Genomic DNA, 111,367 nt, shown 5'->3' with positions numbered 1-111,367 from the left:
CCTTGGCCGGCTTCGTGCTGGTGCCGTTCGGCCTGTTCGGACGCACCGCCTTCCTCGCCGAGCGCGTGCTGGGCAACGTCATGGCCTCGGGCGTGAAGGTCCTGGTGCTGGCGGTGATCGTCGGCATTGGCTCGACCCTCTTCGGACAATTCGTGCAGACCTTTGGCCGCCAGGCGCCGACGCTCGAGGATGTCCTGGCCCTGGCGCTGGCGGCGCTCTGCCTGCTTGGGCTGGGGATATTCGGCCCCGCCATCGCCGGCGGTCTGGTCTCTGGCGCGCCGCAGCTTGGCGCCGGCGCTGCGGTGGGGACGGCGCTCACGGTTGGCGGGATCGGCATGGCCGCCGCCATGGGTGGGCGCGCCTTGGTCGGCGCGGGTGTCGGCGGCCTGAAAAGCGTGGTCGGCGCCATGCGCGGCGGTCGACCGGGCCCGACGGGGTCCGGCGACGGGGGGCTTGGCCCGAAGCCGAATGGACCTGGCGGCGGTGCTCCGTCCGGGGGCGGCGCCAGTGGTCCGCCGGCCTGGGCGCGGCAATACCAGCGGCGGCAGCAGGCGGCGCACGGCGCGTCCGTCGCCGCGCACGCCCTGCGCTCGGGCGATCATTCCGGCGGATCGGCCGCCGTCTCCCTCAGCGAGGATAGGTCATGAATGCCTTCAGTCGTTCGAGCGTGCGCTACGGCGAGACGCCCATCCTAGAGACACCCTATCAGCGCGCCGGCCAGGCCTGGGACGAGCGTATCGGCTCGGCGCGGGTGCAGGCGCGAAACTGGCGTCTGATGGCCTTTGCCGGCTTCGCCCTGTCCTCCAGCCTCGCGGCGGTCGTAGTCTGGCAAAGCGCCCACGGAACCGTGACGCCCTGGGTGGTGGAGGTCGATCGGCTCGGCCAGGCCCAGGCGATCGCGCCGGCCACGGCCGGCTATCGGCCCACCGACGCGCAGATCGCCTGGCACCTGGCCCGCTTCATCGAGAACGTCAGGTCCATCTCGGCGGACCCGATCGTCGTGCGGCAGGACTGGCTTCAGGCCTACGACTTCACGACCGAGCGTGGCGCTGCGGCTCTGAACGACTATGCCCGCGTCAATGACCCGTTCGCCCAGGTCGGCCACGTCCAGGTCGCCGTGGACGTCTCCAGCGTCATTCGCGCCTCGCCCACGAGCTTCCGGGTGGCCTGGCTGGAGCGTCGCTACGACGAGGGCGCCTTGACCTCGACCGAGCGATGGACGGCGATCCTGACCATTGTCCTGCAGCCGCCGAGAACCGCGGACGGCCTTCGCAAGAACCCGCTGGGCGTCTTCGTCCATGCCATCAGCTGGTCGAAGGAGTTGGGCTGATGCGCACGGCGTCCAAGTTGCTTCTGTTTGCCGCGACCTGTGTCAGCGGATGCGCCTCCCATCCCGCACCACCGCCGCCGGCGGCGCTCGCTCCGGTTGCGGTGGCGCCTGAAGGCCCGCCGCCGGCTCCGGTTGTCTATCGGCCAACCGTGTTTGCATCGACGCCAGTGCCGAATCCGCCAGAGCGCCCGCGAACCGTGCCGCCGAGCCCGGATCCGATGACGCAGGTGGCCCGGGCCAACGCCGTGGCGCGGATGCAACCGAGCCTCGCGCGGTTCAGCCAGGCTGAACAGGTCTATGCCTTCGCCGAGGGCGGGGTTTATCAGGTCTATGCGGCCCCCGGGAGGATCACCGACATCGTGCTCCAATCGGGAGAGACCCTGGTGGCGACCGGGCCGGTGGCCGCAGGCGACACCACCCGCTGGGTGATCGGCGACACCGAGAGCGGGGCCGGGCCTGATCGTCGCGTCCACATCCTGGTCAAGCCCACGCGCCAGGGCCTCAGCACCAATCTGGTGATCAACACCAATCGCCGGACCTACCATCTCGACCTCTCGGCGACGGTCGCGACGGCCATGGTCTCCGTCGCCTGGCGCTATCCGCAGGATGATGCGCGTGCGGCGCAGGAGTCCGCCCGCGCCAAGGCGGCCGAGGTCGCCCTTCAGAGGCCCACCGCCGCCGAAGATCTGAATTTCGGCTATCGGATAGAGGGCGCGCATCCAGCGTGGCGACCGAGCCGGGTGTTCGACGATGGTCGCCAGACGGTCATCGAGTTCCCCGCCAGCGTCGCGCAGGACCAGCTGCCGCCGCTCTTCGTCGGCGATGGCCGTGGCCGTCCCGGCGACCTCGTCAACTATCGCGTCAAGGGCCGCACCATCATCGTTGACCGGCTCTTCAAGGCGGCGGAGCTGCGCCTGGGCGATCGTCACAACCAGCAGATTGTCCGCATCTTGCGGCTTGCGGAGCGGTGAGATGACCACGACCGCACCAGTCCCCGAAGCCGTGATTGCGGACGAACTTCGGCTACGTCCGTCTCGGCCGCCCGTGACGCGTCTGTCACGCAAGGTGCTGATCGCCTTGGGCGCGACGTCCGCCTTGGCGATCATCGGAGCCATGGCCTACGCCATGAGCGCCCATCCGGGTCACGTCCCGGCGCCTGAACTCTTCGCGACCGGCGGACCGCCGCCAGACCGGTTGGCCAGCCTCCCCAAGGACTATTCGGCGGTTCCCAAGCTCGGACCGCCCTTGCCCGGCGATCTTGGCCGGCCGATCGTCGAGGCCAATGCCGCGTCCCCGCCCATCGCGGGGCAGCAGTCTGGCGCGCCAGACCCGGTCGTGCAGGCGGCGGAGGCTCGGCGCCAACATGACGTCCAGGAACGGGAAGCCGCGCGCGCCAGTCGGCTGTTCGCCGGGGACGCTGCAGGCGCCACCCGACCAGTCGAAGTCACAGCCACCGATGCGGCGGCCGATGGGGCTGCTGTCCTTGGTGGGGCGCGAGTCTCACTCATGGAACGACCCGTCGATCGGCGTACCGCCAGTCCCGACCGGTTGGCTTCCCCGCCATCGCCCTATGTGGTGCAGGCCGGGGCGGTGATCCCCGCGGCTCTGGTGACCGGCATCCGTTCCGATCTTCCGGGGCAGATCGTCGGCCAGGTGACCGAGAACGTGTTCGACACGGTAACCGGCCGATTCCTGCTCATCCCACAGGGCGCGCGGCTGATCGGGACCTATGACAATCAGATGGTCTTTGGCCAAAGCCGCGTTCTGTTGATCTGGACGCGCCTGATCCTGCCCAATGGGCGCTCTCTGGTGCTGGAGAAGCTGCCGGCGGGGGACGGAGCCGGGTATGCCGGCCTTCAGGACCGCATCGACCACCATTGGCGTGATCTCTTCGGCATGGCGCCTTGGCCACGGTCTTGGGCGTCGGCGCCGAACTCGGCCAGAATGACGGCGACAGCGACATCGTCCGGGCCCTGCGCTCCGGCGCTAGCGGCACGCTGAATTCCGTCGGCCAACAAGCGGTGGGGCGGGGATTGAGCGTACCACCCACCTTGACCATCCGACCTGGCGCATCGGTGCGGGTCATCGTCACCCGAGACCTGATCCTCGAACCCTTTCGTCCGTGATCGCCATGTCTGCAAAGCTGAAACTCTCGACTATCCTCGACGACACCCCCGTCAAGCTCACCATCGAGCTGCCGGCCGCGGTCCATCGCGACCTCTTGGCCTATGGCGAGGCCCTCGCCCGGGACGGCGGTCGCGTCGTCGAGCCGGCCAAGCTGGCGCCGCCCATGCTGGCGCGGTTCATGGCGACCGATCGGGCCTTCGCTCGCCTGAAGACCCGAACCGACGCGTGAGCCCAAAGCTTAGGCTCGTTGTCGCGCGTCATCGGAGCGCTTGCACGATCTTCTCGGTCACCTGGCGATTTCAGTTGGGGCGAGCGCACCGACCGCCATGCGTTGCAGGGCTTCGGCGACGACGTTGGGCGGGCAGGAGGTATGGCCTGAGAGCCATTCCGACAGCAGGCCGATCTGGGCCGACGCCAAATAGGCGGCGGCCAGGGGCGGGGGAAGATCTGAGGAACTGGTTTTGTGTGACCTCGCCCCGAGGCGTTGTTCGATAGCCAGGGTCAGGGTGCGTGTGACCAACTGGCGGGTGGGGCCGGCGAACAGCACATTACCGACCCGCCGGTTCTCCCAGAAGTGTTCGATCGTTTCGAACAGCCGAACCGGGTCGCAGGCGCCTGTGACCATGTCCGCCAAGACCGCGAAAGGGCCCATCAGACCTTCGGTCAGCAGCTCGTCCTTGTTGTCATAGTGCTCATAGAAGGTCGACCGGCCGACACCGGCGCGCTCGACGATATCGGCGACGGTGATCTGGTCATACCGGCGATCGAGGACGAGATGGACGAAGGCGCCCACCAAGGCCGCCTTGGTGCGCTGGACCCGACGGTCTTCGACGGCGAGGTCGGTCAACGGGTTCTCCTGGCGGACACTAGCGCCGTGGGTGTCCGGAAGCGGACGCCGGAGGGCTCCTGTCCGGAAACGCCGGCGGCGCGGTTGCTAAGACCGTAGCCCACAGCCACCGCGATGCAATCGCGGCGGGCCAAGCGGACCCTCGGAGCCCAGGACCCACATGCACGGACACCCCCACACCCCGGTCAAACGCGGCCGCAACCTGCACAGCCACATGTGGATCATGGGCCTGGTCGGCATAGCTGCTGGCCTGGTGCTGCTGATCTATGTCCCGAAGCTGACCCTGGTCTCGAAGTCCCTGCTGCTGTTCGCCGGCTTCCATGTGGTGGGCGGCATCGTCGTACTGTCGTCGCTCTATGTGACCACGCTGCGCGGCTTGGTCCGCCGGTGGACCAAGGCGGGTGATCGGGCGGAGCAGGGGGAAGCGTTCGATTTCGGCTGGGGGCCGGGCTGGATGAACGGCCTGGCGATCGCGGCCCTGGTAAGCCTCGCCGCTGCGGTGGCGATCGAGGTGGCCCTTCCGGGCCTCTGGCCAGCGGCCTTCCTGCTCGTGATGGCTGCCGCGGTCTTCCTCGCCGGTAATTTCGTGATGAGCAGCTTCCGCCGCCCGGACCACGTGGTCCTGCCGATGGTCGATCTGGTGCGCGGCGACCAGGATCTGGTCCTCGACGCCGGCTGCGGCGCGGGACGCACCTCCATCGCCCTGGCGCGCGGGCTCCGGGCCGGTCGGATCGTGGCGGTCGACCGCTTCGACGCCGGCTATATCGACGATGGCGGCCGCAAGCTCCTGGCGCGCAATCTGCGGCTCGCGGGCCTGACCGACCGGGTGACGATCGAGGCGGCCGATCTGACGGCCCTGCCTTTCCCGGAAGGTCGTTTCGACGGCGCGGTCAGCACCCACGTCTACGACCACCTGGGCGACAGGAAGGAGCAGGGTCTGCGCGAGGTGGTCCGTGTTCTCAAGCCCGGTGGTCGGTTCCTGATGGCGGTCTGGGTCCCGGGGTGGACGATGTTCACCGTCGCCAATGTCCTGTCCTTCTTCCTGACCTCCAAGGCGAGCTGGCGAGCCATGGCCGAACGAGCCGGGTTCAAGGTGGTCGACGAAGGTGCGTTCAATCACGCCTGGTTCGTGCTGCTCGAAAAGCCGATCGCGGCGGAGGCATAACCGTGGAGCTCGGCCACGGGCCTTGTCAATAACCTCTCCAGGGGGATAGGTATAAGGCTTCCGTCGTCGCCGTACCGAGTCCCCCATGACCCCCTTCACAGACCTGATCGCCCAAGGGACCGCCCACGCCTGGCTGTTCATTCCGAGCGCCATCGTGCTGGGCGCCCTGCACGGCCTGGAGCCGGGTCACTCCAAGACGATGATGGCGGCCTTCATCATCGCGGTGCGCGGCACGGTCCGCCAGGCGGTGCTGCTGGGCGTCTGCGCGACGCTGTCGCACACCGCCATCGTCTGGGTGATCGCCCTGGGCGGCATGTATCTGTGGCGCGGGGTCGATAGCGCGACCCTCGAACCCTACTTCCAGCTCGCGTCCGGGGTGATCATCGTCGGCATGGCGCTGTGGATGCTGTGGCGGTCACGGCGCGAACAGGCCCTGGCCGCTGTCGCCGAGCATGACCACGGTCCTGGTCACGACCAAGGCGGACACGGTCACAGCCACGATCATGGGGGCCACGGTCACGACCACGGCCACAGCCATGATCATGGTCCTGGCCACGACCATGGGCATGACAAGGGACATGGCGGTCACGCGCCGGGCGGGGCGCCGCGGATCGACACCGGGCACGGGATCTTGCGGCTGGAAGTCTTCGAGGATGGCGTGCCGCCGCGTTTCCGCCTGCGCACAGAGAGCGGCCACGGCTGGAAGGCGGCCCAGGTCAGTCTGGCCACGGAGCGGCCCGACGGCGGGCGCCAGACCTTCGCCTTCGTGGATCGGGACGGCTATCTGGAGTCGGTCGAGGAGATCCCCGAGCCCCATGAATTCACCGCGAGGCTGACCCTGGCGCACGGCGATCACGGCCATCACTACGACGTCGCCTTCGTGGAGCATGATCACGGCGGCAGCGATCATATGCATGAGGAACTGCGCGGCCTGGAGCTCGCCACAGGCTACCAGGACGCCCACGAACTGGCCCACGCCAACGACATCCGCCGCCGGTTCGCCGACACCAAGGTCACCACCGGTCAGATCATCATCTTCGGCCTCACCGGCGGGCTGATCCCCTGTCCCGGGGCGATCACCGTCCTGCTGCTCTGTCTGCAGCTCAAGCAGATCACGCTGGGCGCCGTGCTGGTCCTGTGCTTCAGCATCGGCCTGGCCCTGACCATGGTGACCTCGGGCGTGATCGCCGCGCTCAGCGTCAAGCACGTGTCCAAGCGCTGGAGCGGCTTCGGAGAGATCGTCCGCAAGGCGCCCTTCGTCTCGGGCGCCGTGATCCTGCTGATCGGCATCTATATCGGCGTGAACGGCTGGCTGGCGCTGCCGCGCTGACCTAGGTTGGGTCGAGATCGAGGAGTCTTCGCGTGAGCCACCACACGGACAAGCAGTTGCTGAACCGGCTCCGCCGCGCGCACGGGCACCTGGGTAAGATCGTCGGCATGATCGAGGCCAATCGTGACGGCATGGAGGTCGCTCAGCAGATGCAGGCGGTGATCGGCGCGCTGGAGAACGCCAAGAGCGTGCTGATCCGCGACCACATCGAGCACCATCTGGAGGAGATCGTCGGGCCGCTGCCCGCCGAGACCCGTGAGAAGCTGGCCAAGCTCAGCGACCTGGCCAAGTTCCTGTGACTTGGGTCCATTGTCCTTGAGCCCCCTGGCGCGGTGAGCGCAGGCTGGTCGCCATGAAATGGCGACTGGCGTTCACGGCGGCTGGCGTGACCCTGGGCGGCCTTGGCCTGATCGGGCTGCGCTACGCTCTGACGCCAGGGTTCCGGCTGGATCCGAGCCCCGGGTTCGCGGTCTCCCTGGCCTTGATCGCGATCGGGCTGGCGGTCTGGTGTTTCTGGCTGGCCTGGCGCGAGTGAGGCCGCCGACGACGAATGGGAGATCTCGGCGCGTGCTCTATCTTGTCCTCAAGGCGGCGATCTCCGGCGTGATCATCGCGGCGGTGTCCGAGATCGCGAAGCGCTCGCCTGGGTTTGGGGCGCTGGTGGCCTCCCTGCCGCTGGTCTCGGTGCTGGGCATGATGTGGCTGTGGCGCGACACCCACGACCCGGAGCGGATGGCCGCTCATGCCGGGGCCACCTTCTGGTACGTGCTCCCGTCTCTTCCGATGTTTCTGTTGATCCCGGTCCTGCTGAAACGCGGGGCGCCGTTCTGGGCGGCGCTCGGCGCCGGATGCGCGCTGACCATCGGCCTCTACCTGGCCATGACCTGGATCGGCCCCCGGTTCGGGCTGCGCCTATGAGGTCCCGACCGGCATGACCCAGCTCTCAAAGTTTCCGTTGGCCTGGATCGCCCTGCTGGCGCTGGGCGCCTTGACCTCCTGCGGCGCGGGCGAGACGTCCAAGGGGCCCGCGCCCCTCGTGCTGGAGCGGACGATCGCCTTGCCCGGCGTGTCGGGCCGGATCGACCACATGGTGCTGGACGCCGCTGGGAAGCGGCTGTTCGTGGCGGCCCTGGGCGCCAACTCGGTCGAGGTGGTCGATCTGGCCCAAGGGCGCCGGACCGCGCGGATCACCGGGCTTGCGAAGCCTCAGGGCCTGGCCTGGCTCGTGGATCGCGGCGAACTCATGGTGGCCAATGGCGACGGGCGCGTGGCCTTCTACGACGGCGTGACGCTCAAGGCCCGGGGAGTGGTCGCGCTGGGCGGCGACGCGGACAATATCCGTCTCGACGGCCTCGGTCGGCCGGTGGTCGGCTATGGGGACGGCGGCCTGGCCACCCTCGATCCGGCGCGGCGCGTCGTGGTGGCGACGGCGGCCCTGCCCAAGCATCCGGAGAGTTTCCGGATCGATGGCGCGCGCGCCTATGTGAATGTCCCGGACGCCGGCCGTGTCGTCGTCGTCGACCTGACCACCGGTGCGACTCTCTCGTCGCGGCGGACGCCCGGCCTGCGCTTCAACTATCCGATGGCGCTGGACGCGACCCACCAGGTGCTGGCGGTGGTGTTTCGGCTCCCGGCGCGATTGAAGCTGCTGGACGCCGCGACCGGACGCGCCCGGCTGGAAACCGCCACCTGCGGCGACGCCGACGACCTGTTCTTCGATGAACGACGCCAGCGGATCTATGTGGTCTGCGGCTCGGGCGCGGTCGATGTGTTCCGGGCGACCGGGCCGGTCGATTTCCGACGCCTGACGTCCATCCCCACCCGCCAAGGCGCGCGCACCGGACTCTATTCGCCGGAGGCGGACCGCCTCTATGTTGCGGCCCGCGCCACGGAGGGGCAGCCGGCGGCGATCTTGGTCTACAAGCCCGCGCCCTGACCCCTTGCGCGCCCGGGCCATCGCGCTAGTGTCCGGCCATCGGGCCGACGCGGGCGCCCGGCCAGACGGTTCGCCGTCCAAGACCCGCTCCTGAGACCCCGGTTCTGCGCCGGGCGGGAGCGTAGTCATGGCGAAGTCCGAGGTCTCGACCTACAGGGTGGCGGTGGTGTGGCGCGGCGACTTGGCCGGGCGCGCCGAAGCGACGGCAGACAACAATCGCCTCAAGGCCATCTTCGCGGCCCTGGCCCGTGCGGGTATATCCGCCGAGCCGGCCGTGTTCTGCGAAGATGTTGCCGATGAGGTCCGCACCCAGCTGCTGACCATGGATGGCGTCCTGGTCTGGGTGGATCCGATCGCCACCGCGACTGGCCAGCGTCGCAGCGCCCTGGACGATATCCTGCGTGAGGTCGCCCAGGCCGGCGTTTTGATTGGCGCCCATCCCGATGTGATCGCCAAGATGGGGGTGAAGTCCGTGCTCCATCGGACCCGTTCCCTGGGCTGGGGAACCGACACCCGCCTCTACGAAACCCCGGCCGCCTTTCAAGCCGAATTCCCCCGCCTGTTGGCCTCCGGCGCCCGGGTGCTCAAGCAGAACCGCGGCAATGGCGGAATTGGGGTCTGGAAGGTCGACGCGGTGGACACCGAGACGGTCCGCGTCCTGGAGGCGCGCGGCGGCGCGGTGGAACGGACGATGGCGCTCGGTGATTTCGTGGCGGAGCGGCTGGCGGAGTTCGACGCCGGTGGCGGACTGGTCGACCAGCCGTTCCAGGCCCGCCTGCTGGACGGGATGGTCCGCTGCTACCTGTCGGGCGGGAGGGTCGCCGGGTTCGGTCATCAGATGGTGCGGGCGCTGGCGCCCGCCGAGGCCGGGCCGGCTGGGCCGCGGCTCTATTCCGGGCCGGACGACCCGCGCTTCCAGCGCCTTCGCGCGTTGATGGAAGAGGACTGGACACCCGGTCTGGTGCAACGGCTCGGCATGAGTTCGGAGGACCTGCCGGTGATCTGGGACGCGGACTTCCTGCTGGGCCCCAAGACCGCCGAGGGCGAGGACAGTTACGTTCTTTGCGAGATCAATGTGAGCTCTGTCTTCCCCATCCCTGACGAAGCGCCCGCCACCCTTGCGGCCACGACGCTCCAGCGTCTGACCGCCCGCCCCCCAAAGCTTTCCCTTCCGACCTGACCAAACCCCATCGGAGTCTTCCCTTGCCCCAACCCCAACTTGACCGCCGCCTGCTCTTGGGTGGCCTGGCTGTCGCCGGCCCCGCCGTGGCGTCCGCGGCGACCGCTCAGACGGCAACCGCGCCTGCGGTGACCTTCACCCCCAAGCCGCTGCCCTTTGATCCCAAGGCCGTGGCGGGCTTGTCCGAGAAGCTGCTCGTGAGCCACCACGACAACAACTATGCCGGGGCGGTGAAGCGGCTCGGCTCGATCCGCGGTGATCTCGGCAAGCTCGATTGGGCCACGGCGCCCGTCTACCAGGTCAATGGGCTGAAGCGCGAGGAACTGATCGCCTGGAACTCGATGATCCTGCACGAGGTCTATTTCGCGGGCCTGGGGGCGCAAGCCGCCGCAAGCGCATCGCTCGCCAAGGCCATCGAGCGCGACTTCGGGAGCCATGATCGGTGGGCGGCGGAGTTCGCCGGCATGGGCAAGGCGCTGGGCGGCGGCTCCGGCTGGGTGATCCTGACCGCGAGCCGCCACGACAGCCGGTTGGTCAACACCTGGGCCGCCGACCACACCATGACCTTGGCCGACGGCGCGCCCCTGCTGGTGCTCGACATGTACGAACACGCCTATCACATGGACTACGGGGCCAAGGCCGGCGCCTATGTGGACGCCTTTATGAAGGCCGTCTCCTGGGGCCATGCCAACGATGCCTTCGCCCGCACGGGCGTCGCCTGAGGTCGCGCCACGCTTCGGGGCAACCGCCTCGAACAGGCCCCGCAAAAGACAAGCGCCCTAAACCGGGGGCGCGATCACACTATGATCCCCAGGCCCGACCCGGTCCGCGGGACAATCGTCGCTTGGTCTCTCTGGCTCGCTGGAAGCGGGGTGCAAACAAGCCCACACGTCACCAAGCAGCTTAAGCGGGCTCGCGCCGAGCGAGGTGGCGATCGCACAGAATTCCAAGATGTCGATCCTGCGCTGACCCCGCTCAATCATGCAGATATGGGAGTGGGATTTCCCGATCCGCTCCGCGAGGGTTCGCTGGGAAATGCGCGCCTCACGGCGCGCCTTCAGCAGGATGCGCCTGAGGTTCTCGTACTCAGAGCCGAACACAGGATTGGGCCGCCGAAAGGTCATGGAGGATCTCCGATCTTGTTCCTGTGAGCCCGCCCAACGACCGGCTCGAATTCCCGGGCCCTGGCCCGCGGCTAGTGGAGGAGTTGTCCGAGGAAGGCGCGGGTCCGCTCGTGCTGCGGCTTGTCGAAGAAGGCCGCCGGCGCCGCGCTCTCGACGATCTGACCCTGGTCCATGAAGATGACGCGGTTGGCCGCCTGCCGCGCGAAGCCCATCTCGTGGGTGACCACCAGCATCGTCATCCCGTCCTCCGCCAAGCCCAACATAGTGTCGAGCACCTCCTTGACCATCTCCGGGTCGAGCGCTGAGGTCGGCTCATCGAACAGCATTATCTGTGGGTTCATGCACAGGGACCGGGCGATCGCCACGCGCTGCTGCTGGCCGCCCGAGAGCTGCCCGGGATACTTATGGGCTTGTTCCGGAATGCGCACCCGCTCCAGCAGGGCCATCGCGGTGTCCCGCGCGACCGGCTTGGCGACGCCGTTCACCCAAATGGGCGCGAGCGTGCAGTTCTCCAGCACGGTAAGATGGGGGAATAGGTTGAAGGTCTGGAACACCATCCCGACTCTGCGGCGGATGGCTTCGAGGGTCTTAGGATCAGCGGTCGCTTCCTGGCCCGCCACGACGATCCGGCCTTCCTGATGGCGCTCCAATTGATTGACGCAGCGGATCAAGGTCGATTTGCCGGAGCCGGAGGGTCCGCAGATGACGATCCGTTCGCCTCGGGCCACGGTGAGGTCGACGCCACGGAGCGCGTGAAAATCGTCAAACCACTTGTGCAGGCCCTGGATGGCGATCGCCGGGGCGTCGGGAGGGGCGGTATCGGGCATTAGCGGGCCACCTTGTTGCGGCGTTCCAGCATGTCGGCGAAGCGGCCGAAGCCGAAGCACAGGACGAAATAGATCGCGCTGATGAAGAGGTAGGTTTCCGTCGCCGGGGATCGCCACAGGGGGTCCGCCAGCGCCGACTTGCCGGAACTGATCAGGTCGAACAGGCCGACGACCAGCACCAGGCTGGTGTTCTTGATCATAACGATGATGGTGTTCGTCAGCGCCGGGATCACCAGGGTGATGGCCTGGGGCAGGATCACCAGCCGCTGGGTCTGCCAATAGCTCAGGCCCAAGGCGGTGGCTGCTTCATACTGGCCCTTGGGCATGGCCTGTAGTCCGCCGCGGATCACTTCGGCCATGTAGGCGGACGCGAACAGCAGGAGCGCGATCACCGCGCGCACCAGCTTGTCCGGCAGCAACGCCTCGGGCAGCAGCAGCGGCAGCATGATCGACGCGATGAACAGGATGCTGAGCAGGGGCAGGGCGCGGGTCGCCTCGATAAACACCGTGCTCATCAGACGGATCGCTGGCATCTCGGAGCGGCGGGCGAGCGCCAGGAGGATCGCCAGCGGGAAGCCGCCGCCGATTGCGACGACCGTCAGGATCAGGGTGATCGGCAGCCCGCCCCACATGGCGGTCGGCACGGGGGTGAGGCCGAGGACCCCGCCGCCCATGAGGATCTGCACCGCGACGAGGGCGGCCGCCCAGATGCTGGTCAGGGACAGCCGCCAGGCGGCGGGGCGCACCGAGTAGATCAGCACGCCGACGAGGACGGCGCTCGCCAAGGCCGGCCGCCAGCGCGCGTCGAACGGATAGATGCCGAACAGGATCTGGCTGTGCTTGGCCAACACAAAGCTCCAGCAGGCCCCGGTTGTGGCCCGGCAGGTCTCCGGCGTGGCCGGCAGGAAGGCGGCGTCCAGCACCGCCCAGCGCAGCAGGCCAGGTAGGACGGTGAGCGCGGCCAGGGCCACCGCCGCCGTCAGCGCGAGGTTCAGGGGGCTTCCGACGAGATGCGAAGCGAGCGTACGAAGCCGGGTCCGCCGGGAAAGCTCCGCGGGGCGTCGGGCGAGGGGGGCCGCGAAGGTCACGTCAACGCTCCTTCACCGCAAGCTGGCCATTGTACCAGTTGAGCGTCGCCGACATGGCCAGGTTGATCGTGAGATAGACGCCTACGATCACCAGGGTGCCTTCAATGGCATGGCTGGTCTTGTTGATGACCGTGCCCATGACGGTCATGAAATCGGTGTATCCGACCACCAGCGCCAGGGTGCTGTTCTTCACGACATTGATGTATTGGCTGGTCATCGGCGGCAGGATGACCCGCAGCATCTGCGGCAACACCACGAGGCGAAGGACGTTTGGCGGCGACAAGCCCAGGGCGCGGGCCGCCTCCCACTGGGCGCGCGGCACGGCGTTGACGCCGGTCCGGATGATCTCGGCGATGAAGCCGGTGGTGTAGAGGGTGAGGCCCGCCAGGATGGTGAACAGTTCCGGCGTGATCACCGCGCCGCCACGGAAATCGGCTCCGGCGGCCTGCGGCAGGTTCACGGCGAAGCCCCGCCGCGCGGCGGCGGCGGCGACCGCGAGCGTCAGCACAAGTAGCGCGGCCACGGTCAGAGCCCAGCGACGCCGGTCGCGGCCGAACCGGCCGGCGAGACCCCCCGCCGTCGCGACCAGGGCGCCGGCGGCGAGAAGGGCTGCGAGCATGGTCGTCGGGGGCCAGGGAAAGATCAGGGCGGGGATGGCGACGCCACGGAGGGAGGCCAGGACGCCGGGCAAGGGGTGCAGGACGCCGGTGGCCGGCAGAGCTTGCCACCACAGGGTATAGAGGAAGATCAGCAGCAGGATCGGCGGGGTGTTGCGCACGCCTTCGATCCACAGCAGGGCCAGGCCACTGACCAGTGGATTGTCGCTGATCCGCGCGACGCCCAGCAGGGTTCCGAGCAGCGTCGAGGCCAGCGAGACCAGGGCGGAAACGAAGAGGGTGTTGCCGACGCCGACGACGATCGCCCAGAGGTTTGAATCATCGGGGGTGTAAGGCAGCAGGGTCTCGGAGACGGTGAACCCAGCGCGGTCGAGCAGGAAGTCCGCTCCCAGGGGAATTCCCCGGGCCGCGAGATTGGACGCCGTGGTCCAGACCACGACAACCAGCACAGCGGCGGCCAGTCCCAGGGCGAGCGCCTGGACGCCCAGGTGTTTGCCGGGTCGCCCCGGGAGCGGCGCCGGCTTCCTCGGGTGTTCGATGAGTTCGACCACGCGACTCAATCCCATGGCATCGGGAACAGCAGGCCGCCATCGGTATAGAGCCTGTTGTAGCGACGCTCCGCCTTGATCGGGGTGCCGTCCCCGAGGTTTCGGTCCCAGACCTCCCGGTAGTTGCCCACCTGCTTGATCACATTATAGGCCCAGCGCGGGTCCAGCCCGATCTCGCGCCCGAACTTGGGGTCCCCGCCCAACACCCGCTTGATCTCGGGTGAGCCCGTCCTCACCCGCTCGTCGATATTGGCCTGGGTGATGTCATTCTGTTCGGCCCAGATCAGCAGGTTGATCGTCCAGCGGACGACGTCGAACCAGCGATCGTCGCCGCGGGCGATGGCGACCCCGTTGGGTTCGACCAGGCGGCCGATGTACATCAGCTGGTAGTCGTCAGGGGTCTTGGCGACCGTCGCCAGCTGGCTCTTGGCCGCCAGGCCATCGGTGACATAGGCGTCGCACCGGCCCGCGAAGAAGGTGTCGCGCGCGGTGATGGTGGAGTCGAAATAGACCCGGGTGAGCTTGATCTTGTTGTCCTGCTCGGCCTCATCCAGCGTGCCCTCCACCAAGCTGCCGCCGCCCTGCATGCAGACGGTCCGGCCGTTCAGGTCCGCCGGACCCTTGGCGCCCAGCGACTTGCGGACGATCAGTGCGTCGCTGTCATAGAGGGTGACCGCCACGAAACGGATCGCCATGTCCCGGGTGAAGGTGATGGTCGAGGTCCGCGACAGGGCGTCGATCTCGCCCGTCTGCACGGCCGGCAGGCGCTGTGCGGCGTTCAGGGGGGTGAACTGGACCTTGTTGGCGTCGCCGAGCACGGCGGCGGCCAGGGCGCGGCAGATGTCGCTATCGAAGCCACGCCAGACCCCTTTCTCGTCGGGCCGCGAGAGTCCCGGTATCCCCTGGCTGCCGCCGCAGTTCAGATGGCCGCGCGCCTGGATCTTGGCGACCGCGCCCTGGCTCTTGGGTACGCCTGGCGGCGAGCAGCCGGCCAGGGCGAGCGATGCGGCCAGGGCGAGCGAAAGGCGTCTCATGGCAACGACTCCGGGGTCATGGAGGAAGGCGGCGACCCACTGCGCGGGGCTTCGCCGAATTGCGCCAGCCCCTGGATGAGATCGGCGCGCAGATCGTCCAGGTGCTCAAGCCCGATGCTGAATCTCAGGATGGGGCCGTCATGGCCGAGCGGCGTCGCCGAGCGGGTCGGCCCGCCGTCGAGCACGGCCAGGAGGCTTCGTGTCCCGCCCCAGCTGGCGCCGATCGCGAAGAGCTGCAGCGCCTCGACGCCGCGGGCGAGGTTGTTTCGCGTCCAGGGGTGCAGGAACACGGAGAAGACCCCGGTCGCGCCGGCGAAGTCCCGCCGCCAGACCGCGTGCCCAGGATTTCCGGCCAGGGCCGGATGCCTCACCTCGCGCACGAAGGCCTGTTCGGAAAGCCAGCCGGCCAGAGCCAGGGCGTTGGCCTCGCTGCGGTCGAGCCGCACGGCAAGCGTTTCCATGCCGCGCAGGACGAGGCTGCAATCGTCCGGAGACACGCCGTAGCCCATGTAGCGGGAAAAGTCCTTTAGGCGGCGATAGAGCGCCTCGTCGGCGACCGAGACGCATCCCATCACCACGTCGGAATGGCCTCCCAGATATTTGGAGACCGCGCAGACGGAGAAATCAACGCCGTGCTGCAGAGGCTTGAATCGCAGGGGCGTGGCCCAGGTGTTGTCGGCGGCCACCTTGGCCCCGCGCCGGTGGACGGCGGCGACGATGGCGGGGACGTCCTGGACTTCCATCGTCACCGAGCCGGGCGACTCGACCCAGACCAGCGACACATCGTCGGTCATCAGGTCGCCGACGGCGGCGCCCAGCATCGGGTCGTAGAAGACGGCCCGGATGCCCAGCCCCGCGAGGAAGTTCAGCGCGAACGGACGCACGGTGTCGTAGGCGTTGTCCGGGAAGAGCACGCACTGCCCGCTCGCGGCGCAGGCCAGGGTGGTCGCCACGATCGCGGCGAACCCTGACGGCAGGACCAGGGTTTTTGCGGCGTCTTCGATCAGGGCGATGCGACGCTCCAGGGCTCGCGAGGTCGGCGTGCCATAGAGCCCATAGGAATAGCCGTCATAGATGGCTTCCCGCCGCCTCTGATAGGCCTCGACGGTGCGGAACACGACCGTCGAGGCCCGGTGGACCGGGACGACCAGGCTGTCGAACTCAGCGTTCTCATCGTCCGCGCCTTTCAGGCACAGGGTTTCGTCGCGCATGAAGTGTCTCCCTGCTCAAGGGATAGGCGGCGCTGCGGCCTGTTTCAATTGCATGGATATGCTGTCAGGATGCGTTTTGGTTATAGGGCTCCCATGACGTGAATCTCAGCCTGATCGAAGCGTTCAACGCGGTCATGAAGACCGGCTCGACCACGGGCGCCGCCGCGCTCCTGGGGATCTCCCAACCGGCCATCAGTCGCGCGTTGAAGCGGCTGGAAGACACGACCAAACTGAAGCTGTTCGAACGATCGGGACCGCGGTTGATCCCAACGCCCGAGGCGCATCTTCTGCACCGCGAGATTCTCGACACCTATGTGGGGCTGGACCGCCTTCGCCAGACTGTGGCGCGCCTGCGGGCGGCGGGGACCGGGACCCTGAGGGTCGCCAGCTCGGCTGCGCTGGGCTTGTCGTTCTTGCCGAAAGTCCTCAAGGGCTTCCTCGCAAAGCGCCCTCAGGTGAGCGTGACCTTCGAGATCGCCAACTCCGCCACAGTGCGCAACCTGGTGGCCAGCGGGACCCACGACCTTGGCCTATGCGCGGACGAGATCGATGTCTCGAACCTGGTGGTCGAACCCTTCATCGCCACGCGCGGGATCTGCGTCATGCCGGCCGATCATCCGTTGGCCCGTGAGGCGATCGTTACCGCGGAAATGCTCGACGGCGCCTCCATCTTGTCGCTGGCGCCCGATGACACCGCGCGCCAGCGCTTCGACGAGGCGCTGGCGGCGGCCGGCGCCAAACCGCACATCGTCGTGGAGACCCAGTTTGCGGCGACGGTCTGCGAACTCGCGGCGCAGGGACTGGGGGTGGGGGTCACCAACTCCTTGGCCTATCTCTCCGGCGACTTCGAGGCCCGAGGCCTGGTCGCTCGGTCCTTCGAGCCGGCGATCCCGTTCCGCGCCCTGATGATCCTGCCGCCGCACCGGGCGCGCTCGCGGCTGGTGGACGAACTGGTCCAAGTGCTGGAGCGTGAGCGGGACCTTCTCAGCCAGGCCTGCGAGGTTCGTTTTGGACCGGCCCAGGCTTGACGTCAGCCGACGGCGAAGACCGCGCTGATCCCAACCACCACGCCGAACGGCAAACTGGCAACGCCAACGGCGGCGCGAGCATGGCGCCCGGCGTCACCCAACACCTCAAGCATCAAGTCGGATGCGCCGTTGACCACCAAGGAATGCCCTTCGAACTGCGGCATGGCGGCGACGAAACCGGTAAGCTGCAGGCAGCGCTCGACGCGGCCCAGGTCGTCGCCCAGGGCTTGGTTGAGGACCGCCAGGACCGAGACGGCGCAAAGGCGCGCCGCCGCTACGGCCGCGGTCAGATCGTCGCCACTGCTGAGGACGCCCTTGATCAGGCCATGCTCGGTCCTGGGGAGCTGGCCCGAGACAAAGGCCAGGCCGCCGTGGAGGACGACCGCCGCGTAGCTCGCCACTGGCGCCGCCGGCGAGGGCAGGGCGAACCCAAGGTCGCGCAGCCGGGCTTCCGGCGAACGGATCTCGTGAAACCTTTGGTCTCCCAGGTCGGCGCGGGTCCGCGCACGGTCGCTCGTCGACGACCGTGCGCACCCGGCGGGAGCGACAGGGGAGGAGGGCGCGACCCGCGGGATGGCTCAGAACTTGACCGTCGCCTTCACATAGACGAACCGGCCGCTGACCCGTACGGGGCGATATAGGCGAAGGGGAAGATGCCGGCATTGTCCGCGCCGTTGGCGCCGGCCGCGACGCTGGCCGCCGTCGAGGCGATCTGATGTTCGGGATATTTGTCGAACAGGTTCGCCACCCCCGTCGCCAGGGTGACGTGGTCGGTGACCTCATAGGCCGCGTCGAGGTCGGTGATGATGTCGGCGCGGAAGGTCTGGATGATGTCGGAATTCGCCGAGCCGGGGGCCGAAGGGACCAGCTTGACGCTGTAGCCAGGGATCAAGGCGGCGACCTGGGCGGGGGTGCGCCCGGTCAGCGACACCTGGGCCACCTCGCCGTAGCGGGTGTTGGTGAGGTTCACCGACCACTTCCCGCGAGTCCAGGCGAGGTTCAGGGTCTCCTTGTCCTTGGGTGTGCTCTGGGCGAGCCGCACCTGCTGGGTGAGGTCCACAAGCGGCGCGGTGATGCCCAGGGCCGCGATGGCCGGCGGCGTCCCGGCGATCCGGTCGAACCGGGTCCGGTTGAAGTTCGCCGCGAAGGTCGTGGTCAGGGTTCCCGCCTCGCCGAGCTCGTGACGGTAGCGCGCGGAGATATCGAGCCCTTCGGTGGTGGTGTCGACGGCATTGGTCAGGTAGGAGGCCGCGGCGATGCCGGAGAAGCCCTTCGCCGCCAGGAAAGTGGTCAGGGCCGTGCTCTGGAAATTCGACGAGATGACGATCCGGTCCTTGAGTTCGATCCGATAGACGTCAAGGGTCGCCGACAGCGGACCCTGGTCGAACACCAGGCCGAAGGAAAGGTTCTTCGCCTTCTCCGGCTTCAGAGGCGTGGCGCCGATCAGGGGCGCGACCGGATCGTTGACCGAGATGATCCGGGTCTTCAGCAATTGGCCGCTGACGAACAGGAAGTCGGACTGGCTGTAGAAGGACTGGGCGAGCGCCGGCGCACGGAAGCCCGTGCCGACCGACCCGCGAACGGCGAGGCTGTCGGTCAGTTCGAAGCGGCCCGCCAGCTTGTAGTTGGTGGTGTCGCCGAAGTCCGAATAGGCCTCATGGCGCGCGGCGACGGAGACTTGAAGGCGGCCACCGAGATCCTTCTCCAGTTCGGCGTAGATCGCCTTACTGTCGCGCTCGCCGGGGATCACATCGGACGGCGAGACTCCCACCGCCGACTGGATGCCCACCGGCGCGGGCTTGCCGGCGTTGGGGCCATCGAGGATGGGCACCCCGCCATTGGCGTAGCTGGCCGGTTCGCCGGCTCGCAGCTCATACCATTCCTTGCGGTACTCCAGGCCCAGAGCGACCTTCAAGGGGGAACCAGAGCTCATCGCGAATTCGCGGGTGAGGTCGAGGTTCGTGGTCCATTGGCGGAAGCGGGCGCCGCCTCGCAGGACCGAGGTCGGGCTGGTCGCACCGAAGGAAGCGTTCTCGGAATTGGTCACGCGAAGGCGGTCGATCGAGGCGCCATAGGACGTGGAGAGGTCCCAGCCAAAGCCGGCGAGGTCGGCGCCCTTGAGGCCCGCGGCCAGCGAGGCGTTCTCCAGGCGGCTATGCTGCTCGGGTCGGAATCCGTTGGGGTAGATGGCGCGCACGGTCTCATCCTGGCCGGCGCGGCGGATGAAGTTGTAGCTGATCCCGTTCAGCTGATTGTAACCGCCGAAGGCATAGGCGGTCGCCCTGTCGTTGAGCGGCAGCTCGGCGTTCAAGAACACACTGGAGTTCTCGTAGTCTGGCTCGCCGTACAGCCAGTCGTTCCGGTTGAAGCTCGCCTCGCGGGGGGCGAGGACGCCGTTGGCGGGGGTCAGGCCGACGCCTGATCCATAGTTGCCCGACGGCAGGACTTGGGTCGCGCCGTTGGAACCGAAATACTGCTGGCGCGTATCCGGTCGAGCCCGGTTTGTGTGCTGGTGGTCCTGATAGGCGCCGGTCACCCGGACGAACCCGCCATCGCCGATGGCAAAGCCCTGAGCCACGCTCAACTGGACGTCTTGCCCATCGCCTTCGCTGGTCACGCCGTAACGGCCCCGGGCCAGGAAGCCCAGGCTCTTGTCGAGTTGCACGTTGAGGACGCCGGCTATGGCGTCCGAGCCATATTGGGCGGCGGCGCCGTCACGCAGCACTTCGACGCTGCCGATGGCGGCCGCCGGGATCGCGTTGAAATCGTAGGCGACGTCGCCACGGCCGATCTGGTTGTTGGAATTGAGTTCGGCGTTGGTGTGCCGGCGCTTGCCGTTGACCAGCATCAGGATCTGGCCCGTGGAGAGGCCCCGAAGGGTCGGCGGCGTGAGGAAATCGTTGGCGCCGGCCGCCGCCGGCCGAGGCGTGCTGAAGCTGGGGACGGTGACCTTGATCTGGCCTTGAAGATCACTGGCGCCGGTCTTCGCCAGGTCCTGGCTCGAAATCGAGTCGATTGGGGTCGGGGAGTCGGTGACGACACGCGGCCCGAACCGCGAGCCGGTGACGACCACTTCCTCGACGACCGACGACGCGGCGGCGGTGTTGTTCGACGCCGGTTGGGCTGCGGCATGATCAGTCGCCCCCAGCGCTATAGCGGCTAGAACCCCGCTCGACGCGGCGGCGAGCAGCCGCTGACGGCGCCTCAGTTGATGAATCATCATAACTCTCCCCCTCGTGATGCGGACGCCGTCGTCAGGCCGGGCTTGCGCTCATTCCGCCGGGCCTACCCGGAAGGTCGCGGTCCGCTGATGGTCTTCCGGGTGGCGTCACCCTGGCGATGGAGGGCGCCAACCTGAGCCTTGGCGGCGGGTCGCCGACCTCCCTTGTCGGACCTGAACGCACCATGCCGAGGGGCTAACTTCAAATGCGCATCATCCACATCACTATGCGCTTAGGTTATTCTGGTCCTTGGCGCGGAATTTTCTGGGCTGGGGCGGAATGGCGCGCAGGCCAAAGGCCGAGCACGAAGCCGATTGCGGGGGCCTTGCGCCTCATAGCCGACGCCGTTTGGGGCGCGGGCAATGAGGCCAAGGGTCATATGGCGGGGGCCGATATGGGCTCGTCACCTAGCTTGAAGCTTTTAGGTCGCCGCCGGAACACGAGGCGGCAGAGGGCCGGCAACACCAGGAGGGTGAGCGCCGTTGAGGTGATCAGGCCGCCGATGACCACGGTGGCCAAGGGTCTCTGGACCTCCGCGCCTGTCCCAGTCGCCAGGGCCATGGGGACAAAGCCCAAGGACGCCACCAGCGCCGTCATCAGCACCGGCCGCAATCGTTCCATGGCCCCGTCGATGATCGCGTCGTCGATGGACGAGCCGTCGTCGATCCGCCGGCGGATGGCGCTCATCATCACCAGGCCGTTGAGCACCGCCACGCCCGAAAGCGCGATGAAGCCGACGGCGGCGGTGAGCGAGAACGGGATCTGCCGCAGGAACAGGGCGAAAACGCCCCCGGCCAAGGCCAGCGGCACCGCCGAGAACACCACGACGGCAGGGCCGACGCCACCGAGCGCCATGTAGAGCAGGGCGAAGATCAGCACGAAGCAGATCGGCACCACCAGGCCCAGGCGGGCCTGGGCCGATTGCAGGCTCTCGAACTGGCCGCCCCAGTCCATGAAGGATCCTGCCGGCAGCTTCACCTGGTCGATCTTGCCCCTGGCCTCGTCGACAAAGCCGCCCAGGTCGCGGCCGCGGACATTGGCCTGGACGATGACCATCCGTTTGCCATTCTCCCGGCTGATCTGGTTGAGCCCGTCGGTGTAACTGAAGCGAACCACCTCCTTGAGCGGGATCGAGCCGGCGCTTCCCGGCAGCATGACTGGAATGGAGCCCAGCATCTCGACGTCATCGCGCTGGGCGTCGGGCAAGCGCACCACGACCGCGAAGCGACGATCCCCTTCGAACAGCATGCCGGCCTGGCGCCCGCCGAGCGCCGCCGACACAATGTCGGCCACCTCCTGCACCGTCAGCCCGTAGCGCCCCACCGCCTCGCGGTCGATCTGGACATCGAAGGTGGGGGCTCCAGAGGTCTGTTCGGCGGTGACGTCGGCGGCGCCGGGTATGGTGCGCAGGACCGCGGCCAGTTTCTGCGCGGTGGCGCTCATCACCTCGAGGTCGTCGCCATAGAGCTTGACGGCGACATCGCTGCGGACCCCGGCGATAAGTTCATTGAACCGCATCTGGATTGGCATCTGGATCTCATAGCGGTTGCCGACCAGCCCCTTAGTGCGGGCCTCGATGCGGGCCAAGAGATCGGCCTTGGTCTTCACGTCCCTGGGCCAATCCTTCTGGGGTTTGGGGATGACGTAGGTGTCCGAGGCGTTGGGCGGCATCGGGTCGGTGCCCAGGTCGGCGTTGCCGGTCTTGGAGAACACCAGGGCCACCTCCGGCAGCTTGGAAAGCTCGCGTTCGATCTGCAACTGCATGTCCTTGGAGGTCTCGACCGAGGTCGAGGGAATGCGGAAGGCGGTGACCGTGATGTCCTTCTCGTCCAGCTGTGGCATGAACTCCGAGCCCAGGGTGGTGAACAGGGCCCCTGCCAGGGCGAAGACCCCGACGCCGACCGCCACCACCGGAACAGGCCTGGCCACCACCTTGCGCAGGGCCGGCTCATAGCGAGCCTTGAACCAGCGGATCGGCCTGACTTCGGCCTCGCTGATCTTGCCGCGCATCACCAGCGCGATCATCGCGGGCACGAAGGTCAGCGACAGCACGAAGGCGAAGGCCAGGGCGAGCATCAGGGTGATGGCCATCGGCGCGAAGGTCTTGCCTTCGACCCCTTGGAAGGTCAGCAGCGGCGCGAAGACCAGGAAGATGATCGCTTGGCCGTAGACGGTGGGCTTGATCATCTCCCGGGCCGCCTCTGTGGTCTCGCCAAGCCGCTCGGTGAGGGACAGGAGCCGGCCCTCCCGGTGCTGTCGCTCGGCCAACCGTCGCAGGGCGTTCTCGACGATGATCACCGCGCCGTCGACGATAAGACCGAAGTCCAGCGCGCCCAGGCTCATCAGATTGCCGGAGACGTGCAGGGCGTTCATGCCGGTGGCGGTCATCAGCATCGTCAGTGGGATGACCGCCGCCGTGATCAGGGCCGCGCGGATATTGCCGAGCAGGAGGAAGAGCACGACAATGACCAGCAGGGCGCCTTCGGTCAGGTTCTTGGCCACTGTCTCGATGGTCGCCATCACCAGCTTGGAGCGGTCATAGGCCGGCTGGGCCGTGATGTCGGGGGGGAGGGACCTATTGATGGTCTTGAGCTTGTCCCCGACCTCGGTGGCCACGATCCGGCTGTTTGAGCCGGTCAGCATCAGGACGGTGGAGATCACCGCCTCCGAGCCCGACTTGCTGCCCGCGCCGGTTCGCACCGCGCCGCCGATCACCACCTCGGCCACATCGCGCACCCGCACCGCGACACCTCCACGAGTGGCGATCACCGCCTGGGTGATCTCGTCCATCGATTTCAGGCGCGCGTCGGCTCGCACCAGGAAACTCTCGCCGGCCCGTTGCACATAATTGGACCCGGCCGAGATATTCGCCGCTTCCAGGGCCTGCGAGAGCTCTGTGAACGACACCCCATAGGCCGCCATGCGCGTCGGGTCCGGCTCGACCACATATTGCTTGACGTAGCCGCCATTGCTGTCGACGCCGGCCACACCCTGGAGGTTGCGCAGCTGCGGGCGGATGACCCAGTCCTGGACCGTGCGCAGATAGGCGGCCTTGGCGAGGGGGGTGGTGAGGCGTTCGCCTTCCGGCGTCAGATAGGCGCCGTCGGTCTGCCAGCCGGGTTGGCCATCCCTGGGTTCGGCGCCGCGCCCATCGGGATGGGCGTACTCGACGCTGAACATGAAGATCTCGCCGAGACCGGTGGTCAGCGGCGCCAACTGGGGCTGAACGCCAGGTGGCAGGGTGTCCTTGGCCTGGGCCAGGCGCTCTGTGACCTGCTGGCGGGCGAAGTAGATGTCGGTGGAGTCCTTGAACACTGCCGTCACCTGGGAGAAGCCGTTGCGGGTCAGAGACCGGGTGAGTTCCAGACCGGGAATACCGGCCAAGGCGGTCTCCACCGGGAAGGTCACCTGACGCTCAAGATCGACCGGCCCTAGGGTCGGCACGAAGCTATTGATCTGCACTTGGCGATTGGTGACGTCCGGCACGGCGTCGATCGGCAGCTTGGTGATCTGCCAGCCGCCGATCACGACGATGATCAGCGCGAGGACGGCCACGACCCATCGGCCACGGACGGAAAGCTGGAGGATGCGCGAAATCATACTCAGTCCTCCGTCTCGTTCTTGCCAAGTTCGGCCTTCAGCAGGAAGGCGTTGTCGGTGGCGATCGACACCCCCGCCGCCACGCCCGATGACAGCTGAACCCGGCCGGCGCTGCGGCGGACGACCGTCACGGGCTGCATTCGGAAGCCCTTGTCGGTGCGCACAAACACAACCTCGCGACCGCCTACGGTCTGAACCGCGTTCTGGGGCACAGTGACCCCGCTGGCTGCGTCCGCCATGACAGCGAAGATCTCCGTCCTGACCATCTGACCGGGCGCCAGGGTCTCGCCGCCCAAGACCGCAAGGACCGTGGTCGCCTGGCGGGTCTGGGCGTCCACGCCGGGGGTCACTGAAATGACCCGCGCCCCCAGGGTGCGACCGTCCCGGGTGATCACGTCGGCTCGACCTCCCGGCTGGATGCGTTCGATGTCGGCGGCGGCCACCGAGGCCTCGACCTGGATCCGGGTCGGATCGGTGACCCGGAACAACTCGGTTTCCGGCTGTACGAAGGCGCCGAGCGTCGCGGACGCGGCAGTGAGCCGGCCGCTGACCGCGCTGACCACCGCGATCGAACGGCCGTCGGACGAGACGCGTGCGGCGGCGGCGGCCAGGGTCGCGGCCCGGACCTGGGCCTCGGCGCTCACCCGATTGGACTCCGCGATCTCAAGGTCCTGGCGCGGGGAAACCCCTTGCTCGAACAACCGCCGTTCGCGCTCAGCCTGCTGGCGGGCCAGCTGGGCTCGGGCCTGGGCCATGCCGCGTTCGCCGGCGATCACGGCGGCGTCGCGGCTGACCAGGGTGGCGACCGTCTCGCCGGCCCGAACGGTCTCGCCCAGGCGCTTGTAGATCCGGGTCACCGTGCCGGCGGCGCCGGCGGTGAGCACAGCCTGGCCGTCGGGGGCCGCGGCCACGGTTCCTGGCGCGAGGATCAAGGCGTCGACGCCGCCGGCGCCCACGGCTTCGACCTTGATCTGGGAGGTGAGGATCTCGGCGGCGGTCATCGGGATGACCGCTGGGGCGGACGTCTCAGTCGCTGGACTTGCGGCGGTGTGCGACGGGGCGGGGCGGGTGGCGACCACGACCGCGGTGATCAGGATGATCGCGGCGGCCGCGACGCCGGCATAGAGGAAGGACTGGCGACGGGTCATTGAGTGTCTCCGAAGGGAATGCGGCCTTGCAGCCGGGCCAGGGCCGCGTCCGCGGCCGTGCGCGCCAGGCGAGCGTCGATGCTGGCGCCGCGCGCCGAGCCGACAGCGCGCCGGGCGTTGAGTAGCTCGATCAGGGATGTTTTTCCGCTCTCGTAACCAATGCGGGAAAGCCTGTAGGCCTCCATAGCGGTCCGTTCCGACGCCAGGGTTGAGTCGAGTCGGGCCTGGCTGGCGGCGAGTTGGCTGAGGGCTGAACGGGCCTCAGCCTCAGCCTCGAGCCGTGCTTCCTCCAACTGGGCGTCGGCAATCTGCAGAGCAGCCCGCGCCGCGTCGATATTCCCCCTGTTGCGATCGAACACAGGAAAGGGGATGGCTAGTCCGGCCACGGCGGCGGTCGACCGGTCGGCTTCGAACCGGCGCACGCCGAGGGACGCGGTCACATCCGGAATGGCCCGGGTCTGCTCGACTCGAACCCGGCGCGCGGCCGCTTCGCGCTCGGCCAAGGCGGCCAGATAGGGCGGACTTTCCAATGGATCGAAGGCCGATGCCGATCGCGCCGGTCCTTGGTCGCGGTTCAGCAGGCTGCGGGCGATGGAGGTGATCGGGCGTGGAAAGGCCGAGAGCGCCCCAAGCCGCGCGAACGCGGTGTCTCGCGCCGCCCTCGCGCCGTCGAGTTCGGCCTGGGCGGCGCCCAGGGCGGCCTCGGATTGCAAACCACGGAGCTTGGCCTCCCGGCCGGCGTCCACGAGCGCGCGCGCCGCGCGGGCGTCGTCACGCGCCGAAGTGACGTCGTCCTCGGCCCGCCCGACCCGTAGGTCCGCCGCTTCGGCCGACGCATAGGCCATGGCCAGGTCGAAGGCGAAATCGGACTGGGCCTGCTTGGCCCGGGCCGCGCGGCGTCGACCTGGGCCCGGCCGGCGACCACCCTGGCGGCCCGTTGGCCGCCAAGTTCGAGCGGCAGGCTGGCCTGCAGCGTGGTCTCGGCGCCGGTGAAGGCCCGGTAGGGGCCCGAGCCTGAGAAATTCTCCGATTCGAGGCTGATGGTGGGATTGGGTCGGGTGGCGGCCTGACGCGCGAAACCTTCGGCGCGTCGGGTTTCGGCCGCCGCCGCGGCGAGGCGTGGGGCCGATGCGGCGCTGTGCAGCAGGTCGATATAGGATGGCGCGGGTTCGGCGTAGGCCGTGGCGCAAAGGCTCAGGGCGCTAGCCGCGACCGCGAGACGCGGCCGCCAGCGCAAGGCGATAGGCATGATAATCCCCGTTGAGACAAAAGAACTCGATGCCGCGCGCGGTCCGACCGCGGACGGGTCTTGAGGTCCTTAGGCTCTGGGGGGGCGGAGCAGGGGCGCGGCTGCCTGCGAGATCAAGCGATGATCTTGCTGGTTTGGCCAATTGAGCCGCGATGCCTCGGCGATGGACGTGAAGGTCGTCGACTCGGGCAAGGCGGCCCCTTGGACTCCGCCATGTCCGGCGCCGTTATGGCCGAACAGCGCATGCAGGACCGTACCTTCGCGCTCCACGTCCGAGGGAGCAGTCTCGGTCATCACCGCCTGCAGCGGTTGGGGAGGCTCGTCGTGATGGTGGGCATGCAGGCGAGGGGTAAGGGTCAGGCTCAGCAGGACCAGGGCGGTCATCAGCAAATGCAGAAACACCGCCCGCGGCGTGCGTGCACGTCCTGCGCCGGGTGATCCAACTCTGGCCCCTCTGATCATGGCTTCCCCTTAGGAGATGGCTGGCAAGGCTGCAAGGCGGAGGTCCAGGCGGCTGCGGGGAAAGTGGAATCTGCGCGCGGGCCGGTGGTCTGCCCCACGCTCACTGCGCCATCCGCCGTGCGGCCCCGGCAAGATGACAAAAAGAGGGAGGATGGTCACTCCCCATGTCCGCAGGGTCCGCTGTCAGGGCGTCGGCCCGTCGTCATCGGCAATCGGCGTGGCGCGCTCTGTTCGGCCGTCGCGGTAGAGATAATAGGGCATGTGGCCAAGTCCGATCACGATCGCCACCGGATCATCCGCCGAACCATGTCGAAACGGGATGAGCACGCTGGCGTCTGGCGGGGTCGCGTGATCGTCGGCGCTCATCTTCGGTCACCGCAGGGATCGTCCCTGACCGGGACTCTCTGCCAATTCCGCGGAAACGCAAGGCGGCCCCCCACCGCGCTTACGCCTGTGGGCGCCTCGCCTGGTCTGGGTAGGGTCCCGAGGTCTGCCGCCCACACCCCGAGTCAGTCTGTGGGGCGGGCAGGCGCCTCAGGCGCAACAGCCCTTGCCGTCGATCTGCACCGGCGGGCAGGGCTGGTCGCCATAGGAGCAGAACACGCAACAGTCGCCAGCCTTGGGTTTGAGCACCACGCCGCAGGCGGGACAGTCGTAGAAATACTGGCAGGCGTCGGTCGGCATGGTCTCAGTGGTGCGCGCGCCGCAGGCCGGGCAGGTGAGGGTCGAGCGGAGCTCGACGGAGGGCGCGTTCATCGCCAAGCCCTCAGCAAGGCGAGAAACCGGGGCTCGACCAAAGAGCTCCAGGCCAGAGCGGTCATCGCCAGCAAGGTCGCCGCGCCCAACAGGGTGAACGATAGTGGCGAGGGCGGGGCGCAGCGAGCGTCCAGATCGCAGTGTCGGCGCCGGCGGATCGCGCTCCACCAGCCCATGGCCAGGACGACCATGGCGGCGCCTGTCAGCCAGCGGCGCTCACCGGCGATCCAGGCGGTCCCGGCCAGGCTGAGACCTGCAACCGATAGCGCCAACGGCAGGACACAGCAGGCCGCCCAGGCAAACACGGCGAGGGCGCTCGCCATCAACGCGCCCCAGCCTAAGGCCAGGTCGTTCGACCTTGCGGGTTCGCGGTTCGCGTCAACCATCCGGTGGGCCTCTCGGGCTATCGATGTTAGCCTGCGCCCCGTAGCAGCTACAGGGTCAAGCGCTTTCATGGCCTCGTCGCCGACCGTCACCATCGGCCAGCTCGCCGCCCTCACCGGGGTGAACTTGGAAACCATCCGCTACTATGAGCGGATCGCCTTGATGCCCGAGCCGGCGCGCACCGCGGCCGGCTACCGCGCCTATGAGGACGAGCATCGCCAGCGGCTATCGATGATCCGCCGCGCGCGGGAGCTTGGCTTCAGTATCGACGACGTTCGCGCGCTGATCGGCCTGGGGGAGCCAAAGCCCTGCGCCGAAGTCGAGCCGATCGCCGCCGCCCATCTGGCCACCGTGCGCGCCAAGATCGCCGACCTGCGGCGCCTGGAAACCCTCCTCGGCGCGGCTGTCCGCGGGTGTCGGACCGGGACGTCGCAGACCTGCCCGGTGATCGAGGTCCTGGGCGGCGATCCCGCTTCGGCCTAGCCGGGTTTACGGGCCTGGGTCCAGGCCATCTGGCCGCCAGCCATCGCGCGGGAGGTCGTCGAGACGTCGCAAAAGCCGACAGCCGAGATCAGGCGCTCGACCTCGGCGAGAGGCCGGATGTGGTAGATTTCCGGCGGGAAGTTCCGCACGAAGGCCTCGTCCTCGCTCGGCCGGAACCCCAGCACCAGGCGGCCGCCAGGCGCGAGCACCCGGTGGATTTCCGCAAGGTCGCGTTCCGGGCGTTGCCAGAAATATATCGTGTGGACCGCAAGGGCCTTGGTGAAGTCGGCGTCTGCGAATGGCAAGTGGGCGCTCATGCCGGGCTTCAGTTCCATGCGGCCGGCGCGAATGGCGGCGGCGTTCCGTTTGCGGGCGACCCCCAGCATGACGTCCGACGGATCGACGCCGGCCAGGTATCCCCGCGTGACGATCTTGGCGGCGGCGGCCAGCGTCCGGCCATGGCCGAAGCCCACCTCCAACACCCGATCGTCGGCGGCGAGGTCGAGGGCGTCCAGCGCGATCAGGTTCGCCGCGAGGGTCTCGCGCGCCATAATGCGCGCGACGACCTGGCCAAGCAGGCCGGTGGGCATGCGCCCCTGTCGAGCGAGGAGGGTCGATCTCTTCATGGTGTTGTTCCGTCGAATGAGGTTGGGCGAGAGCTGTTCGCGGTTCAGGGCGCGACGCGTCGCCAGGCCTGGGCCCGGCAGACGACTGTGAGCGCGCAGCCCTGCAGGTCGAGGTGGTCAGGGCCTTGCAGGCGGATCGTCCCGGCATAGCGGTGGCCGTCGTCGGGATTGTAGAGATCACCGCCCGCCCAGACGCCGGGGCTTGACTCGGTCAGACCGTGCAGGATTTCGAGGCCCAGGACATGGCGACCCCGCTGGGCGGGATCGGGATTCTGGACGTCCAGCCGCTTTCGGCAGGCCTCGGTCTTGAGCCGCACCAGGCGACCGCAGATCAGCGGCTTGGCGACCTGCTCGGCGCAGGATCCGAACGCGACGATCTCGCCTCCAGCGGTCGACCAGCGGCCGACGAGGTCCGGCGCGGCGACGGAGGCCGCGGCGTTCGAGGGAAGGGTGCTGGCCGCCGCCAGCGCCAAGGTCAGACGCCAAGCTGCTTTGACGCGCGAGGCGCCGCTCATTGGGGGGCCTCGACGGCCGGGAGCCGGCGTCCGCTGGCGGCGGCGAAGCGGGCCAGATAGTCGGGATGCTCGGTGCCCATCCAGCGATCCCACCAGGTGAAATAGAGGCCGTAGTTCCAGCCGGCCTGGGCGTGGTGCAGGTCGTGGTGGGTGGTGGTGGTCATGAAGCCGAGGAGGGGCCGGGCGTTCGCGGTCGAGGGGAACACCTCGTAGCCGCAGTGGCCCAGCGTATTGCGGGCGATCTGGTGGAGCATGAACAGGCCGACCACCGGCCAGGCGGTGGGCACGATCAGCAGCCAGAGCGGCGCGAAGGCGGCCTGCAGGGCGGCCTCGGCCAGATCGAAGCTGTAGGCGCTGAAGGGCGACGGGTTGTTCGAGCGGTGATGGCGGCGATGGAAGGTGCGGAACAGCCGACGGTGGTGAACCAACCGGTGGGTCCAGTAGAAATAGGCGTCGTGGCCCAGGATCATCAGCACCAGGGAGGCGACAGCCCAGCCCCAGCCCAGGCGGGCGGCGATCTGGGGACCGGGTAGAAATCCCGCGCGTTCGAGACTGAAGGTCAACAGGCCGACGGTGGAGAAGATCGCCACGGTCCGCATGGAGACGGCGAACTCGGTGACCAGCTGGCGCGCGCCGGGCGTGGCCTCGCGCAGCTTGCGGCCGGCCATGGGGCCGCGCAGCAGCACCCAGATCACGAACCAGACGGCGATGGCGAACATCGCGTAGCGGGACAGGTCGTAGGAGAGGTTGGACAGCCAGTGCTGGCCATAGGTGGTCAGGGTGGAAGACAGGGGCATGTGCGGCTCCGGTTGAAGCCGCCATCAAGCTGAGCCGCCCGCCAGGGTCTCGCCGGTTTCGAAATCAGCCAGGGTTCTGGAGGATCAATCAGCCTGCGGGATCGACCAGCCGACCTGAGCCGCCTTGCGCCAGGTCGTGGGTGTCTGGCCGGTGGCCTCGCGGAAGGCGCGGTTGAAGGGGCCGAGGGAACCGAACCCCACCTCAAAGGCCACGCTGGCGACGGTGGTCCGCGCCTGGGCGGGATCGGCCAGCATGGCCTTGGCGGCGGCGATCCGACGTTCGTTTATGAAGGCGACAAAGTTGCGGTAGCCCAGGCCTTCGTTGATCAGCCGGCGCAGGTGATGTTCCGGCGCGACGATCCGATCGGCCAGGCCGCCGATGGTCAGGCCTTCCAGGCGCCAGACCTCCTGAGCGTCCAAGGCCTCGCTGAGGCGACCCAGCAGGTGTTGATCCTGGGGATCGACCTGGCGCGCTGGCTGGCGGATGGCGCCCGGTCCGAACAGCAGCGCGTCCGCGCGCAGGAACACGATCCCACCGGCCATGCTCATCGCCAGCAGGCTGACCGCCGCCAGCAGGGAGAGCTGGCTTGCCGGGTGCGAGAACAGCTCCGCGGACTGAACGCTGACCACGATGAGCGCATAGAGCGCGGCGACGCCCAGCAACGGGCCACGCAGCCGGCGCCGGGTCTCGACGAGATCGGCCCGCCAGCCGGCCCAGGTGACGAACAGCACGTGCAGCAGGAGCGCCGCGCCGGCGAGGTTCTGCAGCAGCCATAGGACGCGGGCGGCGGCTGGAGGCGCGGCGGTCGCAGCCACCCCGATGGCCAGCAGGACGGTGGCCGGCAGGAAGCGCCAAGGTGAGAGCCGCGCATGGTCTCCGAACAGTTCCAGGGCGAAGGCCCAGAACAGTCCGGCTCCCATGACGGACAGAACCCAGATCGGCGCCATGGCCGGGCCAAGGCTTTGGAAGGCGGCGCCGGTTTGGGTGAGCGTGTGCGCGGCGGCGGCCAGGCAGAACAGCGCGCCCGCCAGACGTGACGGCGCGCGGCTTCCCTGGATCAGGGTCAGGCCAAGCAGGACGAACACGCCGGCCGCCGCGCCTCGGATCAACAACTCCAGGACCTGGGTCTGCGCAGGCATGGTGGCTAATCAGGCTGGCCGAGGTGAACCCAGGGCAGCCGTTCCTCGGCATAGAAGGCGGCGGTGGGCGGCAGGTCTTCCGGATGATCGAAGGCGCCGATGTGGAAATGCAGCTCGCCTGGCGTGCGGTCGCCCTGGCAGGTCAGGGTCGAGCCGCAGGTGGCGCAGAACCCCCGTAGGACGCCGGGCGACGAGGCGAACTTGGTGATCTGGCCCTGAGTCATTTCGACCAGGGCTTCGTCGAACGCGGCGAAGGCTGAGGCCGGCGCACCGCTATGCTTGCGGCAGCTATGGCAATGACACCAGAGCGTCCACTTGGGCGAACCCTGGGCGCGGAACCTTACCGCGCCACAGAGGCACCCTCCCTCCCAGATATCCGTCACCGACCGCTCTCCGGTTCTGGGCGGCATTCCCGGCCCCCTCGAGGGCGCCATCAGCCGCCTGGCGGTTTCCGACCGCTGAGCAGGTATTTCACCATGCTGGCGGCGCCTAGCACCAGGAAAATGAGGACCAGCAGGCCAAACAGGCCGCCCGATCCGTGACCCCACATGTAGTCCATCATCGAAGCCTCCTGCCCGAAGTCAGAACACCAGAACCTTGTCCGCGGCGACCGTCGCCTCGGCCAGGGCGTCCATCGTGCTGTGCTGTGCGCCCGCCAGCAGTTCGCCATCGGTGAGCGCTCGCGCCGCCATGCAGGTCCCGCAGGCCAGAACCACGCCCTTGGCTAGGACGAGGCGGTCTAGCATGCGCTCGAGGTTGTAGTAGCCCTCCGGCGTATGCTGGCCAGCCTTGGCGGCGAGGACCGCGTCGCCCATCAGGAAGATGGTGACCGACCCCTCGGGAGCGGCCTTCTGCAGCGCCAGGGCCAGCCGGAGGCCATTGTAGGTTCGCTCGCCGCCGTATGGCGCGTCATTGAGGATGATGAGTGTGCGCATCGTCGCCCTTGGCTATTCCGGGGTCGTCCAACTGACCGCACAGAAGTCGGTCGGCCTTGGCCCTCTGGTCCGTCGTCAATGCGGCATAGAGTGGCGAAACCGCAGCCTTGACCTTGCGAAGCGCATCGAGGTGAGCGGTCATCATCGCCTCGTGCCGCTCAAGGCGCGCCGGCAGCGGTCCGGTCATCATCATGCCGGACCCCGGCTGAGCGCTCTGCCCAGCACCCGCGCCGTGCATCATGCCGGGGCCGCTCGACTTCGCCGCCTCCGCAAAGGCGTTCCATAACGTGAGCTGCGCGCCGGTGATGTTGAGATCCGATTTGATCGCGGCCAGCCGCGCCTCGGAAAGGCCCATGCAGTGCATGGCGCTCATGTTCATGGCCCCATGACCCATCATCTCGGGGCCCATCTGGTCCGCGCCCATCATGCCATGGCCCATCTGGGGCGCTGCGCTTGGCTGGGCGGATGGCGGATCGGCGGCGAGGGCGGCGGGACCGAAACCCACAGCAGCGGCGGCGAGCAACGAGCCTATGAGGATGCGCATGGTGTGGGACCTTTCCTTCGTTCGCTGGTAACGGTGTTCTCCCCGTTGCTTGCCCCCGCCATGATCTGGGTCAAGCCGCCGACTAAGGCGCGGTGGGATCACGCATGACGAAGGCGACCACCGCGCCGGACGCCAGCGTCAGCATCCCGACGGCGCCGATTGCCCAGGGCGCGCCGAACAGGTCGGTGATGATCCCGGCGGCCAGGGCGCCAATGGCGTAGCCCATGTCTCGCCAGAAGCGATAGACGCTCAGCGACCGGGCGCGCCAGGTCGGGTGCGAGGCGTCGGAGACCGAGGCGATCAGGGTCGGATAGACCATGGCGGTGCCGAGGCCGAGCAGGACACTGGCGGCCAGCCACCAGCCGAACTGCCGGGTGGCCGCGGTCGGGAACAGGCCCACGGCCTGCACCCACATGCCGGCGACGATCAGGCCCTTGCGGCCCCAACGGTCGCTCAAGGGGCCAGTGATCGTCTGCAGCCCGCCCCAGACCACCGGATAGACGGCTTTGAGGATGCCGATGCGTTCGATGCCCAGACCGAACCCGGCATAGAACAGGGGGAAAATCCCCCAGCTCATCCCGTCATTGAGGTTGTTGACCAGCCCCGCCTGCGACGCGGCGAACAGGTTGCGGTCGCCGAATGAGGTGCGCCGGAAGACCTCCCAGAACCGCACCGGCTCGGCGACGACAGCGTGCCCGGCGGTCTCTAGGTTCACATGGTGGCGGGTGTCGCGGATCAGCAGCACCGACAGGCCAAGGCCGAGCACCGCGTAGCCGATGCCGAGATAGAAGGGCGCGGGGCGCAGGCCGTGGCGCTGGGCGATATAGCCGGTGACGAAGGCGGTGACGCCGACGGCGACATAGCCGGCGAACTCGTTGAGCCCCACGGCCAGGCCGCGTGATTTCGGGCCCACCAGGTCGATCTTCATGATCACGGTCATCGACCAGGCGAGACCCTGGCTGACGCCGAGCAGCGCATTGGCCGCGACGATCCAGCCCCAGCTCGGCCCCCAGCCGATCATGAACGGGACCGGCAGGCCGATCAGCCAGCCCAGGACCAGCAGGGGCTTGCGCCCATAGACGTCCGCGAAATGGCCGGAGACCAGGTTGGTGAAGGCCTTCACGACGCCAAAGCTGACGATGAAGGAGGTGACCAGGGTGGTGGATGCGATCCGGAACTCTTCGGAGCCGATCAGGGGAACCACTGTCCGTTCCAGCCCGACCATCCCGCCGACAAAGGCGTTGACCAGGATAAGCAGAGCGAACTGACGCCAGTTCTCGGCGAGGCCGAGCCGAACGGCGCCGGGCCTCTCAGGCGCGGGCATCGGGCTAGGCCGCGACCGCGACGCCGGAATTGGCGGCGCGCAGCTCGGCGGCGCCGACGGGCGGCTCCGGCACATCGGCCAGCATCGCCTGGACGAAGGCGTTTTCGTTCTCGATGCGGAAGGCCTCGTTGTATCGACGCTCGAAGCCGATAGTGGAGGACGGCTTGCCACTCAGCTTCCGTCCGCAGACCGAGCCGGAATAGGCGCCGGGGAAGACCTCCACATAGTCCGGCAGCGCCTTCAGCCGCGCGATGCTTCGGAACAGGGTGCGTGCGCCATCATCCGCCGAGGTCGCCAGTTCGGTCCGACCAAGGTCGCCGACCATCAGGGTATGGCCGGTGAACACCAGCCAGGGCTCGTCGGCGCGCTTGCGGTCGGTCACCAGCAGGCTGATGTGCTCGGGCGTATGACCGGGTGTGTGGAGGATCTCCACCGCGACGTTGCCCAGCTCCAGGACGTCGCCATCACGAACGCCCTTGAAGGACCCTGCAGCGGGGGCGTCGGCGAAGAGCACATAGGCCGCGCCGGCGGCCTCGGCCAGGGCGCGGCCGGCGGAGAGATGATCGGCATGCAGGTGGGTGTCGATGACGTATTTGATCGCCATGCCCGCCGCTTCGGCCGCGCGAAGGTAGGGACCCACATCGCCGACCGGATCGACCACGGCGCCGGTCGCCAGCCCCCCACAGCCGAACAGGTAGGACAGGGCCACGGGCTCGGTGTGCAGGAATTGGCGCAGGATCATGGTGTCCTCGGAGAATGACTGGCGCGCCGGGCCTCTAACGTCGAGGATCGACCGAGATCTTGCCGCTCCCTGGTCGGAGGGTGGCGAACCGAGCCGCGCCTTGACGACGCAACACGATGATTTACATTCAAGAACTCTCTTGAATGAGAGTCAAGCCTGACCGGGAGCCGCAGCCTGTCCGCTAAACTCGACCTTTTCGCCGCTTTCGCCGAGATCGCGCGGGGGCTGGGCAACGCCCATCGGCTCGACCTGCTGGAACACCTGGCCCAGGGCGAGAAGAGCGTCGAGGCCCTGGCCGGCAAGGCGGGCCTGAGCATCGCCAACACCTCGCAGCACCTGCAGGCCCTGCGCCGCGTCGGCTTGGTGGCCGGCGAGCGGCGGGGCAAGCAGATCGTCTACCGGATCTCCGGGCCGGACGTTCTGGACCTGATCGCGGCCCTGCGGACGGTGGGGGAGCGCCATGCGGACGGGGTGAAAGCGGTGGTGGAGGACTATTTCGACGCCCGCGACAGCCTGGAGCCGGTCGGGTTCTTGGCGCTGAGCCAGGCCTTGTCCGATGGCCTGGTCACGCTCCTCGACGTGAGGCCGACCGACGAATTCGCCCAGGGTCATGTGCCTGGCGCGCTGAACATCCCGCTCGCCGAGCTCCAGGCTCGGCTCGGTGAAATTCCGACCGACTTGGAGGTGGTCGCCTACTGCCGTGGGCCGTGGTGCGTGCTGGCCTTCGAGGCGGTCGCTTATCTGCGCGGCCAGGGCCGAAGCGCCAAGCGGCTCGACGGCGGCTTGCCGGAGTGGCGGCGCGCTGGCCTGGCTGTGGAAGGACGATGAATGCCGCGGTCCCAGACCTCGCCTGACCGTCGGTGCCATTCGCCGACCTCGTTGACCTGACGCCCTAAGGCTGGCGCGCAGGCTTCGGGGAGAGTGACCTACGGATCGTGACGGGGGGGGCGACCAACCCGACATTGGGGCTCGTGGCATCGGCAGCGGTGATCCGCAACCGGTAACGGCCGCTGGGCGCGTCCGGCAACTCGCCCGAGCATCGGCTGGGCTGACCGACATAGGCCAGTGGAACCTGGCAGATCACTCTGCTGCCACGCATCAGGCTAGCCTCGACCTGGTAGTTCGCCACACCCCGCAGGCCGTCGGGCTCGATAGGGCAGCCGACATCAGGCTGACCTTGGCGTCCGCCCGTAGAACACCATGGCCGGCGTTCGTGCCACGCGGCGTTCGGGGATCCGGGAGTTTGGCGGCCCGGCGCGGGGGCCGGCCCAAGCTGGACGCCGACGCGGCCGTTGTAATCACGCGGACCGATCTGCGTCTCACCCTTACGAGGCCAGGCCAGCGCGGCTGACGGCGGACTGACGGAGAGCGATGTGACCCCCTTCATGCGACGTTTCGCGCGCCTCGGCGCGCTGCTGATCATTCCGCTCGCCCTGGCGGCCTGCGGCGTCAACGCCATTCCCACCAAGCAGGAGAAGGCCAAGGCGACCTGGGCCGATGTCCAGACCCAGTACCAGCGTCGCGCAGACCTGGTTCCGAACCTGGTGGCCACCGTGCAAGGCTACGCCGCCCAGGAACGGAGCGTGTTGACTGAAGTGACCCAGGCCCGCGCGTCGGCCACCCAGGTGAAGGTCGACGCCTCGACCATCACCGACCCGGCGGCCTTTCAGCGCTATCAAGCGGCCCAGAACCAATTGACCGGCGTGCTCGGTCGGCTGCTGGCGATCACTGAGAACTACCCCGACCTGAAGTCCAACCAGAACTTCCTGGCCCTGCAAAGCCAGCTCGAGGGCACGGAGAACCAGATCGCGGTGGCCCGTCGCGACTACAACGAGGCGGTGCGCGACTACAACACGACCCTTCGCACCTTCCCCACTGTCATCTGGGCGAAGACCGCCTATGCCTCCGCCAAGCCCATGCAGGTGTTCCAGGCGACCGACACCGCCCAGGCCGCCCCGAAGGTCGCGTTCGCGCCGCCTGCTGCAGACGGCGCGCGCGCTGCGCCAGCCGCGCCACCCAAATGAAGGCCCACGGCCGCTCGTGGGGGGCGACCTTCCTGGCTCTGCTGGCGGGGCTGGTGTTCTGGACGACCGCGGCGGCCGCGCCAACCTTTCCAAGCCTGACCGGCAGGGTGGTGGACACCGCCGGCATTCTGTCCGCCCAGACTGAGGCGACCCTCACCGCGAAACTTGAGGGGCTGGAAGCCAAGACCGGTCGCCAGCTGGTGATCGTCACCGTCCCGTCGCTCCAGGGCTATGAGATCGAGGACTACGGCTACCAGTTGGGCCGGGCCTGGGGGATTGGCGAGCAAGGCCGCAACACCGGCGTCCTGATGATCGTGGCGCCCGGTCAGAAGCGGGTCCGTATCGAGGTCGGCTACGGGCTTGAGGGCGTGCTCACGGATGCGCTTTCGACGGTGATCCTGCAGACCAGGGTTCTTCCCCGGTTTCGAACGGGAGACTTTGAGGGCGGGGTGATCGCCGGCGCCGACGCCTTGATCGAGCAGTTGGCCTTGCCGGACGATCAGGCCAGGGCCAGGGCCGCCGTCGCCCCCCAGCCTCAGGGCGCATCGGACAGCGCCTTTCCGCCGGCCGTGCTGGTGCTGCTCGGCCTGTGGGTGTTGCTGGGCCTGTTCGGGAGCGTCACCGGACGTCCAGGCCACCGAATGGACCTTTGGATGCTGCCGCTGTTGCTGCTGATGAGCGGCTCAGGCCACGGACGCGGCGGCCGCGGGGGCGGTTTCCGGGGTGGAGGCGGTTCATTTGGGGGCGGTGGCGCCTCGGGGCGTTGGTAGAATGTCGCTCAGTCCATCCGACCAAGACCGTATCGCCGCCGCTGTCGGGGCCGCTGAAGAGATGACCGCCGGTCAGATCGTTTGCGCCGTGACCGAGGAGGCCGCGCCCTATGCCGAGGTGCCCCTGACCTGGGCGGCGGTCGGGGCCTTGCTGCTGCCCGTGCTGGCGCTGACGATCGCCCGCGCCGCGGGCCATTTTGACTATGCCCTGGGTGGCTGGTCCGCGGCCCATGTGGCCGCGATGCACGCCGCCGTGCTGGTCGCGCTGACGGAATACGCCCTCCTGCAGGCCCTGTTGTTCATCGCAATCTTCCTGTTGGTCTCCATCCCCGCCGTCCGTCGGCGGCTGACCCCGGCTTCGCTCAAGCAGGCCCGCGTACGCGCCCGCGCCCTGGACCAGTTCGTCGTCCACGGCCTTGACCGAACCGAGGGGCGTTCGGGCGTGATGATCTTCGTGGCCCTGGCGGAGCGGCGCGTGGAAGTGCTTGCCGACCGTGGGGTCGCCGATGGCGTCGATCCGGCCGTTTGGCCAGCGATCGTCGCCGATGTGGTGGCCGGCCTGCGCGCGGGAGACGCGGCCGGCGCTCTGGAAGCGGCGGTGCTTCGCTGCGGGCGGCTGCTGGGCGAGCGGTTTCCCCCCAGAGCGGGCGGCCCCAACGAGCTGGCCGACGCCGTGGTCGACGTGACGGCGCGGTGACGTGGCGGCGGTGGCCCTGTGGGGCGGCGGGTTCCGGGCGTCCTGGCCGCAGCGCGGCGCGGGATCAGACCTCGAGCAGGGGCTCTGCACCGTCGTCTTGCAAGCCGCTCTGGCTTGCGGGGATTGCGCGATATCAAGCTGGCGACGGCGGCCAGCGTCTAGATTGATGACCTGCCACGCGCCGCCTCAGCTGAGCGGTCGCCCTCTGGAGCCCGAACATGTCGTACATGCCGAAAAAGGCCTATCTGGTGGGCGGCGGGGTCGCCTCGCTCGCCGCCGCTGTCGTCCTCATTCGCGATGGGGATATGGTCGGCGGCGACATCACCGTCTTCGAGGAACAGCCGCGCCTGGGCGGCAGCCTCGACGGTTCCGGCGATCCGCGGAGCGGCTATATGGTGCGTGGCGGCCGGATGCTGGAGAGCAAGTATCTCTGCACATACGACCTGTTCTCCTCGATCCCCGCGCTGGATGGGCGCCAGACGGTGACCCAGGAAATCTTCCAGTGGAACGAAACCCTGAAGACCGGGTCGAAGTCCAGGTTGTTCCGGGACGGCCGCCGCGAGGTCGCGCCTGAATTCGGGCTGGCCGAGGCTCACAAGCGGGCGCTCGAAAAACTGGTGCTGCGGTCCGAGCACGCCCTCGGCGACAGCACGATCGAGGCCCATTTCGACGCGAGCTTCTTCGAGACGAATTTCTGGTTCATGTGGGCCACGACCTTCGCCTTTCAGCCCTGGCACAGCGCCATCGAACTGAAGCGCTACTTGATCCGGTTCATGCACATGGTGTCGGGGTTCAGCCGCCTCGAAGGCATTATGCGCACGCCCTACAATCAGTTCGACTCCCTTGTGCTGCCCCTGCACAGGTGGCTGGAGGAACGCGGTGTGCGGTTCGAGCTTGAGACCCGGATCACCGATCTGGACTTCGCTGACGGCCCGGCCGGACACCGGGTGGAGACCCTGCACCTGGAGCGCGCCGGTCGGCCCGAGCGCCTTGACGTTTCGCCGGATGACATCGTGCTCGTCACCCTGGGCTCCATGACAGAAGCGTCGAGCCAGGGTTCAATGGACGCGCCGGCGACCATGTTGGGGAAGCCCGACGAAGGGGCCTGGCGGTTGTGGGAACGGCTCGCCGAGGGGCGCCCGGAACTGGGTCGCCCCGCCGCCTTCGACAATGACATCGGCGCGTCCAAGTGGCTGTCCTTCACCACCACGCTCAAGCATTCCGACCTTCTGAACGCCATCAGGGACCTGACCGGCAATGTGCCAGGGGAGGGCGGGCTGGTGACCTTCGCCCAGTCGAGTTGGCTGATGTCCATCGTCGTCCCGCACCAGCCCCACTTCCAGGGGCAACCTGACGACGTCACGGTTTTCTGGGGTTACGGGCTCTTCGTCGATCGGCCAGGCGATTTCGTGAAGACGCCCATGGCTCAGTGCCGCGGCGCGAAATCCTGATGGAGGTGCTGGGCCACCTGGGCCTGCAGGCCCAGTCCGCGAGCCTCATGCAGGACGCAATCTGCCTGCCGTGCATGATGCCCTTCATCACCAGTCAGTTCCTGCCCCGCCGGCCCGGCGACCGGCCGCAGCCGATCCCCGAGGGCTACGCCAATCTTGGGCTGCTCGGTCAATTCGTGGAGCTTCCCGACGATGTGGTCTTCACGGTGGAATATTCGGTGCGCTCCGCCATGGTCGCCGTCTACGCCCTGCTCGGTCTGAAGCGCCGTCCGCCGGAGGTCTATAAGGGGCAACTCAACCCGGCCAACCTGCTCAAGGCGTTCGAGACGCTGAACGGCTGACCCAATCAGACGCTGTCGAGCGCCTCAGTGGGTCAGGAGCAGGTTGAACGGTCCTGGCCCCTGCAGCATCGCCTCGGTGTGGCCCCTGAACATCGCCTCCAACAGGCGCGTATGGCTGAAGGCGCCGGCGACCAGCAATGTGGCGCCGCAGTCCTTCGCCAGGATCGACAGGCCGTCCCCGCGGCTGACGCCGGGACGGCGGAGGATTTCAATGTCGCGCACGCCGTGCAGGCGCAGATAGTCCACCAGCCGTTCCGGCGCGGCCGACCGCCCCTGGGCGGCGCTGAGGTGCTCGGGATCCTGGAGGATCACGACCTTTGAAGCGACGGTTAGCAAGGGCAAGGCGGCGCGAACGGCCCGCCCTGCGGCCTGGCCGCCGTCCCATGCGATGGCGACGACTCCCGCGGGCTCGAGCACTTGACCCACGATCATGAAGGGCAGACGCGCCGCCAGGAGCGGCGCCGATACGACGCCACTCCACACGCCGAGGCCCTGGAATGTCGATCGGCCCACGACCAGCACATCGCACAAGGGCGTCTCGCCAAGGACCTCGAACTCAAGCCCGGGCTGCTCCGGAAGCAAGGTCATTCGACCCCCCGCTGCGATCAGTCCCGACGGCTCAACGACCTTCTGGATGACGCCCTCGACGCGACGTCGAACCTCGGTGTTCCCGTCCTGGACATAGTCGACGGCATCCTGGGTCATGTAGCCGCCGGAATCGCGTTCCAGGTCTTCCAGCGTCGGGATGGCCAAGATGGCGCGGACCTCGCCCCCGACCTCCCGCGTCAGCCGCGCCGCCGCCTTCAGGGCGTCCGCGTCGTCGGGCCCCCCGGATAGTATCGCCAGCACGCTCGCAAAGCTCATTTCGAGGTCTCCAGCTTCCTGGGTCTGATGTCAGCGCCGGCCAAGCCTGTCCTTGCGCTGTGTCAACGGACGACCTGGCGTATCATTCGGGCGCCTTGGCCGCATGGGAGGACCAATGGATGTGGACGATGCGCCAGCCCTGGGGCGTTCGCCTCAGGACCATGGTTTCAGTGGTCTCACGATCCACCGCCCGGTCATGATAGCGGCCTTGCGCCCGACCCTGGGTCGCGATCCAAGCCAAGCCGTCCGCCGCGGATCCGGTGCGATCGACGATGACGTCCCGCACGTCCTTCAGATAGGCGATGTCAGCGGGGAGGTGCCCTCCGACATAGGCCGCCTTGGACTGTTCGGCTTCGCCTTCCTCGAAGATCGAGGCCTTGTCATCGAGCAGGGCGGCGGCGGCGGGAGCGTCGCCACGCCCAAGGGCCGCGTGGAAGGCGTCGACGGTCAGGGCGGCGGCCTGGGCCTCCGCCGGAAGGGCGGACGGCGATAAGGCTGCGTGGGGAGCGCCGGGATGGCCGATCGCTCCACTGGTCAGGCCCAGGGCGAGGGCGGCGGTCAGCGCGGTGAGTGAGATTGTCTTCATGGTCGGATTCCCGTCAGGCTTTTGGCCGCAGTTCAGGGTCGAGCGTTCCGGCCAGGATCTTCCGGGCCCGGTAGACGCGGGTCTCGATGGTCTTGGCGGAGACGCCCAGGATGTCGCCGGCCTCGGCTTGAGACCAGCCGTCGAAGGCGGTGAGCAGCAGAGCTTCCTTGAGCGGGGCGGGGAGCCTGGCGATGGCGTGGTCCAGCACCTGAATCTGCTGGCCAAGGATGACCGTGTCATCGGCCGCGACGCCCGGGTCGGGTTGGGCCAGGGCGGCGTGACCGTCCAGGCCTTCGGACCCGAACAGCAGGCGGCGAAAGGACGCCCGCCGCCCACGGTCGCGCGCCTTGTTGATCGCGATGGTGCGCAGCCAGGCCAGGAAGGACCGGGACGGATCGTAGCGCCCGATCGCCAACCAGGCCGCGATGAACGCCTCATGAGCCGCCTCATAGGCGTCGTCAGCGTCGCCGGTATAGCGGCGCAGCAGCCGATAGAGCGGCTCCTTGTGCCGCCGGACCAGTTCGGAGAAGGCCCGTTCGTCGCCCTCGGCGGCGCGGCGGGCGAGCGCCGCGTCTGGGGGGGCGTCCCCCGCGCTCACGATCCGTCGGCGGTCAGTGACTTGACCACCATGTCGTCGAACTGCGCCGCCTGATCGGGCGTGAGCACCGCGCGCATGGCGATGACATGGATCATCGTCTCCTTCTGCATGGCGTCCATGGCCCAGTGGAACCGGTCGATGGCCGCCTGCACCTTCGGCGAATAGGCGTGGGACTCCTGGTAGGATTGAGCCAGGGCGGCGTTTGCAGCCCGCATCTCCGCCTCCATCGCCCGCCGTTTGCCAGCGTGGTCACGCTCGAGGCCCTCGATGCGGCGCTCCTGTTCGGCCGTAAGATGCACGCGCTGGTGCAGCATTTCGTCCAGACCCGGTCGTGGGTGGGCGCGGGACGCGACATATTTGACCCCGCCCCAGACCCCGACCGCCGCCGCCAGGATCGACAGGACCAGGGTCAGGATGATGCTTCGCGCCAGGCTCATCAGTCGTCCAGCAGGCTTGACGGCGCGAGGTTCGAAGCGACCAGGAAGCTCCCGACCTTGGGTTCCGCGGCGGCGGCGGTCGCGGCGGTCAACCCGCCCGCCGTCAGGCCGATGGCCAGGGCCAGTCCGACGGAGGCCACGCCCACGGGGGCGAAGGCTGCGCTGGCGCGAGACTGGGCGCGCCGGGCGGCGATGCTGCGGCTGACGCCGGCCTCAAGTCCCTCAAGCCCATGGTCGATCGGCGCCGCGGCCAGCCGTTCGACAAGGTCATCCAGTCGTGGGGTCATCCTAAGGTCCTCGCCTCTGCCCAAGGTATACGCCTCGCGAGACCCCAATCCCCTGACCACCTGGGTTTAAGCGTCTGCGTCGCACCACCGTGAGGGATGCCGACCTCTCCGGACGTATATCAAACGGAGGTGTGGCGGGCATGAATATCGGGCGAGCGGCGGAAGCCTCAGGCGTCTCGACCAAGATGATCCGCTATTATGAGCGGATCGGTCTGGTGCGTCTGGCCGACCGGACCGAGGGCAACTACCGAAGCTTCGGCCTGCGCGAAATCCATGAGCTGACCTTCATCCGGCGCGCCCGCGACCTCGGATTTTCCGTCGAGGAGATCGCCCGGCTCTTGGCGTTGTGGCGCGAACGAGAACGCCCGGCGGACGAACTCCGGTTCGAAGCCGATCAGCATCTCGCCGATCTTGAGGCGCGCATCGCGGGACTGCAGGCCCTGGCCGAGGTGTTGCGCGACCTGTCGTCGATCGGCGCGGACGGTGAGCGCCCAGAGGCGCCGATCCTTCGCACGGCCGACCAGACCTCACCCGCCCGTTCAGAGTGAGGGCGAGGTCCGGCGCGGACCTATTTGGCTTGGATCGCCGTCACCGTGGTCGCGCCGTTCATCTGCATGAGCTTGAAGCGGACGGCCTGACCGACCTTGACCGACTGCAGGATCGAAGGCGGAGACGCCTTGAACGGCATGGTCATGGCCGGCCACTTCAGGGCCGGGATCGGAGCATGCTGGAGGGTCACGGTCCCGGCCTTGGCGTCCACGGACTTCACCACCCCCTCGCCGTCGGCCATGACCATGGCGGCGTGGTCGGCGGCGTGCGCATCCGGCGTGGCCGTCCCGCCGGTCTGGGCGAGGGCGGTTCCGGCGGTGGTGAGCGTCAGGGCGGCGGCAAGCAGAAATCTCATCGTTAGTCTCCAGTCGGTGCGGTGGCAGGAACGGGCGTCAGCTGTCTTGAAGGGTACGCGCGGCGGCGCAGGTTTCCCTCGTCGGGTTCTAGCGGCCGTGCGAGGTCAGTGGCGCGGGCTGTAGCCGCCATAGCCGTTCCAGTCGTCGTCCTGGGTCTCGTGACCCTCTTCATGGGCCTCGTGCATGATGTCGTGCAGACGTTGCAAGCGAACTTGGATGTCGCGGCCCTCCGGCGGGCTAAGATATCCGTCGCGGGAACGATAGTAGGATTCACGCTGGCGGACCTGCCGCAGCTCCCACAGGAACTGGCGGGCTTCCTGCGGGGAATAGGCCCCGTCGCTCACGCCATGCCGGATCCCGGCATAGTCGTGTTGGTAGAGCGCGTCGAAGCTCTGATAGCCGCCGAAATATTGTCCGTAGCGCGCCTCATCGTCGTCATGCGCCATCGCTGGCGCGGCAAAGGCGCCGACTGCCAGGGTCGCGAGCAGGGCGCTGATCAGTTTCCTCATGTCTCCACTCCTTGAACCGGCGCCTGTGGGGCGCAGGCATAGGAGACGCCGTCTCGCCTGAGCTTCCGCTGAGCCCTCCGGTCATGTGCGGTTCATCAAAGACGACGCCGCGCCCGCGCGTGCCGCCCTGGCCGACCGCCGGCGCAGCAGCAGATAGCCGGCGGGGATCACCAGCATCGAGAGCAAGGGGGCGGTAAGCATGCCGCCGATCATGGGCGCGGCGATGCGGCTCATCACCTCCGAGCCTGAGCCGTGGCCGAGCAGGATGGGCAGCAGACCGGCCAGGATCACCGCCACGGTCATGGCCTTGGGGCGGACCCGCAGCAGGGCGCCCTCACGGACGGCGGCTTCGATACCCGCGGGAGCGGGGTCGGGGCCGCGCTCGGCCAGGGCGTGCTTCAGATAGATCAGCATCACCACCCCGAACTCGGCCGAGACCCCGGCCAGGGCTATGAACCCCACCCCCGTGGCCACAGACTGGTCGTAGCCCAGCCAGTAGAGGGTCCAGACGCCGCCGGTGAGCGCGAAGGGCAGGGTGGCCATGATCAACGCCGCCTCATCCAGGCGGCCGAAGGTGACGTAGAGCAGCAGGAAGATGATCAGCAGGGTCGCTGGGACCACCAGCTTCAGCCGCTCGACGGCGCGCTGCAGGTACTCGAACTGGCCCGAATAGGCGATCGAGACCCCCGGCGTCGGCTTGACGTCCCGCGACACCGCCTTGCGCAGGTCCAAGACCACCGAGGCCAGGTCGCGGTCGCGCACATCGACATAGACCCAGGTCGACGGCCGCCCGTTCTCGGTCTTCAGCATCGGCGGACCGTCGGCGATCTCGATCCGGGCGATGGCCCCCAGGGTGGTCTGCTGGCCCGCAGGCGTGAGGATGGGCAGGGCGCGCAGGCCCTCCAGGCTGCCTCGCAGCTCGCGCGGATAGCGCAGGCTGATCGGATAGCGCGCTAGGCCCTCGACGGTCTGGCCGATATTCTCGCCGCCGATGGTGCTGGAGACGATCGCCTGGACGTCGGCGATGTTGAGCCCGAGCCGCGCGGCCGCGCCCCGGTCGATGTCCACATCCACATAACGGCCGCCGGTCAGCCGCTCGGCCAGGGCCGAACTCACCCCCGGGACGGTCTTGGCCACGGCCTCGACCTTCTGGGCGATGCGGTCGATCTCAGCGAGGTCGGCCCCGGAAACCTTCACCCCGATCGGACTCTTGATCCCGGTGGCCAGCATGTCGATGCGGTTGCGGATGGGGGGGACCCAGACATTGGTGAGGCCAGGGACCTTCACCGCCCGGTCCAGCGCCTCGACCAGCTTTTCCGGGGTCATGCCTGGCCGCCATTGCGACCTCGGCTTGAACTGGATGGCGGTCTCGAACATCTCCAGCGGGGCCGGATCGGTGGCGCTCTCGGCCCGTCCGGCCTTGCCGAACACGGTCTCCACCTCCGGGACGGCCTTGATTAGCCGATCGGTGGTCTGCAGCAGCTGGGCGGCCTTCTGGGCCGACAGGCCTGGCAGGGCCGAGGGCATGTAGAGCAGGTCGCCCTCGTTCATCTGCGGCATGAACTCGCCGCCCAGCTGGCTGAGAGGCCAGGCTGCGGTGGCGAAGACCAGGGCCGCCGCCACGAGGGTGGCGCGCGGGTGGGCCAGGACCGCGTCCAGGGCCGGGCGATAGAGCGCGGTCAGCCAGCGGTTCAGCGGGTTGGCGCCTTCCGCCGGAATGCGGCCGCGGATCAACCAGCCCATCAGCACCGGGACCAGGGTCACCGACAGGATGGCCGCCCCGGCCATGGCGTAGCTCTTGGTGAAGGCCAGCGGCGAGAACAGCCGCCCCTCCTGGCCCTGCAGCGAGAACACCGGCACGAACGACAAGGTGATGATCACCAGGCTGAGGAACAGGGCCGGGCCCACCTCGGCCGCGGCCTCGGTGATCACGCCCCAGCGGGTCTCGCCTTCGAGGCGTTCGCCCGGATGGTCGAGTTCCCAATGTTCGATCTTCTTGTGGGCGTTCTCGATCATCACCACGGCGGCGTCGACCATGGCCCCGACCGCGATGGCGATGCCGCCCAGCGACATGATGTTGGCGTTGACGCCCTGGACCCGCATGACCAGCAGGGCGAACAGCACCCCAAGCGGCAGGGTCAGGATCGCCACCAGGGCCGAGCGCGCGTGCCAGAGGAACAACGCGCAGACCAGGGCGACGACGATGAACTCCTCGATCAGCTTTTCGCGCAGGTTGCCGATCGCCCGGTCGATCAGCTGGGAGCGATCATAGGTGGGCACGATCTCGACGCCGGCGGGCAGGCTGGCCTTGAGCTCGGTGAGTTTGCCCTTCACCGCCGTGATGGTCGCCCGGGCGTTCTTGCCGGAGCGCAGGATGACCACACCGCCGGCGACCTCGCCCTGCCCGTTCAGCTCGGCGACGCCGCGGCGCATCTCCGGGCCGATCTGGATGGTGGCGACCTCGCCCAATCGCACCGGAATCCCGCCGGGGGCGGTCCGAAGCGGGATGGCGCGAAAGTCGTCGAGCGACTTCAGGTAGCCCGAGGCGCGGACCATGTACTCGGCCTCGGCCAGCTCCAGCACCGAGCCGCCGGTCTCCGAATTGGCCTTCTGGATCGCCTCGGCCGCCTCAGCCTGGGTGACGCCGTAGGCGGCGAGCTTCACGGGATCCAGGACCACCTGGTACTGCTTGACCATGCCGCCGATGGAGGCGACCTCGGCCACGCCGGGCAGGGTCTTCAGCTCGTAGCGCAGGAACCAGTCCTGCAGGGACCGCAGCTGGGCGAGGTCATGGCGTCCGGTGCGGTCGACCAGGGCGTACTCATAGACCCAGCCGACCCCGGTCGCGTCGGGGCCTAGCGAGGCCTTGGCCTCGGGCGGAAGCCGGCTCTGCACCTGGTTCAGATATTCGAGCACCCGCGACCGGGCCCAGTAGAGGTCGGTGCGATCCTCGAACAGCACATAGACGAAGCTGTCGCCAAAGAAGGAGTAGCCCCGCACCGTCTTGGCCCCCGGGACCGAGAGCATGGTGGTGGCGAGCGGATAGGTGACCTGGTTCTCGACGATCTGCGGCGCTGGCCAGGATAGGAGGTGCGGATGATCACCTGGACGTCCGAGAGGTCCGGCAGCGCATCGACGGGGGTGGTCCGCAGCGCCATGACGCCGGCGGCCAGCAGCGCCAGGGCGGCCAGCAGGACGAAGACGCGGTGGCGAACCGAGGCGCGGATCAGGGCGGCGATCATTGGGGGCGGCCCTTGGCGATGCGGCGGATGAAGGCGCCGGAGGGCCGTTGCTCGAAGCCGAAGCCCACCCGATCGCCGACCTTCAATCCACGCCCAAGGCCCGACGGGTCCAGGGTGAAGGTCATGGTCATGGCCGGCCAGCCGATCGCCGGGACCGCCTCGTGGCTAAGCGTGATCTGGTCGCCCGACAACGCCTCGATGCGCCCGCGCGTCTCGTTGAGCGCGGCCGGGGCCGAGGCCTGGGGCGAGGCTGCTGGCGTCGCGGCGAGCGGCCTGGCGTCGAGGCCGGACAGGCTGGCCTCGGAATCGATCAGAAACTGGCCGGAAGCCACGACCTTGTCGCCCTCGTCGAGGCCGGCGAGGATCTCGGTGCGATCCCCGTCCTCGCGTCCGGGCCGGACCTCCACGGGCCGATAGCGTCCGCCCGGAGCGGCCAGCATCACCAGCGCGCGCCGGCCGGTGCGGATCACCGCCTCCGAGGGCACGAAGAGGGCCGGCCGTGCCGGGCCGTCCAGGTGGACCGTGGCGAACATGCCGGGCTTCAGCCGCCCGTCGTGGTTCGCAAGCTCGATCCTGGCGGTCAGGGTGCGGCTCTGCGGCTCGGCGGCGGGCAGCACGGCGGCCACCTTGCCGGTGAAGGTTTCGCCAGGATAGGCGGTGAGTTCGGCGCGAGCGGGCGTCCCCACCGAAAGCCGTCCGGCCTGGGCCTCGGGCACGGCGGCGTTGAGCCAGACCGTCGACAGGCCCGACACCTGAGCCAGGGTCTGGCCCAGGCTGACGGTCATGCCCTGGCGGACGTCGAGGGTCTGGATCGCCCCGCCCACGGGGGTCGTGACCGTCACCACCGTGCGCGGCCGACCGTCGCGGGCGACAGCGGCGATCAGGCCCTCGGGCATGCCCAGCAGCCGCAGGCGCTGCCGCGCGGCGGCTTCCAGCGCCGGGCTCCCGGCGCGTCGCACCGCCAGGTACTCCGCCTGGGCCCCCTCCCAGCTGGGGACCAGGAGATCGGCGATCGGCGCGCCGGCGGCGACCACGTCCCCGGGCGCGCGGCCATAGACCCGTTGGACGAAGCCCGCCGCGCGGGCCTCGACGACGGCGACCTGACGCTGGTTGAAGTCGAGGGCTCCGGTAGCCTCGACGCGCTCGGCGAAGTCGCCTCTTTGGACGGTCGCCAGCCGCATGCCGAGGTTTTGGACTGCCGAAGGGTCCATGCGGACCCCAACGGCGCCTGGCGCCGTCTCGGCGTATTTGGGGACCATCTCCATCCCCATCGGCGACTTGCCCGGCTTGTCGAAATGCTGAGCCGGGACCATCGGGTCGTACCAGTAGAGCACCTTGGGGCCGGCCGCGCGCGGGGGGTGGCTGCACGGTGTGAGGGCGACCGAGCTGGGCCAGGCCGAAGCCGGCGGCGCCGGCGGCCAGGGTCAGGGCGGCCGCGGCCAGGGCCAGCGCTGCGCGGGTGGAGGTCAAGGCGGTCATGGCGCGTCGGTTCCGTAGGTGAGGGCGATGCGGGCGGCTTCGCGGGTAAGCTCAGCCTCGCGATCCAGGCGGTCGATGTGGGTGTCGGCCAGGGCCAGGAAGGCCTGCAGCACATCGCCCAGACCGGCCGAGCCCGCGGCGTAGCTGGCGGTGTCCAGGTCCGCGCGGCGCTTGGCCAACGGGACCAGGAGGGTGTCGGCGCGCGCCAGCCGGTCGCGGAGCCTAGTCAGGTCGGCGAGGTCGGTGTCGAGCGCCGAGCGGACCTGGCGGCGGGCGGCCTCACGCTCCAGGCGCACTCGGCTGGCGCTGGCGGCGCGGGCGACGATGAGGGGGTCCTGACGTTTGCCCGCGAAGACCGGTAGGCTGACCGTCGCGCCGAGCGAGACCATGTCGCCCCACATCGGGTCGCGGCGCTGGTAGGTGAGGTCCCAGCTCCAGTCGGGATGTTTTTCGGCCCTGGCGGCGGCCAGATCGGCGTCGGCCTGGTGGGTCAGGGCGTCATAGGCGGTGAGGGTGGGAAGCCCGTCGAGGCCGGCCCGAAGCCTGGCGGGGGCGAGATCGTAGGATGGCGGCGCGCCGATCACCTCGGCGAAGGCGTCCCCGGTCCATCGGGCGAGTTCAGACCGGGCCTTGGCCGCTGCCGAGATGAGCTCGGCGCGGCGGTCGCCCAGGACCGCGGTCAACTGTTCGGCCTCCAGGGCCTGGGCGGGCCGTACGGCGCCGGAGACCAGCTGGGCGGGCGCGGCCCCGCGCAGGGGCGCCAAGGCCCGGTCGACCTCGTCCAGGGCTGCGAGCCGGCGCTCGGCGTAGTGGAGGTCGATCCAGGCCAGGGCCGCACCCAGCCGCACATCGCGGGTCTCGAGGCGGCCGGAGGCTTCCGCCGCACCGATATCGGCGGCGGCGCGATCTCGCGCCGACCGCCGCTTGCCGGCGTTGGGCACGTCTTGCATCACGCCCAGGGTGGCCATGGTCATGCTCTCCGGACCGAAACGCCAGGCCGGCGGGCCAGAGACCGGGAAATTGTCGAGGCCCAGCCGCAGCTTGGGATCCGGCAGCCGGCCGGCGGCGACGGCGGATGACCGGGCCGCGGCGACGTCGAGCGCCTTGGCCGCCAGGCTGGGGGCGTCTTGCTCGGCGAGCCTCAAGGCGGCGTCGAAGGTCAGGGGGGCGGCTTGGGTCGCGCTGGCCAGCAAGGCCGAGGCGGCGAACAACCAGGCAGGGCGCATCTTGGGCTCCTGGGGCGATGGTCGGGACAAGGGGCGGCCGGGCGGAAGCGCCGACGGGTGGTCGTGAGCACCCGTCGGCGCCCTCCGTCGCCGCGCCAGGGGATAACCGGCGCGGCGGGGAAGTCGGCTAGCCGGGCAGGCCGGGGGCGGCGCCCGGATGAGGCGCAGCATCGCCGCGTTTCATCATCGGGCAGACGCACATGGCCTGCTGCTGGGGCGGAAATTCGCCGGCCTTGGCGCCGGTCGTGGCCCGGGGATCAGGTGCGACGCGCGGGGCCAGGCTGTAGTTCCCGCCCTTGCCGTAGGGCTGGGCGGCGGCCGGGGCGGCGGCCAGGGTCAGGACGAGGCCGAGCGACAGCGCGCTCGCGGCCAGGACTTCACGAATGGACATGGGAAGACTCTCTCAAAGGATCGATGGCTGTGGCCGGACGGTGTCCGGCCGGCTGACGCGCGGTTAGGCGCGTGATCCCGGCGGCGCCTGCGCGCCGCGGGTCAGCCGATCGATCTGGGAGGTCGTTCGAGCCGGGCTGGGGCCTGGGAGGCGCGGGAGGTCATCGACGCTGGGCGGACGACGGCGGCGGTCGCATAGCGGGCGACCGAGACGGCCGGGTTCGGCAGGGCCACCATGACCGCGCACGCCGTGGCGCAGGCCTGGACGCAGCTGAGTCCGGCCGCCTTGGACGTCCCGGAATGGTCGCAGCAGGGATTGGAATTCGCCCCCGCGACCTTGGCGTCGGACATGCCCGGCATATCGGCCATGCTGTTCCCGGCGCTTGCATCCCCCTGGGTCGCGCAAGCGACCTGGGCGGCCGCGGCGGTCACCGGGTTCGCAAGCAGGGCCAGCACGGCCAGAAGGGCGAGCAGAATTCGCATCCAGTCCCTTCTACAGTCTCTGGCGCGGCAGGTCATATGATCAAGATCAATTGCCGGCGACCAGCGCCGCCGATCGCGCCGCAAGCCGGGTGCGGTTGCGCTGAAAGGGTACGCCGTGGCGGCGCATGGCGTCGCGCGCCGGGCGTTCGACGAGATGGTGCAGGATCATCGCGGCGGGAACGACGCCCGCGAACATCGCCAGCCACAGGGCCAGCGGCATGGGTCCCTCGGCGAGGCCCAAAATCCGGTGAGCGGCCTTCTCGAAGACCAGCTGCCAGGGGATGCACATCATATAGACCGCGAAGCTGACTTCGCCGAGATAGACCAAGGGCGCCGCGGTCAGCAACCGCGTCCCGGCGCTGGCCAGGCCCGCAAGGCTGTAGATCAGCGCCCCGAAGAGCGCGATCGCGACCGCATCCGGAGCGCCCGTCTGCGTCGCCAGCAGGATCGCGCCGAGGCTCGCCGCGGCGCTGGTGATCGCCAGGGACGGGCGCAGGATCGGGCGCGCCGACCACAGCAGGTGGACGGCGCAGCCCAGGGCGAAGCAGGGAACGATCCGCAGCGCACCCCAGGCGATGGTCGCGCGGGTGAGGGGGAATCCCGCCAGCCGCTCGAAGCCGATCTCCAGCACGGCGACCAGGATCAGGGCCAGGATCACGGCGAGGCCGGGGCGGCGGCGCAGAGCCCAGGCCAGGGCCGCGAACACCGGGAAGGTCAGGTAGGCGAACCATTCCGCCGAGATCGACCAGGAGGGATGGTTCCAGCCGCCATGCAGTCCCAGACCCCAGGCCTGGGTCAGGGTGAGTTGGGCCGGAAGGGACGACCAGACCAGCGCCTTGTCGCCGGCCTGGACCCCCAGGAGCGTGGCGCCGGCGATCAGGGCCCCCATGCCCAGGAGCGTCGCCAGATGGACGGGATAGACCCGCGCCAGGCGGGCCCAGAGGAAGTCGGCGTAGCGGAAGCTGCGAGTCCCGAAGCCCTGCAGGTAGACGTGGCTGAGGATGAAGCCCGACAGCACGAAGAACAGCTCGACCCCGAGGTAGCCCTTGCTCACCAGGCGCGGGGTGACGGCCATGAGGTCGTGCCAGTAGTCGTAGCTGACCACCCACATGGCCGCGATGAAGCGCAGGGAGGTCAGGGCTTTGAGGTTCTGAGGCATGGCGGATCCGGCTGTTGGCGCGGCCTTGGGCAGATGGCTGGCCTCAGCCTGGCGCCTTGATCCTAATGGAACGCAAATATTGAAGCAAATTGATCAACATTGACACAGTGGGAATGTTGGTGTTCGGGGTCGAATACACGGCGATTACCTAAACATGGAGTGGAATTGCCGAAGACTCCTCGCTCAAGTCGGGAACGGCGCGCCAGGTCTCGGCGTTTGACGCACGATCTCTGGCCGCCGTCTCAGTCCATGGCGGCCGGCGGCGCAAGCGTTCCCAGCAGGCTGACCAGGGCAAGGATGGCGATGGCCGCGACGGTCTCCAGAAGGATGCTTCGCCGCAGCGCCGCCAACGCCGCCTGGGGCGGCGCGGCGGCGAGGGCCGCGCCGAGGCCAGGCGTGAGCCGGAACCGGTTGATCGCGGCGAGCCCCAGCATGCCGGCGAAGACCAGGATCTTGGCTCCCAGCAGCAGCCCGTACGCCGTGGTCCACAGGGCGCCCAGGTGGGTCGGCCCGATCAGGAACCAGCTGTTGACCAGGCCGGTGAGCAGGAGGAGCGCCACCACCGCGGTCCCGACGCCGGAAAAGCCCTCGAGTCCGCGATGGAGCGTCTGCAGGGTCCAACGGTCTGGGCTTGGGCGGGCCGCCGTCAGCAGGGCGGCCAGGACCGCCAGCGCCCCCAGCCAGACGCCTGCAGCCAGCAGGTGGATGATGTCAGCGCCAAGATGGATGATGCCCGCGACGCCATCATTCGCGCCGCCATGCCCCGTCCAGGCGAAGCTGGCCAAGGCGCCTGCGCCCAGACCGGCGAGCACCGCCCAGAGGAGCCGTGACGGCCGCACCATCAGCCCATGGATGAGGGCCGCGGTGGCCAGGCCCATCCGCGCGGCGATGGCCAGGCCGAACTGGGTCCCGGCCAGCACCTCCCAAAGACTGGCGGGTTGGAACGCCGCGGCGGGTTCACCGGTCATGGACGCCGTCTGGGCGCACAGCGAGGCGGCCGCCGCGAACAGCAGGGTGGCGCCGGCCAGGAACAGGCCCCAGCGTGGCCAGCCAAGGCGGGCCGGCATATCGCCCGAGCGGGCCCGCAACCCGTACAGGAAGAACAGCGGCGCGCCGAAGAGCACGGTGGCGGCGGCGAACTGGATCAGGCGCGCCGTGACCTCAAGGGCGGATTGCATGGGCGGCTCAGCGGACGGTGAAGCTGAAGTCACCCTTCATCCGGTGGCCATCGGCGGAGACGACATGCCACATGACCATATAGCTTCCGGGAGCGAGGGGCGCGGCCAAGGCGCCGGTGAGGGTCTTGTGGTCCTTAGCGGCGACCGACGACTTGAGCGCCACCGACTTGCCATCGGCGGTCATCAGGTCGATGCCGGAGAACTTCGGCTCGAGCTTTTCGGAGAAGGTGAGACTGAGGCTCTTGGGCGCGGCGACAGCGGCGTTGGCCGCCGGCGTGGCGCTGACCAGGTGGGCATGGGCCTGCGCCCCGGAGGCCGCGGCGAGGAGGGCGGCGGCTGCGGCCAGCGCGAGAACGGGACGGGACAACGAGAGACGGACCATGTGGATCTCCAGACAGAGCGACCGGCGGCCGCCTCAAAACAGGATACGCACGGTCCGGGGCCGACCCCTCGCGACCGGCGTGAGGGCCATGGGCTGGGCCGTGCGTATCCGAGGAAAGCGCACGGGCCGCGCGCTTTCGCCAATCAACGCGTTTGGGACGTCGCAGCGACATGAAGGATTTTGACCGCCGCCAGCTGTTGCGCAGCGCCTCCCTGCTCGGCAGTGGGCTCGCGCTCGCCGGCCTGACCCCCAGCTGGGGATGTGCGCCGCAGCCGGGACGACGCCGGGCCTTCCCGCCCTGAGCGGACCGAATATCGATCTTCGGATCGGGCACGCCAGCGTCACGATCGACGGCCGAGAGGGCCACGCCGTGGCGATCAATGGCACGATGCCGGGCCCCTTGCTGCGCCTGAAGGAGGGGCAGGCCGTCCGGATTTCGGTGACCAACGACCTGGCGGAGGACACCTCGATCCACTGGCACGGGCTGCTGACGCCATCGCACATGGACGGGGTGCCGGGGCTGAGCTTCCCGGGCATCAAGCCCGGCGAGACCTTCGTCTACGACTTCGGGCTCAAGCAATCCGGGACCTACTGGTATCATAGCCACTCGGGCCTGCAGGAGCCGATGGGGCACCTGGCGCCGATCATCATCGATCCGGCCGGCCCCGATCCGGTCGCCTATGACCGCGAGCACATGGTCGTGCTTTCCGACTATAGTTTCATGCACCCCCACGTCATCTTCAAGCGGCTGAAGCAGCAGTCGGGGCTGTTCAACCACCAGAAGCAGACCCTGGCAGGCCTGGTCGCTGGCCGGGATCAGACGCTCCAGGAGCGGCGGGAATGGGCCAAGATGCTCATGGACCCCACCGACATCTCCGACATCACCGGGGCGGTGATGACCTTCCTGGTCAACGGGCACGGACCTGGCGACAATTGGACCGGCCTGTTCGCGCCCGGCGAGCGGGTGCGCCTGCGCTTCATCAACGCCGCTGCGCAGATGATCTTCAATGTCCGCATTCCGGGCCTGAAGATGACAGTCGTGGCCGCGGACGGTCAGAACGTGCAGCCGGTCGAGGTCGACGAGTTCCAGATCGGCAACGCCGAGACCTATGACGTCATTGTCCAGCCGACCCAGGATCAGGCCTTCACCCTCGTGGCCGAGGCGGTCGACCGTTCCGGCATGGCGCGCGCGACCCTGGCTCCGCGCCCAGGCATGGTCGCGCCGGTTCCACCCTTGCGGGGCAGGCCGCTCGCCAACATGCGCGACATGGGCATGGACATGAGCGCCATGTCGGGCATGGGCGGGGCCGACCACGCCGCCGGCGCGAAGCCGGCGCCGGGCATGGCGCCGCCTCGGGCGCGGGGCTCGGATGCGATGGGCGACATGGGCGGCATGACCATGTCGATGCGCGATGGCCAGAACGCGCCCCAGGTGAAGCTTGGTCCCGGTGTACAGATGATCACGCCCATGCCCATGGACCGGACCGGCGAACCGGGCCAGGGCCTCGAAAGCGTCGGCCACCGGGTGCTGGTCTACAAGGACCTGATCGCCCTTGAGCCTGGCCCTGACCTGCGCATGCCGACCCGCGCGCTGGATATCCGCCTGACCGGCAACATGGAGCGGTTCATGTGGGGGTTCGACGGGCTCGCCTTCAACGAGACGACCAAGCCCTACACGTTCGAGAAGGGCGAGCGGGTGCGGGTGCGACTGGTGAACGACACCATGATGGCCCACCCCATCCACCTGCACGGCCATTTCTTCGAGCTGACCCACGGACCGGCGGGCCATGGCCCGCGCAAACACACCGTGATCGTGGCGCCGGGCGGCGAGGTGTCCTGGGATTTCACGGCGGAGCCCGGAGACTGGGCGTTCCACTGCCACATGCTCTACCACATGCACGCCGGCATGTTCCAAGTGTTCAGCGTTCGGCCCCTCGACGGAGCCGCCGCATGAGCCGCCTTGCCCTACTCGCCCTGGCGCCGCTCGTCGTGGGCGGCCCCGCCGCCGCCCAGGTCATGGACCATGCCGCCATGCCGGGCATGGTGATGCCGGGCGATCCGCCCAAGGCGCCCGCCAAGCCAAAGGCCGCCACGCATCAGCATTCTGCCCCGGCTAGCCCGGCGGCCTCCGCGCCCGAGTCGATGCCCGGCATGTCGATGCCGCCGGCCTCGCCGCCCGCCGCCGCCGGCGAAACGACAGGCCAGGACCCGGCCGGTCCGCCGGCGCTGGAAATCCCGCACGGGCCGCCCCCGCCCGCGCCAACCGACCGTGCGGCGGACCTGTACTTCGCGCCAGCCGCCATGGCCGCGGCGCGCGTCCAGCTGCAGCGCGAGCACGGAGCGGCGACGACCTGGAAGGTCATGGCCAATCTGGCTGAATATCAGGCGCGTTCCGGCGCGGATGGCTACCGATGGGACGGCCAGGCCTGGTTCGGCGGCGACATCCACCGGCTGGTGCTGAAGAGCGAAGGGGAGGGGGCCCGCGGCGAAGGGGTCGAGGCCGCCGAACTGCAGGCCCTCTATTCCCGGGCCGTGGGGGTCTATACCGATGTCCAGGTGGGCCTGCGCCAGGACCTCGAGCCGCACGCGCGCACCTACGCGACCGTCGGGTTCGAGACCCTGCTGCCCTATTGGTTCGACCTGGAGGGCGCGGCCTTCCTGTCGGACAGGGGGGAACTCCTGGGCCGACTGGAGGGTCTCTACGATCTGCGGCTCACCAACCGGCTGATCCTGCAGCCCCGCGTGGAGCTGAATTTCGCCGCCCAGGACACCGCCGCCACCCGCACCGGCTCAGGCCTGTCCAACGCCGAGCTGGGCCTGCGCCTGCGCTATGAGATCCGCCGCGAGTTCGCGCCCTATGTCGGGGTGTCCTGGGATCGCAAGCTCGGTAGGACGGCCGATTATGCCCGGGCCGACGGCGGCGATGCGGAGACCACCAGCCTGGTCGTCGGGGTGCGCGCGTTCTTCTAAGGCGCGGCGCCGATGACTGTCGCCATCACCCAGGTCTTGGCGGGCCAGAACTCTTCACCAGCGCGGGACTTACCGTCGCTGGCCGAACAGGTTCAAGAGGAACTGGAACAGGTTGATGAAGTCCAGGTAGAGGCTGAGCGCTCCGTAGCTGCTGGCTGCGCCCAGGGCGGCGGTGTCGCCGCCGAGCTCGTGATAGGTGAGCTCCAGCCTCTGGGTGTCGTGCGCGATCAGGCCGGCGAAGATGAGCACGCCCAGCGCGCTGATCACGAAGGAGAAGCCGGGCGGGTTCCAGACCATCTGGACCAGCGACGCCACGATCAAGCCGACCAGACCGACCAGGAGAAAACTCCCGAAACCGGTGAGATCCTTCTTCGTCGTATAGCCGAACAGGCTGAGGCCGCCGAAGGCTGCGGCGGTGATGAGGAAGGTCGTGGCGAGCGAGGCCCCGGTATAGACAAGGCCCAGGACGCCGAGGGAGGCGCCGATCAGGGCGCTGATGCTCCAGAAGAGCAGGCCGGCGCCCCGCGCGGAGGGCTTGCGCATGGCGAACATCGAGCCCATCAGGACCACCAGCGGCGCGAAGGCGACGACCATGCCGATCAGCGTATAGCCGGCGAATCGACCGTCGGGCGTTAGGCGGAACATCGCGTCCCGAATAGGCGGGACCATGCTGGTGAGATAGGCCAGGGCGGCCGACAGCACGAGGCCGAGCGCCACCTTATTATAGACCCCGATCATGAACCGGCGCAGGCCGACGTCGAGGGACATGTCCAGGCGCGTCGGCGCGACGCGGTTGAGGGAGTCTTGGTCGAGATGCGTCATCGACGTTCTTCCTGTGCTGCGCCCGGCGTTTCGCTGGGATCGCCACGCGTAAGGACGCGGCGACGCTCCGGTCCTTACGTCCGAGGCCGGAACGTCCTTGCGACGGCGGCGCAGCTGTAAGCGATAGAGCGCTCCCGCGTCCTAACCGACACCGCCTTTAGGCGTGTGGAGGTGATGGCGTGAGCCAAAAATGGGTCGACGATTGGTCCGGGGGCTTCGGCCTGCTTCGACGCGATCCGGCGACCGTCGAGCGGATCGCATCGCTCGCCGAGCGCCTGGTTCAGCGCGGCGTCTGGCCCGATGCGGAGTCGGTGTACCGGGTCCTTGCGGCCGCGGACCGGCTGACGCGCGCGGCGATGTGGTTGGTCGTCCATATGACCTATGCGCGCCGCGTGGACCTTTCCGGCGCCGCGCTTCCCGCGGAATCGTTCAAGGACGATCCGGAAGGTCACACGGGGGGTTCGCTCAACATGGTCCCGGCCTTCGTGGGCTATCTGACCGCCAATGTTCTGTCGGGCGCCACCCGCGCCTGGGTGATGGGGCAGGGCCACTGCGTTGCGGCGATCGAGGCCGTGAACGTGCTGACCGGCGATGTCTCGGACGTTGAGCGCACGCGCTACCCGCGCTCGGACGACGGCCTCTCGCAGCTGGTCTCCGACTTCTACGGCTATCAAATCCGGCCCGACGGACGGCCCGCGGCGCCGCTCGGCAGCCACCTCGGGCCGACGACCGCGGGGGCGGTCTCGGAAGGCGGTTACCTCGGCTTCGCCGAGCTGCAGTACATCCATATGCCGCTGCGCGGTGAGAGCCTGGTGGCGTTCCTCAGCGACGGGGCGTTCGAAGAACAGCGCGGATCCGACTGGGCGCCGCGCTGGTGGCGGGCGGAAGACTGTGGCCTCGCTACGCCCGTGATGATCCTGAACGGCCGGCGCATCGAGGAGCGCAGCGAGATCGAGCAGGAGGGCGGCGCGACATGGCTTGAGCGTCACCTGTCGCTGAGCGGTTTTGATCCGATGGTCATAGATGGTCGCGATCCCGCCGCCTTCGCCTGGGCCATTCTGGAATCCGAGGAGCGCCTGAAGCGCTTCACGGCGGACCCGCAGCGCCGCTACCCGGCGCCGCTCCCCTATGTCATCGCCCGCACAGAGAAGGGCTTCGGCTTTCCGGCGCCGGGACGAACCGCGCGCACAACCTCCCGCTGGAGGGGAACCCTCGGCACGACGGCGCCGCACGCGACGCTTTCAATGCCGCTGCCTCGTCCCTCTTTGTTCCCAAGCGCGAGCTCGCCGCGGCCGTCGATGTCCTGAAGACCCACGACGTTCAGCACCGGCCGTTGGAGAGTCGCCACGCCGCAGCGACGCGGAACCCACCGGCGCCGCGCCAGCCGGTCCCGGAATGGACTGAGGTGACGTCCTCGCCCATGGACGCGCTTGACGCCTGGTTCGTGGACCTGATCGACGCGAATCCTGACCTGCGGCCGCGGGTGGGAAACCCCGACGAGCTGCGCAGCAATCACATGGGCCGCACCCTCGACCGATTGAAGCATCGGGTGAACCGGCCGGAAGCGGGAACGGCGGAGGCCATCGACGGCGGCGTGATCACGGCGCTCAACGAGGAAGCGGTCTGCGGCGCGGCCCTTGGTAACAAGGGCGGTCTCAACCTCATCGTCAGCTACGAAGCCTTCGCCATGAAGATGCTCGGCGCGCTGCGGCAGGAGATCGTCTTCGCGCGCCGCCAGCGGGAGATCGGGGTGTCCCCGCAATGGATTTCGATCCCGCTGATCGCGACTTCGCACACCTGGGAGAACGCCAAGAACGAGCAGTCCCACCAGGATCCCAGCCTTGTGGAAGCCCTGCTCGGCGAGATGTCGGATACGGCGCGGGTGCTTTTCCCCGTGGACGCCAACAGTGCGGTCGCGGGGCTGGCCGAGGTCTATCGGACGCGCGGACACATCGCCTGTCTGGTCGTGCCGAAGCGACCGCTTCCCGCGCTGCTCGAAGGTCCGGCCGCCGCGGCGTTCGCGGCGCAAGGCTGGGGCAATCTGGTGGGTGATCCAGCCGACGCGGAGGTGCAGATCGTCGCCATCGGCGCGTACCAGGCCTTGGAGGCTTTGCAGGCCTACGAACGGGTGCAGGCGCGCGGTCGGCGCGCGTGCGTGACGGCCGTGATGGAGCCCGCGCGTCTGCGAAACGCGCGTGATCTGATCGAGGCGACCGTCACCCAGGACCGCGCACAACTGAACGCGGCGTTTCCACAGGGCCTTCCCCGCGTCCTGGTGACCCACACACGCCCCGAACCCATGCAGGGGCTGCTGCGCCGAATCGACCCGGGTCCGGATCGAATGCTCTCCCTGGGCTACATCGGCCGTGGCGGCACGCTCGACGTGTTCGGCATGCTGTTCGCCAACCGCTGCACCTGGGGCCACATCGTCGAGGCCGCGGCGAAGGTTCTACAGGCTCCCGTTTCAGATCTGCTCGACCCCTGCGAAGCCAGCGCTATCGCCGGCAAGACCAACCCCCGCGCGCTCCAGACACGCGTCGACTGAAGAAGGAATTTGCTGTGATCACGCTCACCAGCCTCGGCGGCGCAGGCACCGTCACGGGTTCGAAACATCTGCTGGAGGCCGATGGGCAGCGGCTGCTCGTCGACTGTGGCCTGTTCCAGGGCCTGAAGCGCCTGCGCGAGCAGAATTGGCAACCGCTTCCGGTGGAGGCTGGTTCGGTCGACGCCGTCATCCTCACCCATGCGCACCTCGATCATTCCGGCTACCTGCCAAAACTGGTGAAGGACGGCTATCGCGGCCGGATCCACGCGAGCCCGGCCACCCAGGACGTGGCCGATATCATCTTGAAGGACAGCGCCCATATCCAGGAAAAGGACGCCGAGGACGCCAATCGACACGGCTACACGAAGCATAAGCCGGCGCTGCCGCTTTACGGCGTGCACGACGCGGAGCGGACGATGGAGCGTTTCAGCGCCATGCCGTTCCATGAGGAGACCCGGGTCGCCGGCGGGGCAAGCGTGACGCTGCGCCGGGCAGGGCACATTCTGGGCGCCGCGACAGTCCAGGTGGATTGGCATGGCGCCAAGGTCGTCTTCTCCGGCGACCTCGGCCGCTACGGCGACGCTGTTATGGTCGATCCGGAGCCGGTCGAGGAGGCGGACTACCTGTTGGTCGAATCCACTTATGGCGACCGTAAGCACGACGCGCGCGATCCGGACGAGGCGCTCGCCGACATCATCGAGCACACCACCCAGCGCGGCGGCACGGTGATCATCCCGACCTTCGCGGTCGGGCGCGCCCAATCGCTGCTCTACCACCTGTGGAAGCTGAAGCAGGCCGGCCGGTTGGGGCTCGTGCCGATTTATCTGGACAGTCCGATGGCCATCAGCGCCACCGACCTGATGCACGCGCATCGGGAAGACCATCGCCTGCCGCCGGATGTCTGTGACGCCACGTGCGCCATCGCCACCTATGTCCGCGACGTGGAGCAATCCAAGGCGGTGACAGCGGACCGCATGCCCAAGGTCATCCTGGCCGCCAGCGGCATGGCCACGGGCGGCCGCGTCTTGCACCACATCAAGGCCTATGGCCCGGACCGCCGCAACACCATCCTATTCTCGGGCTTCCAGGCCGCCGGCACCCGCGGGCGCGCCATGGTCGAGGGCGCCAAGGAGGTCAAGATTCACGGCCAATGGATCCCGATCCACGCGGAGGTGCAGAACCTGCAGATGCTGTCGGCGCATGCCGACGCCGACGAGATCCTGCGCTGGCTCTCCGGCTTCCGGCGGCCGCCCAAGAAGACCTTCATCATCCACGGTGAGCCCAACGCCTCGGACGCCCTACGCCTGAAGATCCAGGACAAACTCGGCTGGGATTGCGTTGTCCCGCAGATGATGGAGCCACATACGCTGTGAGCCTCGATCAGCATTCGCCCAGCGGCGCGCACCAGTTACGCGCGCGGCGGCTAGGCCTTTTCGCCCAGCACGAGTCGATTGTGCTGATGCGGCGCGATTGCCACGTCTGCCGCTCGGAGGGTCTGTCGGCGCGCTCCCAGGTGCTGCTCACAGCGGGAAATCGCGAGGTCTACGCCACCCTCTACCAGCTGGACGGCGACCTCATCGAGCTGGATGAGGCCGCGCTTTCCGAGGAGGCCTGGCGCCTGCTCGGCGTGGCGCCCGGCACGCCGATCCAGGTCCGCCACGCGCCGGCGCTGGAGTCGATGTCGAGCGTGCGTCGGCGGATTTACGGCTCACGCCTGGATGGGTCCGCCATTGAGGCGATCGTCAGCGACGTCGCCGCCGGCCGGTACACCGACGTGCATCTCGCGGCGTTCCTGACGGCGTCGTCGGCGCTCCCACTCGACGAAAGCGAGACCGTCGCGCTCACCAAGGCCATGGTCGACGTGGGTGACCGTCTGAGTTGGAAGGCCGACATGGTCGTCGACAAGCACTGCGTCGGCGGTCTGCCCGGCAATCGCACCACGCCCATCGTGGTCGCGATTCTGACCGCCTGCGGCCTGGTGTGCCCAAAGACCTCCTCGCGCGCCATCACCTCACCGGCCGGCACCGCCGACACCATGGAGACCCTGGCGCCCGTCGACCTCGATCTTGCGACCATGCGGCGCGTGGTCGAGGCCGAGGGCGGTTGCATCGTCTGGGGCGGGGCCGTGAACCTCAGCCCCGCCGACGACATCTTCATTCGAGTTGAGCGCGTTCTGGACGTCGATACCGAGGGGCAACTGGTCGCCTCCGTGCTTTCCAAGAAGATCGCCGCTGGCTCCAATCACGTTGTGCTCGACCTGCCGGTCGGGCCCACGGCGAAGGTGCGCTCCGTGGAGGCGGGACAAGAGTTGGCCGGTCGCCTCTCAGCCGTCGCCGCGCACTTCGGCGTCAAGACCCGATGCGTCATCACCGACGGCAGCCAGCCGGTCGGGCGCGGGATCGGACCTGCGCTGGAAGCGTACGACTTGCTTGCGGTGTTGCAGAACGCGGCCGAGGCGCCCCAGGACTTGCGGTCGCGGGCCTGCCTCCTGGCTGGCGCTGCGCTCGAGCTCGCTGGCGTCGCCAAGCCAGGCGAGGGCGCGGGCCTCGCCGAAGCGACCCTTGCCGGGGGCCAGGCGTGGGCGAAGTTCCAAGCGATATGCGAAGCTCAGGGCGGGTTGAGGACGCCACCAACGGCGCCGCTTCGCTCGCCGATCCTGGCGCGGCGGTCCGGTCGCGTGGTTCACATCAACAATCGGCAGCTCGCCACCCTGGCGAAGCTCGCGGGCGCGCCGGAGCGCAAGGCGGCCGGGTTGACGCTCGAAGCGCGTCTCGGAGACGATATCGGCGCCGGGCAGCCATTGCTCACCCTGCACGCGGAATCCGATGGAGAACTCGCCTATGCGCTCGAATACGCCGCTGCGCATCCTGACTTGATGGAGATTCAGGCGTGACCACGGGCCCGTTCGTCTTCGCCATGCCGGGCTCGGAACGGCAAGGCCGCGACCTGGCCGATCGCCTTGGTGCGGAGACGGGCGTCCTCGAGACGCGCCGGTTTCCGGACGGGGAATCCTACGTGCGGATCGTGTCCATTGTTGCGGGACGCGACATCGTTCTCGTCTGCTCTTTCGCCAGACCGGACGACCAGTTCCTGCGCCTGGTGTTCGCGGCGCGGACGCTGCGGGAGCTCGGCGCGGCGCGTATCACCCTGGTCGCGCCCTACCTGGCCTACATGCGCCAGGACAAACGGTTCCACGCCGGCGAAGCCGTGACCTCGGCCCAGTTCGCCGACCTGCTGTCGCGGGAGGTCGACCGGCTGGTCACGGTCGATCCGCATCTGCACCGCCACAAGGCGCTGTCTGAAATCTACGCCATACCGGCCGTCACCCTGCACGCGGCGCCCCTGCTCGCCGACTGGATCGCCGCCAACGTGGAGCGGCCGCTGATCATCGGGCCTGACATCGAGAGCGAGCAGTGGGTGTCCGAGGTCGCCGGTCGGGCGGGCGCGCCTTATGTCGTGCTCCGCAAGGAGCGCCATGGTGACCGCGATGTCGAGATCGCGATCCCCGACCTTGGCGCGTGGGCCGGCCGGCGACCGGTGCTGATCGATGACATCGCCTCCTCGGGCAGGACCTTGATCGAGACTGCGCGCGGGCTGATTGGCCAGGGCATGCGAGCGCCGGACTGCGTGGTGGTCCACGCACTCTTTGCCGATGACGCCTTCGCAGAACTGTCGCGTTTGGCCGAGCGGATCGTCTCGACCGACACCGTCGCGCATCCGAGCAACGGAATTTCGGTGGCGGGCCTGCTCGCCGACGCCCTGCGGGACGAAGGCGCGGCGGGCTAAGCCGAGCCGGATCGCCTCAGGCGACGCGGTCGAGGAAGCGCTGGGCGAGCTCGCAGCGGGTGGCGCAGGCCGCGCAGCGCGCCTGCATGGCCTGGCGGAGCGCCTCGCGGGCGCGATGCACTCGCACGCCGGCGTTGTTGGCGGTGATCCCGAGATCGTCGGCCAGGCGCCGCAGGGGCGTCTCCTCGAGCTCGGCGTGGCGCAGAAGGTCGCCGGTCTCGGGTCTCAGGCCGGTGAGCGCGTGCGAGAGGCAGCCCAGCGGCGCCTCCAGGTCCGCCCCGGCGTCGACGGGCCCGGGGGGCTCGGCCTGGGCGGCCTGCTGCAGCCGGGCGCGTCCGGCGTTGCGACGGTAGCGATCGAACAGGGCGTTGCGCAGGGTGACGGCGAGCCAGGCGTCCACCTTCGCCAAGTCCGTCAGGCGTTCGACGCCCTGGACCGTCTTGAGGGCGAATTCCTGCAGCACGTCCTCGGCGTCCTCCCGTGAGCGCAGGCGGCTGCGCAGAAAGCGCATCCGTCCGGCCTGGCCTTCGCGAAGACGCTGCTCGACCAGCCGCAGGATTTCGGCGCGAGGCGTCGATCTGGCGGTCAGGTGAAGATATGCGCCGACCGTCGGTGGAACTTCGGCGATGGCGCGGGCGACGTGGGTCATGGGGGCGTCCGATCTCGGTCTGCGAGCGAAGATCAATCGCAACTGGCGGAAGCTCTTTGACGGAGATCAACTGCCGGTCCGGCAAAGACAGAATTCGACGGAATTTCGCCTGGATTACGGAAATAGTCGATAAAGAACGGCAAGGTTCCAATTGTGGTAAGGTTCTAATACATCATCGAAACCTTGCCGCAACTGTAAGGTTGAGTGCGAAGAGTTGGCGAATGCCTATCAGTACAGGCCAATCGCTCCGTCTAGGAACGCATCGGCCGCCGCGGGCAACCGGGCGAGCGCGTCTTCAACGCGAGCTTCCACCTGGACAGACAGGGCGGGCAGGGCGGTGGGATCGGCGAGCGCGATGCGGACTTCTGCGACGGCCGGCGTGGTGATTGGCGCGCCGATCCGGCTCACCAGCAGGCATTCGGCATAGAGGACCTCGGGCAGGTCGGCGACGACACGGCGGGCGATGGCCTGGGCGGCGACGTTGTAGATCTTGCCGACGTGGCTGACGGGGTTCTTGCCTGCGGCAGCCTCGAGGCTCATGGGGCGGCCTGGCGTGATCAAGCCATTGATCCGGTTGCCGCGGCCGACCTGGCCGTCGTCGCCGGCTTCCGCAGAGGTTCCGGTCACGGTGAGATAGACCTCGCCGAGGTCCGGGCGGTCGGCGGCGTTCACGGCGACCTCGACCGAGCCGAAGCCGAAGCCCGCCGCCGTGTCCAGGACCAGGGCCTCCAGGGCGGCCTTTTCGCCCAGATAGGCGTCGAGGTCGGGCAGGTGGGCCCCGATCATGGCGCAGGAGAGGGTCAGGCGCACTCGGTCGCCGGTCCGGACGCCCATGACCTTGACGTCCTCGCCCCAGGCGGGGCGCCGGCCGGGGACGGCCTGGGCGACCACGGCGTGTTCGACGGCGAGCACCAGGCGCTCGAGTGAGCTCAGGGGCGCGTAGCCCACGCCGATGGAGGTGTCGTTAGCGCGCGGGATCCCGGCCTGGGCGGCCGCGAACAGACCGCGAAGGTCGGCCGACCCCGGGTGTAGTCGTGGGTGGATCTTGACGTGGCGGTCGACGTCAAGCGCGTGCAGATGGGTCCCGAGCCAACGCCGGGCGCCTTCGATGGCGATCTCCGCCACCGGGATGGTCTCGCCTCCGGCTTCCGCCGTCGCCCGGCCCGCCAGATAGATCTCGATCGGGGCCACGACCCGGCCGCCCCCGAACGCAGGGGCGGACCGGCCGGCGCTGAGAAGGGCCTTGTCGACATTGTGGTGCAGGATCGCGCCGAACCGTGCGCGATAGGCCGCGCTGAGGTCTCTGGAGAGCTGTTCGGCCAGGGCGTCGCAGATGGTGTCCGGATGACCAGAGCCTTTGCGCTCCACCACCTCGACGGCGCGCGCGTCCGCAGCGATCAGCGTGAGGATGAAGCCGTCCATCCGGCGCGCGGGATCGGGTGTCAGGCCCGGGGCGCGGCGAAGGCGTTGTAGAGCCAGCCGCAGACCAGGGCGATGTACCAGCCGCAGGCGAACGCCCAGGCGGCGCCGGCGATGATCAGGGCGGGGCTGGTCCAGTCGAGGGCCGGATAGAGCGCCGACAGGAAGTGCAGGTTCTCCATGCCGGGCAGGAAGCCGGCCAGGGCGCAGAGGACGAAGTTGCCCGACAGGAACAGCGAGAGGGTGAGGCCGAGCGGGACGATGGCGACGCCGCCGGTCGGGGCGGACGGGTGATCAAGCGAGGCGGACATGGGCTCTCCTCCAGAAGCGCCGCAGGGGCGGCATGCATGGGATAGGACGTTGCTCGCGCCCTGGCCTTACAGGCCAGGCGCTCATTGTCCTGCGCGCACGCCAGCACGCCCTCAGGTCGCGGGCGCGGAGCTGGTCCTGTCGGTCGCGGTGACGCGCGTCTTGGCGCCCAGGCGGGTGCGCTTCAGCATCAGGGCGTTGACCGCCACCAAGGCCGAGCTGCCCGACATCGCCATGGCGGCGACCTCGGGGCTGAGCGTGATGGGATAGAGGACGCCGGCCGCCAGCGGGAAGGCGACGACATTGTAGCCCACCGCCCACCAGAGGTTCTGGTGCATCTTGCGCAGGGTGGCGCGCGACAGCTCGATGGCCTTGACCACGTCGGCGGGGTCGCTGCGCATTAACACCACGTCGGCGCTCTCGATCGCCACGTCGGTCCCGGCGCCGATGGCGAAGCCGACATCGGCCTGGGTGAGCGCCGGGGCGTCATTGACACCGTCGCCAACCATGCCGACCTTCTGGCCCTGCGCTTGAAGCTCTTTCACCTTGGCGGCCTTGTCGCCCGGCAGCACCTCGGCGAGCACGATGTCGATCCCGAGCTCGGCGGCGATCCGCTTGGCCGTGCCCAGATTGTCACCGGTGATCATCGCCACCTTCACACCCAGCTCCTGCAGGCGGGCGATCGTGGCCTTCGCGGTCGGACGGGCGGCGTCGGCGACCGCGATGATCCCGATCACTCGGCCGTCGCGGGCGATGTGCACCACGGTGCGGCCCGCGCCCTGCAGGCGCTCGGATTCTGTGGCCAGTTCCCCGAGGTCCACCCCATTGTCCGCCATCAGCATCCGGTTGCCGGAGAGCACCGGATGGCCATCGACCTCGCCCTTGAGGCCCTTGCCGCCGAAAGATTCGAATTTGCTCGCTGTTTGGAACGGCAGGCCCTCGGCGCGGGCCAGCACGGCCTTGGCGATGTGATGCTCGGAGCCGTGTTCCAGAGCCGCGGCCGTGGCGATGAGGTCTGTCTCATCGACGCCGGCGGCCGGCGTGACCTGCACTACCTTGGGCTCGCCCGTGGTCAGGGTGCCGGTCTTGTCGAAGACCACGACGTCGAGTTTCACGGCCTCTTCCAGGGCCGCGGCGTCCTTGATCAGGATGCCATTCGCCGCGCCCAAACCTGTGCCGACCATGATCGCCATGGGGGTGGCCAGCCCCAGCGCATCGGGGCAGGCGATGACGAAGACGGTGATGGTGAGGGTCAGCGCGAACAGCAGGGTCTGGCCGATCACCCAGAACCAGATGACGAAGGTCGCGAGCCCCACCGCGATCGCCGCCAGGACCAGCCATTGCGAGGCGCGGTCGGCCAGCAGCTGGGCGGGCGCCTTGGAGTTCTGAGCTTCCTGCACGAGCTTGACGATCTGGGCCAGGGCGGTGTCGGCGCCCACCTTGGTCGCGCGATAGCGGAAGGCGCCGCTCTTGTTGATCGAGCCGCCGATCACCGTGTCGCCGACGGTCTTTGAGACGGGCAGGGACTCGCCGGTCAGCATCGACTCGTCGATCTCCGACGCGCCGTCCTCGATCGTCCCGTCCACCGGAATCTTGCCGCCGGGTCGGACCAGCACCTGGTCTCCGGCGACGACCGCCGAGGTGGGCACATCGGCTTCCACGCCGCCTCGCACCACCCTGGCGGTGGGCGGAGCGAGATCCATCAGCCGACGAATGGCCTCGGAGGCGCCGGCGCGGGCGCGCATCTCCAGCCAATGCCCCAGCAGGATGAAGACCAGCAGCAGCGCCGAGGCCTCGTAGAACTGCTCGCCGTCGAAGAAGAACGTGCCCCCGACGCTGAACAGGTAGCCTGTGCCGACGCTGAGCAGCACCAGCACGGCCATGTTGAAGACGCCCTTGCGAAGCGCGCGGACCGCGGCGACGAAGAACGTCCAGCCTGGGTAGAGGATCGCCGCGCTCGCCAGGACGAACAGCACCGGCTTCAACGGCAGGCCGAAAGGCGGCGTCACCCGCAGCGCCTCCAAGCCCATGGGCGCCAGGAAGAAGATCGGGATCGTGAAGCCTACGGCGACCAGGAAGCGGTTGCGCATGTCCCGGGCCATGGCCCGCATGTCCATGCCCGCGCCGTGGCCCATGTCGGCCATATCGTCGTGGTTGGCATGGGCTGCGCCGGCGTCGGACTTTGCGCCGTGATGGTGCGGGGGCGCCGGCGGCTGATGTGAGACCGTCTCGCCGGTCGTCCCGCAGACGTGCTGCGGGACCAGTTCGCCGCGGCAGTGGAAGCCGCAGTCGCGCACCGCCTGCTCCAGGTCCGAGGCGCTGACCGCGGCCTCGTCATAGTCCACGCTGGCCGAGGCCGAGGCGAAGTTGGCGCTGGCGCTGCGGACCCCTTTTAAAGCCCGCAGGTGCTTTTCGATCACGAGCGGATCGAGCGGGGTCCGGAAGCCCGACACATCGACGGTGATGGTGCGCATGGTGCTCAGTCGGGTTGGAGGAGACGGACGGCCTCAGGAGTGGCCCAGGGCCGGTCCCGACGCGCGGTCCCGACGCCCGAGCCGCGGGAAGAAAGCCGGTGTTGTATGCTTATAGTCCGCGTACACCTCGCCGAAGGTCGCCAACGCTTCCTTTTCCTCGTTCATCGACAGGCGCCAGTACATGAACACCAGGAAGGGGAACATCGCGACGGTGAGGATCGTCGGCCATTCCAGGAGGAAGCCGAACATCACCAGGACGAAGCCGTCGTACTGCGGATGGCGGACGGACCTGTAGGGTCCCGTCGTCGCCAACTGGCCGTCACGCTGGGCGCGGTAGAGGACGCTCCAGCCGGCGGAGATCAGCCAGAAGCCGCCACCGATGAACAGGGCGCTGATGATGTGGAACGGCCCGAAGTGCGGGTTCGCCTTCCAGCCGAACATCATCTCCAGCAGGTGGCCGGAGTCGTGGCTGAACCAGTTGACGTTCGGATAGCGGCTCTGCAGCCACCCCGAAAGCACGTAGATCGTCAGCGGAAAGCCATACATCTCGGTGAACAGCGCGACCAGGAAGGCGCTGAACGCCCCGAAGGAGCGCCAGTCGCGTGTCGTCTTCGGCTTGAAGAAGGTGAAGGCGAAGAAGATGAACATCGCCGAGTTCAGGATCACCAGGGACCAGAGCCCGTAGGCCTGCGGTTGTTGCATCGCGGTTCCTCAGGATTGCGGTTGCTGGGGGGGAGTCCGGTCGACCGACTTGGCCGGATCGGGGGCGTGGCCATGTCCGCCGTGTCCGCCGTGCATGGTCATGTGCAGCAGCGGGCAGGCGAGAAGGATCAGGAAGGGCAGGTAGCCCAGCAGATGCACCCGGTGCTCTCCGAAGAAGAGATAGGCCAGCCCCGCCGCGAAGGCGGCGATAGCCAGGCCGCGCACGATGCCGCGCGAATGGGGAAGGTCGGCCACGATCGGTGTTCCTTTTTCGGCTAGCGGGCGCCATGACGCGAGGCCGCGGTTGTTGGACGCCGGGATAGACGCAGGGCGAGGCGTGGCATTACGTCGGGCCGGCCAAAGGAGGGCTCGTAAGGTTTCCGCCGCGCGCGCGTCACAAGGGCGGCATCCGCGCGCCCTGGTTAACCCGCGTGCGGAATTTGGTGAGGACTGAGACCGGCCGATGAGCCCGCGCGCGGACAGGACCCGAAACCTTCTTGCCGTGAACGGCGGCTCGTCAACGACCAAGCTGGCGGTGTTCGATGTCCAAGGTCCTGCGGTCGCGCCGGTGCTTCGGGCGCGCGTGGGACGCGGTCCGCGCGGTTCCGTATTCGAGGCTTGGGACGCCGAGGGGACAGCCCTCCCGGCGCCGGACAAGGCGCCAACGGAGGGCGTCGGCCCGGCCTTTCTAGACCTGTTGGGTTGGATCGAGAGCCAAATTGATGCGCCCATTGACGTCGTGGGCCATCGCGTCGTCCACGGCGGTCCGCAATTCCGCCAGCCGATGTTCTATACACCCGAGATCGGAGAGGCCCTTCAGGCGCTTGCGCCGCTGGCTCCGCTGCATCAGCTTTCCGCGCTTAACCTGATCGATGCGATTGCTGAGGCCCGCCCGAACCTGCCGCAGGCGCTCGCTTTCGACACGGCGTTTCATCATGGGCACGACCCCGTGGTGGACCGTCTGGGCCTGCCGCGCGAGTTTGAAGCCCACGGGCTCCGCCGCTTCGGCTTCCACGGCCTTTCGTATGAATACCTCGCCAACCGCCTGGCGGCGTTGCACCCCGCGGTCGCCGGCGGGCGCGTCATCGCAGCCCACCTCGGGTCCGGCGCGAGCCTCTGCGCCTTGCTGGGAGGACGCAGCGTGGACACCACGATGGGCGTAACCCCGCTCGACGGGCTGCTGATGGGAACCCGCTGCGGATCCCTCGACCCAGGCGTGATCCTCTATCTCCAGACCCAAGGCCTGGACGGGGCGCAACTGAGCGACCTGCTCTACCAGAAGTCCGGTCTGTTGGGCGTCTCAGGCCTGAGCGCCGACATGCGGGTGCTGCTCGAGAGCCCTGAGGTGTCGGCGCGCGAGGCCATCGAGCTCTTCGTGTTTCGGGTCGCGCGCGAGGCGGCGGCGCTGGCCGGAACGCTCGGCGGACTGGATGGGATCGTCTTCACCGCGGGCATTGGCGAGAACTGTCCGCTGGTTCGCGCCGCGATCTGCGAACGTCTGGCGTGGCTTGGCGTGCAACTCGACGACGCGGCCAATCGGCGTGGAGACGCCAAGATCAGCCTCCCGGGGAGCGGCGTCGCCGTCTGGGTCATACCAACCGATGAGGAGCAGATGATCGCTATCCACACACGAGAGGCTATGGCTCCAGGCCCTCCAGGGCGCGCGCAAAATGACCAGCCCGCGCTGGAGACGTCCCGATGAGCTGCGGCTGCGAAGACGAGGCGTCGGGCGCGCTCACAAGAGCCGGCCGGCTCAACGCGGGCTGTTTCTGTCGAACCCTGGACGAGGGCGCGCTGCTGGCCGCGCTCAGCGAAAACCTCGGGGAGCTCGCCGCGCCCATGCTGCAGACCCGCCCGCACCTGTTCTCGCGCGCGCCGGTCTTCCTGTCCGCCGGCGAGGTGGCCGAGCTTCGGGCCGTCGTCGCGGCGATCGAGGAAGTGGCTCGTCATCCCGCATACCAGCAGGCGGCGCTCGCCTGGGCGCCTGACATCGCCCGGCGTGACTTTGGCCGCGCGGGGCCCTCATGGGCTACGACTTCCATCTCACGGCGGAGGGCCCCCGCCTGATCGAGGTGAACACCAACGCCGGCGGCGCCTTCCTGAACGCCCTGGCAGGCCAAGCGCAGCGCGTCTGCTGCGCCGAGGCCGGCATCGGCCTGGCGCCGGGAGAAGCCGAGGCGTTCGCCGGGGCGGCGCGGGACAAGTTCGCCCGCGAATGGTCCCTCCAGGGCCGCGCGGGCGCGCTTCGGCGCCTGGCGATCGTCGACGATGCGCCGGCTGAGCAACACCTCTATCCCGAGTTCCTGATCGCTCAGCGCGTGCTGGCCGCCGCGGGCGTCGAGGTGCTGATCCTGGACCCCGCCGATCTGAGCTATCGCGACGGCCTGCTGTCCGCCGCCGGCGCGCCGATCGACCTCGTCTACAATCGCCTGGTCGATTTCGCCTTCGACGAACCGCACCATGCCGCTCTGCGCCAAGCCTACCTGGACGGCGCTGTGGTGGTGACGCCCAACCCGCATCTGCACGCGCTCTATGCGGACAAGCGTGACCTCATCCTGTTCTCGGACTTGCCGACGCTCGCGGCTTGGGGCGTCAGCGCTCCGGCGCTTGCGGCGTTGAACGCCGTCCCCCGCACGATCAGCGTCACGCCGCAGAACGCCGAGGAGCTCTGGCGAGAGCGCAAGCGGTGGTTCTTCAAGCCGACCCGTGGCCACGCCAGCAAGGGGGTCTATCGCGGCGAGAAGCTGACGACGCGAGTGTGGGCCGAGATTCTCCAGGCCGACTATGTGGCCCAGGCCTATTCGCCGCCGAGCGAACGCCAGATCGAGATCGATGGGCGGCCGGAGACGCGGAAGCTGGACGTTCGGCTCTACACCTATGACGGCGATGTCCTGCTATCGGCGGCGCGTCTCTACCAGGGGCAGGCGACCAACCTTCGCACGCCGGGCGGCGGGTTCGCCCCCTTGTTCGTGGTCTAGGCGCGGGTGGGCGCCCAGCCGCCTGCCACGACAGCGGCGATGCGATCGCGTGTCGTCGTGGCGCTGGTCGCCGCGACGTTCGTGATCTCGGCGAGCTTCGGCCTGAACATGCCGCTGTTGCCGTCCCTGATCGCGGCGGTGTCGCCGGGCGCCGCCGCCAGGGTTCCGTTGCACGCCGGCCTCCTGGGGGCGTTGTTCACCCTGGCGCTCGGCGCCGCCGCGCCGGCGTGGGGCGCGCTTTCAGACCATACGGGACGGCGGACGGTGCTGCTTCTCGGGATGGCGGGGTTCGCGATCACCCTGGCGGTGTTCGCCCGGCCGTCAGGGCTGCCGGCGGTCTATGCCGAACAATTGCTGACCGGGGTCTGCGCGGCGGCGGTGATGCCGGTCTCCTCGGCGCTGGTGGCCGACCTGGCGCCGGACGACCATTGGCGGGCGAGCCGCCTGGCCTGGCTCAACATGGCGCTGGTGGCGGGGTTCGTCCTGGGCCCGGTCGCGGGTTCCGCCGCCGATCGCCTGTTGCTCCAGGGCGCCACGCCGGGCGTGCTTGTCACGCCGTTCCTCGCGACGGCGGGTCTGGCGGTTCCCGTCGTGCTGATGCTGTGGGCCTGGGCGCCTCGCGGCCGGCCGGCGCGGAACGCCATATCCGCGCCACGCGCGCGCAGCGGTTCGTTGCGGCCGCTGCTGGCGCTGACCTTCGTGGTTTCGCTCGCCATCGGCGTCTTCGAGGTGGCGATCGCCATTCGCGGCGGTCGCGCCCTGGGCCTGACGTTGGTGCAGACCGGGGCGCTGTTCACCGGCTGCAGCCTCGTCATGTTCGCCGCCCAGGCGACGGTTTTTTCCCGCTGGGTGAAGCCCGCGAACACCGCGGCGGTCCTCGCGCCGGCATTCGCGGGTATCGCAGGCGGCATGGCCCTGGCGGGCCCGGCGTCCTCGTTCGGGGTCTACGCGCTGGCGGTCGGACTGTTTGCAGTGAGCGGCGGCGCCCTTGTGCCGGTGCTGGCCTATTGGGTCTCCCGCGAAGCCGGGCCCGCCCAGGGCGCTCAACTGGGTCGGCAGACCGCCGCGGCGGGGCTTGGCCAGGCGGCGGGGTCGGCCTTCGCCGGCGTCGCGTTCGACGCCTTCGGCCCGACAGGGACGGCCCTCTGGGTTGGCGCGGCCGCGCCATTGGCGGCTGCGGTCCTGGCCGTGATCGTCCACGCACGTCTTACGACCTCCGAGCTGCAACAGCGCCGCGAGAGCTCGGTCAGGCTGTAACGACGAGCAGGGTTCCGCGTCTGATCACCCGTGGACAGGCGGGCGGGAGATCGGCGTTGAAGCTATCGGCGAAGAGCGTTGCGGGACTGGTCGCTGTCGGCCTGATCGGCGTCGTGTCGGCGTCGGCCTACGCCTATTGGCGGCTGCAGCCCGAGCCGATGCCCGACCAGGTCATCTATGGCAGCGGTCGGATCGAGGCCGACGAGGTTCGGGTCGCCTCTGAGGTGGCCGGCCGTCTCCTGGAGAACCGCGCCGTCGAAGGCCAGTCCGTCCGCGCCGGTGAGCCCTTGATGCGCATCGACGCCGCCGACTACGAGCTGCAGGCCGATCGCGCCGAGGCCCAACGCGTGGCCGCCCTGCGCGCCGGCTCGCAGATCGATGCTCAGATCGGCCTTGCTAGCCACCACGCGATGACCGCCAAGACCGATCTTGGCCGGTACGAGACCTTGAGCAGGGCGGGCTGGATCCCGGCCCAGCGCCTGGACATGGTCCGCAACACCTATGCCGCCGCCACCGACCAGGTGAGCGTCCTGCGCCAGCAGCGCGCGGAGGCCGACGCCCAGGCCACGGTCGCGGCGAAGACCGCGGCGCTGGCTCACGCTCAGATCGCCAAGACCCGCCTTGTGGCGCCGATATCGGGCGCCGTGCTCGAGAAGCTCGCCGAACCGGGTGAAGTCGTGGGGGCGGGTCAGCCCTTGGCTGTGCTGGCCAACCTGCAGACCGTGAAGCTCAAGGTGTTCATCGTCGAGAAGGACCTTGGTCGGCTGCGCCTGGGCGGCCAGGCGCGCATTCACGTTGACGCCTTCGGCGGGCGAGACTTCCCCGCCCGCGTGGCGCGGGTGGACGCCCAGGCCCAGTTCACGCCGCGCGACGTCCATATGGCCGACGAGCGCAGCCGCACCGTCTATGGGGTGATCCTGGAGGCCCCCAATCCGGAGGGCGTGTTGAAGCCCGGCATGCCGGCTGACGCCTGGATCCTCTGGGACGGCAAGGCCGGCTGGCCAAAGTCACTCAAGGCGCCGGAGTAGCCCATGGCGCCGCCGGTGATCGAGGCCGATGGGCTTGGCCGCAGGTTCGGCGGACGAACGGTCCTGCAGGACGTCAGCTTCCAGCTCCAGCCGGGCGAGGTGTTCGGCGTCGTCGGTCCGGACGGCGCCGGCAAGACCACCCTCCTGCAGATGTTGGCGGCCATCCTGCGGCCGAGTTTGGGATCCTGCCGCGTGCTGGGCGAGGACGTGCGCAGGAATGCCGAGCGGGTGCAGGCGCGCGTCGGCTACATGTCGCAAGGCTTCTCGCTCTACGACCGCCTGACCGTTGCGGAGAACATCGCCTTCGCCGCCGCCATCCGCGACGTGCCCAAGGCCGCCTTCGCCGCCCGCAAGGCCAAGCTCCTCGCCATGGCGGGCCTGGAGAGGTTCCAGGACCGACGTGAGGGCCAGCTCTCCGGCGGCATGCGCAAGAAACTCGCGCTCTGCGCCAACCTGATCCACGAGCCCCCCCTGCTGATCCTCGACGAGCCGAGCCTTGGCGTGGACCCGCTCTCCCGCCGCGAACTCTGGCGCATCCTCGATGCGGCCCGGGCGGAGGGCCGATCGATCGTCTTCGCCACCTCCTACATGGACGAGGCTGACGCCAGCGACCGGGTCTTGCTCCTGCGCGATGGGCGGCCACTGGCGCTCGGCGCGCCGTCTGAACTGCGGGAAACGGCCCGCGGCCACGTCTACAGCGTCCGCTCCAGCACGCCGGAGGTGGCGGAGGCCGCGCTGGCGAAGCTTCCGGACGTCCTCAGCTTCCAAAGGCGCTCCGCCGACGAAGTGCGCGTCCAGCTGCGCTCCGCCGACGCACCGCCCGACATCGGCCTGCACTGCCGCGAGCTGAAGCCGGTGGAGCCCACGATGGAGGATGTCTTCACCGTCGCCTCGGCGGACGACGCCCCTCGCGCCGCGTTGCCGGCGCCGGAGCGCAGCGCAAGCCATGAGGTCCTGGTCGGCGCCGAGCGGGTCACCCGGCGCTTCGGCGATTTCGTCGCGGTGGACGACGTGAGCGTCCAGGTGAAGGCCGGCGAAGTGCTTGGCCTGCTCGGTCCCAACGGGGCCGGCAAGACGACCCTGATTCGAATACTTTGCGGTCTGCTTGCGCCATCCACGGGCCAGGCGCGCGTCGCCGGGTTCGACGTCGCTCGCCAGAGCGAGGAGGTCCGCGCCAGCATCGGCTACGTGTCCCAGAAGTTCTCGCTGTTCACGGATCTGACGGCGCAGGAGAACTTGACCTTCTTCGCCCGATCCTACGGCGTTCCCTCCCGCGAGATGAAAGCTCGCATCGCGTGGGCTTGTGAGCGGGCCGGGTTCGCGGCCACAGACGCGGGCCTGGTGCGAGATCTCTCCAGCGCGGTGCGCCAGCGGCTGGCCTTGGCCTGCGCCATCGTCCATCGCCCCAAGGTGCTGTTTCTGGACGAGCCGACCTCCGGCGTCGATCCGCTGTCGCGGTTCCGGTTCTGGCGGCTGATCTCGGCCCTGGCGGGGGAGGGCGTCGCGGTGATCGTCTCGACGCACTATCTTGAGGAGGCGACCTACTGCGACCAGCTGGGCCTGATGATGGACGGCCGGATGATTGCGCTCGGCACACTTCAAGCGCTGAAGACCGAACTGGGGCTCAAGGAGGCCCGCGTCGAAGACGTGTTCCTGGGCTTTATCGCCCGTGCGCGCGGGCAGGCGGCGGCGGCATGAAGATCGCTCGCATCCTGGCCTTCTCGCGGAAGGAAGTTCTGGAGATCGTGCGCGATCCGATCACGGTCTGGATCGCGCTCTTCATGCCGCTGGTGATCCTGTTCCTGTTTGGCTACGCGCTCTCCTTCGATGTCGAGAACGCCCCGCTGATCATCGTCGATCACGACAAGAGCGCGGCCAGCCGGGCGCTCTCGGACCAGTTCCTGAACACCCCCTATTTCCGGCTGGTGGACGCGCCGCAGGACGAGCGCGTCGCCGAGCACGCCCTGATGCAGGGCAAGGCGCGCGCGGTGCTCTCGATCCCCCCAGGGTTCGGCCGGCGACTGAAACAGGGAGAAGCCGCGCCCGTCGAGTTCCTGGTGGACGGCACCTATGCGTCCACCGCCGCGATCGTCTCAGCCTATGGGCGCGCGATCATGTACGCCTATCCGAACGGGAGCCTGCAGCTCCCGGTCCAGCCCGAGGTGCGGGTCTGGTACAATCCGCAACTGCGCAGCCGCGACTTCATTGTGCCGGGGCTGTTCGCGGTGATCCTGATGGCGTTCCCGCCGCTTTTGACCGCCCTGGCGGTCTCGCGGGAGAAGGAGCTGGGCACCATCGCGCAGATCTATGCTTCGCCGCTCACCAAGCCCGAGTTCATCATCGGCAAGCTGCTCCCCTATGCCGGGATCGCCGCCCTGCAGCTGGCCATGGTCCTGGCGGCGGGGTTCCTGTGGTTCAAGGTTCCGATGCACGGGAGCCTCGCGCTGCTGACGGTGCTGGGGCTCCTCTACGTCCTCTGCACCGTCTCGATCGGGCTGCTGATCTCGACCCTGGTGCGCACCCAGGTGGCCGCCATGCTGGTCACGCTGATCGTGACCCTGATGCCCTCGTTTTTGTTCTCCGGGTTCATCTATCCGATCTTCACCATGCCGCCGTTCTTCCAGGCCTATTCGGCGAAGATTCCGACCATGTATTTCGTCAACATCTCGCGTGGGATCGTCATGCGCGGGGCCGGACTGGCTGAGGTCTGGGTCAATGTCGCGGTCCTGGTCGTCTACACCGCCGTTGTCCTGATCCTGGCGACCTTGCTCTTGAAGAAGCGGATCGCCTGATGAACCCCGGACGGCTCTTCGGCCTGCTCGGCAAGGAGTTCGCGCAGATGCTGCGCGATCCCGTCGTGCTGTTCCTGGTCGTCTGGCTGACCACCGTCGAGATCGCCATGTGCACCCTGGCGGTGGGCATGGACGTGAAGAACCTGAAGCTGGGCTTGATCGATCACGACCGCTCGGCGGCCAGCCGGGCTCTGACCGAGGACCTGACCTCCGCAGATTCCTTCATCCTGGCCGGGCTGTTTACATCGGAACGGCAGGCCGAATCCGGGCTCAAGACGGGCAAGCTGGACGCGCTCGTCGAGATCCCGCCGGGCTTCGGCGCGCGGGTCGCCAGCGGTCGCCAGGTCTCGGTCGGCGTCGTGGTCGATGGCTCCAACGCTGACGTGGCCTCGCGGGCGCGGGCCTACATCATCGAGATGACGGCGCGCTTCGCCCAGGCGCGTCTCATGGGATCGATGCGAATGACCGCCGGCGTGCAGCCGGCCGTGCGGGTATGGTACAATCCGAACCTCACCAACACCCGCTTCGAGGCCCTGGCCATGCTGGCCCAGGCCGGCTTCATGCTGGCGGTGATCCTGCCCGCCGCCGGCATGGTCCGCGAGAAGCAGAACGGGACGCTGGAGCAGATCCGGGTCACGCCGATCCGGGCGCACGAGCTGTTCCTCGGCAAGGTCTTGCCGCCCGTCACGGTGACCCTGGGCTCGCTTCTGCCGTCCCTGCTGGTGCTGCGGCTTCTGCACGTGCCGATGAACGGCAGCGTCACCACGTTCCTCGGGCTCGAGGCGCTGTTCCTCATGAGCGCGGTCTCCATCGGAATGTTCGTCGCCTCGGTCACCAACACCCTGCAGCAGGCGCTGCTGACCAGCTTCTTCAGTCTGTTCCCGCTGTTGTTCCTCTCCGGCAGCGTCTCGCCGATCGAGAGCATGCCCAGGTGGCTGCAGATCGCCTCGGAAGCCAGTCCGCTGCGCCACGGCATTGCGATCGTCACCGGCCTGTTCCTGAAGGGCGCCGGCATGGGCGAACTCTGGCCGCATGCGCTGGCGCTCGCCCTGATTGGCGCACCCCTGTTCACCGCCAGCTGGCTGCTCTTCCGGCGCCAGTGGTGAGGCGTAGGCCTATGGGACCCAAGCGATGAAGGTTGTCGTCTTCGAAGCGGCGGAGTGGGAGCGAGAGGCGTGTCTTCGCCTGGAGTCCGCCCACCAAGTCCGTTGCACGGCAGAGCGGCTGACCGTGGCCCTGGCGCGCGAGTACGCCGACGCTGAGGTTGTCACCACCTTTATCAGGTCGGATTGCAGCGAGCCTGTCCTCACAGCGCTACCCCACCTCAAGCTCGTTGCGACCCGGTCCACCGGATACGACCACATCGATCTGGAGGCGTGCCGCCAGCGCGGGGTGGCCGTCTGCAATGTTCCGGATTACGGCGATCCCACTGTGGCCGAACACGCCTTCGCCCTGCTGTTGGCCGTCTCGCGGCGGATCGTGGAGGCTGCGGGGCGCACGCGCGCAGGCGACTTTACGATGGAGGGTCTCCGCGGCTTTGATCTCGCGGGCCGGACGATGGGCGTCATCGGCGCCGGCCGAATTGGACGGCGGGTGATCCAGATCGCGCGTGGCTTCGGGATGACAGCCGTCGCAGCCGATGCGGCGCCTGACGTGGGCGCCGCCCAGCGCCTCGGCTTCGAGTACGTCAGCCTGAGTGAGCTTCTGCGCCGCGCCGACGTCGTGAGCCTCCACGTGCCGGGTGGCGCCGAAACGCGGGAGATGATCTCAGATGCCGAGTTCGCCCAGATGAAACCCGGCGCGGTGCTCATCAACACAGCCCGCGGCGGGGTGGTGAACGCCGCGGCCCTGGTGCGCGCCCTGAGCAGCGGGCGCCTGGCCGGGGCGGGTCTGGACGTCCTCTCCGAGGAGCCGCTGCTGCGCGAGGAGGCAGAGATCTTCCGCACGGACACGCCGCTGCCGGCAGAGCGTCTGCGCGCCCTGGTGGCCGCCAATACGCTCCTGCGTCTGCCCAATGTCGTGGTAACGCCGCACATCGCCTATGACACGGCCGAGGCCCTGGGGCGGATCGTCGGCAAGACCCTCGACAATATCGAAGCCTTCGCCTGCCGCGCGCCTCAGAACCTGGTGGTCCCGCCCGGGGCGGCCGGGGATGTCCCGGAGACCCGTCCATGACCCGCCATAGGCAGGCCTCCGTAGAGGTCGCCGCGACCCCGGATCGGCTGTTCGACCATCTCGACGACCAGACTCGGTTGGCGGCGCATATGGCCCGCCCGTCGATGATGATGGGCGGGGGGCGGATGACCTATGACTTCGACGCGGGCCGGGGACAGGTGGTCGGCTCGCACATCCGCATGGGCGGCCGAGCGTTCGGCCTGGAGCTGTTCGTCGACGAGGTGGTGACCGAGCGCGCGCCGCCCCGCCGCAAGGTCTGGCGCACCGTGGGCCAGCCGCGTCTGATCATCATCGGCGACTACGAGATGGGCTTCGAGACCACGCCGACCGTTGCCGGGTCCAACTTGCGGGTCTGGATCGACTACGACCTGGCGCCTCGCGGCCCCGGCCGCCTCGTCCCTGGCCTGGCGGACGCCTATGCCCGCTGGTGCGTCGAGCGCATGGCAGGCGACGCCCGCCGCACCTTCGGCGCTGTGTCCGCAAGCGCAGGCTAGAGCCGGACGCTTCGCAGCCTGAGCGCATTGGTCACCACGCTGACGCTGGATAGCGCCATGGCACCGGCGGCGATGGCGGGTGACAGCAGCCATCCGAACACCGGATAGAGCACCCCGGCCGCGATCGGCACGCCGGCCACGTTGTAGGCGAAGGCGAAGAACAGGTTCTGGCGGATATTGCCCATCACCGCGCGCGACAGCCGCCGCGCCTTGACCAGACCCTGCAGGTCGCCCTTCAGGAGCGTGACTCCGGCGCTTTCGATGGCGACGTCGGACCCGGCGCCCATGGCGACGCCCACCTCGGCGGCGGCCAGGGCCGGGGCATCGTTCACCCCGTCGCCGGCCATGGCGACCTTGCGACCTTCACGGCGGAACTTCTCGACGACGGCGGCCTTGTCCTGCGGCAGCACCTCGGCCTCGACCTCGGTGATCCCCAGCTTGCGGGCGACGGCCATTGCGGTGGTGCGATTGTCGCCGGTCATCATCACCAGCCGCACGCCTTCGGCCTGCAGGGCCTGAACGGCCTGCAGGGTGGTGGCCTTGATCGGATCGGCGATGGCGAAGACACCGGCCACGGCGCCGTCGACCGCCGCGAATATCGCCGTGGCGCCATCGGCGCGAAGGCTTTCCGCCTCGGCGTCCAGGGCGGTGGTGTCGACGCCCTGCTCGGCCATGAACTTGCCCGAGCCGAGGCTCACGCGGCGGCCGTCGATCAGGCCCAGGACGCCTTTGCCCACTGGAGAGTCGAAGTCCGTCGGCTGGACGAGGGCGAGCTTGCGTTCGGTGGCGGCGCGCAGGATGGCGTCGGCGAGCGGATGCTCGCTGCCGCGCTCCAGGCTGGCGGCCAGGCGCAGCAGCTCGGCCTCGTCGAAGCCTGCCGCCGGGCGGATGGCGATCACGGCCGGACGGCCCTCGGTCAGGGTGCCGGTCTTGTCGATGACGATGGTGTCGATCTTTTCGAAACGCTCCAGCGCCTCGGCGTTCTTGATCAGCACGCCGGCCTGGGCGCCGCGGCCCACCCCGACCATGATCGACAGCGGGGTTGCGAGGCCAAGGGCGCAGGGGCAGGCGATGATCAGCACCGAGACCGCCGCAACCAGGGCGAAGGCGAACCTCGGCTCCGGGCCGACCGTCGCCCAGACCGCAAAGGCGATCGCCGCCATGCCGATCACCGTGGGCACGAACCAGCCGGAGACCAGGTCGGCCATACGCTGGATGGGGGCCCGGCTGCGCTGGGCCTGGGCGACCATCTGCACGATCTGGGAGAGCAGGGTGTCGGCGCCGACCTTCTCCGCCCGCATGACGAAGGAGCCGGTCTTGTTGATGGCGCCGCCGATCACCTTGTCGCCCGGCTCCTTGGTTACCGGCATGGACTCGCCGGTCACCATGGACTCGTCGATCGCCACCCGGCCCTCGACGAGTTCGCCGTCAACCGGGACCTTCTCGCCGGGGCGGACACGCAGGTTGTCGCCGACCAGGATCTGGTCGAGCCCGACCTCCTCGTCGCTCCCATCGGCGCGGACTCGCCGCGCGGTCTTGGGCGCGAGGTCCAGCAGGGCCTTGATGGCGCCGGAGGTCTGCTCGCGCGCGCGCAGCTCCAGGACCTGGCCCAGCAGGACGAGCACGGTGATCACGGCGGCGGCCTCGAAATAGATCGGCACGCTGCCGTCGGCGCGGCGGAAGGCCGGCGGGAACAGGTGGGGCGCGAGGGTCGCCACGACGCTGTAGGTCCAGGCGACGCCCACCCCCATGGCGATCAGGGTGAACATGTTCAGGTGGCGGGTGACCAGCGACTTGGCGCCGCGCTCGAAGAAGGGCCAGCCGGACCAGAGGACGACCGGGGTGGCGAGCGCGAACTGGATCCAGGCCGAGGTTTGGCCGCTCACGCGCATCATCAGCCCGGTGAGGTGGCCGCCCATCTCCAGGGCGAACACCGGGAGGGCGAGAACCAGCCCGATCCAGAACCGGCGCGTGAAGTCGGTGAGCTCCGGATTGGGCGCGCTGTCGGCGGTGACCAACTCGGGCTCGAGCGCCATGCCGCAGATCGGGCAGGAGCCCGGCCCGACCTGGCGGATCTCCGGATGCATGGGGCAGGTGTAGATGGTCCCGGCCGGCGCGGCGGGCGCCTCGGCCTTGCGGCCGTCAAGGTAGCGCGCCGGCTCGGCGGTGAACTTGGTTCGGCAGCCGGCCGAGCAAAAGAAATAGGGCGTCCCGTCGAGCTCAGCCCGGTGCGGGGTCGTCTGCGGATCCACCGTCATGCCGCAGACGGGGTCGAGGACCTTGCCGGCCGGCGGGGGCTCGCCATGGCCTGCGTGATGGGGGTGGGCGTGGTCGTGATCGGGGTGGGAAGGGGCGTTCGGCATGGCCGGATAACTCCGCAGCGAGTAACTCAGATATACCCCCTAGGGGCATATTGTCAAATACCCATATGGGGGTATATTGGCTCCTGCACGGGAGGACGCTCTTGAACCATAACGACAAGCCGAAGCTGCTCAACCGCCTCAGCCGGATCGAGGGGCAGGTGCGGGGCATCGCCCGCATGGTCGACGAGGATCGCTATTGTATCGACGTCCTCACCCAACTGCAGGCCGTGCGCGCGGCGCTTCGGCGCGTGGAGTCCGAAATCCTAAAGGATCACCTGGACCACTGCGTGACGGCCGCGCTGGTCGATGGGGACGAGGCGGAGCGCCGAGCCAAGGCCGCCGAACTCATCGCCGTGCTGGATCGGGCCTTGACCTAGCCGGGCAGGCCGCTGGGCCGGATCTTGCTGTGGCACCCGTAATGTCGGCGGGCTGGCGCGTCATTCCATCTGCAACCTTCTGCATCTGGAGATTCGGACATGCGCTCTTCTATTCTCATCGCCCTGGCCGCCGCGGCCGCCCTCGTCGCTGGCCCCGGCTTCGCCCAGGAAGACCATAGCGCCCACCATCCCGCGCCTGACGCCAAGCCCGCGGCCGCCACGCCTGCGCCCGGCGGCATGGAAGGCATGAGCCAGGCCGACATGCACAAGATGTGCATGGGCATGATGGGCAAGGACATGGCCCCCAAGGCCGTCCACGAGCACAGCCGCGAGAAGAGCGGCATTGCGATGTGGCCGAACGGCAAGCCGCTCAGCAAGGACGAGATGGCCGCGATGCACAAGAAGTGCTCGGGCATGATGGAAGGCGAGCACGCCATGCCGACCCCCGCGCCCAAGTAAGACCTTCTCCAGAGCACAGTCGCGGGCCGTCTTTCGGTCGCGTGTGCGCCCATCGCGCAGACGCTGCCGGGGGACGGTGGTCCGCTGTCAGCCGTCGGCGCAACGGCGGTTGTGTCGGCGGGCAAGTCTTGTCCCGATGGGCGGCCTGGCCCTGCCCCACCTGGAGGGTCCGCTGCTGAGCCTGGTGCGCCGTTGAGACGCCGCGCTGCAAGGACAACTCGTGCCCAGCAGCGCGGCCGGGCGGGAATGACCTCCATTTTCGTGGCCTCAAGCCGACAGGTGATCCGGGACGATGCGTCCGCAGGTCCCATCGCCTGAAGCAGCCGTGGAGGCCGGTCTTTGACCGGCGTCCATTCCGCAGCCTGCGGCAGGCGATGGACTCTGCACCACCGCCCCTGGCGACGACGGTTGCGCGGCCGGCCTGGTTCCAGCCGCCTGGACGACTTGGCCAAATCAATCTGGTCCCGGTGGGCGTCACGATGTTGGCGGCGATTCGGGATTTCGGCCGAAACCCGGCCTTCCAAGCACCTCAGGTCTCAACGGAGATCATTTTGAGCGCCGTCAGAAATGCCCCCCATTTGCCCCCCTTGGCGCGTGAAATGGCGAACCCTAAAGGGGTCGGTCAGTAAGTCTCTGTTTTTGTTATGAAAAATGGTGGATGCGACAGGGATTGAACCTGTGACCCCCTCGGTGTGAACGAGGTGCTCTCCCGCTGAGCTACGCATCCGCCGGAAGGGATGCGCCTATAGCCCGCTCGGTTGCGTCGGGCAAGCGCCCAAAAGACGGACGCACGCATCGACCATGTCGTCGAAGTGGTCGAGCAGGATGTCGGCCCCCAGGTCCTCCACCGGAATCTCGGTGTAGCCGAAGCTCATCAGGATCAGCGGCGTCCCCGCGGCCCGCGCGGTCCCGGCGTCGGTGGAGGCGTCGCCGACCATAACGGCGCGCTCGATTCGCCCACCGGCGGCCTCGACCGCGCAGACCAGGTGGCGGCCGTCGGGCTTGGCGGCGGGGGCGAGGTCGCGGCCGATCACGGCGTCGAAATAGGGGGCGAGCCCCAGCGCCTCGAGGATTGGGGTGGACAGATAGGTGAGTTTGTTGGTGCAGACCGCCAGCCGGGCGCCGGCGGCCTTCAGCGCGGCCAGGGCCTGGGGCACGCCGGGATAGGGGCGGGTGAGGTCCGAGCTATGGGCCTCGTAATGGTCGAGGAAGCGGGCCCACAGGGCGTCCATCTCGGCGGGCGGCGGCTCCAGCCCCTGGGCGGCGAATCCCCGCTCCAGCATCCGGCGCGCGCCATGGCCGATGAAGCGCCGCGCGTCCTCGAAGGGCAGGACGGGGACGCCCTCCTGGGTGAGGATCAGGTTCAGGGTGTTGACCAGGTCCGGCGCCGAATCCACCAGGGTGCCGTCGAGGTCGAAGGCGATGGTCGCCCCACGAAGGACATCAAGCTCGGGCATCGCGATGACGGCTCCAATCGAAAGCGCTCGCCGTTTCCGGTAAACGCCGCGACATTGCAATGACGACTTCGATTCCAGGATCCCGACCCATGACCGCACGCGCCGCCGTCATCCTCGCCGCGGGCCAAGGCACGCGCATGAAGTCGCCGATCCCGAAGCTGTTGCACAAGGTCGGCGGACGCACCCTGCTGGATTGGGTGATCGACACCGTCCAGGCGGCGGGCTGCGAGAAGATCATCGTCATCGTCGGCAATCACAGCCCCGGCGTCCGCGAGCTGGCCGTGAAGCGGCTGGGCGAAGGTGCGGTGGCCGTGCAGGACCCGCCGCTCGGCACCGCCCACGCCGTGCTGGCGGCCAAGGACGCCCTGGCCGATTTCGACGGCGACGTCCTGGTCACCAATGGCGACTGCCCGCTGCTCAAGGCCTCGGACCTCGAGCCGCTGTTCGCCCAGCGGGCGGCCGGCGCCGAGCTCGCCATCATGGGCTTCAAGCCGGTCGACGGCCTGCTCTATGGCCGGCTGATCATGGGCGCGGACGGCCATGTGATCCGGGTGGTCGAGCCCAAGGACGCCACCGAGGAGGAGCTGGCGGTCAAGGCCTGCAACGCCGGCATGTACTGCGCCGACCGGGCCCAGCTGTTCGCCTGGCTCAGCCGCGTCGACAACAAGAACGCCAAGGGCGAGTACTACATCACCTCCATCGTCGGCTTCGCCACCGCCGAGGAGAAGAAGGTCAAGGTCGCCTTCGCGCCGGAAAGCGCGGTCATGGGCTGCGACACGCCCATGCAGCTGTCCCAGGCGGAAGCGGTGTTCCAGGCTCGCGCCCGGGCGCACTTCCTGGCCGAGGGCGTGGCCATGGCCGCGCCGGAGACGGTGCATTTCAGCTGGGACACCAAGCTCCATCCGGGGGTGATGGTCGAACAGTTCGTGGTCTTCGCGCCCGGCGTGACGGTCGAGACCGGCGCGGTGATCCGCGCCTTCAGCCATCTGGAGGGCGCGTCCGTGGGGCAGGGCGCCCTGATCGGTCCCTATGCCCGCCTGCGGCCGGGCGCGGACATCGGGGTGGACGCCCACATCGGCAATTTCGTCGAGGTGAAGAAGGTCAAGGTCGGCGCGGGCGCCAAGGCCAACCACCTCAGCTATCTGGGCGACGGCACGGTGGGGGCCAAGGCCAATATCGGGGCCGGCACGATCTTCTGCAACTATGACGGCTTCGACAAGCACGACACCCATGTGGGCGAGAACGCCTTCATCGGCTCCAATTCCGCCCTGGTCGCCCCGGTGACTATCGGGGCCGGGGCCATGACCGGCTCCGGCTCGGTGATCACCCAGGACGTGCCGGCCGACGCGCTCGCGCTGGAGCGCGCCGGCCAGGTCGTGAAGGAGGGCTGGGCGGCGCGGTTCCGGGCCATGAAGCTCGCCAAGCGGACGAAGAAATAACTGCGAAGTTTCGCCCGCCCCGGTATGTGGGTCCAAAGGACGGAACGATGAACGCTGACGATCAGAAACGCGCCTGCGGAGAGGCCGCCGCCCTGCTGGTGAAGCCGGGCATGACGGTCGGCCTGGGCACGGGCTCGACGGCCGCCTGGTTCGTCAGGGCGCTGGCCGCCCGCAAGCTCGATATCGTGGGCGTGCCGACCTCGGTGGCCACCGCCGAGCTGGCGACCAGCCTGGGGATCGTGATCAAGGATCTGGACGAGGTCTCAGCGATCGACCTGACCGTCGACGGCGCCGACGAGATCGGACCGGCGCTTGCCCTGATCAAGGGCGGCGGCGCGGCCCTGCTGCGCGAGAAGCTGGTCTGGGAAGCGTCCAAGCGCTGCGTGGTCATCGCCGACGCCGCCAAGCGCGTGCCCCTGCTGGGCAAGTTTCCCCTGCCGATCGAAGTCGTGGCCTTCGGCCACAAGACCACCATGGCCAGGATCTGCGACGCGCTCACCGAATGCGACCTGGGCGTCGCGCCCCGTCTGCGCGTGAAGGACGGCGCCTCCGTGAAGACCGACGGCGGCAACCTTATCTATGACGCGGCCTGTGGGCGCATCGAGGAGCCCGCATTGCTCGCGGCCGCGCTGAAGAGCGTGACCGGCGTGGTCGATCATGGCCTGTTTCTCGACCTGGCGGACATGGCCCTGGTGGGGACGCCCGACGGCGTCGTCACTCTTGAGCCCTAAGGAGCATCGCGTGGCGAAATACGACTACGACCTCTTCGTGATCGGCGCTGGTTCGGGCGGCGTGCGCGCGGCCAGGGTGGCGGCGATGTCCGGCGCCAAGGTGGCGGTGGCCGAGGAGTACCGGGTGGGCGGCACCTGCGTGATCCGCGGCTGCGTGCCCAAGAAGTTCATGGTCTACGCCTCGGAATTCGCGGCCTACGCCAAGACCGCCGAGGGCTATGGCTGGTCGCCGAGCGGGGCGGTGTTCGACTGGAACAAGTTCCTGACCGCCAAGGACCGCGAGATCGCCCGGCTGTCGGGGATCTATGTGACCAACCTGCAGAACGCCGGCGCCGAACTGCTGCACGGCAAAGCCCGGCTGACCGACGCCCATACGGTGCTGATCGAGGGCAAGGACGGCGCCGAGGCCCGCACGGTGACGGCCGACAAGATTCTGGTCGCCACGGGCGGGCGGCCCTTCAAGCCCGCCGACATTCCCGGCGTCGAGCATGCGATCACCTCGGAAGAGGCCTTCCACCTGCCGCAGCTGCCCAAGCGGATCCTGATCGCCGGCGGCGGCTATATCGCCGTCGAGTTCGCCGGGATCTTCGCGGGTCTGGGGGTGGACACCACGCTCGTCTATCGCGGCGCCAATATCCTGCGCGGCTTCGACGACGACGTGCGGGCCCATGTGGCCGAGGAGATGAAGAAGCGCGGCATCAAGGTCGTGCTGGGCTGCCAGCACGAGAAGATCGAGAAGACCGCCACCGGCCTGGTCAATCACATGACGAGCGGCCACGCGATCGAGACCGACGTCGTGATGTTCGCCACCGGCCGCAAGCCCTATGTCGACGGCCTGGGCCTGGAGACCGCGGGCGTGAAGCTGAACGACGCCGGCGCCGTGGCGGTGGACCGGTTCTCCAAGACCAATGTCGAGAACATCTGGGCGGTGGGCGACGTCACCGACCGGATCAACCTGACCCCCGTGGCGATCCGCGAGGGCGCGGCCTTCGCCCAGACCGAGTTCCACAACAACCCGACCAGCTTCGACCACGATATGGTCGCCTCGGCCGTGTTCTCCCAGCCGCCGGTCGGCTCGGTGGGCCTGTCGGAGGGCGACGCGCGCCGCAGCCACGGCAAGGTCGACATCTACCTGTCCCGCTTCCGGCCGATGAAGACCACCTTCTACGGCGGCGACGACCGCTGCCTGATCAAGCTGGTGGTGGCCGCCGACAGCGAGAAGATCCTGGGCTGCCACGTCGTCGGCCCCGACGCCCCGGAGATCATCCAGATGGCCGCCATCGCCCTGAAGATGGGGGTGACCAAGCCGCAGTGGGATTCGACTTGCGCCGTCCACCCGACGCTCGCCGAGGAACTGGTGACCATGCGTGACAAGCACGTGCCGGTGGGCGCGTGACCGAGGCGGCGGTCGCCCCGACCGATCGGCTGGCCGCCTGGTGCGGCTGGGTGCTGGTCGGCGCCTTCGTGCTGGCCGTGCCCTTCGGCTGGCTGGCGCCGCGGGGCTACGCCGCCGTCACCGCCCTGGCCGGGCTGCTGATGCTGCCCAGCCTGACCCTTGAGGAACAGGACCGGCCGGCGGGGATCGCCATCATCACCCTGCTGATCTGGGCGGTGGGGTCGGCGATCTGGAGTCCCTATACGCCCAAGAACATTGGGGAATCCTCGTCGGTCAAGCTGCTGTTCGAGACGGTGCTCTACGCGTCGGTGATCGCCGGGGCGCGCCGGACGACGGCGGGCGGCCGGATCGGCCTGTTGCGGACCCTGGCCTGGGGCATGACGCTGCTCGCCCTGATCATGCTGGGCGAGGGGCTGACCTACGCCTCGGGCTATCGCGCCATCCGCGACGCCATGGGCGATCCCATCCGCCCCGATCTGGGGGTCAAGAATGTGTGCCAGGGCCTGTTCGGCCTGACCCTGCTCGCGCCGGCCGCGATCCTGGCCGCACGGCGGTTCGGCGGGACGGTCTGGCTGGGCGCGCCGATCCTGGTCGGGATCATCCTGCCCAGCGTGGTGTTCGGATATGACGCCCCTCTGCTGGGGCTGGGGGCTGCGGCGATCGTCGGCCTGGCCGTCTGGGCCTGGCCGCGCTGGGGGCCCCGCGTGGCCGCCATCCTGACCGCGGCCATCTATCTGACCGCCCCGGCCCTGGTCTGGGCCGCCCGCGCCGCCGGCGTTTATCAGCAGCTGGAGCACGCCGTGCCGCTCTCCTGGTCGGAGCGCATGGGCTATTGGCGTCACGCCTCGGACTGGATCAGCGACCACCCGGCGCGCGGCTGGGGGCTGGATTCCAGCAAGATGTTCGGTCCCGGCATCATTCTGCACCCCCATGACGGTCCCCTGCAGATCTGGCTGGAGCTCGGCCTGATCGGCGCAGTGGGCGCGGCCGTGTTCTGGGTGGCGCTGTGGAATGGGCTCAGCCGCAAATCCCGCGATCCGGCGGCGGCGGTCGGGGCGGCGACGGCGACCATCTATCTGGTGTTCGGCGCCTTCAGCTTCGGGGTCTGGCAGGAATGGTGGCTGGCGCTTGGCGCCCTGGCGGCCACGGCCTGCGTGGCCCTGCTGCGCACCCCGGCCGAGGCGCGGGCGCCGCGCGCGTCGCGCGCCGCAAGGTCAAGGTCGACGATCGCGGTCTTTACAGAGTAGAAGGCGCCGCCCGCGACCGCGCGGGCGCGGAGCAGAACCATGACTGAGCACTGGAACCCGTCCTCCTGGCGCGCCAAGCCGGCCAAGCACATTCCTGAGGACTATCCGGATCTGGCGGCGCTGGCCCGGGTCGAACAGACCCTGCGCGGCATGCCGCCCCTGGTGTTCGCCGGCGAGGCCCGCCGCCTGAAGAGCCTGCTGGCCGATGTCGCCGAGGGCCGCGCCTTCCTGCTGCAGGGCGGCGACTGCGCCGAGAGCTTCAAGGAATTCCACGCCGACAACATCCGCGACATGTTCCGGCTGATCCTGCAGATGGCGGTGGTCCTGACCTTCGCCGGCGGCAAGCCCGTGGTGAAGGTCGGCCGCATGGCCGGCCAGTTCGCCAAGCCGCGCTCCTCGCCGACCGAGACCATCGGCGACGTGACCCTGCCGTCCTATCGCGGCGACAACATCAACGGCATGGAGTTCACGCCCGAGGCGCGGATCCCGGACCCGCAACGCCTGCTGCAGGCCTATGGTCAGGCGTCCTCGACGCTCAACCTGCTGCGCGCCTTCGCCGGCGGCGGCTATGCCGACCTCTACAACATCCACCGCTGGACGCTGGGCTTCGTCAACGACAGCCCCCAGGGCGCCCGGTACAAGGAGCTGTCGGAGAAGATCAGCGAGGCGCTCACCTTCATGGCCGCCATCGGGGTCACCCCGGAGAGCCATCCCGACCTGCATCGCGTCGAGTTTTTCACCGCCCACGAGGCCCTGCTGCTGGGCTTCGAGGAGGCGATGACGCGGATCGATAGCACCTCGGGCGAATGGTACGACACCTCCGCCCACATGGTCTGGATCGGCGAGCGCACCCGCCAACTGGACGGCGCCCACGTCGAATATTTCCGCGGCATCCGCAATCCGATCGGCTGCAAGGTCGGCCCGACCATGGAGCCGGACGACGTCCTGCGCCTGATCGACGTGCTGAACCCCAAGAACGAACCCGGCCGCCTGACCCTCTATGGCCGCTTCGGCCACGACAAGATCGAGGGCCGCCTGCCGCGCCTGCTGCAGGCGACCAAGGCCGCCGGCCGCAAGGTGGTCTGGGCGATCGACCCCATGCACGGCAACACCCTGACCGCCGCCAACGGCTACAAGACCCGGCCCTTCGACCGGATCCTGTCGGAGGTGAAGAGCTTCATCGAGATCTGCAAGGCCGAAGGGGTCCACCCCGGCGGCGTGCACCTGGAGATGACCGGCCAGAACGTCACCGAATGCCTGGGCGGGGCGCGGGCCCTGTCGGAAGGCGATCTCGCCGACCGCTACCACACCCACTGCGACCCCCGGCTGAACGGAGAGCAGGCCCTGGAGCTGGCGTTCCTCGTCGCCGAGAAGCTGAAGGAAGACCGACTGGCCGAGGCGCTCAGCCAGGCGATCTGACCAGATCGCACCCCCCAAAGCTCGGATGAATCCGGAGGCGACGCCACCTTTGGGTGAGTGGCGCTATCCTAGGTAAGTCCTTGATTAATGGGGAATTTACGGGAATCAGCGACCAGAAGTCTCAGTCTCCAACAGGGAATGAGCCATGGGCGCGCTGAACAGGCTGTCGATCGCCGGCAAGCTGGGGGTCGCAGCCGGCCTGGCCATTGGTCTTTTGCTTCTGGCGGCCGCCGCGGCGGTGTCCCTCCATACCCGGGGCGTGGTCTCTGACCTGAACCGCCAATATGCGGACGCGGTGGCGACCCAGGCGGTGCAGGAGGTCGGCGCCGAGCTCAACGCGGCGGCGGCCGCCGCCAAGTCGATGTCCGGCATGCTCGGCGCAGCCCGTGAGGCGGGCGTCAACGACCGGGCGTCCTATGTGGCGATGATGCGGCCCGAGGCCACGGTCTATGGCCCGGTCATGGGCGCCTGGTTCATGGCCGAGCCGAACAAGGTGGGCGGCGACGACGCCAGCCACATCAACGAGTCCGCCACCGCCTCCAACGTCAATGGCCGGCTTTCGGTCTACTGGGTCAATCACGGCGGACAGGTCGGGCTTGAGCCCACCACCGACGGGACGGACTTCGGCGAGGCCTATTATACCGGGCCGGCGGCCAGCGGCCGCCCGACGCTCACCGAACCCTATGTCGAGGCGATGAGCGGCGCGTCCGTGCAGATGGCGTCCGTCGCCTATCCGGTGACCGCCCACGGGGAGTTGATCGGCGTCGCCGGTCTCGACATGTCGCTGGCCAATCTTTCGGCGCGGCTTGCCGCACGCCATCCGTTGGGCGGCGGCCGGGTGATGCTGTTGTCGGCGGCCGGCAAGTGGATCGCCCATCCCGACGCCAATCTGCTGATGAAGCCCTATGGCGACGTGGGCGGGGAGGGCTTGAAGGCGGCGATGAGCGGAACGGCCAGTTCCACGCCCACCGATCTGAAGGTCAACGGCAAGGCGTTCGAGCGCATGTTCCGCCCGGTGGCCTTTCCCGAGCTGAACACGACCTGGGTGCTGGTGGTGGATGTGCCGCGGGCGGCCATCACCGGATCGGCCGATCGGCTGGCGGTGGTGTTGCTGGTCGGCGGCCTGACCATCACCGGGGCGGTGCTTGTCCTCTTGTTCGCACTCAGCGGCGCCCTGGTCGCGCGGCCCCTGGGCAGCCTGACCGCCGCGGTCCAGCGCCTGAGCCAGGGGCACTATGATCGGGCGGCGCCGGGCGTCGAGCGCGGCGACGAGGTCGGCGCCATTGCGATGGCGCTGGAAGGCTTCCGGCGGGATCTGTCGGATGGCGAGCGGCGCCGCGCGGAGCAGGAGCGGGAACGCGCCGAGGCCGAGGCGGAACGCAACGCCCACGCCGAGGAGACCCTGGCCGGGGCCCGCGCCCAGGCGGCAGCGGTCGAGACCGTGGGGGAGGGCATGGCCTCGCTCGCCCAGGGCGACCTGACCTGGCGCATGGACCATGGCCGCTTCACCGAGGCGACCCGCCGGATCCCGACCGACTTCAACGGCGCGGTCACGGCCCTCTCGGCGACGATCAGCGGAATCCAGAACGCGGCCCAGGAAATCCGGCGCGGTTGCGCGGAAATCAGCCGGGCGTCCGACGATCTCTCCTTGCGGACGGAGCGTCAGGCCGCCGGGCTGGAGCAGACCGCCGCGGCCCTCGACGAACTGACCGTCACGGTCAACAAGAGCGCCGAGGGCGCCGCCCGGGCCCGGAAGGCGACCGAGGTGGCCCGCCAGGCGGCGCAGCGCAGCGGCCAGGTGGTGGGCGAGGCGGTGGAGGCTATGGGCGGTATCGAGGCCTCCTCCCAGGAGATCACCCAGATCATCGGGGTGATCGACGAGATCGCCTTCCAGACCAATCTCCTGGCGCTCAACGCCGGGGTGGAGGCGGCGCGGGCGGGCGACGCCGGCAAGGGCTTCGCGGTCGTGGCGTCCGAGGTGCGGGCGCTCGCCCAGCGGTCGGCGGACGCCGCCAAGCAGATCAAGCAACTGATCCAGGGCTCGACCGGACAGGTGGATCGCGGGGTCAATCTGGTGGGCCAGACGGGTTCCGCCCTGCGCGAGATCCTCACTCAGGTCGAGGAGATCAACGAGCTGGTCGGCGAGATCGCCGCCTCGTCCCGCGAACAGGCCGGCGGCCTGGCGGAGATCAATGTGGCGGTCAACCAGATGGACCAGGTCACCCAGCAGAACGCCGCGATGGTCGAGGAGACGACGGCCGCCAGCCGGAGCCTCGCCGAGGAGGCCAACGAACTTGAGCGCCTGGTCGCGGGCTTCAAGGTCGACGGGACGCACGCCGCCCGCGCGCCCGCGGCGGCTGCGCCCCTGCGGCGGGTGGCGAACGGCGGAGGCCGGGCGGCGCCGCGCCCGGCCGCGTCGGACAGCTGGGAAGAGTTCTAGTTCGGATAAATTACAGATGTAGATTTATCGGCGGGGCCGTGTCTAACATGGTCTTGCTCGTCGCCGGACGGGTCGGGTTCGAGCGACGGAGTTTCAGGTGGTCAAGAGAAGTCCCGACTTTGGCGGCGCCGCGCGTCCGGCCAGTATCGTCTGGATCGCGCTGGCGGTGGCCGCGGCGATCGGCGCGCCGGTGACCTATGTGCTCGGCAAGGCCGCCCTGGAGCGCAACGCCGTGGCGCGCGAGGAAAACAAGGTCTTCACCCAGGACCTGACCGTCGACGGCGCGCCCTGTCCCAGCTGGACGGCCGCCCAGTACGCCGCCCAGCCCCTGCGCGCGAAGCAGGTCTTCAGCTTCGACATGATCGATTTCGGCCGCCGGTTCGGCCATGTGGAATGCGGCGTCGCGGGCATGCACGGGGCCGACAAGCTGGGCGAACGCGACGTCTGTCAGTTCACCGGCCCCGCGGTCCTGGAGATCAAGACCAGTAAGGGCAGCTTCTATTTCGCGCCCGGCGTCGGCGTGCCGGCCACGGTCAGCGTGCAACATGGCGTGCCGAGCTGCGTGATGGCCTCGAAATACCGGCTGCCCGGCGCCTGATCCCTCAGGCCTCGCACAGGGCCTTGAGGCTGGCCAGACCGGTCTCGAAGTCGGCGCCGACCATCTTGTCCATGTTGAATACCAGGCCCATTAGCTTGGCCATGAACGGGTTCGCGCCCTCCATGGCCCAGGTGACCCGCGTGCCGTCCGCCTCGGGGGTCAGCTCGAAGGTCGCGGTGTTGTGGGCGGCGAAGGGCTTGGTGAAGACCAGGCGGATCACGATTCGGGAGGCCGGTTTCACGGCGGTGATGTCCATGCTGCCGACCCCGGCCTTGCCCTTGCTCTCCCAGCCATAGGCGGCGCCCACGCCGCTCTCGGGGCCTGAATAGGTGCGCGCCATGCCGGGATCGAGCTTCTCGTAGGGCGACCAGTCGGCCCAGGCGTGGAAGTTGTCGATCTTGGCGAAGACCTTCTCCGGCGGCGCATGGATCACGATGCTGCGCTGGTACTTGAAGCTATTGGGGCGCGTGGCCGCAAAGGCCAGCAGGGCTGCGATCCCGACGATCGCCGCCAGGAGGATGAGTTTCAACATGTCGGGGCTCCCGATACTGTGACTGTGGTCCAAGGACGCGGCGCGGGGCACCGGCCCGACAGCCCAGCCCTGGAAATTCGCGCGCGTCCAGGTCGGCGTTCAGGACGACTGAACAAGACCGTCCAATCGTGCGCGGATGTGGGCGGCCTCGGCCGGGGTGTTGGCCAGGCCGATCGCCTGGCCAAAGGCGGCGCGGGCCTCCTCGGTCCGGCCGAGCTGGGTCAGCAGGGCGCCTTTCAGGCCGTGGAAGTGAAAATAGCCGTCGAGGCGCCCGGCCAGGGGGGCGATCAGCGCCAGGGCGGCTTCCGGCCCCGCGACCTTGGACACCGCCACGGCGCGGTTGAGGGTGATCACCGGCGAGGGCTGCAGCCGCTCCAGGGCCGCATAGAGCTGGTCGATCTGGGCCCAGTCGGTGTCGGCCGGCGTCGCGGCCCGGGCATGCAGGGCGGCGATCGCGGCCTGGACCTGATAGGGGCCGGGCCGCCGGTGGCGCATGGCCTTGTCGATCAGGGCCAGGCCCTCGGCGATCATCCCGCGGTTCCACAGGGCGCGATCCTGATCGTCCAGCAGCACCACCTCGCCCTCAGCGTCGAAGCGGGCGGCCGCGCGGGCGTGCTGCAGCAGGAGGAGGGCGGCCAGGCCCATGATCTCCGGCTCGGTGGGGAACAGCCGCAGCAGCAGCCGGACCAGGCGGATGGCCTCCTCGGCCAGGCCGGCGCGGGCGTCGTCGACGGCGGGGCCGGCGGAATAGCCCTCGTTGAACACCAGATAGATCATGGCCGCGACGGCCGCGAGGCGCTCGGCCCGCTCGACCGGCCCCGGGGCTTCGAAGGGGACGCCCGCCTTGGCGATCTTGCCCTTGGCGCGGGTGATCCGCTGCTCCATGGCGCTCTCGCCGACCAGGAAGGCGCGGGCGATCTGGCGGACCGACAGGCCCGAGACGATGCGCAGGGCGAGCGCGATCTGCTGGGTCGCCGGCAGGTCCGGATGGCAGCAGACGAACAGCAGCCGCAGGATATCGTCGCGATAATCCGCCCCGTCCAACCGCTCAACGAGATCGGCCTCGGCGTCCTCCAGGTCGGAGATCGCCGCCTCGTCCGGCAGGGCCTCCTGGCGCGACAGCTTGCGCACCGTGTCGACCCCGGCGTTGCGGCCGACCAGGATGAGCCAGGCGGCGGGATCGCGGGGCGGGCCCTTGTCCGGCCAGTTGCGCAGGGCCCGCAGGCAGGCCTCCTGAAAGGCCTCCTCGGCCGTGTCGAGGTCGCGGAAATAGCGCAGCAGGGCGCCGATCGCCTGGGGACGGGCGGCGGTCAGGGCCGCGTCGATCCAGGCCAGGTCGCTCATGCCGGCAGGGTTCCGGCCCGGTGGGTGAGGACTGGGCGGATCTCATAGGAGCCCAGGCCGGGATTGGCCTTGGCGAGATCGCGGGCCAGGGTCAGGGCGCCGTCGAGATCGTCGCAGTCGACCACATAGAAGCCCAGCAACTGCTCCTTGGTCTCGGCGAAGGGCCCGTCGATCACCAGGGGTTCGTCCCCGTTCTTGCGCAGGGTGGTGGCGGCCGTGGTGGGCAGGAGGCGTGCGACGGGGCCCATGCGGCCGGCCTGGACATAGGGCTCCTGGACCGCCCAGAGGTCGGCCATCACCTTGTCCTCCTCGGCCTTGGACCAGGCGCCGACGGTGGCTTCGTCATTGTAGCAGAGGATGGCGTAGAGCATGGGCAGGTCTCCGGGCGCGCGTCCCGGGCGGCGCCGCCCGGGCTGTAACGGAACGACGGCCCGGGAGACGCGCTGCCGACAGCCCCGGCGCAAATTAGACCCTCAGCCCAGCTTGCGGGCCTTCATCGGCACGGAGCGCATCAGCATCGAGCCCTTCATGACGCCCACGCCTGCGGTGGGGGAGGTGGGCAGGGCCAGCATCTTCTTCACGACGTCCATGCCCTCGACCACATAGCCGAACACGGCGTAGCCGGCGTTGTCGCCCTTGGCCTTGGGATCGGCGTCCAGGTACTTCTGGTCGCCCACGCAGATGAAGAAGTCCGAGGTCGCCGTCCCCTGGGCGCGTCGGCCCATGGAGATCGCCCCGTCGGTGTGCGAGAGGCCGGTCTTCAGCGTGCTCTCGTGGGCGATCGGCTTGAGCAGCCACTTGGGATCGTTCTGCAACCCGCCCTGCAACAGGCCGAAATCGGTGACGCCGGGGGGATGGTTGGCCCGGTAGAAGCTGGCGTGGTCCATCCGGCCTTCCTCGACATAGCGCAGGAAGTTGGCGGTGGTGATCGGCGCCTTGGCCTTGTTGAGCTCCAGGACGATCACCCCATAAGAGGTGGTGAGGCTGACCCGGACCATGCCCTTGGGCTTCGGCGCGGGGGCTGGCGCGACGGATGGCGCCGGGGCGGGGGCCGCAGCGGGCGGTGCGGCCGGATCGGTCGGCGCAGCCGTCTGGGCGAACGCCGGAAGGCCTGCGAGCGCCAGCGCGCCGGCAAGAAAAATGCGGCGCTTCATGGGGAGAATGGACATGTGGGGAGCTTACCCCGCTTGCCGGTTCAGGGTAGAAGAACATATAGTGAACTGATAGCGCATCTTAGCCCTCGCCCCGCCTGCGGGGAGAGGGTGGGGTGAGGGGAGGGCCTCAATGCCGCGCAGTCGCTTCAGGGACAGGGCCCGCGACCGGCGAGCGGATCAGACCTACAATTCTGATCGGTAATCAGGGGGTCTACGAGGGGCTCTCGTGGATCTGCGACGCCATCCTCGCCGCCTGTGGCGGCGAGGCCCCTCACCTAACCTCTCCCCGCAAGCGGGGAGAGGAATAGAGTGCCCCTTCCACCCACTGCGGCGAAACTCCCCTTGCGGCAGCGGTCCGCAGGCGCCAGTTTCCGCGCCTTCTTTGAAAACCCGGTGATCCCATGACCCCCTCGGAGGTCCCAGCGCCCTCCCAGGCGGGAGGACGCCTCGTTTCTGTCCGCACCGACCTGGTCGAGCTCTGGAAGCTGGCCTGGCCGGTCGTGCTCGCGCGCCTGGGCATCATGGCCATGGGCCTGTCGGACGCCCTGGTGGTCGGCCGCTATTCCGCGCGTGAGCTGGGCTTCCATGCGCTCGCCTGGGCGCCGACCAGCGTGGTGGTGACCATGTCGGTGGGGCTGCTGGCCGGGGTGCAGGTGATGACGGCGCGGGTGATCGGCCAGGGGCGTCGCGAGCTGGCCGGCGCGGTGCTGCGGCGCGGCCTGGCCTACAGCCTGTGGATCGGCGCGGTTTCGACGGGGATCACCATCCTGTTCGGACCGATCCTGCTGCACCATCTGGGCCTGGGCCAGGGCCTGGCCGACGGCGCCTCGCGGCCGCTGATCGTCTTTGCCTTCTCCCTTCCGGGCTATGCGGTGAGCGTGGCGGCGAGCTTCTGGCTGGAGGGGCTGTCGCGGCCCAAGGCGGCGGCGGCCATGATGTGGGTCGCCAATGGGGTGAACCTGGCGGTGGACCTGCTGCTGGTGCCTGGAACCTTCGGCCTGCCGGCGCTCGGCGCGGTGGGCGGGGCCTGGGCGACCACCTGCGCGCGGACCTTCCTGGCGGCGGCGCTCTTGATCTACATCGCCCGCATGCCCGAGGCCCGCGAACTGGGCGTCTTCGCCAAGCCCGAGCCGGATCGCGCGGCCGAGGCCGAGCAGCGCCGCATCGGCTTTGGCGCGGGCGCCTCGAACTTCTTCGAGGTCGCGTCCTTCGCCAGCATGAACGTCATCGCCGGCTGGATCGGCGGCCTGGCGGTGGCCGCCTGGGCGATCACCCTGAACGTGGCGGCCATCGTCTTCATGGTCCCCCTGGGTCTGTCCACCGCCGCCGCCGTGCTGGTCGGCCGCGCCTATGGCGCGCGGGACATGAAGGGGGTGGATCGCGCCGCCCTGGTCGCCTTCGGGGTCACCGCCGTCTTCGGCCTGGGGGTCAGCCTGATCGTCTGGCTGGGCGCCGGCCTGATGGCGCGGGGCTATACCGGCGACGCCGCCACCCTGGCGCTCGCGGTTCCGGCGGTGGCGCTCTCAGCCCTGATGCTCGTGCCCGACGCCCTGCAGGTGGTCTGCGCCCAGGCGCTCAGGGCCCGCGGCGATGTCTGGGTGCCCAGCGTCACCCACCTGGCCAGCTATGTGTTCGTCATGTCGCCCCTGGCCTGGTGGCTGGCGATCCCCATGGGGCTCGGCCTGATGGGCGTGGTCTGGGCGGTGGTCGCGGCCAGTTTCCTGTCGGCGGTCCTGCTGCTCAGCCGGTTCAAATACCTAAGCGTCATGAACGCTTAAGCCTGTTGATAAACCCGGAGTTCAACCGGGCGCGGTAAGGTCCGGTCATGATCGGACTTCGCACCCGAGATGTCGCGCGCCTCCTGCTCGTCAGCCTGTCCCTGGCCATGGCGGTGTTCATGCTGGGCCCGTTTCAGCAGCTGGAGCACGACCTGATCCCCTGGGACAAGGCCGCGCACTTCATGGCCTTCTACGCCGGGACCGCGCTCCTCTATGTGGCGGTTCCAGGCCGGCGGCGGCTGGACCTCTCGACCCTGGTCGCCTTCGCCGGCGTCGGCAGCGAACTGGTCCAGGGCATGGTCGGGCGCGATTGCGACGCCATGGACATGGTCGCTGATCTGGCCGGCGCCTATGCGCTCTATCTGCCGGTCTGGCTCGATCACCTTCGCCGTCCGGCCCAGGACGAACGCCGCCGCGGCGCGGACGCGCGCGATCGGCTGGAGCCCGCGACGGGTCTCTAGGCCTGCTCGACGCCCAGGATCCAGCCTTCCTCGGTCTCCGCCGCGGCCTGGGCCTCCGGCGTCAATCCCTTCGGCGCCGCGAACAGGGCGCCCAGCTTGCCGGCCTCGTCCAGGCGGGCGAAGTGCTCGGCGGTCACCCGCACCTGGGCCAGGTCCTTGACCTCGCCCGGCGCGGCTTGCGCCTTGTAGAGCGAGGGATAGACCTCGGTCGCCACCACATCGACGCCGTCGAGATCGGCCTCGGTCAGGGTCTTGAAGCCCAGCTCGAACGGCCAGGCCTTGAAGGCCTCGCCGCGGGCGAGCTTCAGCCGGCGGACGGCCGGAATGCCCAGGATCGCCTGACCACCGACTGAGCCGTTGTAATAGAGCTTCCAGATCGACGAGGCGCCCTTGGCGGCCTGGTCGGCGTAGCGCAGCTCGGGCAGGTCGTCCGGACCGTGCTCGCGCGTGCGCTTGGGCTGCAGGGTGGTGAGCGCGTCCTTGGGCGGGCAGCCCCAGAACGGGAACGGCCCGCCGGTCATGCGGCGGTTGATCTCGGAGCCCACGCCGAAGCGGTTGTTGGCGTTGTCGGCCTTGTCCTTGACCATCTTGTCGAGCTGGTCCCAGGCCGCGCGCCAGGGCTGGTCGCCGGGCAGGCTCAGCGCGTTGGCGAAGCCGCGCGGGAAGCCCAGCGGGAAGTCGAAGCCGACCAGGGCGCGCTCGGAGCGCTTCTTGAAGTCGTCCAGGAGGGCCGTGAGCTTCTTCTCGGCTTCGGCGCGGGTGGGCGGATTGAAGGCCTCGAACACCAGGCGGAACCGCACATCGCGCTTCAGCACGCCGATCCATACGGAATCGGCGCCGGTGGACGGCTTGGCCGCGGCGCTCCAGTCGACAATCACATAGGCGCTGAACAGGCGGGACACAGGGCGCGGCTCCGGGGGAGGGACGAAGGGCTTTTAGACCCTCGCGCTCCCCCGGCCAACGGCGCATTGGCGAGTTCTCCTCGAAAGGCGAACCCGGCGGAGGTCCTAGAGCTTGACCAGCATCTTGCCGAAGTTCTGGCCCGAGAACAGGCCGAGGAAGGCCTCGGGGGCGGCCTCGATGCCTTCCTTGACGGTGTCGCGCCACTTCAGCTTTCCGGCCGCATGCCACTCGGCCAGGTCCTTGGTGAAGGCGGGCATCATGTCCCAGTGGTTGGAGACGATGAAGCCTTCGAGCCGCAGGCTCTTGCCCACCGCCTGGATGATGTTGCGCGGGCCGGTCGGCAGTTCGGTGGCGTTGTACTGCGAGATCATGCCGCACAGGGCGAAGCGGGCGAAGGGATTGGCGACGGTGATCGCCGCTTCCAGATGTTCGCCGCCGACATTCTCGAAATAGACGTCGATGCCTTCGGGCGCGGCCTTCTGCAGGGCGGCGGTCAGGTCGGGCTCGGCCTTGTAGTCGATGGCGACATCGACCCCGAGCTCCTTGAGGAAGGCGACCTTTTCGGCCCCGCCGGCCGAGGCGATGACCTTGTGGCCCTTCAACTTGGCGACCTGGCAGACCATGGAGCCGACCGCGCCGGCCCCGCCGGACACGAACACCACGTCGCCGGCCTTCAGCGAGGCGATCTTCAAAAGGCCGACATAGGCGGTCAGACCCGGCATGCCGGCGACGCCCAGGAAGGCCTGGGCCGGCAGGCCGTGGGTGTCGAGCTTCTGCACGCCCGAGGCCGGGGCGTTGAAGGCCTCGCGCCAGCCCATGCCGGACTGGACGAGATCGCCGACCTTGAGGCTCGGATCATTGGAGGCGATGACCTCGCCAATCGCGCCGCCTTCCATCGCCTTGCCCAGCTGGAAGGGCGGGGTGTAGCTCTTCACGTCGTTCATGCGGCCGCGCATGTAGGGATCGACGGTCATCCACTGATTGCGGACCTGGACTTCGCCGGGGCCGGGGGCGGGCAGTTCGACGGTGGCCAGTTCGAAGTTCTCGGCCTTCGGCAGGCCGACCGGGCGGCTCTTCAGGCGGATCTCACGCGAGGTGGTCATGGGCGTCTCTCCCTTGATGTTTACGCCGTAAGCGGCGTTCGAACGGGTGTTTAACTCTTCGCTCAGGTGGCGTCGAGCCCGCGCGAGTGCTAGGCGCGGGACAAGAGTTTTCGGAGCGACGACATGGCGGCCAAGTTGCGGGGCGGGGTGATCGGGGCCGGGGTGTTCGGCGGCTATCACGCCCGCCAGTACGCCACGCTGGAGGCGTCGACCCTGGCGGGCGTCTATGACCCCGACGGCGCGCGGGCCGCGGAGGTGGCCGGAAGGCACGGCGCTCAGGGCTTTACGGACCTTGCGGAATTCTTGGCGGCCGTCGACGTGGTGACCGTCGCCTCGCCGGCGGTGTTTCACGCCGACGGGGCGGTCGCCGCCCTCAAGGCCGGCAAGCCGATCTATGTGGAGAAGCCGCTGGCCGTCTCCCTGCGCGACGCCGACCGGATCATCGACGAGGCGGCCCGCCAGAACCTGGTCGTCGCCTGCGGCCACCAGGAGCGGCTGTTCTCCCGCGCCATCGGCCTGTTCGACATCCCCGAGCAGCCCCTGCGCATGGAGGCCCTGCGCCATGGGCCGGAATCCGAGCGCAGCCTCGATGTCTCGGTGGTGCTCGACCTGATGATCCACGACCTCGACCTGGCCCTGGCGCTCTGCAAGGGCGAGCCCCTGGCGGTCGAGGCGGACGGCGTGATCGCCTATTCCGGCGGCTGGGATCAGGCCCGCGCGGAAGTGACCTTCGACACCGGCTTCACCGCCACCTTCGACGCCTCTCGGATGGCCGAGGGCCGCAAGCGGACCATGAAGCTGGTCTATGCCACCGGCGAACTGGAGATCGACTTCGTCACGCGGGAGTTCCGCAACACCACCGGCTATCCGCTCAACGCCGATTTCGCCGAGGCGCCCGGATCCAAGGATCCGCTGGGCGCCAGCGTGGCCGCCTTCATGGCCGCGGTGCGCGGCGACGTCCTGCGGCCGATCTGCACGGCCCAGGAAGCGGCCGCCGCCCTCGACCTGGCGCTCGCCGTCGAACAGGCGCTTGAGCAGGGGTGAGCGTCTCACCCTCGCCCCACAAGTGGGGCGAGGGCTTCAAGCGAACTTCCGCCCGCGCTCCAAATTCTCTAGCGTGCAATCGAATCCTCGGAAGGACGCCCCATGACCACCGCCTATGACTTCGCCTTCAAGACCATCGACGGCGCGGCCCTGCCGCTGACCACCTTCAAGGACAAGGTCGTGCTGGTGGTGAACACCGCGTCCAAGTGCGGCCTGACCCCGCAGTATGACGGGCTGGAGAAGCTCTATTCCGATTACAAGGATAAGGGCCTCGTGGTGCTGGGCGTGCCCTGCAACCAGTTCATGGGCCAGGAGCCGGGGACTGAGGCCGAGATCAAGGACTTCTGCGAGACCCGCTTCAACATCGACTTTCCCCTGACCTCCAAGGAGGACGTGAAGGGCGAGACGGCCCATCCGTTCTACAAGTGGGCGCTCGAAACCCTTGGCGAATCCGCCGATCCGGCCTGGAACTTCCACAAGCTGCTGGTTGGCAAGGATGGCCAGTTGATCCGCGCTTTCGGCCCGCGCACCGAGCCGCTGGACGGCGAGATCACCGGGGCGGTGGAGGCGGCGCTCTAGCCGCCCCAAACCGGGGTGGGGCGGACTTGACCCCGAGGGCGCCGACCGGGACCGTTCGGGATCCAAAGGGACCCTCCGACATGACCCGCTCCATCGCCCTGATCCTCGCCGCCGCGCTCGCATCGGCCGCCGCCAGCGCCCAGGCAGGCGCGCCGAAGCTCAGCGCCTTGCAGGCCGAGCTCGCCGCCAAGGGCCCGGCCTATCTGACCAGCCACGAATTCAATTGCGACAACGGGACTGGCTACAAGGTCGTGGCCGGCGGCGACCCGGCGGCGGTGGCCCTGGGCGTCCAGCTGATCAAGTCCTCGGCCAGCGCCTGCGCGTCCGAAGGCCTGATCCAGTCCCTGGCCAAGGCCATGCAAAAGAACCCGTCGGCCGTGCTGCCCTATGTCGACACCGGCGACCAGCTCACCCACGATCTCATCTGCCTGCCGCTTGGCATCGAGGAGCCCGTCGCCGTCACCAAGGCCAATATCGCCAAGTCGACTAAGGCGATCTCGGCCGTCAGCGATCCGAAGCTGGCGACCCAGAAGGCCGCCTGCCTGGCCTCCATCGCCCAGACCTCGGCCAATCTGGGCAAGGCCCAATAGGCCTCAGTCCTCGGCGATCCGGCTGGTCGCCCTTGTGTCCGGGGTGAACAGATAGACGAGCAGGGAGCCGGCGATCACCACCGTGACATAGGTGAAGAAGCCGCTCTCCGCGCCCTGGGTCTTGAACCAGAGGGCGACATATTCGGCGCTGCCGCCGAACAGGGCGTTGGCCAGGGAGTAGGGCAGGGCGACGCCCAGCGCCCGGATCTCGGCCGGGAAGAGTTCCGCCTTAACGACGCCATTCACGGAGGAATAGCAGGCCACGATCACCAGGGCCGCGCCGCTGAGGCCGTAGGCCACCAGCAGGTCGTGCGTGCCGGCCAGCGTCGCCAGGATCGGCCAGGTGCACAGCATCCCCAGCACCCCGAAGGCGATCAGGAGCGGCTTGCGGCCCACCTTGTCGGACAGGGCGCCCAGCAGCGGATTGACCAGCAGGAACAGCACCAGGCCGGCGGCGGTGATCTGGGTCGCTTGGCCCTTGGAGAAGCCCGAGGTGTTGACCAGGAACTTCTGCATGTAGCTGGTGAAGGTGTAGTAGCCGAGCGTCCCCCCGGCCGTCAGCCCCATGACGATCAGGCTTTCGCGCGGGTGACGGACGATCAACTTCCAGGTGGTGGCGCGCTCGTCCGGGCGGCCCTGGAAGGCCGGGGTCTCGCCCATGCCGCGCCGCAGGAACCAGACCGCCACCGCCAGACCGCCGCCCACGAAGAACGGCACACGCCAGCCCCAGGCCTGCAGGGCCTCGGGGCTCAGCCAGGCCTGCAGGGCCAGCAGGGTTCCGGTGGCCATCAGCTGGCCGGTGATCAGGGTGGTGTAGAAGACGCCGGACCAGAAGCCGCGATGCTTGCGGCTGGCCATTTCGGCCATGTAGGTCGCGCTGGTCCCGTATTCCCCGCCCATGCTCAGCCCCTGCAGGATGCGGGCGAGGGTCAGCAGGATCGGCGCGGCGACCCCGATGCGGGCGTAGGAGGGGCAGAGCCCGATCAACAGGGAGCCGCCGCACATCAGGAGGATCGAGACCGTCATGGCCGCGCGACGGCCGACCCGGTCCGCATAGAGCCCCATCAGCCAGGCGCCGACTGGCCGGGCCAGGAAGCCCACGGCGAACACCGCGGCGGTGTTGAGCAGCTGGGCGGTCGGGTCGCCCTTGGGAAAGAACACCTTGGCGAAATAGAGGGCGAAGGTGGCGTAGACGAACCAGTCGAAGGTCTCGACCATATTGCCGGCCGAGCCGGCCAGGATCGAGCGCAGCCGCCCTGGCGCGCGCGGCGCCCCCGCGGTTCCGGAACCCTCAGTCATGTCACGCCTCCCCAAGCCGGCGGATACCAGCTTGGTTTGGCGCGGATATCAATCGACCTCAGCCCTTCAGCGCCGCCAGCACCGCCTCGGGACGGATCGGCAGGTGGCGGACCCGGGCGCCCACGGCGGCGAAGATCGCATTGCCGATGGCCGGGCCGACCACGGTGGTGGCGGGCTCGCCGAGGCCGACGGGCGGTTCGCTGCTGGGGATGAAGCTGATGTCCAGCTCGGGCACGTCGGCCATGCGCAGAGGCGTGTAGGTGTCGAGATTGGTGTCGGCCACCTGGCCCTTGGCGAAGGCCGTGCCCTCGCAGACGGCCAGGCTCATCCCCCAGAGCGCCGCGCCCTCGACCTGGGCCAGCGCCCCGTTCGGGTGGACGATGGTCCCGGCGTCGGTCACCAGGGTCAGCTTCTGAACCTTCACCGCGCCGGTCTTGCGATCGACATGGACCTTGGCGACGCAGGCGGTCCAGGTCGGCATGTCCCGCTCCTGGCCGAAGGTGGTGGCGATGCCGAGCCCGGTGTCTGCCGGCTGCTTGGCGCCCCAGCCCGCCTTCTTGGCGACGGCTGCGAGCACCGCGGCCTGGCGCTTGGCGCCGCCGACCGCGCTGGGCGGCCCGCCGGCGTTGCGGCCCGCGCCGTCCAGCAGGGCCAGGCGGAAGGCCAGGGGATCGACCCCGGCCGCATGGGCCGCCTCGTCCATGAAGCTTTCCACCGCCCAGTTGGTCCAGCCTGGCCCGACGGACCTGAGCCAGCCCGGCCGGAAGCTGCGATTGGCCAGGTCATTGGAGATCGCCCGCACCCGCTGGGCGCCGGTCGAGTACCAGTGATTGGCCCCGCTGATCGCGAAGGGGTCATAGGGCACGCCGTTCTCGCCCTTGGGCATGAAGAAGGGCGCCATGACTTCGGTGGGCCAGCCGGCCGAGGCGGCGTGGTCCATGGCCGTCACCTTGCCGCCGGGCCCGAAGGCCATGCGCAGGGTCTGGACCGAGGGCGAGCGGAAACTGTCGAACCGCACGTCGTCGGCCCGGGTGCAGACCATCTTCACCGGCTTGCCCAGCGCCTGGGCGGTGAGGGCCGCCGGGACCATGTAGTCGCCGTTGAGCCGCCGACCGAAGCCGCCGCCCAGCAGATATGTGCGCAGGACGATCTTGTCCTCCGGCCGCCCGAGCGCCTTGGCCAAGGTTGGCAGGATGAGCGACTGCCACTGGTTGCCCGAGTGGATCTCGAACACCCCGTCCTTCTCGAAGGCCAGGGCGTTGATCGGCTCCATCTGGAAGTGCAGGGCGCTGGCCGTGGTGTAGGTGGCCTCGATGTGTTTGGCCGCGCTCGCGAAGGCGGCGTCGACGCCGGGATCCTCGACCACGAGGGAGCCTGACTTGGGATCGGCGATCAGCTGGGCGGCGCGGGCCTGGAGATCGGCCTCCGAGACCTGGGCTGCGGCCCCGGAACTCCAGGTGACATTGACCTTTTCGCTGGCCGCATAGGCGGCGGGGAAGGTCTCGCCCAGCACCATCACCCAGCCGGGCACGGTCCCGGACGGATCGTCGAGGACCTTATAGCCGAGATAGCCGGGCACGGATTTCGCCGCGCTGTCATCCACGGCCGTGACCTTGGAGTCGTTGCGGGTGGGCGGGATCTTGGGCCGGGCGAAGACCATGCCGGGGATATGGGCGTCGAGGCCGTAGCGGGCCTCGCCATTGGTCTTGGACGGGATGTCGAGGGCCTGGATGTCGTGGCCGATCAGGCGGCGCTGGGCGGCCGGCTTGATCGGCATCTTGGCCAGCTGGTCCGGGGTGTAGTTGCGGGCCAGGTTCCCCTTGGCGACGATGTCGCCGTAAGCGATGGATTTCGCGCCGGAATGGACCACGCCGCTGCGGGCCGTGCAGCTGGCCGGATCGACGCCGATCAGCTTGGCGCCTTCCTCGATCAGGGCCATGCGGCCGGCGGCGCCCGCCTGGCTCAACTGCGGGAAGCTCTGCCAGACCGACCAGCTGCCGCCGGTGACCATCAGGCCCCATTTGGCCGCGGAATCAACGTGATCGATCGAGACCTTGTCCCAATCGACCTCCAGCTCCTCAGCCACGATGCGGGCCAGAGCCGTGCCGACGTGCTGGCCCATCTCGGCGCGGATGATGTGGACGGTGACGTGGCCGGTCTTGTCGAGGCCGTACCACAGGGTGGGCTCGACCAGGGGCTGGCCCGCCGGGCCCGGCAGGCCGAGCGCCCCGAAGGCGCCGGTGGTGAATCCCAGGGTCACGCCGGTTCCGGCGGCCGCGATCAGGAAGCCCCGGCGGGTGGGGGCGGGGCGGCTGTCGCCCATGCGCACGTGGGTGTTCATTTGACCGCTCCCGAGGCGCGCTTGATCGCCTTCTTGATCCGGACATAGGCCATGCAGCGGCAGAGATTGCCGTTCATGGCCGCCTCGATCTCGTCGTCCGTGGGGTGCGGCGTGCCGGCCAGCAGGCTGGCGGCCTGCATGATCTGGCCCGACTGGCAGTAGCCGCATTGCGGGACCTGATCCTCGATCCAGGCGAGCTGGAGCGGGTGGCGGCCGTGGGGATCGAGGCCCTCGATGGTGGTGACCTTGGAGCCGTCCACCACATTGACCGGGGTCACGCAGGATCGCACCGCCTGGCCATCCACATGCACCGTGCAGGCGCCGCACTGGCCGATGCCGCAGCCGAACTTGGATCCGGTCAGGCCCATCTCGTCGCGGATCACCCACAGCAGAGGGGTGTCATCCGGCGACTTCGGGGTCACCGATTTTCCGTTCAATTGGAATGTGGTCATGAGCGACGGCCTCCCTGTCTTCCTGGGGCGTCGGTTGGCGACATAGCCTCCGACGTCTGCTCTGGGACCCAGCCTGTCACCATTGCCGCGCTCGCGCCATGGGCGACCTTCACCGCGGGCTTGACCCTAGGGCCGGTTCTCCGCCAATTGGCCCCAAGGGCCGCTTCCAAGAGCCCTCTCGGGAGAGAAACGACGTGAATCGCCACCTGACCACCGCCCTGCAGGCGGTGAACTTCATTCGCGCGCAAAAGGTCGAAGGCCGCGCCAAGTGGCGCCGGTGGGACGACGATGGGGCGATCGCCGACTACAGCCTCTATCACGGCGCCTGCGGGGTGATCCTGCTGCTGCTGGAGCTGCACGCCGCGGGCCAGGACGACGGGGCTCTGGCCGAGGCGGTCGCCGCCGGCGAGGAGGTGGTCGACTATCTGGCCCGCAAGGAGAGCCTGTCGGTTTCGATGTCCACCGGCTGGCCGGGCTACGCCTTCGCCATGGGCGAACTGGCCCGCGTGACGGGGCGCGAGGATTTCCGCGCCTGCGCCGTGCGGTGCCTGGACAAGCTCCACGCCCAGTCGACTCCGATCGGGGCCGGGATCGGCTGGATCGAGACCGCGCCCTTCGCCGACATCACCGGCTTTTCCGGCCAGCGCGAGATCTATGACCAGTCGGTCGGCGCCGCCGGGGCGGGCCTGCTGCTGGTGTACGCTCATCGCCAGGGCCTGCATCCCCAGGCGCTGGACTGGGCCAAGGCGGTGGCCGAGCGGCTGCTGGAAGTGGCTGAGCCGGATCCCGACGGCCTGCGCTGGCGGCTGATGAACGACATGCCGTTCCCCTTCACGGCCCCCAACTTCGCCCATGGCGGGGCGGGCGTCGGCTACTTCCTGATCCAGCTGTTCCGCGAGACCGGCGACGCCCGCTATCTCGACGCCGCCCGCGAAGCGGCCCGCTACACCATGAGCCGCGCCAAGCCGATGGGCGAGGGCGGCAAGCTGGTGGTGCACACCGAGGAGGCGCGCCGGCCGATCTTCTATCTGGGCGCCTGCCACGGCCCCGCCGGCACCGGCCGCCTGCTGCTCGAACTGCACGCCCTGACCGGCGAGGCCCATTGGCTGGACGAGGCCAAGGCCCTGGTGACCGGCCTGCTCGCCACCGGCGCGCCGCGAACGCGATCAACGGGTTACTGGAACAACTTCGGCCAATGCTGCGGCGACGCCGGCGTCGGCGAGTTCGCCCTGTTGATGGCCGCCCGCACGGGCGACGACTATTATCATGAGCTCGCTGAGGCCTGCGCCGGGGTCATCGAGGATCAGTCCGAGGTGTCGGGCGACGCGCGCCGCTGGGTCCAGGCCGAGCATCGCGAGCGCCCCGACTTCCTGCAGGCCCAGACCGGCTACATGCAGGGCGCGGCGGGCATCGCCAGCTTCCTGCTGCACCTGGCTACGACCGAGGCCGGCGCGCCGGTGAAGATCGCCCTGCCGGACTGGCCGGCGGCCTGAGCCCCGGCTGGCCGCCCCGCGGCCGGCGGTTTAAGCAGGACGCCGCCTGAACCGCCGCTGCGAGGAGTCGTCATCATGCGTCTGGTCGGACTGATCGGCGGCATGAGCGCCGAGAGCACCGCCTATTACTACCAGACCTTCAACCGGCTGGTCCGGGAGCAGCTGGGCGGGCTGCATTCCGCGCGGGTGCTGATCTGGTCGGTGGACTTCGCGCCCATCGCCGAGCTGCAGGCCCAGGGCGACTGGGACGGCGCGGGCGCGATCCTGGCCGACATCGCCGTCCGGCTGGAGGCCGCCGGCGCCGAGGCGATCCTGATCGGGGCCAACACCATGCACCTGGTCGCCGAGCGGGTGGCGGCGGCGGTCAAGGTTCCCCTGATCCATATCGGCGACGCCACGGCCGGGGCGCTGGAGGCGATCGGCGCCCGCCGGCCCCTGCTGCTCGGCACCCGCTTCACCATGGAGATGGGCTTCTATCGCGATCGCCTGGCGGCGCGAGGGATCGACGCGCTTATCCCAGACGAGGCCGACCGCGCCCGGCTGCACGCCATCATCTATGACGAGCTTTGCCAGGGCGTGATCTCGCCAGCCTCAAAGGTCGAGGTCCTGGCCATGATCGGCAAGGCCTCCGGCGCGGACGCCGTGATCTTCGCCTGCACCGAGATCGGCCTGTTGCTGTCGCCGCAAGACCTGGCCCTGCCGGTGGTCGACACCGCCATCGTCCACGCCCAGGCGGGCGTCGACTTCTCGCTCGCCTAGGGCAGGGCGCGAACGCCCGCGAAATAGGGGTGGCCGACCAGCAGGGCCGCATAGACGACGAGCGCCAGCGCGATCCGCCACCAGCCGATCTCGCCGATCTTCAGGCTCTGGCGGCCGCTCAGGATGGCGGCGAAGGGATATTGGAGGTCTGGCTGGCGAAGGGCGTCCAGGTGTCGCCCAGCACCCGCTTGCGCTTGGCGTCGATGCTGGCCGTCCCGAACAGGGCCAGCGCCAGGATCGAGCCGAATAGCAGGATCGAGGCGCGGTCGCCGTTGACGATCAGATGGCCGGCCGCCCAGATCGCCACGCCCCACAGGAAGGGATGGCGGGTGATGCGCAGCATGCCCTGCACCGCGTTGGGCTTCGACAGGGCGCCCTCCTGCGCGACGCTGGTCGGGTTGGGGGTGGTGAGCCCGGGCACGATCAGCAGGAGCGCCAGGACCTGCAGGCCCAGCTGCACATGGCGCGTGGCCGGGGTGAGGTCCCAATAGGCGGCGTTCCAGGCGGCATGGCGGGCGCCGCCATAGGCCATGCCCAGCCACACCAGGCCGGCCACAGAGGCCAGGGAGAACAGGCCCATATAGGGGCCCTGTCCGATGACGCCGACGATCCCGTCCCTCAGCCGGGTGCCGGAGACCAAGAGGTGAAGCAGCACGAAGAAGCTCGCCGCGGCGATCAGGCTTTCCATCGATCCCTCCCAGGACATCTGGCCGGGAGGGTGCGGCTATAAATTTACACTGTCAAGTAATGTCGTCCTCGTCCTCCCAGGGGGGGAGGGGCAGGCGGCCCTGGGCCGGTTCGGCGGGCTTGGGCGGTGCGGCGCGCGGGGGGCGAGGGGTGGGCATAGGCGGCGGCTCGAGGCGGAATCCGGCTCGGGCGGGGG

111 protein-coding genes, 1 tRNA gene and 4 pseudogenes (1 of these 116 cut by a window edge) are annotated in these 111,367 nt (G+C 68.8%); 54 read left to right on the top strand and 62 right to left on the bottom strand.

Going from position 1 to position 111,367, the window contains the following annotated elements; translation table 11 throughout:
• The 5 genes and pseudogenes from trbL to MQH10_RS11005 all read left to right on the top strand — a co-directional run.
• Positions 1–647, top strand: the 3' portion of a protein-coding gene (gene trbL, locus MQH10_RS11025) for a P-type conjugative transfer protein TrbL (protein ID WP_242564109.1). The gene continues 517 nt to the left of window position 1, outside the view; the window shows 647 of its 1,164 coding nt (coding positions 518–1,164); the start codon falls outside the window, past its left edge; the stop codon is at positions 645–647.
• Complete coding sequence (gene trbF, locus MQH10_RS11020) at positions 644–1,330, top strand: conjugal transfer protein TrbF (protein WP_242564108.1); 687 nt, start codon at positions 644–646, stop codon at positions 1,328–1,330. Before trbL ends, trbF begins: the two co-directional genes overlap by 4 nt.
• Entirely contained in the window at positions 1,330–2,301 is a 972-nt protein-coding gene (trbG, locus tag MQH10_RS11015; RefSeq protein WP_242564107.1) for a P-type conjugative transfer protein TrbG, read from the top strand. Before trbF ends, trbG begins: the two co-directional genes overlap by 1 nt.
• A 1-nt stretch (position 2,302) precedes the next feature.
• Positions 2,303–3,456 (top strand): annotated as a pseudogene (locus MQH10_RS26815) (TraB/TrbI/VirB10 family type IV secretion system protein).
• A 5-nt stretch (positions 3,457–3,461) separates the two neighbouring features.
• Positions 3,462–3,686 carry a DUF2274 domain-containing protein gene (locus MQH10_RS11005; RefSeq protein ID WP_242564106.1) on the top strand — a complete coding sequence of 75 codons (225 nt, stop codon included), beginning with the start codon at positions 3,462–3,464 and terminating at the stop codon, positions 3,684–3,686.
• 57 nt (positions 3,687–3,743) lie between these two features.
• Here the strand turns inward: MQH10_RS11005 and MQH10_RS11000 are convergent, their stop codons facing one another.
• Positions 3,744–4,304: a TetR/AcrR family transcriptional regulator gene (locus MQH10_RS11000; RefSeq protein ID WP_242564105.1), complete on the bottom strand. Its 561-nt coding sequence runs from the start codon at positions 4,302–4,304 to the stop codon at positions 3,744–3,746.
• Positions 4,305–4,464: 160 nt separating this feature from the next.
• Between MQH10_RS11000 and MQH10_RS10995 the strand changes: the two genes are divergently transcribed.
• The 8 genes from MQH10_RS10995 to MQH10_RS10960 all read left to right on the top strand — a co-directional run bounded on the left by MQH10_RS10995 (position 4,465) and on the right by MQH10_RS10960 (position 10,637).
• Positions 4,465–5,469 (top strand): class I SAM-dependent methyltransferase, encoded by a 1,005-nt coding sequence (locus MQH10_RS10995; RefSeq protein WP_242564104.1) that lies wholly within the window; start codon positions 4,465–4,467, stop codon positions 5,467–5,469.
• Between the two features lie 85 nt (positions 5,470–5,554).
• Positions 5,555–6,799, top strand: coding sequence for a nickel/cobalt efflux transporter (locus MQH10_RS10990; RefSeq protein ID WP_242564103.1), 1,245 nt, complete (start codon positions 5,555–5,557; stop codon positions 6,797–6,799).
• A 32-nt stretch (positions 6,800–6,831) separates the two neighbouring features.
• Positions 6,832–7,098, top strand: coding sequence for a metal-sensing transcriptional repressor (locus MQH10_RS10985; RefSeq protein ID WP_242564102.1), 267 nt, complete (start codon positions 6,832–6,834; stop codon positions 7,096–7,098).
• Between the two features lie 53 nt (positions 7,099–7,151).
• Complete coding sequence (locus tag MQH10_RS10980; protein ID WP_242564101.1) at positions 7,152–7,334, top strand: hypothetical protein; 183 nt, start codon at positions 7,152–7,154, stop codon at positions 7,332–7,334.
• A 32-nt stretch (positions 7,335–7,366) separates the two neighbouring features.
• The gene (locus tag MQH10_RS10975; protein WP_242564100.1) at positions 7,367–7,717 is read left to right on the top strand and encodes a DUF3147 family protein; all 351 of its coding nucleotides are present in this window, start codon (positions 7,367–7,369) and stop codon (positions 7,715–7,717) included.
• A gap of 13 nt (positions 7,718–7,730) precedes the next feature.
• Complete coding sequence (locus MQH10_RS10970; protein WP_242564099.1) at positions 7,731–8,735, top strand: YncE family protein; 1,005 nt, start codon at positions 7,731–7,733, stop codon at positions 8,733–8,735.
• Positions 8,736–8,862: 127 nt separating this feature from the next.
• Positions 8,863–9,915, top strand: coding sequence for a Cj0069 family protein (locus tag MQH10_RS10965; RefSeq protein ID WP_242564098.1), 1,053 nt, complete (start codon positions 8,863–8,865; stop codon positions 9,913–9,915).
• Positions 9,916–9,938: 23 nt separating this feature from the next.
• A complete protein-coding gene (locus MQH10_RS10960) occupies positions 9,939–10,637 on the top strand; it encodes a superoxide dismutase (RefSeq protein WP_242564097.1) in 699 nt (232 codons plus the stop codon).
• Positions 10,638–10,694: 57 nt separating this feature from the next.
• Here the strand turns inward: MQH10_RS10960 and MQH10_RS27070 are convergent, their stop codons facing one another.
• The 6 genes from MQH10_RS27070 to MQH10_RS10935 all read right to left on the bottom strand — a co-directional run bounded on the left by MQH10_RS27070 (position 10,695) and on the right by MQH10_RS10935 (position 16,364).
• Positions 10,695–11,039, bottom strand: a complete 345-nt coding sequence (locus MQH10_RS27070) for a helix-turn-helix domain-containing protein (protein WP_419720764.1) — start codon at positions 11,037–11,039, stop codon at positions 10,695–10,697.
• Positions 11,040–11,110: 71 nt separating this feature from the next.
• Complete coding sequence (locus MQH10_RS10955; protein ID WP_242564096.1) at positions 11,111–11,866, bottom strand: amino acid ABC transporter ATP-binding protein; 756 nt, start codon at positions 11,864–11,866, stop codon at positions 11,111–11,113.
• The gene (locus MQH10_RS26805; RefSeq protein WP_242564095.1) at positions 11,866–12,954 is read right to left on the bottom strand and encodes an amino acid ABC transporter permease; all 1,089 of its coding nucleotides are present in this window, start codon (positions 12,952–12,954) and stop codon (positions 11,866–11,868) included. Before MQH10_RS26805 ends, MQH10_RS10955 begins: the two co-directional genes overlap by 1 nt.
• Position 12,955: 1 nt before the next feature.
• Positions 12,956–14,122 (bottom strand): ABC transporter permease subunit, encoded by a 1,167-nt coding sequence (locus tag MQH10_RS10945; RefSeq protein ID WP_242564094.1) that lies wholly within the window; start codon positions 14,120–14,122, stop codon positions 12,956–12,958.
• 5 nt (positions 14,123–14,127) lie between these two features.
• Entirely contained in the window at positions 14,128–15,153 is a 1,026-nt protein-coding gene (locus tag MQH10_RS10940) for a transporter substrate-binding domain-containing protein (protein WP_242564093.1), read from the bottom strand.
• Positions 15,150–16,364 (bottom strand): trans-sulfuration enzyme family protein, encoded by a 1,215-nt coding sequence (locus MQH10_RS10935; RefSeq protein WP_242564092.1) that lies wholly within the window; start codon positions 16,362–16,364, stop codon positions 15,150–15,152. The genes MQH10_RS10940 and MQH10_RS10935 overlap by 4 nt, the downstream gene beginning before the upstream one ends.
• A 98-nt stretch (positions 16,365–16,462) precedes the next feature.
• Here MQH10_RS10935 and MQH10_RS10930 point away from each other — a divergent pair, with 98 nt between their 5' ends.
• Entirely contained in the window at positions 16,463–17,392 is a 930-nt protein-coding gene (locus MQH10_RS10930) for a LysR substrate-binding domain-containing protein (RefSeq protein WP_242564091.1), read from the top strand.
• A 2-nt stretch (positions 17,393–17,394) separates the two neighbouring features.
• On the opposite strand, the gene MQH10_RS10925 is transcribed toward MQH10_RS10930, so the two are convergent.
• From MQH10_RS10925 to MQH10_RS10880, 10 genes and pseudogenes are all read right to left on the bottom strand, one after another.
• A complete protein-coding gene (locus tag MQH10_RS10925) occupies positions 17,395–17,835 on the bottom strand; it encodes a RidA family protein (RefSeq protein ID WP_336605081.1) in 441 nt (146 codons plus the stop codon).
• A gap of 155 nt (positions 17,836–17,990) precedes the next feature.
• Entirely contained in the window at positions 17,991–20,612 is a 2,622-nt protein-coding gene (locus MQH10_RS10920) for a TonB-dependent receptor plug domain-containing protein (protein WP_242564089.1), read from the bottom strand.
• A 376-nt stretch (positions 20,613–20,988) separates the two neighbouring features.
• Positions 20,989–24,213 (bottom strand): efflux RND transporter permease subunit, encoded by a 3,225-nt coding sequence (locus tag MQH10_RS10915; protein ID WP_242564088.1) that lies wholly within the window; start codon positions 24,211–24,213, stop codon positions 20,989–20,991.
• 2 nt (positions 24,214–24,215) lie between these two features.
• Positions 24,216–25,361 carry an efflux RND transporter periplasmic adaptor subunit gene (locus MQH10_RS10910; protein ID WP_242564087.1) on the bottom strand — a complete coding sequence of 382 codons (1,146 nt, stop codon included), beginning with the start codon at positions 25,359–25,361 and terminating at the stop codon, positions 24,216–24,218.
• Positions 25,358–26,206 (bottom strand): TolC family protein, encoded by an 849-nt coding sequence (locus tag MQH10_RS10905; protein WP_242564086.1) that lies wholly within the window; start codon positions 26,204–26,206, stop codon positions 25,358–25,360. Before MQH10_RS10905 ends, MQH10_RS10910 begins: the two co-directional genes overlap by 4 nt.
• A 104-nt stretch (positions 26,207–26,310) precedes the next feature.
• Positions 26,311–26,610, bottom strand: a pseudogene (locus tag MQH10_RS10900) (TolC family protein); the annotation flags it as partial.
• 69 nt (positions 26,611–26,679) lie between these two features.
• Positions 26,680–26,994, bottom strand: coding sequence for a hypothetical protein (locus MQH10_RS10895; RefSeq protein WP_242564085.1), 315 nt, complete (start codon positions 26,992–26,994; stop codon positions 26,680–26,682).
• A gap of 261 nt (positions 26,995–27,255) precedes the next feature.
• Complete coding sequence (locus tag MQH10_RS10890) at positions 27,256–27,438, bottom strand: hypothetical protein (RefSeq protein ID WP_242564084.1); 183 nt, start codon at positions 27,436–27,438, stop codon at positions 27,256–27,258.
• 168 nt (positions 27,439–27,606) lie between these two features.
• The gene (locus tag MQH10_RS10885; protein WP_242564083.1) at positions 27,607–27,828 is read right to left on the bottom strand and encodes a GDCCVxC domain-containing (seleno)protein; all 222 of its coding nucleotides are present in this window, start codon (positions 27,826–27,828) and stop codon (positions 27,607–27,609) included.
• Positions 27,825–28,151 carry an MFS transporter permease gene (locus MQH10_RS10880; protein WP_242564082.1) on the bottom strand — a complete coding sequence of 109 codons (327 nt, stop codon included), beginning with the start codon at positions 28,149–28,151 and terminating at the stop codon, positions 27,825–27,827. Before MQH10_RS10880 ends, MQH10_RS10885 begins: the two co-directional genes overlap by 4 nt.
• A gap of 130 nt (positions 28,152–28,281) precedes the next feature.
• Here MQH10_RS10880 and MQH10_RS10875 point away from each other — a divergent pair, with 130 nt between their 5' ends.
• A complete protein-coding gene (locus MQH10_RS10875; RefSeq protein ID WP_242564081.1) occupies positions 28,282–28,695 on the top strand; it encodes a MerR family transcriptional regulator in 414 nt (137 codons plus the stop codon).
• Here the strand turns inward: MQH10_RS10875 and MQH10_RS10870 are convergent.
• From MQH10_RS10870 to MQH10_RS10830, 10 genes are all read right to left on the bottom strand, one after another.
• A complete protein-coding gene (locus MQH10_RS10870) occupies positions 28,692–29,321 on the bottom strand; it encodes a class I SAM-dependent methyltransferase (protein WP_242564080.1) in 630 nt (209 codons plus the stop codon). The genes MQH10_RS10875 and MQH10_RS10870 overlap by 4 nt on opposite strands.
• Positions 29,322–29,365: 44 nt before the next feature.
• Complete coding sequence (locus tag MQH10_RS10865; RefSeq protein ID WP_242564079.1) at positions 29,366–29,836, bottom strand: DUF2147 domain-containing protein; 471 nt, start codon at positions 29,834–29,836, stop codon at positions 29,366–29,368.
• Complete coding sequence (locus MQH10_RS10860; RefSeq protein WP_242564078.1) at positions 29,833–30,633, bottom strand: sterol desaturase family protein; 801 nt, start codon at positions 30,631–30,633, stop codon at positions 29,833–29,835. Before MQH10_RS10860 ends, MQH10_RS10865 begins: the two co-directional genes overlap by 4 nt.
• An 84-nt stretch (positions 30,634–30,717) precedes the next feature.
• Positions 30,718–31,773, bottom strand: a complete 1,056-nt coding sequence (locus MQH10_RS10855) for an AraC family transcriptional regulator (protein WP_242564077.1) — start codon at positions 31,771–31,773, stop codon at positions 30,718–30,720.
• A 5-nt stretch (positions 31,774–31,778) separates the two neighbouring features.
• On the bottom strand, positions 31,779–32,183 hold the full coding sequence (locus tag MQH10_RS10850) for a GFA family protein (RefSeq protein ID WP_242564076.1): 405 nt from the start codon (positions 32,181–32,183) through the stop codon (positions 31,779–31,781).
• A gap of 23 nt (positions 32,184–32,206) precedes the next feature.
• Positions 32,207–32,335, bottom strand: coding sequence for a hypothetical protein (locus MQH10_RS26395; RefSeq protein ID WP_272886854.1), 129 nt, complete (start codon positions 32,333–32,335; stop codon positions 32,207–32,209).
• A gap of 19 nt (positions 32,336–32,354) precedes the next feature.
• Positions 32,355–32,708 (bottom strand): DsrE/DsrF/TusD sulfur relay family protein, encoded by a 354-nt coding sequence (locus tag MQH10_RS10845; RefSeq protein WP_242564075.1) that lies wholly within the window; start codon positions 32,706–32,708, stop codon positions 32,355–32,357.
• Entirely contained in the window at positions 32,683–33,252 is a 570-nt protein-coding gene (locus tag MQH10_RS10840; protein ID WP_242564074.1) for a Spy/CpxP family protein refolding chaperone, read from the bottom strand. Before MQH10_RS10840 ends, MQH10_RS10845 begins: the two co-directional genes overlap by 26 nt.
• Before the next feature lie 82 nt (positions 33,253–33,334).
• Positions 33,335–34,576 (bottom strand): MFS transporter, encoded by a 1,242-nt coding sequence (locus MQH10_RS10835; RefSeq protein ID WP_242564073.1) that lies wholly within the window; start codon positions 34,574–34,576, stop codon positions 33,335–33,337.
• 4 nt (positions 34,577–34,580) lie between these two features.
• Positions 34,581–35,318, bottom strand: a complete 738-nt coding sequence (locus tag MQH10_RS10830; RefSeq protein WP_242564072.1) for an MBL fold metallo-hydrolase — start codon at positions 35,316–35,318, stop codon at positions 34,581–34,583.
• 156 nt (positions 35,319–35,474) lie between these two features.
• On the opposite strand from MQH10_RS10830, the gene MQH10_RS10825 reads away from it, so the two are divergent.
• The 5 genes and pseudogenes from MQH10_RS10825 to MQH10_RS10805 all read left to right on the top strand — a co-directional run bounded on the left by MQH10_RS10825 (position 35,475) and on the right by MQH10_RS10805 (position 40,601).
• Positions 35,475–36,146: an ArsR/SmtB family transcription factor gene (locus MQH10_RS10825; RefSeq protein ID WP_336605080.1), complete on the top strand. Its 672-nt coding sequence runs from the start codon at positions 35,475–35,477 to the stop codon at positions 36,144–36,146.
• A 557-nt stretch (positions 36,147–36,703) separates the two neighbouring features.
• Positions 36,704–37,342 (top strand): LemA family protein, encoded by a 639-nt coding sequence (locus MQH10_RS10820; RefSeq protein ID WP_272886864.1) that lies wholly within the window; start codon positions 36,704–36,706, stop codon positions 37,340–37,342.
• The gene (locus MQH10_RS10815; RefSeq protein WP_242564070.1) at positions 37,339–38,112 is read left to right on the top strand and encodes a TPM domain-containing protein; all 774 of its coding nucleotides are present in this window, start codon (positions 37,339–37,341) and stop codon (positions 38,110–38,112) included. Before MQH10_RS10820 ends, MQH10_RS10815 begins: the two co-directional genes overlap by 4 nt.
• A 61-nt stretch (positions 38,113–38,173) precedes the next feature.
• Entirely contained in the window at positions 38,174–38,809 is a 636-nt protein-coding gene (locus tag MQH10_RS10810; RefSeq protein ID WP_242564069.1) for a TPM domain-containing protein, read from the top strand.
• Between the two features lie 218 nt (positions 38,810–39,027).
• Positions 39,028–40,601, top strand: a pseudogene (locus MQH10_RS10805) (oleate hydratase).
• Positions 40,602–40,625: 24 nt separating this feature from the next.
• Here MQH10_RS10805 and MQH10_RS10795 read toward each other — a convergent pair.
• The 5 genes from MQH10_RS10795 to MQH10_RS10775 form a co-directional block, all read right to left on the bottom strand.
• Positions 40,626–41,465: a universal stress protein gene (locus MQH10_RS10795; RefSeq protein WP_242564066.1), complete on the bottom strand. Its 840-nt coding sequence runs from the start codon at positions 41,463–41,465 to the stop codon at positions 40,626–40,628.
• An 82-nt stretch (positions 41,466–41,547) separates the two neighbouring features.
• On the bottom strand, positions 41,548–42,051 hold the full coding sequence (locus MQH10_RS10790) for a nuclear transport factor 2 family protein (RefSeq protein WP_242564065.1): 504 nt from the start codon (positions 42,049–42,051) through the stop codon (positions 41,548–41,550).
• 13 nt (positions 42,052–42,064) lie between these two features.
• The gene (locus tag MQH10_RS10785; protein WP_242564064.1) at positions 42,065–42,649 is read right to left on the bottom strand and encodes an RNA polymerase sigma factor; all 585 of its coding nucleotides are present in this window, start codon (positions 42,647–42,649) and stop codon (positions 42,065–42,067) included.
• Complete coding sequence (locus MQH10_RS10780; protein ID WP_242564063.1) at positions 42,646–43,086, bottom strand: Spy/CpxP family protein refolding chaperone; 441 nt, start codon at positions 43,084–43,086, stop codon at positions 42,646–42,648. Before MQH10_RS10780 ends, MQH10_RS10785 begins: the two co-directional genes overlap by 4 nt.
• Positions 43,086–43,373, bottom strand: a complete 288-nt coding sequence (locus MQH10_RS10775; protein ID WP_242564062.1) for a hypothetical protein — start codon at positions 43,371–43,373, stop codon at positions 43,086–43,088. Before MQH10_RS10775 ends, MQH10_RS10780 begins: the two co-directional genes overlap by 1 nt.
• 140 nt (positions 43,374–43,513) lie before the next feature.
• On the opposite strand from MQH10_RS10775, the gene MQH10_RS10770 reads away from it, so the two are divergent.
• Complete coding sequence (locus MQH10_RS10770) at positions 43,514–43,921, top strand: MerR family DNA-binding protein (RefSeq protein ID WP_242564061.1); 408 nt, start codon at positions 43,514–43,516, stop codon at positions 43,919–43,921.
• 20 nt (positions 43,922–43,941) lie between these two features.
• Here MQH10_RS10770 and MQH10_RS10765 read toward each other — a convergent pair whose 3' ends face one another.
• The 10 genes and pseudogenes from MQH10_RS10765 to copC all read right to left on the bottom strand — a co-directional run bounded on the left by MQH10_RS10765 (position 43,942) and on the right by copC (position 54,326).
• Complete coding sequence (locus tag MQH10_RS10765; protein WP_242564060.1) at positions 43,942–44,277, bottom strand: copper-binding protein; 336 nt, start codon at positions 44,275–44,277, stop codon at positions 43,942–43,944.
• 105 nt (positions 44,278–44,382) lie between these two features.
• On the bottom strand, positions 44,383–44,787 hold the full coding sequence (locus MQH10_RS10760; RefSeq protein WP_242564059.1) for a hypothetical protein: 405 nt from the start codon (positions 44,785–44,787) through the stop codon (positions 44,383–44,385).
• 81 nt (positions 44,788–44,868) lie between these two features.
• A pseudogene (locus tag MQH10_RS10755) lies at positions 44,869–48,029 on the bottom strand (efflux RND transporter permease subunit).
• Complete coding sequence (locus MQH10_RS10750; protein WP_242564058.1) at positions 48,026–49,363, bottom strand: efflux RND transporter periplasmic adaptor subunit; 1,338 nt, start codon at positions 49,361–49,363, stop codon at positions 48,026–48,028. Before MQH10_RS10750 ends, MQH10_RS10755 begins: the two are co-directional and overlap by 4 nt.
• Before the next feature lie 141 nt (positions 49,364–49,504).
• The gene (locus MQH10_RS10745) at positions 49,505–50,734 is read right to left on the bottom strand and encodes a TolC family protein (RefSeq protein WP_242564057.1); all 1,230 of its coding nucleotides are present in this window, start codon (positions 50,732–50,734) and stop codon (positions 49,505–49,507) included.
• 127 nt (positions 50,735–50,861) lie between these two features.
• The gene (locus tag MQH10_RS10740) at positions 50,862–51,125 is read right to left on the bottom strand and encodes a hypothetical protein (protein WP_242564056.1); all 264 of its coding nucleotides are present in this window, start codon (positions 51,123–51,125) and stop codon (positions 50,862–50,864) included.
• A 101-nt stretch (positions 51,126–51,226) separates the two neighbouring features.
• Positions 51,227–51,607, bottom strand: a complete 381-nt coding sequence (locus MQH10_RS10735) for a hypothetical protein (protein ID WP_242564055.1) — start codon at positions 51,605–51,607, stop codon at positions 51,227–51,229.
• 46 nt (positions 51,608–51,653) lie between these two features.
• Entirely contained in the window at positions 51,654–52,766 is a 1,113-nt protein-coding gene (locus MQH10_RS10730) for an acyltransferase family protein (RefSeq protein ID WP_242564054.1), read from the bottom strand.
• A 242-nt stretch (positions 52,767–53,008) separates the two neighbouring features.
• On the bottom strand, positions 53,009–53,944 hold the full coding sequence (gene copD / locus MQH10_RS10725; RefSeq protein ID WP_242564053.1) for a copper homeostasis membrane protein CopD: 936 nt from the start codon (positions 53,942–53,944) through the stop codon (positions 53,009–53,011).
• Between the two features lie 7 nt (positions 53,945–53,951).
• Positions 53,952–54,326 (bottom strand): copper homeostasis periplasmic binding protein CopC, encoded by a 375-nt coding sequence (copC, locus tag MQH10_RS10720; protein ID WP_242564052.1) that lies wholly within the window; start codon positions 54,324–54,326, stop codon positions 53,952–53,954.
• Between the two features lie 259 nt (positions 54,327–54,585).
• Here copC and MQH10_RS10715 point away from each other — a divergent pair, with 259 nt between their 5' ends.
• Both MQH10_RS10715 and MQH10_RS10710 read left to right on the top strand, forming a co-directional pair.
• Positions 54,586–56,280: a copper resistance system multicopper oxidase gene (locus MQH10_RS10715; RefSeq protein WP_419720763.1), complete on the top strand. Its 1,695-nt coding sequence runs from the start codon at positions 54,586–54,588 to the stop codon at positions 56,278–56,280.
• Positions 56,277–57,296 carry a copper resistance protein B gene (locus tag MQH10_RS10710; RefSeq protein ID WP_242564051.1) on the top strand — a complete coding sequence of 340 codons (1,020 nt, stop codon included), beginning with the start codon at positions 56,277–56,279 and terminating at the stop codon, positions 57,294–57,296. The genes MQH10_RS10715 and MQH10_RS10710 overlap by 4 nt, the downstream gene beginning before the upstream one ends.
• Positions 57,297–57,365: 69 nt before the next feature.
• On the opposite strand, the gene MQH10_RS10705 is transcribed toward MQH10_RS10710, so the two are convergent.
• Positions 57,366–58,118, bottom strand: a complete 753-nt coding sequence (locus MQH10_RS10705; RefSeq protein ID WP_242564050.1) for a Bax inhibitor-1/YccA family protein — start codon at positions 58,116–58,118, stop codon at positions 57,366–57,368.
• A gap of 179 nt (positions 58,119–58,297) precedes the next feature.
• Between MQH10_RS10705 and MQH10_RS10700 the strand changes: the two genes are divergently transcribed.
• From MQH10_RS10700 to MQH10_RS10680, 5 genes are all read left to right on the top strand, one after another.
• Positions 58,298–59,425, top strand: a complete 1,128-nt coding sequence (locus tag MQH10_RS10700; RefSeq protein WP_242564049.1) for a phosphoketolase family protein — start codon at positions 58,298–58,300, stop codon at positions 59,423–59,425.
• Positions 59,426–59,538: 113 nt separating this feature from the next.
• Entirely contained in the window at positions 59,539–60,663 is a 1,125-nt protein-coding gene (locus MQH10_RS10695; protein ID WP_242564048.1) for a phosphoketolase family protein, read from the top strand.
• Positions 60,664–60,677: 14 nt separating this feature from the next.
• Positions 60,678–62,036, top strand: coding sequence for an MBL fold metallo-hydrolase RNA specificity domain-containing protein (locus MQH10_RS10690; protein WP_242564047.1), 1,359 nt, complete (start codon positions 60,678–60,680; stop codon positions 62,034–62,036).
• Positions 62,033–63,556: a thymidine phosphorylase family protein gene (locus tag MQH10_RS10685; RefSeq protein WP_242564046.1), complete on the top strand. Its 1,524-nt coding sequence runs from the start codon at positions 62,033–62,035 to the stop codon at positions 63,554–63,556. The genes MQH10_RS10690 and MQH10_RS10685 overlap by 4 nt, the downstream gene beginning before the upstream one ends.
• Complete coding sequence (locus MQH10_RS10680; RefSeq protein ID WP_242564045.1) at positions 63,553–64,449, top strand: ribose-phosphate pyrophosphokinase; 897 nt, start codon at positions 63,553–63,555, stop codon at positions 64,447–64,449. The genes MQH10_RS10685 and MQH10_RS10680 overlap by 4 nt, the downstream gene beginning before the upstream one ends.
• A gap of 16 nt (positions 64,450–64,465) precedes the next feature.
• Here the strand turns inward: MQH10_RS10680 and MQH10_RS10675 are convergent, their stop codons facing one another.
• The 6 genes from MQH10_RS10675 to MQH10_RS10650 form a co-directional block, all read right to left on the bottom strand.
• Positions 64,466–65,098 (bottom strand): sigma-70 family RNA polymerase sigma factor, encoded by a 633-nt coding sequence (locus MQH10_RS10675; protein WP_242564044.1) that lies wholly within the window; start codon positions 65,096–65,098, stop codon positions 64,466–64,468.
• Positions 65,099–65,326: 228 nt separating this feature from the next.
• Positions 65,327–66,520, bottom strand: a complete 1,194-nt coding sequence (locus tag MQH10_RS10670) for a methionine adenosyltransferase (RefSeq protein WP_242564043.1) — start codon at positions 66,518–66,520, stop codon at positions 65,327–65,329.
• 20 nt (positions 66,521–66,540) lie between these two features.
• On the bottom strand, positions 66,541–66,828 hold the full coding sequence (locus tag MQH10_RS10665) for a hypothetical protein (protein ID WP_242564042.1): 288 nt from the start codon (positions 66,826–66,828) through the stop codon (positions 66,541–66,543).
• A 111-nt stretch (positions 66,829–66,939) separates the two neighbouring features.
• Positions 66,940–69,300 (bottom strand): heavy metal translocating P-type ATPase, encoded by a 2,361-nt coding sequence (locus tag MQH10_RS10660; RefSeq protein ID WP_242564041.1) that lies wholly within the window; start codon positions 69,298–69,300, stop codon positions 66,940–66,942.
• A gap of 33 nt (positions 69,301–69,333) precedes the next feature.
• Positions 69,334–70,002 carry a methyltransferase family protein gene (locus tag MQH10_RS10655; protein WP_242564040.1) on the bottom strand — a complete coding sequence of 223 codons (669 nt, stop codon included), beginning with the start codon at positions 70,000–70,002 and terminating at the stop codon, positions 69,334–69,336.
• A 9-nt stretch (positions 70,003–70,011) separates the two neighbouring features.
• Positions 70,012–70,257, bottom strand: a complete 246-nt coding sequence (locus tag MQH10_RS10650; protein ID WP_242564039.1) for a DUF2933 domain-containing protein — start codon at positions 70,255–70,257, stop codon at positions 70,012–70,014.
• A gap of 208 nt (positions 70,258–70,465) precedes the next feature.
• Between MQH10_RS10650 and MQH10_RS10645 the strand changes: the two genes are divergently transcribed.
• From MQH10_RS10645 to MQH10_RS10600, 10 genes are read left to right on the top strand one after another with little or no spacing between them, the layout of a single operon-like run.
• Positions 70,466–71,704 (top strand): acetate/propionate family kinase, encoded by a 1,239-nt coding sequence (locus tag MQH10_RS10645; RefSeq protein ID WP_242564038.1) that lies wholly within the window; start codon positions 70,466–70,468, stop codon positions 71,702–71,704.
• On the top strand, positions 71,701–72,069 hold the full coding sequence (locus MQH10_RS10640) for a hypothetical protein (protein ID WP_242564037.1): 369 nt from the start codon (positions 71,701–71,703) through the stop codon (positions 72,067–72,069). The genes MQH10_RS10645 and MQH10_RS10640 overlap by 4 nt, the downstream gene beginning before the upstream one ends.
• Entirely contained in the window at positions 72,027–72,980 is a 954-nt protein-coding gene (locus MQH10_RS10635) for an ATP-grasp domain-containing protein (protein WP_242564036.1), read from the top strand. The genes MQH10_RS10640 and MQH10_RS10635 overlap by 43 nt, the downstream gene beginning before the upstream one ends.
• Positions 72,981–73,019: 39 nt before the next feature.
• The gene (locus tag MQH10_RS10630; RefSeq protein ID WP_242564035.1) at positions 73,020–74,237 is read left to right on the top strand and encodes an MFS transporter; all 1,218 of its coding nucleotides are present in this window, start codon (positions 73,020–73,022) and stop codon (positions 74,235–74,237) included.
• Between the two features lie 56 nt (positions 74,238–74,293).
• Entirely contained in the window at positions 74,294–75,265 is a 972-nt protein-coding gene (locus MQH10_RS10625; RefSeq protein WP_242564034.1) for an HlyD family secretion protein, read from the top strand.
• A 3-nt stretch (positions 75,266–75,268) separates the two neighbouring features.
• Positions 75,269–76,963, top strand: a complete 1,695-nt coding sequence (locus tag MQH10_RS10620; RefSeq protein WP_242564033.1) for an ATP-binding cassette domain-containing protein — start codon at positions 75,269–75,271, stop codon at positions 76,961–76,963.
• Positions 76,960–78,057, top strand: coding sequence for an ABC transporter permease (locus MQH10_RS10615; RefSeq protein ID WP_242564032.1), 1,098 nt, complete (start codon positions 76,960–76,962; stop codon positions 78,055–78,057). The genes MQH10_RS10620 and MQH10_RS10615 overlap by 4 nt, the downstream gene beginning before the upstream one ends.
• Complete coding sequence (locus MQH10_RS10610) at positions 78,057–79,163, top strand: ABC transporter permease (protein ID WP_242564031.1); 1,107 nt, start codon at positions 78,057–78,059, stop codon at positions 79,161–79,163. The genes MQH10_RS10615 and MQH10_RS10610 overlap by 1 nt, the downstream gene beginning before the upstream one ends.
• Positions 79,164–79,188: 25 nt before the next feature.
• A complete protein-coding gene (locus MQH10_RS10605; RefSeq protein WP_242564030.1) occupies positions 79,189–80,232 on the top strand; it encodes a hydroxyacid dehydrogenase in 1,044 nt (347 codons plus the stop codon).
• On the top strand, positions 80,229–80,726 hold the full coding sequence (locus tag MQH10_RS10600) for an SRPBCC family protein (protein ID WP_242564029.1): 498 nt from the start codon (positions 80,229–80,231) through the stop codon (positions 80,724–80,726). The genes MQH10_RS10605 and MQH10_RS10600 overlap by 4 nt, the downstream gene beginning before the upstream one ends.
• On the opposite strand, the gene MQH10_RS10595 is transcribed toward MQH10_RS10600, so the two are convergent.
• Entirely contained in the window at positions 80,723–83,089 is a 2,367-nt protein-coding gene (locus MQH10_RS10595; RefSeq protein WP_272886852.1) for a heavy metal translocating P-type ATPase, read from the bottom strand. The two genes, MQH10_RS10600 and MQH10_RS10595, sit on opposite strands and share 4 nt — an antisense overlap.
• A gap of 101 nt (positions 83,090–83,190) precedes the next feature.
• Here MQH10_RS10595 and MQH10_RS10590 point away from each other — a divergent pair, with 101 nt between their 5' ends.
• Positions 83,191–83,466: a metal-sensitive transcriptional regulator gene (locus tag MQH10_RS10590; RefSeq protein ID WP_242564028.1), complete on the top strand. Its 276-nt coding sequence runs from the start codon at positions 83,191–83,193 to the stop codon at positions 83,464–83,466.
• 99 nt (positions 83,467–83,565) lie between these two features.
• Positions 83,566–83,925, top strand: coding sequence for a hypothetical protein (locus tag MQH10_RS10585; protein ID WP_242564027.1), 360 nt, complete (start codon positions 83,566–83,568; stop codon positions 83,923–83,925).
• Between the two features lie 652 nt (positions 83,926–84,577).
• On the opposite strand, the gene MQH10_RS10580 is transcribed toward MQH10_RS10585, so the two are convergent.
• Both MQH10_RS10580 and gph read right to left on the bottom strand, forming a co-directional pair.
• Positions 84,578–84,652: transfer RNA gene (locus tag MQH10_RS10580), tRNA-Val, on the bottom strand.
• Between the two features lie 16 nt (positions 84,653–84,668).
• Entirely contained in the window at positions 84,669–85,382 is a 714-nt protein-coding gene (gph, locus tag MQH10_RS10575) for a phosphoglycolate phosphatase (protein ID WP_242564026.1), read from the bottom strand.
• Positions 85,383–85,441: 59 nt separating this feature from the next.
• Between gph and glmU the strand changes: the two genes are divergently transcribed.
• The 7 genes from glmU (at position 85,442) to MQH10_RS10540 (ending at position 94,652) form a co-directional block, all read left to right on the top strand.
• Positions 85,442–86,821 (top strand): bifunctional UDP-N-acetylglucosamine diphosphorylase/glucosamine-1-phosphate N-acetyltransferase GlmU, encoded by a 1,380-nt coding sequence (glmU, locus tag MQH10_RS10570; RefSeq protein WP_242564025.1) that lies wholly within the window; start codon positions 85,442–85,444, stop codon positions 86,819–86,821.
• Between the two features lie 47 nt (positions 86,822–86,868).
• Entirely contained in the window at positions 86,869–87,552 is a 684-nt protein-coding gene (gene rpiA, locus MQH10_RS10565) for a ribose-5-phosphate isomerase RpiA (protein ID WP_242564024.1), read from the top strand.
• 10 nt (positions 87,553–87,562) lie between these two features.
• Positions 87,563–88,948 (top strand): glutathione-disulfide reductase, encoded by a 1,386-nt coding sequence (gene gor / locus MQH10_RS10560; protein WP_242564023.1) that lies wholly within the window; start codon positions 87,563–87,565, stop codon positions 88,946–88,948.
• Positions 88,945–90,195, top strand: a complete 1,251-nt coding sequence (locus tag MQH10_RS26800; protein ID WP_242564022.1) for an O-antigen ligase family protein — start codon at positions 88,945–88,947, stop codon at positions 90,193–90,195. Before gor ends, MQH10_RS26800 begins: the two co-directional genes overlap by 4 nt.
• A 39-nt stretch (positions 90,196–90,234) precedes the next feature.
• Positions 90,235–91,614, top strand: coding sequence for a class II 3-deoxy-7-phosphoheptulonate synthase (locus MQH10_RS10550; RefSeq protein ID WP_242564021.1), 1,380 nt, complete (start codon positions 90,235–90,237; stop codon positions 91,612–91,614).
• 145 nt (positions 91,615–91,759) lie between these two features.
• Positions 91,760–94,054, top strand: coding sequence for a methyl-accepting chemotaxis protein (locus tag MQH10_RS10545; RefSeq protein ID WP_242564020.1), 2,295 nt, complete (start codon positions 91,760–91,762; stop codon positions 94,052–94,054).
• A 97-nt stretch (positions 94,055–94,151) separates the two neighbouring features.
• Positions 94,152–94,652, top strand: coding sequence for a hypothetical protein (locus MQH10_RS10540; RefSeq protein ID WP_242564019.1), 501 nt, complete (start codon positions 94,152–94,154; stop codon positions 94,650–94,652).
• A 4-nt stretch (positions 94,653–94,656) separates the two neighbouring features.
• Here MQH10_RS10540 and MQH10_RS10535 read toward each other — a convergent pair whose 3' ends face one another.
• From MQH10_RS10535 to MQH10_RS10520, 4 genes are all read right to left on the bottom strand, one after another.
• Positions 94,657–95,184 (bottom strand): SRPBCC family protein, encoded by a 528-nt coding sequence (locus MQH10_RS10535; RefSeq protein ID WP_242564018.1) that lies wholly within the window; start codon positions 95,182–95,184, stop codon positions 94,657–94,659.
• A gap of 99 nt (positions 95,185–95,283) precedes the next feature.
• Positions 95,284–96,528: an RNA polymerase sigma factor gene (locus tag MQH10_RS10530; protein WP_242564017.1), complete on the bottom strand. Its 1,245-nt coding sequence runs from the start codon at positions 96,526–96,528 to the stop codon at positions 95,284–95,286.
• A complete protein-coding gene (locus tag MQH10_RS10525) occupies positions 96,525–96,899 on the bottom strand; it encodes a YciI family protein (RefSeq protein ID WP_242564016.1) in 375 nt (124 codons plus the stop codon). The genes MQH10_RS10530 and MQH10_RS10525 overlap by 4 nt, the downstream gene beginning before the upstream one ends.
• 102 nt (positions 96,900–97,001) lie before the next feature.
• Positions 97,002–97,697, bottom strand: coding sequence for a peptidylprolyl isomerase (locus MQH10_RS10520; protein WP_242564015.1), 696 nt, complete (start codon positions 97,695–97,697; stop codon positions 97,002–97,004).
• Between the two features lie 386 nt (positions 97,698–98,083).
• On the opposite strand from MQH10_RS10520, the gene MQH10_RS10515 reads away from it, so the two are divergent.
• On the top strand, positions 98,084–99,460 hold the full coding sequence (locus tag MQH10_RS10515; RefSeq protein WP_242564014.1) for an MATE family efflux transporter: 1,377 nt from the start codon (positions 98,084–98,086) through the stop codon (positions 99,458–99,460).
• A 47-nt stretch (positions 99,461–99,507) separates the two neighbouring features.
• Positions 99,508–99,921, top strand: coding sequence for a VanZ family protein (locus MQH10_RS10510; protein ID WP_242564013.1), 414 nt, complete (start codon positions 99,508–99,510; stop codon positions 99,919–99,921).
• Here the strand turns inward: MQH10_RS10510 and MQH10_RS10505 are convergent.
• Positions 99,918–100,823 carry a cobalamin biosynthesis protein CbiG gene (locus MQH10_RS10505; RefSeq protein WP_242564012.1) on the bottom strand — a complete coding sequence of 302 codons (906 nt, stop codon included), beginning with the start codon at positions 100,821–100,823 and terminating at the stop codon, positions 99,918–99,920. The genes MQH10_RS10510 and MQH10_RS10505 overlap by 4 nt on opposite strands.
• Positions 100,824–100,928: 105 nt before the next feature.
• Entirely contained in the window at positions 100,929–101,927 is a 999-nt protein-coding gene (locus MQH10_RS10500) for an NADP-dependent oxidoreductase (RefSeq protein ID WP_242564011.1), read from the bottom strand.
• A gap of 123 nt (positions 101,928–102,050) precedes the next feature.
• On the opposite strand from MQH10_RS10500, the gene MQH10_RS10495 reads away from it, so the two are divergent.
• The 3 genes from MQH10_RS10495 to MQH10_RS10485 all read left to right on the top strand — a co-directional run bounded on the left by MQH10_RS10495 (position 102,051) and on the right by MQH10_RS10485 (position 104,140).
• Complete coding sequence (locus MQH10_RS10495; RefSeq protein ID WP_242564010.1) at positions 102,051–102,971, top strand: Gfo/Idh/MocA family protein; 921 nt, start codon at positions 102,051–102,053, stop codon at positions 102,969–102,971.
• Positions 102,972–103,073: 102 nt separating this feature from the next.
• Positions 103,074–103,550 (top strand): glutathione peroxidase, encoded by a 477-nt coding sequence (locus tag MQH10_RS10490; RefSeq protein WP_242564009.1) that lies wholly within the window; start codon positions 103,074–103,076, stop codon positions 103,548–103,550.
• 80 nt (positions 103,551–103,630) lie between these two features.
• Positions 103,631–104,140, top strand: a complete 510-nt coding sequence (locus MQH10_RS10485) for a hypothetical protein (RefSeq protein WP_242564008.1) — start codon at positions 103,631–103,633, stop codon at positions 104,138–104,140.
• A gap of 3 nt (positions 104,141–104,143) precedes the next feature.
• Here MQH10_RS10485 and MQH10_RS10480 read toward each other — a convergent pair whose 3' ends face one another.
• Genes MQH10_RS10480 through MQH10_RS10470 form a run of 3 tightly spaced genes read right to left on the bottom strand, consistent with a single transcriptional unit; the run spans position 104,144 to position 108,232 of the window.
• Entirely contained in the window at positions 104,144–105,439 is a 1,296-nt protein-coding gene (locus MQH10_RS10480; protein ID WP_242564007.1) for an MFS transporter, read from the bottom strand.
• A gap of 58 nt (positions 105,440–105,497) precedes the next feature.
• Positions 105,498–107,780: a xanthine dehydrogenase family protein molybdopterin-binding subunit gene (locus MQH10_RS10475; RefSeq protein WP_242564006.1), complete on the bottom strand. Its 2,283-nt coding sequence runs from the start codon at positions 107,778–107,780 to the stop codon at positions 105,498–105,500.
• On the bottom strand, positions 107,777–108,232 hold the full coding sequence (locus MQH10_RS10470) for a (2Fe-2S)-binding protein (RefSeq protein WP_242564005.1): 456 nt from the start codon (positions 108,230–108,232) through the stop codon (positions 107,777–107,779). Before MQH10_RS10470 ends, MQH10_RS10475 begins: the two co-directional genes overlap by 4 nt.
• 194 nt (positions 108,233–108,426) lie before the next feature.
• Between MQH10_RS10470 and MQH10_RS10465 the strand changes: the two genes are divergently transcribed.
• Together MQH10_RS10465 and MQH10_RS10460 are read left to right on the top strand one after the other, a co-directional pair.
• Positions 108,427–109,725 carry a lanthionine synthetase LanC family protein gene (locus tag MQH10_RS10465; RefSeq protein WP_242564004.1) on the top strand — a complete coding sequence of 433 codons (1,299 nt, stop codon included), beginning with the start codon at positions 108,427–108,429 and terminating at the stop codon, positions 109,723–109,725.
• Positions 109,726–109,800: 75 nt separating this feature from the next.
• Positions 109,801–110,484: an aspartate/glutamate racemase family protein gene (locus MQH10_RS10460; protein ID WP_242564003.1), complete on the top strand. Its 684-nt coding sequence runs from the start codon at positions 109,801–109,803 to the stop codon at positions 110,482–110,484.
• A 118-nt stretch (positions 110,485–110,602) separates the two neighbouring features.
• Here the strand turns inward: MQH10_RS10460 and MQH10_RS10455 are convergent, their stop codons facing one another.
• Positions 110,603–111,172 carry an NnrU family protein gene (locus MQH10_RS10455; RefSeq protein ID WP_242564002.1) on the bottom strand — a complete coding sequence of 190 codons (570 nt, stop codon included), beginning with the start codon at positions 111,170–111,172 and terminating at the stop codon, positions 110,603–110,605.
• Positions 111,173–111,367 lie beyond the last annotated feature (195 nt).

Source organism: Phenylobacterium aquaticum, assembly GCF_022695515.1.
GTDB classification, from domain to species: domain Bacteria; phylum Pseudomonadota; class Alphaproteobacteria; order Caulobacterales; family Caulobacteraceae; genus Phenylobacterium; species Phenylobacterium aquaticum.
The sequence above is the reverse complement of the archived record's forward strand: the minus strand, read 5'-3'. Positions and strand labels throughout refer to the sequence as shown.

Excerpts from the sequence above, each read along its gene's own strand:
- MQH10_RS10630 (WP_242564035.1), top strand. The coding sequence starts at position 73,020 with ATGCGATCGCGTGTCGTCGTGGCGCTGGTCGCCGCGACGTTCGTGATC.
- MQH10_RS10880 (WP_242564082.1), bottom strand. The coding sequence starts at position 28,151 with ATGGCGAGCGCCCTCGCCGTGTTTGCCTGGGCGGCCTGCTGTGTCCTG.
- MQH10_RS10770 (WP_242564061.1), top strand. The coding sequence starts at position 43,514 with ATGAATATCGGGCGAGCGGCGGAAGCCTCAGGCGTCTCGACCAAGATG.
- MQH10_RS10840 (WP_242564074.1), bottom strand. The coding sequence starts at position 33,252 with ATGCGCATCCTCATAGGCTCGTTGCTCGCCGCCGCTGCTGTGGGTTTC.
- MQH10_RS10940 (WP_242564093.1), bottom strand. The coding sequence starts at position 15,153 with ATGAGACGCCTTTCGCTCGCCCTGGCCGCATCGCTCGCCCTGGCCGGC.
- MQH10_RS10665 (WP_242564042.1), bottom strand. The coding sequence starts at position 66,828 with ATGTCCGCCTCGCTTGATCACCCGTCCGCCCCGACCGGCGGCGTCGCC.
- MQH10_RS10740 (WP_242564056.1), bottom strand. The coding sequence starts at position 51,125 with ATGTCCATTCGTGAAGTCCTGGCCGCGAGCGCGCTGTCGCTCGGCCTC.
- MQH10_RS10810 (WP_242564069.1), top strand. The coding sequence starts at position 38,174 with ATGACCGCCGGTCAGATCGTTTGCGCCGTGACCGAGGAGGCCGCGCCC.
- MQH10_RS10710 (WP_242564051.1), top strand. The coding sequence starts at position 56,277 with ATGAGCCGCCTTGCCCTACTCGCCCTGGCGCCGCTCGTCGTGGGCGGC.
- MQH10_RS10990 (WP_242564103.1), top strand. The coding sequence starts at position 5,555 with ATGACCCCCTTCACAGACCTGATCGCCCAAGGGACCGCCCACGCCTGG.
- MQH10_RS10790 (WP_242564065.1), bottom strand. The coding sequence starts at position 42,051 with ATGAAGACAATCTCACTCACCGCGCTGACCGCCGCCCTCGCCCTGGGC.
- MQH10_RS10605 (WP_242564030.1), top strand. The coding sequence starts at position 79,189 with ATGAAGGTTGTCGTCTTCGAAGCGGCGGAGTGGGAGCGAGAGGCGTGT.
- MQH10_RS10870 (WP_242564080.1), bottom strand. The coding sequence starts at position 29,321 with ATGAAGAGATCGACCCTCCTCGCTCGACAGGGGCGCATGCCCACCGGC.
- MQH10_RS10640 (WP_242564037.1), top strand. The coding sequence starts at position 71,701 with ATGAGCTGCGGCTGCGAAGACGAGGCGTCGGGCGCGCTCACAAGAGCC.
- MQH10_RS10735 (WP_242564055.1), bottom strand. The coding sequence starts at position 51,607 with ATGCGAATTCTGCTCGCCCTTCTGGCCGTGCTGGCCCTGCTTGCGAAC.
- copC (WP_242564052.1), bottom strand. The coding sequence starts at position 54,326 with ATGGTCCGTCTCTCGTTGTCCCGTCCCGTTCTCGCGCTGGCCGCAGCC.
- MQH10_RS10895 (WP_242564085.1), bottom strand. The coding sequence starts at position 26,994 with ATGACCGCCCTGGTCCTGCTGAGCCTGACCCTTACCCCTCGCCTGCAT.
- MQH10_RS10995 (WP_242564104.1), top strand. The coding sequence starts at position 4,465 with ATGCACGGACACCCCCACACCCCGGTCAAACGCGGCCGCAACCTGCAC.
- MQH10_RS10615 (WP_242564032.1), top strand. The coding sequence starts at position 76,960 with ATGAAGATCGCTCGCATCCTGGCCTTCTCGCGGAAGGAAGTTCTGGAG.
- MQH10_RS10460 (WP_242564003.1), top strand. The coding sequence starts at position 109,801 with ATGCGTCTGGTCGGACTGATCGGCGGCATGAGCGCCGAGAGCACCGCC.
- MQH10_RS10660 (WP_242564041.1), bottom strand. The coding sequence starts at position 69,300 with ATGCGCACCATCACCGTCGATGTGTCGGGCTTCCGGACCCCGCTCGAT.
- MQH10_RS27070 (WP_419720764.1), bottom strand. The coding sequence starts at position 11,039 with ATGACCTTTCGGCGGCCCAATCCTGTGTTCGGCTCTGAGTACGAGAAC.
- MQH10_RS10675 (WP_242564044.1), bottom strand. The coding sequence starts at position 65,098 with ATGACCCACGTCGCCCGCGCCATCGCCGAAGTTCCACCGACGGTCGGC.
- MQH10_RS10915 (WP_242564088.1), bottom strand. The coding sequence starts at position 24,213 with ATGATTTCGCGCATCCTCCAGCTTTCCGTCCGTGGCCGATGGGTCGTG.
- rpiA (WP_242564024.1), top strand. The coding sequence starts at position 86,869 with ATGAACGCTGACGATCAGAAACGCGCCTGCGGAGAGGCCGCCGCCCTG.
- MQH10_RS10730 (WP_242564054.1), bottom strand. The coding sequence starts at position 52,766 with ATGCCTCAGAACCTCAAAGCCCTGACCTCCCTGCGCTTCATCGCGGCC.
- MQH10_RS10955 (WP_242564096.1), bottom strand. The coding sequence starts at position 11,866 with ATGCCCGATACCGCCCCTCCCGACGCCCCGGCGATCGCCATCCAGGGC.
- MQH10_RS10595 (WP_272886852.1), bottom strand. The coding sequence starts at position 83,089 with ATGCCGAACGCCCCTTCCCACCCCGATCACGACCACGCCCACCCCCAT.
- MQH10_RS10775 (WP_242564062.1), bottom strand. The coding sequence starts at position 43,373 with ATGACCCCACGACTGGATGACCTTGTCGAACGGCTGGCCGCGGCGCCG.
- gph (WP_242564026.1), bottom strand. The coding sequence starts at position 85,382 with ATGCCCGAGCTTGATGTCCTTCGTGGGGCGACCATCGCCTTCGACCTC.
- trbF (WP_242564108.1), top strand. The coding sequence starts at position 644 with ATGAATGCCTTCAGTCGTTCGAGCGTGCGCTACGGCGAGACGCCCATC.
- MQH10_RS10830 (WP_242564072.1), bottom strand. The coding sequence starts at position 35,318 with ATGATCCTGCGCCAATTCCTGCACACCGAGCCCGTGGCCCTGTCCTAC.
- MQH10_RS10520 (WP_242564015.1), bottom strand. The coding sequence starts at position 97,697 with ATGTCCATTCTCCCCATGAAGCGCCGCATTTTTCTTGCCGGCGCGCTG.
- MQH10_RS10965 (WP_242564098.1), top strand. The coding sequence starts at position 8,863 with ATGGCGAAGTCCGAGGTCTCGACCTACAGGGTGGCGGTGGTGTGGCGC.
- MQH10_RS10635 (WP_242564036.1), top strand. The coding sequence starts at position 72,027 with ATGGGCTACGACTTCCATCTCACGGCGGAGGGCCCCCGCCTGATCGAG.
- MQH10_RS10525 (WP_242564016.1), bottom strand. The coding sequence starts at position 96,899 with ATGCTCTACGCCATCCTCTGCTACAATGACGAAGCCACCGTCGGCGCC.
- MQH10_RS10600 (WP_242564029.1), top strand. The coding sequence starts at position 80,229 with ATGACCCGCCATAGGCAGGCCTCCGTAGAGGTCGCCGCGACCCCGGAT.
- MQH10_RS10695 (WP_242564048.1), top strand. The coding sequence starts at position 59,539 with ATGGACGCGCTTGACGCCTGGTTCGTGGACCTGATCGACGCGAATCCT.
- MQH10_RS10535 (WP_242564018.1), bottom strand. The coding sequence starts at position 95,184 with ATGTTGAAACTCATCCTCCTGGCGGCGATCGTCGGGATCGCAGCCCTG.
- MQH10_RS10970 (WP_242564099.1), top strand. The coding sequence starts at position 7,731 with ATGACCCAGCTCTCAAAGTTTCCGTTGGCCTGGATCGCCCTGCTGGCG.
- MQH10_RS10795 (WP_242564066.1), bottom strand. The coding sequence starts at position 41,465 with ATGAGCTTTGCGAGCGTGCTGGCGATACTATCCGGGGGGCCCGACGAC.
- MQH10_RS10645 (WP_242564038.1), top strand. The coding sequence starts at position 70,466 with ATGAGCCCGCGCGCGGACAGGACCCGAAACCTTCTTGCCGTGAACGGC.
- MQH10_RS10910 (WP_242564087.1), bottom strand. The coding sequence starts at position 25,361 with ATGACCCGTCGCCAGTCCTTCCTCTATGCCGGCGTCGCGGCCGCCGCG.
- MQH10_RS10865 (WP_242564079.1), bottom strand. The coding sequence starts at position 29,836 with ATGAGCGGCGCCTCGCGCGTCAAAGCAGCTTGGCGTCTGACCTTGGCG.
- MQH10_RS10980 (WP_242564101.1), top strand. The coding sequence starts at position 7,152 with ATGAAATGGCGACTGGCGTTCACGGCGGCTGGCGTGACCCTGGGCGGC.
- MQH10_RS10850 (WP_242564076.1), bottom strand. The coding sequence starts at position 32,183 with ATGCCGCCCAGAACCGGAGAGCGGTCGGTGACGGATATCTGGGAGGGA.
- glmU (WP_242564025.1), top strand. The coding sequence starts at position 85,442 with ATGACGACTTCGATTCCAGGATCCCGACCCATGACCGCACGCGCCGCC.
- MQH10_RS10815 (WP_242564070.1), top strand. The coding sequence starts at position 37,339 with ATGAAGGCCCACGGCCGCTCGTGGGGGGCGACCTTCCTGGCTCTGCTG.
- MQH10_RS10490 (WP_242564009.1), top strand. The coding sequence starts at position 103,074 with ATGACCACCGCCTATGACTTCGCCTTCAAGACCATCGACGGCGCGGCC.
- MQH10_RS10655 (WP_242564040.1), bottom strand. The coding sequence starts at position 70,002 with ATGCAACAACCGCAGGCCTACGGGCTCTGGTCCCTGGTGATCCTGAAC.
- MQH10_RS10780 (WP_242564063.1), bottom strand. The coding sequence starts at position 43,086 with ATGAGCCTGGCGCGAAGCATCATCCTGACCCTGGTCCTGTCGATCCTG.
- MQH10_RS10715 (WP_419720763.1), top strand. The coding sequence starts at position 54,586 with ATGTGCGCCGCAGCCGGGACGACGCCGGGCCTTCCCGCCCTGAGCGGA.
- MQH10_RS26395 (WP_272886854.1), bottom strand. The coding sequence starts at position 32,335 with ATGATGGACTACATGTGGGGTCACGGATCGGGCGGCCTGTTTGGCCTG.
- MQH10_RS10470 (WP_242564005.1), bottom strand. The coding sequence starts at position 108,232 with ATGACCACATTCCAATTGAACGGAAAATCGGTGACCCCGAAGTCGCCG.
- MQH10_RS10485 (WP_242564008.1), top strand. The coding sequence starts at position 103,631 with ATGACCCGCTCCATCGCCCTGATCCTCGCCGCCGCGCTCGCATCGGCC.
- MQH10_RS10670 (WP_242564043.1), bottom strand. The coding sequence starts at position 66,520 with ATGGACGGCTTCATCCTCACGCTGATCGCTGCGGACGCGCGCGCCGTC.
- MQH10_RS10920 (WP_242564089.1), bottom strand. The coding sequence starts at position 20,612 with ATGATTCATCAACTGAGGCGCCGTCAGCGGCTGCTCGCCGCCGCGTCG.
- MQH10_RS10455 (WP_242564002.1), bottom strand. The coding sequence starts at position 111,172 with ATGGAAAGCCTGATCGCCGCGGCGAGCTTCTTCGTGCTGCTTCACCTC.
- MQH10_RS10550 (WP_242564021.1), top strand. The coding sequence starts at position 90,235 with ATGACTGAGCACTGGAACCCGTCCTCCTGGCGCGCCAAGCCGGCCAAG.
- MQH10_RS10495 (WP_242564010.1), top strand. The coding sequence starts at position 102,051 with ATGGCGGCCAAGTTGCGGGGCGGGGTGATCGGGGCCGGGGTGTTCGGC.
- MQH10_RS10515 (WP_242564014.1), top strand. The coding sequence starts at position 98,084 with ATGACCCCCTCGGAGGTCCCAGCGCCCTCCCAGGCGGGAGGACGCCTC.
- trbG (WP_242564107.1), top strand. The coding sequence starts at position 1,330 with ATGCGCACGGCGTCCAAGTTGCTTCTGTTTGCCGCGACCTGTGTCAGC.
- MQH10_RS10935 (WP_242564092.1), bottom strand. The coding sequence starts at position 16,364 with ATGCGCGACGAAACCCTGTGCCTGAAAGGCGCGGACGATGAGAACGCT.
- MQH10_RS10855 (WP_242564077.1), bottom strand. The coding sequence starts at position 31,773 with ATGCCTGCGCAGACCCAGGTCCTGGAGTTGTTGATCCGAGGCGCGGCG.
- MQH10_RS10875 (WP_242564081.1), top strand. The coding sequence starts at position 28,282 with ATGGCCTCGTCGCCGACCGTCACCATCGGCCAGCTCGCCGCCCTCACC.
- MQH10_RS10705 (WP_242564050.1), bottom strand. The coding sequence starts at position 58,118 with ATGACGCATCTCGACCAAGACTCCCTCAACCGCGTCGCGCCGACGCGC.
- MQH10_RS10545 (WP_242564020.1), top strand. The coding sequence starts at position 91,760 with ATGGGCGCGCTGAACAGGCTGTCGATCGCCGGCAAGCTGGGGGTCGCA.
- MQH10_RS10475 (WP_242564006.1), bottom strand. The coding sequence starts at position 107,780 with ATGAACACCCACGTGCGCATGGGCGACAGCCGCCCCGCCCCCACCCGC.
- MQH10_RS10890 (WP_242564084.1), bottom strand. The coding sequence starts at position 27,438 with ATGAGCGCCGACGATCACGCGACCCCGCCAGACGCCAGCGTGCTCATC.
- MQH10_RS10860 (WP_242564078.1), bottom strand. The coding sequence starts at position 30,633 with ATGCCCCTGTCTTCCACCCTGACCACCTATGGCCAGCACTGGCTGTCC.
- MQH10_RS11005 (WP_242564106.1), top strand. The coding sequence starts at position 3,462 with ATGTCTGCAAAGCTGAAACTCTCGACTATCCTCGACGACACCCCCGTC.
- MQH10_RS10530 (WP_242564017.1), bottom strand. The coding sequence starts at position 96,528 with ATGAGCGACCTGGCCTGGATCGACGCGGCCCTGACCGCCGCCCGTCCC.
- MQH10_RS10845 (WP_242564075.1), bottom strand. The coding sequence starts at position 32,708 with ATGCGCACACTCATCATCCTCAATGACGCGCCATACGGCGGCGAGCGA.
- MQH10_RS10610 (WP_242564031.1), top strand. The coding sequence starts at position 78,057 with ATGAACCCCGGACGGCTCTTCGGCCTGCTCGGCAAGGAGTTCGCGCAG.
- MQH10_RS10510 (WP_242564013.1), top strand. The coding sequence starts at position 99,508 with ATGATCGGACTTCGCACCCGAGATGTCGCGCGCCTCCTGCTCGTCAGC.
- MQH10_RS10760 (WP_242564059.1), bottom strand. The coding sequence starts at position 44,787 with ATGAGGAAACTGATCAGCGCCCTGCTCGCGACCCTGGCAGTCGGCGCC.
- MQH10_RS10500 (WP_242564011.1), bottom strand. The coding sequence starts at position 101,927 with ATGACCACCTCGCGTGAGATCCGCCTGAAGAGCCGCCCGGTCGGCCTG.
- MQH10_RS10765 (WP_242564060.1), bottom strand. The coding sequence starts at position 44,277 with ATGAGATTTCTGCTTGCCGCCGCCCTGACGCTCACCACCGCCGGAACC.
- MQH10_RS10620 (WP_242564033.1), top strand. The coding sequence starts at position 75,269 with ATGGCGCCGCCGGTGATCGAGGCCGATGGGCTTGGCCGCAGGTTCGGC.
- MQH10_RS10820 (WP_272886864.1), top strand. The coding sequence starts at position 36,704 with ATGCGACGTTTCGCGCGCCTCGGCGCGCTGCTGATCATTCCGCTCGCC.
- copD (WP_242564053.1), bottom strand. The coding sequence starts at position 53,944 with ATGCAATCCGCCCTTGAGGTCACGGCGCGCCTGATCCAGTTCGCCGCC.
- MQH10_RS10835 (WP_242564073.1), bottom strand. The coding sequence starts at position 34,576 with ATGCCCGCGCCTGAGAGGCCCGGCGCCGTTCGGCTCGGCCTCGCCGAG.
- MQH10_RS10885 (WP_242564083.1), bottom strand. The coding sequence starts at position 27,828 with ATGAACGCGCCCTCCGTCGAGCTCCGCTCGACCCTCACCTGCCCGGCC.
- MQH10_RS10905 (WP_242564086.1), bottom strand. The coding sequence starts at position 26,206 with ATGGCCTATGCGTCGGCCGAAGCGGCGGACCTACGGGTCGGGCGGGCC.
- MQH10_RS10745 (WP_242564057.1), bottom strand. The coding sequence starts at position 50,734 with ATGCGCCCTGCCTGGTTGTTCGCCGCCTCGGCCTTGCTGGCCAGCGCG.
- MQH10_RS10480 (WP_242564007.1), bottom strand. The coding sequence starts at position 105,439 with ATGACTGAGGGTTCCGGAACCGCGGGGGCGCCGCGCGCGCCAGGGCGG.
- MQH10_RS10585 (WP_242564027.1), top strand. The coding sequence starts at position 83,566 with ATGCGCTCTTCTATTCTCATCGCCCTGGCCGCCGCGGCCGCCCTCGTC.